This window comes from Phyllobacterium sp. GQ127 (genome assembly GCF_059758635.1).
The window spans coordinates 282,056-396,400 of sequence record NZ_JCAXDZ010000003.1 but is presented as its reverse complement, the minus strand read 5'-3'; the positions used below and the strand labels follow the sequence as shown (position 1 = coordinate 396,400).

Here is a 114,345-nt window from a genome sequence, read left to right as displayed (position 1 = left end):
TGAGCTCATGATCAGCCTTTCTTCTTTGGAAAGCCGGGCAGACCGCCGCCACCAAGTCCTGGAAGCCGGGGTAATCCGCCTGGACCGCCAAGGCCACCTGGAAGTCCACCAAGTCCGCCCGGCAGGCCACCGCCCTTACCGAAACCTGCTGCTTCAGCCTGTTTCTGCAAAGCCTCAAGCTGCTTGGGATCCATCTTCGACAGATCAGGCATGCCTCCCATGCCGCCGAGCCCGCCAAGGCCCATCTTGGCGCCGAGGCCGCCCATCATCTGCTTCATCATGCCGCCTTTGCCCTTGCCCATCGACTTCATCATGTCCGCCATCTGGCGATGCATTTTCAGAAGCTTATTGATATCGGCGGCATTGGTGCCGGAACCTTTGGCAATACGCTGCTTGCGCGAATGCTTGAGCATGTCGGGATTGCTGCGTTCGGCCTTGGTCATGGAGGAAATGATTGCGAGCTGGCGTTTGAAGATGGAGTCGTCAAGACCGGCAGCGGCCATCTGATCCTTCATCTTGCCCATGCCGGGCATCATTCCCATGATGCCGCCCATGCCGCCCATCTTCTGCATCTGGCCAATCTGGTCCGCCAGATCATTCAGATCGAATTTGCCGGACTGCATCTTCTTGGCCATCGCAGCGGCTTTTTCCGCATCGATGTTTTCAGCAGCTTTTTCGACCAGCGAAACAATGTCGCCCATGCCGAGAATACGATCAGCGATACGGCGGGGATAAAACTCCTCCAGCGCATCCATCTTTTCGCCGGTGGCGATCAGCTTGATGGGCTTGCCGGTGACAGCACGCATGGAAAGAGCAGCACCGCCGCGTCCATCGCCATCCATACGGGTAAGAACAAGACCGGTAATACCAACGCGCTCATCGAAGGAGCGGGCAAGATTAACAGCATCCTGACCGGTCAGCGCATCGGCCACCAGCAGGATTTCGTGCGGATTGGCCTTCTTTTTGATGTCGGCCATTTCGAGCATAAGCGGCTCGTCAATATGGGTTCGGCCAGCAGTATCGAGAATGACGACATCATGGCCGCCGAGCTTGGCAGCCTGTACGGCGCGCGCGGCGATCTCTACGGGTGTCTGACCAGCGATGATCGGCAACGTATCGACGCCAGTCTGAACACCAAGCTGACGCAGCTGTTCCTGGGCGGCAGGACGACGCGTATCGAGCGAAGCAAGCAGAACTTTCTTCTTGGAACGTTCTGTAAGGCGCTTGCCGATCTTGCCGGTTGTTGTGGTTTTACCGGAACCTTGCAGACCGACCATCATGATGACAACCGGAGCCGGGGCGTTCAGATCAATGGTGACGCCTTCGGCGCCCAGCATGTCCACCAGTTCGTCATGGACGATCTTGACGACCATCTGGCCGGGCTTGATGCTTTTCAGAATATCTGCGCCGACAGCCTTGGCACGAACCTTGTCAGTAAAAGAGCGGACGACATCGAGCGCAACGTCAGCTTCGAGCAGCGCACGGCGCACTTCGCGCAGGGCTGCCGAAACATCGGCATCCGATAGCGCGCCACGGCCTGTAAGGCCGTTCAAAATAGAACCTAAGCGTTCCTGTAAGCTCTCGAACATTCAAACTTTCCTTTATCCCTTCGAAGACCGTTCCCCGAAAGATAAGTACCAACCGCGCCATGGCAAAGAGCCACAAGCAAAATGACACCCGAGGGCGCAACGCGCTGTCGGGTGTTGACCTCCGGGATCGTTTGAACCCTTGCGGGGTCCCGGTTGGCTGCTCGGAGTTTATTGCTCGTCGCGGATTGATGCGCGGCTTAAACAGGAAATAGGAAGCGGAGTCAAGATGTTTGGCTCCAACTGGCGCTCAAGCGTTCTTTTTCAACCCGGCTGCTTTACGCAAGGTTTCATCAATACGGCTTTGCCAGCCGGGACCGGTTGAGCGGTAATAGTCGAGCACGTCGGGGCTGAGGCGGATGGAAACCGGCATCTTGGGCGCATCGGCAATGGGACGGCCGGGGCGGCGTTTGGTCAAAGACGTGATCAATACGGTATCAGGATCATCAAGAGCAGCCTTTGTCAGAGCGGCATCTTCTTCACGCGTAATGCTATCCATAGCGCGTTGTATACGGGCACGGTGAACCTTGCGCTCTTCCTCAGTCATAGTTTTGTGCATATTTCACCATTTCCGTTTTTGTTGATTTTCGAAGCGAAATAACCCTAATTTTCTCCCCACGCTCCGTGTAGGTCAGGGTAAAAAGTGTACCGCCAATAAATCCCAGCGCGACAATGCGCTCTTCACCATAAAACTCCCTGTCATCTACATGCTCCAGGCACGTGCTAAACTCAAAGTCGTAAGCTTTGGCGAAGGCCACACCATGCTTTCGCTGGTTGCTTCGGTTCTTTTCTTCGTCCCATTCCAGCCTACTCATAAAAATCGCTTTGGTCAATAATTATTGTATATACAAAAATACAATGAACTCGCGGTTATCAGAATAGATTATCACACTGAAAAGCAGTCAGGCTCTTATCAATTAGTCCAAGGTTCAGAGATGAAACACCCGCAAGCACAACCAAGGATTGTACTTTGTGCGGCCCAAGAAACAGTCTGTGCTTGGACCAAAAGTGTGTGCTTTTAGCCAAAACCGCCTGAAAACCGCCGAAACAAGCGTCATTTCCGGGGCTATGGTGCAATTCACCCAGATGACAGGACACGTGAAAAGTGGCAGATAGGCATGAGACGATTCAACTTTTAAGGAGATATCCATGGCATTTGTTGCCAAAAGCAGATTTTTTGCGGGCGTAGCGACCGCTCTTCTCGGCTTGGCCGGTACAGCGCATGCGGCCGCTCAATGTGGCAACAATTCGTCTGGTTTCCCCGAATGGATTCAGCAGTACAAGCAGGAAGCACAGGCGCAGGGTATTGGCAGCCGTGGCATCCGGGCGCTGGACAATGTTACTTATGCCAGCAAGACGATCAATGCCGACCGGAATATGAAGAGCTTCAAATATTCGCTCGACAAATTCATGCAGGTTCGTGGCGCGCAGACAATTGTCTCCCGTGGCAAGAAGCAGAAAGCCCAGAACGCGGCATTGTTTGATCGAATTGAACAGCGCTATGGCGTGCCTGCAGGTCCTCTTTTGGCCATATGGGGCATGGAAACAGGCTTCGGCGCTTATCTTGGCAGCCAGAATACGCTTTCCGCAGTCGCTACACTTGCCTATGACTGCCGCCGTCCTGACTATTTCCGCCCGCATCTGAATGCAGCGCTGCAACTCGTCGACAATGGTACCCTTTCTCCCGATGCAAAGGGCGCAATGCATGGCGAAATCGGCCAGACCCAGTTCCTGCCGCTCAACGTGTTGAAGTATGGAGCCGATGGTGACGGCAATGGCCGCATCGACATGGTGCGTTCCAAGGCCGATGCACTGGCTTCCACGGCAAATTTCCTGCGCGGTCATGGATGGCAAAAGGGTGCTGGATATCAGCCCGGACAGCCTAATTATTCGGCTATTCAAGGATGGAATGCCGCGAGCGTCTATCAGCAGGCAATCGCCATCATGGGTGCACAGATCGACGGCCAATAACCATCGTCGACCCTGTAGACCCGGTGCAAAGCGCCGGGTCTACCCAAGCAGAACGCTCCTCAAAGCCCAAGAGTCCAAACTGCAATGAACGACCATATTGATCAAAGTACCGAGAGCGATACATTCGATCTCGCGCCTATTTCATTGTGGCTGGAAGATTTCAGCGATGTCCGGACTCTTTTCGAAACGTGGCGCAAGGCCGGTATTACGGACGTCAAAGCCTACCTGCTGGAAGATGTTGCGCGTATTCGCGAATGTTCGCGTCGGATCCGTGTTCTCAAGGTCAACAGGAAGACGCTTTCGCTTTTTCAGGCAGAAAGTTTCGAAAGCCTGACAGCCAATCTTGGCTCCATCTTCCGCGATGACATGCTTCAGTCCCATGTTCAGGAACTGGCGGCGCTGTGGAATGGAGAGACAGAGTTCTCCAGTAATACGGTCAACTATACTTTGTCGGGAGGGCGGCTGGATATTCAGTTGCGAGGTGCGATACTGCCTGGCTACGAACAGACCTGGGAACGTGTTCTGCTTTCCATCGAGGATGTTACGGACCGGGAAGATGCGCGCCGTCAGCAGGTTGCCAGCAAACAATATGCAGAAGGGCTGTTCGAACATTCGCCCGTTTCATTATGGGTCGAGGATTTCAGCCGCATAAAGAAGCTGCTGGATGAAGTGCGCGACCGGGGCATAACGGATTTTCGGATATTTACAGACGTTCATCCGGAGTTTGTCGGGCAGTGTGCCAGTGAAATCCGCGTCATTGATGTTAATCGCGAAACGCTGAAGCTTTTTCTGGCTCCGGACAAAATGACATTGCTGCGCCGTCTGCCGGACGTTTTTCGCGACGTCATGAACACCCATTTTCGCGAGCAACTCATAGAATTATGGAACGGCAATCTGTTTCACACTCGCGAGACAGTGAACTACGCGCTCGATGGTACGGAGCGCCATGTTCTTCTGCAATTTTCAGTCCTGCCGGGACATGAACAGGATTGGTCGCTGGTTCAGATTTCACTGACGGATATTACCGCGCGCAAGAAAGCGGAAGCCTATCTGGAATATCTGGGCAAGCATGACGTGCTGACGAAGTTGCACAATCGTGCATTCTATGTCGACGAGTTGAACCGGCTTGAGCGACGCGAATTTTTCCCGGTTTCCATCATCATCCTGGACCTCAACGGTCTGAAAGCCGTTAATGATCAGTGGGGCCATGGGGTTGGCGATGGCCTGTTGCGGCGCATGGGCGAGGTGCTCGGCGAAGCAGTAAAGTCTCCTTCCTATGCGGCACGCATAGGCGGTGACGAATTTGCGGTGCTCCTGCCATCAATCGATGAGCTCGGTGTAGCCAGCATGGTCGATGAAATACGCAGCCTGATCGAGATTAACAACCAGTATTATTCGAACATTGTGTTGAAGGTCTCAATTGGATGGGCGACGAGCGCAATGGGAGAAAAGCTGGAAGCCGTTGCCAAAAGGGCTGATCTGCTGATGTATGAGGACAAGCACCAGCACTATACGAAAGCCGGGGACAGCCTTCCAAGCCGATCCCCGCGGAACGATTCTATTTGAACAAGAAAGGCTTTAATCTGTGTGGGCGAACAGTTTCGGGTAAGCACGGGGCTGGCAGCGCAGATATTGCGGTGGTGCAAACGTCTGGGCACCGAGTTTGGCTGCTGCGTGCCATGGCCAGCGCGGGTTATAGAGAATTGCGCGGGCAAGTCCGATCGCATCCGCATCTCCATTGGCGACAATCGCCTCGGCATGTTCCGCTTCGTTGATCAGACCCACAGCAATAGTTGTCATCCCGGTTTCCGCCTTGATCTTTCGAGCAAGATTGACCTGATAGCCGGGGCTCAGCATCATTTGCTGCAAGGGTGAGAGACCACCACTCGACACATGGATCGCCGCACAACCAAGTTTCTCCAGCGCCTTGGCAAAAGTTACGGTCATATCGGCATCCCATCCTCCTTCAACCCAATCGGTTGCTGAAACACGGATCCATACGGGCCTATCGGCAGGGAAGGCCGAACGAACCGCTTCAAATACTTCAAGCGGAAAGCGCATGCGATTTTCCAGGCTGCCGCCATACTCATCCTCACGCTTGTTAGAAAGCGGTGAAAGGAATTCGTGCAGTAGATAGCCATGGGCGCCGTGCACCTCAATGCCATCTATTCCCAGCCGGGCGGAACGCTCGGCAGCAGTTGCGAAGGCATCACGAATGCGCGCAAGCCCAGCCTTGTCCAATGCGACGGGTGCATCATATTCATCCAGATAAGGAATTGCTGATGGTGCTTCGGTTTTCCAGCCATCCGCATGATCGGGTGCTATTTGTTTGCCGCCCTTCCAGGGCAGATCAACCGATGCCTTGCGTCCCGCATGGGCCAGTTGTATCGCGACTGGCATGGGCGAATGTTCCCTTATCGCCAGCAATACTCGGGCGAGAGCAGCTTCGTTGTTGTCGTTATAAAGTCCAAGGTCCTTGTAGGATATGCGCCCTTCCGGGGTCACGGCGGTTGCTTCGGTGATCAACAAGCCCGCGCCTGACAAAGCGAGATTGCCCAGATGCATCATATGCCAATCCGCTGCGTTGCCGCCTTCGGATGAATATTGGCACATGGGAGCAATGATAATGCGGTTTGAAAGGTCTAGCGTACCCAAACGCAATGGCTGGAACAAATGGCTCATGATCGTACCTCGGGAGATTTTTCGGAAGGAGATAGCTGCCCTGCAAGATGATGGGAGTCTGCGGTTAATTCAAGTCACTCAAGGCGGCTCTCAACTGGAAGAGCCATAGACAATACGGTCGCGCCCCTGTTCCTTTGCCTGAAAAAGACATTGGTCAGCACTATCAACAAGCTGCTCGAGAGTTTGGCCGGACGTGTGAAATGCGACGCCAATACTGACGGTGACCGATACATCGCGCTCGCCTGCGCGCCGCGTAACAGCCCGGCAGCCGGCAAGTATCCTGTTGGCAACCCAGGCCGCCTGGCCATAATCCGCATCGGCGAGAAAAACGGCAAACTCCTCGCCGCCAAAGCGTGCGCCAACGTCGCGGCGTCCCATCATTCCACGAATTAATATGCCGATATCCAAAAGGATGTCGTCTCCCAGCGCATGTCCGTATCGGTCATTGACCTGTTTAAAGTGATCGACATCGACGTAGAGAATAGCGCCTGCACTCAAAACGGGATTGCCGGACTGAATGAAATGGTCCACGCGCAGGTAAAACTCATGCCGGGTGAAGAGCCCTGTCATCCCGTCCTTGCGAAAGGCTGTATCCAACTCACCGGTCATTTGTTTCAACCGGTGATTCCAACTGACGAGAAACGCGCAAAGAGGCCCGCCGACAGTGAGGACAATGAGGGTTGTGAGATAAATTGTCTTATCGAGTCGGTTGTAACCGCCAAGCAAAAAGAACGCTGCAGCCATGGCATCTGCCAGCACAGTGCCAATCACTACCATGATCAAAACTTGCATTACCGGCGACAGACCTGCAAATCGTGTCGACCAGAGATTATAAAAACGCATTTCCACCTTTCAGCATTCATGGGCAAGCATAGGCTTTAGCCATGAAAAAACCTTTCCGAAACAAGGTGAATGATTATTGTATAAATTTTGTATGCGATCTTGAATTACGGGCAAAAAAGAGCCGGACTAAAAAGCCCGGCCTGAATTGTGAAGGTTAAAAACCTCCAGAGGGGAACAGCCATCGCGGCAAAATGGGAGGAGTACCGCGATGACTGATTGCTACATAAGCCTCTTTTTGCAGCGCAACAATCACTATAAATGCATAGCTGCTATGCATTGCGGTGAAATTATAATCATTGAAGGTGCATTTCTGAGCAGGTGCAGCATAATTACCCAATAGAATGCCCGGCCTGGCAACGATATTCCTCAACAAAGACGCTGAAAGATTGCGAATTAACGCGATCATCCGGCTGTTGCGTGATAGGCATGCGACGGATGTCACGTTATGTCCTCACATACCGGCAAGGAGATCAGGCAAATGGCGATAAAATTCGCACAAAAGACAAGCGACACGAAAACTCCGCCGGAAAGCAAGGCGACGCCAAAGGCAAAGCCAGCGGAAAACGCTGAAATCACGGCTATTGAAGCAAACAAGAGTGAAAACGGCACGGATCTTTTCGAAACCAAGGCCGAAACCTCCAAGCGTAAAAAGAAACGCTAAGCCGCATCCTTGAATAATAACCGATCGTTCACACTCTGTTCATGAGTGAAGGCGCACTCATAGGTTGTGGAATTCAAGGAGCATTCATGAAAAGAATAATCTCAGCGATTGGTGCCGGTGTTGTAGCCGTCATTATCGGTTTTACTTCGGTGGTGTCATCTTACGCAGCGCCTGTTGCGCCATCACAGGTTCAGGTCACCTCTCTCGTCGAAAAGGCGCAGTATCGCGAAAAGCGCAAGCACCGCGCCGAGAGACGCCATGATCGCCGTGATCGATATGATCGCTACGAGCGTCGCTCACATTATGACAACAGGCGCGAGCGCCGCTGGAATGGTCACCGTGGTTACCGCGAAAAGCGCCATGGCTATCGCCGCGGTCATGATGGCTGGTGGTATCCGCGCGCGGCCTTCATTATCCGCGCCTATTGATAGCTGGATAAAAACTAAAGATTGTTACTAAAGAGCGGCCTCGAAGGCCGCTTTTTTTAACTCTGCTCTGAAATCTCGGCGACACCATTCTCTTCCGGGTCCGGTCTTAGAAAATCGCCTGTTTCAGGATTCATGATCCACAGTTCACCGGTGGAAATATCGAACCAGGCACCATGGAGCGTGAGCCGGCCCTTTTTCTCCAGAATATCCACGCAGGGAAAACTGCGAAGGTTTTTCAGGGAGTAGCGGATAGAGATGCGTTCCAGTGCGGTCTGGCGTTCGAAAGGCGTCATCAGCTCATTGGCAGCAACAGCTTCTGCAGCAGGAGCCACAAGGCTCATCCATTTGCCGATAAAATCGCCCGGCGACAATGGCTGGCTATCCGGATTGAGCGCAGCTTTGATACCCCCGCAACGGCCATGGCCCATGACGACAATATGCTTGACCTTCAGGCTCTGCACCGCAAATTCGAGTGCGGCCGAGGTGGAGTGATATTCGCCGTCGGGCGAATAGGGCGGCACGAGATTTGCCACATTGCGAACAACGAAGATTTCGCCTGGTGCCGTATCAAAGATGATTTCCGGGGCTGATCTCGAATCGCAACAGGCGATGACCAGGGTTTCGGGCGTCTGGCCTTGTTCTGCCAATTGCTTGTAGCGCATCGTCTCGTTGGAGAAGCGATGAGCCATGAAGTTGCGATAACCGGTGAGGAGTCTCTCGGGAAGCAGGGTCATGGGCATGCTCTAATCCTGATTGCTCAAAAATTCAATTGGGCTGGCACCAGCGGCTGGGTGCTAGAACAACAGATACCAGAATAATGCTGTTTCATCGTGGGTAGCAGGAATAGCGGAGTAAATGCCTGTGTCGAAACCACGCAGGATAAAGCCGTAACGCTGGTAGAAAAGGCAGGCATCAACATTGTTATCCTGGGTTTCGAGCATAATTCCGGAAAGGTTGCGTGACCTTGCCCATTCCATTGCCGCGTCAAGCAGCATTCGCCCGATACCAGCCTTGCGGTGGCTTATATCCACCTTGATACTGTCAATAATCGCATAGCCGTTCCAATTCTCGCTGACGAGAAGCAGGCCCGCCGGCCGCTGATTGTTATAGGCAATGATGGCAACCTTGGTTTCGGCTCCAATATAGCTGGCGAGATCGTCAGGGTTGTCATGCTCGTAGCGTTTTACGCGCGGCTCTGCAGGAACAACCGTAAAGTCAACGATGTTTTGGCTCGATGAAAGCAATAGGCGGGACTTAATATGAAATGACCCGTCAATTGCCTCCACATCATCAGCATGTGCTGCTGTGAATTTCTTCAGCACGATTGTCATGACTTCAGGCCCTGATGCCCTTGGTAGGATGAGTCAAACGGCGCATTTGCACCATTGCCATTGGTGTAGAGAGGCTCGAGGCATCGGCTTCGAGCATGAGTTCGTCCGCGCCGCGCTTGGCAGATCGCGCCATGATCTCAAAAACAGAGGCGGTGGTTCGTTGCAGCACCTGTTCCAATTCGATTCCTGAAAGCATGCGGGCAAGGAACAAGGCAGAAGTCAGATCACCCAGGCCATTGGTCGGCCCGGTGACGAGGCGATGCTCGGCAAGAAGCGCGAGCGTGTGATTGATCAGAAGATTACCTGTTCCGCCTGCCAGCATGGGATGGGCTGACGTGACAAGCATTGTGGCGGGACCCGCGTGAAGCGCTGCCTGCATGACAGCCTTGTTATCAGGCAGATCGGCTCCGGCCAGCCACGCAAGCTCAAACCGATTGGGCGTCGAGATATCGGCCAGCGGCATAAGTTCGTCTCTAATAGCGATTGCTGTCGCCTCGGGAACATAGAGGCCTTTTTCATCACCGATCACGGGATCACAAAGATAAAGTACTTTCTTGTTTTTTTCCTTGATGGTTTTGACAAGACGGGCCACGGAAGAGGCCTGCGCAGCATTGCCAAGATAACCACTCATGATGCCGGTTATTTCGCCGAGCCAAGGCGCGCGTTCAAGATCTGCAATCAGGTCGTCGAACTGTTCGGCAGGCGGCACAATCCGCTTGGCCGGGCCATGTCCCGGATGCCATGGCAGGATGACGGTCGGGACGGCCCAAACGGGATGCCCCAGTGTCTCCAGCGCAAAAACAGCAGCGCGATTGCCCACCGAGCCGCGCACCACATGACTGGAAATGACGATGACGGCATTGGAAGATATAGCGGGATTATTCATTGGGTACTCATGCGCGAGTTGGGAAAAGGCGGCCTAGGCGGTCCATTTTACTAGCCGAAGAACGAGATCAAAAACCAGATAAACATGGCAATGACGACAAGCAATCCCAAAGCCCTGCCAATGCGTGTGCCGAGAACCTCGATAGGGTCGGAAGCATCGGCGTCCTTGGCCGAAAAATGGCCTTTGGTGCGATCAGTAAATGAAAGGCCGCTTGAAACGGTTTCATCTCCTACACGTTGCAGTATACGCTGCGCTTCCTTGCCCTGCTGATTGTCTTTTTTGCTGCCTGTCATGGTGGCCCCGTTGCTTCACACTCAGCATAGCGCTTTGCCAGTTCCTTTTGGAATAAAAAATGGCTAGGCTCGCACATATGCGGTCATGGCCGCTTGGGGACGAGTAGAAATTGGAGAGTGGACTATGCTGTATATGAGCTCATCGCTGGCACCCCGTCGCAAAATGGGACGGGTTCTTTCCGTCTTGGCACTGGCCTTGCTTGTCCCGCTGCTATCGGCCTGCGGATTCAACACGATCCCGACCAATGAAGAACGCGCCAAGGCAGCATGGAGCGATGTCCTGAACCAATATCAACGCCGAGCCGATCTGATCCCCAATCTCGTGGAAACCGTCAAAGGTTATGCCGCTCAGGAAAAGGACGTGCTGACCTCCGTGGTGGAGGCGCGTGCCAAAGCGACTTCGGTCCAGGTGTCCCCGGAGACATTGACCGATCCCAATGCGATGAAAGTATTCCAGGAGAATCAGGCTCAGCTGACCGGCGCGCTGTCGCGCCTACTGGCGGTGGTCGAGAACTATCCTGACCTGAAATCCAACCAGAACTTCCTGGCCCTGCAATCGCAGCTTGAGGGTACGGAAAACCGCATTGCCGTTGCGCGGCGCGATTATATCGAAGCGGTGCGAGTCTATAATACGGCGCTGAAAACCATGCCGACAATGATCTGGGCGTGGATATGGTTTACCGGCAATGAGCCTTATCAGACTTTCAACATCGAAGATTCGGCGAAGCAGACGCCTCAGGTGAAATTCTAGGCATTTGATGTGAGAGCAATGCGTCCGATAGCTGCCGGTGCCAGCCGCCTTTGGCTGGCTCTTGTTCTGCTGGCTGTCTTTTCCGTTCATGCCTTTGCAGCGGAGCTGCCAGCGCTGACCGGCCGTGTTGTTGACGGTGCAAATGTCATCGAGCCTGAAACTCGCGAAGCGATAACACGCCAGCTGGAAGCGTTTGAAACGAAATCCTCAGATCAGGTCGTCGTCGTGACAGTGCCTGATCTCGATGGTCAAGATATTGAATCCTACTCCAACCGGCTTTATCGCCATTGGGCACTCGGACAGAAGCAGGAAAATAACGGCGTCTTGCTCGTCGTTGCCCCGAATGACCGCAAGGTCAGGATAGAGGTCGGCTATGGTCTTGAAGGCACGCTGACCGACCTGCTGTCAAAGCTCATAATTGAGAACAGCATTATTCCCGGTTTTCGGTCCGGTGATTATTCCGGGGGAATAGCGCGCGGTGTCAATGATATAGTCCAGGTTCTTTCCGGTGATTCAGCCGAGCTTGAGGCTCGCGCCAAGCGCAATATCAAAGAGCCCAATACCGATATCGACTGGTTCATGGTGATCTTCATCACGGTATGGGTCATCATTTTCTTCGGCGGTTTCGGCATGGCGGTATTGGCCCCGGTTTTCGGGCAAAAGATCGGACCCGGCCAATATCGCTGGCTCGGAATGAATATCGATACAAGGCCATCAAGGCGCAATGGCGGTGGCGGCAGCGGGGGTTGGTCTTCCGGTGGTGGTGGCTGGTCGTCCGGTGGCGGTGGTGGTGGATTTTCGGGCGGCGGCGGTTCTTCCGGCGGCGGCGGCGCATCGGGGAGCTGGTAGATTGGCCTTAATCACAGACATTGATCACAAACGTATTGCCGAGGCGATCCGGTCTGCTGAAAGTCGCACGAGCGGCGAGATCTATGCCGTGGTTGCACGGCGGAGCGACAGCTACTTCTTCGTTGCCGGTTTTACTGCCGCATGCGGTATTTTACTCGCCGCCGTGATCGTCGCGCTTGCCGCACATTGGTACTGGTTCATCATACCGCTACCGACATTTGGCCTTGCCATTCTTGCCGCATTCCTGACCGCAGTGCTGGTGCTTTGGCTTGTGCCCGGCATAACGATGCTGCTCGTGCCGCGGCAGGTCCGATATCGCCGCGCGCATCAAAATGCCGTTCAGCAGTTTCTTGCGCGCAATGTTCACCTGACAACGGAGCGAACCGGCATATTGCTGTTTGTTTCACAGGCCGAGCGCTATGCGGAAGTGATTGCCGATGCCGGAATCAATGCCAAGGTTGGACAGGAAGAGTGGAACGGGATTGTCAGCCTGCTTACGGATCACGCAAAAAAAGGCGAAGTTGCATCAGGATTTCTTCAGGCGATTGAGAGAGCCGGTTTGCTGCTGGAGGAACATTTCCCGATTGGTCATGAAGATGTCAATGAACTCGATGATCATCTCGTCGAATTGTAATATTCTTGCGTGTCACGCTATTTTCACGTTTGCATGCAATTTGAGGTCGAAAAGCCTTATTTAATAGCTATGATTAGCCAGTTTTGAGAATTCAGGGGGGTATTTTATGGTTTCCAGCGAAAATTCCGCGAAGAAATCCGCACCGACGTCGAAAACTGCAAAGTCTGCAAACGCCAAAAACAAGGTCCGGCTCTTCGAGGAACTGCTGTTTGTGCGCGCTCCGGAAGAGGATCTGGCGGTCTATGATGCGGGTGCTCTGACAGCTTCTGCAAAGCTGGCAGAAGATGCGCTGAGGCGCTTCAAGTCGGGCAAACCCCTCATAGATATTTCCGATGGAAGTGCTGTTTCCCGTGATGGCCGCCCGATCACCGTCATCACACTGATCAATGACAATATGCCCTTCCTGCTCGACTCTGTCCTTGGCGAGATCAGCGAGAGGGTCAGCTCTGTTTATCTGGTGCTGCATCCGGTGATGGATGTGGACAAGAAGAGCGGTGCCGTTATCGGTGCCGCTGGTCCCGATAAGCCCGGCAAGGACGAAGCTCGCGTCTCGGTGATGCAGATCCATGTGCCTGCGCTGGACGCTCCAGCGCGTGAGATCATGCTGGCTGCGCTTAATCTTGTGCTCAAGCAGGTCCGGGAAGCGGTCAATGATCGCGGCGCGATGGCGGCTCGTCTTGACGATGCAATCGAGGCTTACAAGACGGGCAAAACGCCGATGAAGAAAGCCGCCTGCGATGAGGCGGTCGAATTTCTCGAATGGTTACGCGACAATAATTTCACCTTTCTGGGTGTCCGCGAATATGATTATCAGGGCGATGGCAGCCAGGGCGAGCTGGAACGTTCGGGCAAGCCTGGCCTTGGCATTTTACGCGATCCGGATGTTCGCGTGCTCAAGCGTGGCAATCAGGGCGTAACCACCACGCCGCAGATCATTGCCTTTCTCACCGGCCCTGAGCCGCTGATTGTCACCAAGGCAAATACGAAGTCGCTGGTGCATCGCCGTGGTTATATGGATTATATTGGCGTCAAAACCTATGATGCGGAAGGCAAGGTCAGCGGCGAGTTGCGCTTTGTCGGCCTGTTTACCTCTGGTGCTTACACCCGCTCCGTGCTGAAAATCCCCTATCTGCGCTCGAAGACCGAAAGCGTTATCAGCCGCCTTGGTTTCAACCGGGAAGATCATTCCGGCAAGCAGCTGATCAAGGTTCTTGAGGGCTATCCACGCGACGATCTTTTCCAGATCGACGTCAAGACACTGACCCGAAATGCCGAGATCATTCTTGCTCTGGGAGAGCGGCCGCGCGTGCGTGTTCTGCCACGCATTGATCCGTTTGGCCGATTCGCCTCGATCATTGTCTATGTCCCCCGTGAACGCTACGATTCTGTTGTCCGCGAAAAGATGGGGTCCTATTTTGCCGCGGTCTATGATGGGCATGTGTCGGCTTATTATCCGGCTTTTCCGGAAGGCAATCTGGCCCGCGTCCACTTTATCATAGGTCATGCGGAAAATGACTTCCCCAAGGTCAAACGCGAGGTGCTGGAAGAAAATGTCCGCGCTATCGTCCGCACCTGGGAGGATGCTGTTGCCGAGGTTGGCGACCGCACTGGCGCGGCGGAATTTACCACTCTGGCTGCGGCCTTCCCTGACAGCTACCGTGAAAACTTTTCACCGGAAGAAGCGCTTGTCGATGCCGGGCGTATTGCCGGGCTGACACGCAACAATCCGCTGTTCGTGGATTTTTATCGCCATCGCACCGATGGTCCGGGCGCCGCTTCCTTGAAGATCTATCATTATGGTTCGGCGGTTGCGCTTTCGCAGCGCGTGCCTCTTCTTGAGAATATGGGCTTTCGCGTCATCAGCGAGCAGACTTTCGCTCTGCCCGCAGCCGATGGCAGCCCGCTCTTTGTCCATGATATGGAACTGACCAGCACATCTGAAATCCCAATCGATCTTGCTGATGATGGGGATCTGTTTGAGGAGGTTTTCCGCAGTATCTGGGATGGTGCCTCGGACAATGACGGCTATAACGCGCTGGCACTCACGGGACAGCTTTCATCGCGCCAGATCATCATCCTGCGTGCCTATGGCCGCTATTTGCAGCAGGCCGGCATTCCCTATTCCCAAGATTTCATTGCAGCAACGCTGAACCGTTATCCGGCTATTGCCAAGCAGATTTTTGGTTTGTTCGACCAACGCTTCAATCCTGCGAAAAACAAGGCCGGAGCAACAAAATCCCAATCGGCGCAGCAAAAGCTTCGTGCTGCTATCGAAGAAGGCTTGCAGGGTGTGCCGAGCCTTGACGATGATCGCATTTTGCGGCGATTCCTCAACCTGATTGAATCGACATTGCGCACCAATGCCTTTGCGCCGGAAGAAAATGGCAGCGAACGCGTCACCCTGGCCTTCAAGCTTGATCCACGGGCTCTGGATGAATTGCCTGCGCCGCGGCCTTATCGCGAGATTTTCGTTTACGGCCCCGAGGTCGAGGGTGTGCACCTGCGCTTTGGCCCGGTTGCTCGTGGCGGTCTGCGCTGGTCGGATCGCGCTCAGGATTATCGCACCGAGGTTCTCGGACTGGTCAAGGCGCAGCAGGTCAAGAATGCCGTCATCGTGCCGGTTGGTGCCAAGGGCGGTTTTTATCCGAAGCGTCTGCCGACAGGAAGCGACCGCAATGCGATCTTCGAAGCAGGGCGCGCGGCCTATATTACCTTCATTTCGACATTGCTTTCCGTGACCGATAATCTGCAGGGCGAAACTGTCGTACCGCCGGAAAATGTCATCCGGCTTGATGGCGATGATCCCTATTTCGTCGTTGCTGCCGATAAGGGCACGGCAACTTTCTCCGATACGGCAAATGCAATCAGTCAAGCCCATGATTTCTGGCTGGACGATGCTTTCGCCTCTGGCGGCTCTGTCGGCTACGATCATAAGAAAATGGGTATTACCGCGCGCGGTGCCTGGGAAGCGGTCAAGCGCCATTTCCGTGAAATCGGCACTGATATCCAGACCACGCCATTCACGGTTGTGGGTGTCGGCGATATGTCGGGCGATGTGTTTGGCAATGGCATGCTGCTGTCGCCACAGACAAAGCTGATTGCCGCCTTCGATCACCGCGATATCTTCATCGATCCGGAACCGAATGTAAAAGCAACGCTGAAGGAGCGGCAGCGCCTGTTTAATCTGCCGCGTTCCAGCTGGCAGGATTTCGACAAGTCGAAGATTTCCGCTGGCGGCGGTGTATTCTCGCGTTCGCAAAAGTCCATTACGCTTTCCAAGGAAGCGGCGAAAGCCATTGGACTTGGCAAGACCACAGCGACACCATTTGAAATCATGACGGCTATCCTTAAAGCGCCGGTTGATTTGCTCTGGTTTGGCGGTATCGGCACCTATGTCCGCTCCTCGCTCGAAACCGATGCGGAAGCTGGCGATCGTTCCAATGATGCCATCCGCATTACCGGCAGCGATGTTCGGGCCAAGGTTATCGGCGAAGGTGCCAATCTCGGCGTTACCCAGAAAGCACGTATCGAGTTTGGCCTTTTGGGCGGCCGCTGCAATTCAGACGCCATCGATAATTCTGCCGGCGTCAATACGTCGGACGTTGAGGTCAATATCAAGATTGCATTGGCGCAGGCCATGCGCAGCGGCAAGCTGAAGCGTGACAAGCGCGATAAGGTGCTGGAATCCATGACCAATGAGGTCGGTTCTCTGGTGCTGCGTAATAATTACCTGCAAACACTCGCGCTTTCGCTGGCACAGCGGCGTGGTATTGTGGATCTTGCCTATCAGGCCCGTTTTATCACCGATCTGGAAGCGCAAAAGCTGCTCAACCGCAAGGTGGAAACCTTGCCGGAAGACAAGGCATTGCAGGAACGCCAGATCGAAGGCATTCCGCTAACCCGCGCCGAGCTTGGCGTGCTGTTGGCTTATGCCAAGATCGTGCTTTCGGACCAGCTTCTGGCCAGCGATCTTCCGGATGATCCCTATTTTGAGCGCGAGCTGATGGAGTATTTCCCCATCCAGATGAAGGAAGGTTTTGCCGACGAAATACGTACGCATCGCCTGCGCCGGGAAATCATTGCAACGCAGCTCGCCAATGATGTGATCAATCGGGGCGGACCGACCTTTGTCAGCCGGCTTTCGGACCTGACCGGCCAATCGGGGCCGGAAATCGTTCGTGCCTATGTCATCGTTCGCGATGGTTTTGAAGTGGACGGCCTGTTCGACGCGATTGATCGCCTGGATAATCTCATGCCGGGCGATGTGCAGAACGGGCTTTACGCCAAGGTTGCGCAGATGTTGAACTGGACGACAGCCTGGGTTTTGCGCAATCGCAAGAGTGCCGACCTTGGAGGCGCTATTGCCGAGATCAAGGCTGGTCGCAATGCGCTGCTGCCGCGGCTCGACAAGCTTCTGCCAGTAACGATGATGGCACTCATTCGCGAAGATACGGCCAATAATGTTGCGCTTGGTGCGCCGCAGGCGCTTGCGGAACAGATGGCGCGTCTGGAAATTGCGCCGATCATCCCGGATATCGCAGCGGTGGCGCAGGCGGCCAATGTCGATATTGCCGCCGCGGCCAAAGCCTATTTCGATATTTCGGAAGCGTTCCGTATTGGCCGCATCGAGGATGCTGCACGCAGCGTATCTGTTGCTGATTATTATGATGGTCTGGCGCTTGCCCGGGCCACAGATCTGATCAGTCAGGCGCGGCGGGGCATTGCGGTGTCAGCACTGACCCAGCATGGCAAGAAGGCCGACCCAGCCAAGGAATGGCTGGCAAGCCGGGGTTCACGTTTGGATGAAGTGCGCCAGCGCATGGCAAATATCGTCGAAACCGGTGATCTTACCGTGTCACGTCTGGCTGTCGCAGCGGGGCTGCTGTCTGATTTGTCGTGATTTGGAGGTGGCTATCTCCCCCTTTGTGGGGGAGAATGTGATTTCCGCATCTTAGCTCTTGCTAAGTGCTAGAAATTACAAGTGAGGGGATTGTGTCCATCGAACTATCCCCTCACTTGGATTTTCCAAGGATTTAACAAAGAGGCTAAATCCAGGAAAATCCTATCTCTCCCGCAAGGGGAGAGATAACCAGTGCCATAGATTTGCGAAGTTGATCTTCCGATCACTGGAGTCTGCATGGAACAAGCACCAAAACGCGGTATCTGGGGTTGGATGTTTTTCGACTGGGCGGCGCAGCCTTTTTTCACAGTTGTAACGACCTTTATCTTCGGGCCTTATTTCGTTTCGCGCATGGCTGTCGATCCTGCAATGGGGCAGGCAGCATGGGGTTATGGCATCGCTATTTCCGGCCTGTTCATCGCCATATTATCGCCGGTCCTCGGTTCAATTGCGGATCAGACCGGACGGCGCAAACCCTGGATCGGCTTTTTCGCTGCCGTTAAAATCCTGTCACTATGCATGCTATGGTTTGCAGAGCCGGGTTCGGGACTGATAGCACCGCTGTTTTTCTTTTCTCTGGCCTCCATTGCCGCCGAATTTTCCATCGTGTTCAACGATTCCATGATGCCGCGCCTGGTGACGCAAAAAGACATTGGCCGTATTTCCAATATTGCCTGGGGTCTTGGCTATCTTGGCGGGATGATTGTGCTGATCTTTGTCGTGGCTTTCATGGCTGCCTCCCCGGAAACGGGAAAGACCCTTCTCGGGGCGAGCCCTATTTTCGGGCTTGATCCAAGTCTTTCCGAAGGGGATCGGGCCACCGGCCCCTTGGCGGCGCTCTGGTATCTGATTTTTATCCTGCCCATGTTTTTCTTTACGCCGGATTCCCTGAAGGGCTTGCCAGCGGGCAGGGCCGTGCGCGCTGGCCTGAGCGAACTGAAATCCACCTTGAAGGAAGCAAGGCAGAGGCCGGGTATCGTGCGCTTTCTCGTCGGGCGCATGATCTATCAGGACGGCGTTAATGCGCTGATTGCCCTTGGCGGGGCCTTCGCTGCAACGATGTTTGGCTGGGTAACAGCGGAGATCGGGATTTTCGGGATTATCCTGAATGTCGTGGCTATTTTCGGCTGCCTTGTCGCCAGCAAGTTTGACACAGTGTTCGGGTCAAAAACCGTGGTCATCGCATCGCTAATCTCGCTTACCATCGCGACGCTTGGGATTGTTTCGACCGGACCCGGCTATACGCTTTTTGGCTTGCTGCAATTGCCTGGTGTTGACACTGGTGGCCTGTTCGGTACGCCAGCGGAAAAAGCCTATATCGGTTTTGGGTTGCTGATAGGCATCGCATTCGGGCCGGTGCAGGCTTCATCGCGCTCCTATATGGCGCGCAGTATTTCCGCTGACGAAGCGGGACGGTATTTCGGCCTTTATGCATTGTCAGGAAGGGCGACAAGCTTTCTAGCGCCCTTCATAGTAGCGACCGTAACGGTTCTCAGCGGATCGCCACGCCTTGGCATGGCGATGATCATGATCTTTTTGCTCATCGGTCTGGCGATCCTTGCAAGAACGCCATATCCAGCCGCAAAGATCAGTGTCTGAAATGGCGCATGCCGGTAAAGACCATGGCGATGCCATGTTCATCTGCAGCGGCGATCACCTCATCATCGCGCATTGAACCGCCGGGCTGAATGACAGCCGTTGCACCAGCCGCGACAGCGGAAAGCAAACCATCGGCAAAGGGGAAGAAAGCGTCTGACGCAACGACTGAGCCTTTTGTAAGTGGCGTTGTATGGCCTGCAGCCTCGGCAGCATCTTCCGCCTTGCGGGCAGCGATGCGGGCGCTGTCCACGCGGCTCATCTGACCGGCGCCGATACCGACCGCTGCACCATCCTTGACATAAACAATTGCGTTGGACTTTACATGTTTGGCGATACGGAAGGCGAGCTTGAGATCGGACATTTCAGCCTCGGTCGGCGCGCGCTTGGTGACGACTTTTAAATCCAAATCGTCAACAACGCCACTGTCGCGGGACTGAACCAGAAGGCCGCCTGCGACCGTCTTTGCACTGATACCGCCAGCGCGCGGATCAGGCAGGCCGCCTGTCACAAGCAGCCGCAGGTTTTTCTTGGCCGCAACAATGCCCTGCGCTTCGGGCGTCGCATCAGGGGCGATAATGACCTCGGTGAATGTCTTGACGATCTCTTCAGCGGCATCCGCATCCAGCGTCTTGTTGAGCGCGACAATGCCGCCAAATGCGGAAACCGGATCGCAGGCGAGGGCCTTCAGATAGGCCTCCTTCAAGGTCGCGCCTTCAGCCACGCCGCATGGATTTGCATGTTTGATGATGGCAACGGCGGATGTACGGGCGGGATCAAACTCGGCAACCAGTTCAAAGGCCGCGTCGGTATCATTGATATTGTTATAGGAGAGCTGCTTGCCCTGTAGCTGGGTGGCCGTGGCGACGCCCGGGCGCTTTTCGCCGGTGAGATAAAAACCAGCCGATTGATGTGGGTTTTCGCCGTAACGCATGACCGAATGGAGATGCCCGCCGATCGCGCGGCGTGATGGTGTTTCCGTCATCAGCGCTTCGGCAAACCAGCCGGAAATGGCTGCATCATAGGTGGCTGTGCGCGCATAGGCCTTGGCAGCAAGGCTCTGGCGGAAAGAATAGGGCAGCGAACCGTCATGCTTGTCCAGCATTGCAATGACCATGTCATAATCGCCGGTTTCGGTAACAACGCCGACATAGGCATGGTTCTTGGCGGCGGCGCGGATCATCGCAGGGCCGCCAATGTCGATATTTTCCACGATATTGGCATAGTCGGCACCGGAGTGGCGGACTTCTTCGAATGGGTAAAGATTGATAATCACGAGATCGATTTCGCCAATGCCGTGGGCCTTCATCGCCTCGACATGCTCGGGATCATCGCGCACCGCAAGCAGGCCGCCATGCACCTTGGGATGCAATGTCTTGACGCGGCCATCCATGATTTCGGGAAAATCAGTAATATCGGAAACATCACGTACCGGAATGCCTTCGGCGGCAATCGCCTTGGATGTGCCGCCAGTCGAGAGGATCTCGACGCCATGACGATGCAGCGCATGAGCCAGCGCAGTCAGGCCTGTCTTGTCGGAAACGGAAATAAGCGCCCGCTTGACCGGATGGAGATTGGGAGCGGGAAAAGATTTCGCGGCGACGGCCATGGATTCGTCCTTAAATTTCGTAGGGGTCAATGGATTGGCTTGGCCGTTAGCACAGGCCGAGCCGGAATCCTACCTTTTTGCACAAGTTCACACGGGTGATTTGGAGGCTTTTTCTGTAGCGAAGGCCCCGAGAACGATAAGCCCCATGATTGCACCGGTCAGGCAGGTTGCCCACCAGCCGCCATAAAAATAGCTGGCGGCGGCAATCGCTGATCCGCTCGAGCCAAGCAGAAAGACGATGGTCATATAGACCGCATTGAGCCGTCCGCGTGCCGCGTCATTCAATGAAAAGATAATGCGCTGACTAAGAATCTGGTTGGTCTGAACTGCACTGTCGATGAAAATCGCGCAAAGTACCAATGCGGCAATTGAGATGGCAGTGCCTGCCCAGCCGGCAATCAAAAACCACAGGGTCAGCGTTACCATCGCGATAGCTGTACCTTGGCGGGTATAGCCACGATCTGCCAGCCTGCCAGCAATGGGCGCGGCAAGAGCACCGGCTGCGCCTGCCAATGCAAACAAAGCAATCTGGCGCTGACTATACCCGAACTGTTCGCTCAGAAGCAGCGGAATGCCAGTCCAGAACAAGTTGAAGCTGGCGAAAATGATCCCTTGGTAAAAGGCGCGCCGCTGCAAGGCTGGTGTCGTGATCAAAAGGTGCCACATGGATTTGATGATCGCACCATAGCGCATTCTACCCTGCGGCTGGCGTTGCGGCAGGGCAATACGCAGGAGCACAAGTACTGCCAGCATTGCGGCTGCCGATATCCAGAAGATGGCGCGCCAGCCAAATTCCGACGCTACCAGATTGGCCAGTGGCCGCGCCAACATGATGCCGGTCAAAAGGCCCGCCATCACGTTGCCGATAGTCCTGCCGCGCGAGGCAGCAGGAACAAGATGGGAGGCAAAGGGCACAAGCACCTGCGCACCACAGGCGAAAAAGCCGATGGCGAAGGATGAAATAAGAAAGGTGGTTGCAGAGCCGGACACTGCAGCGCCTGCAAGACCCAGCGCCGTGCCACCGAGAGTGAGCAGCACGAGACGCCGGTTTTCGAACAGATCCGCGAGCGAGACGAGCAGCAGAAGCCCCGCGCCATAACCGAGCTGGGTTACCGTAACGATGAAGCCCGCCATCCCTCCGTGCAGATTGAGATCGTCGCTGATCAGTCCGATCAGTGCTTGAGCATAGTAGATGTTTCCAACCATCGCCCCGCAGGCGAAGGCAAACAGGAAGGTCAGAGCAGGCGACAAGTCGTTGGGCTCTGCCGCTGCCACTTCCGATTTATCAGATTGATCGGCGGGCTTGTTTGAATAGGCCATTATGTTCTCTCTGCCGGTGGCCTCCCTCCGCCGGACCTTTTTACTTGCTGAGGTAAGGTTCGATGAGGGATAGATCTGCCGCAGAAAGGCGATCAGATGCAGTGCGTGCCTGATGCCAATAAGGATAGATCAATGGTGGCTGGCTTACTCTGTCGAGGTTTGCGCGCTCATCGGCTGTCAACACCAGGTCGGCAGCTTTAAGATTATCTGCGAGCTGCGCGTCCGTTCTTGCGCCGATAATGAGAGATGTCACCCCCTTGCGACCAAGAAGCCATGCGAGTGCTACCTGCGCCGCCGAAACCTTATGGGCTTCAGCAATGCCAATCAGCACTTCAATAATATCATAAAGGCGTTCCTCGTCGCGGATAGGTGGTTCCCCCCAATTGGCAAGCTGACGCGTACCTTCCGGCGTAGGAGTGCCGCGGCGATACTTGCCCGAAAGCAATCCTCCGGCGAGCGGGCTCCAAACGAGTACACCAAGCTGCTGATCGAGTGTGGCTGGGATCAGTTCATATTCTGCGTCTCGCGATTCGAGACTGTAGTGAATTTGCTGACTAACCGGCGCGATGAATTTTTCCAGTGCGGCAACGCCCATCGCCTTCATCAGATGCCACGCAGAGAAGTTTGAGACACCAACATAACGAACCTTGCCCGAACGAACGAGTGTGTCCAGTGCTTCGAGGGTCTCGTCGAGCGGTGTCATACCGTCCCACTGGTGGAGTTGGTAAAGATCAATGTGATCTGTGCCGAGACGCTTCAGGCTCACTTCGGCAGCACGGATAAGATGATAGCGCGACAGGCCCGCATCGTTGATTTCCTCGCCCATGCGGAAACGCGCCTTGGTCGCAACAAGAACCCTATCGCGCTTGCCCTTTAAAGCTTGGCCAAGGATTTCCTCGGATGCACCGTTCGAATAGATATCAGCGGTATCGAACAGATTGATGCCTGCATCAAGGGCCATATCGACCTGTCGCCTTGCACGCTCAATATCCGTGTCGCCGGTTTTGGCAAAATTGCCTTTGCCGCCAAAAGTCATGGTTCCGAGGCTGAGCGAGGATACTTTAAGACCGGAACGGCCAAGCTGACGATACTCCATGATCGGCTCCTGATAATATATCTGAGAATGGGATTGTGCCGGAAAATGCGGCGATGGCGTTAAGTTCCGTATAGCCGATCAGCGGGCATTTGTCGCCTCTTGCTCATACAAGATTCGGTGAATTCGGATCAGCCGTAAACACCGAGGGTCGTGCGGGTAAATTGCCATTCAACTTCCGGGCGATTGGCAGCGTTGACTGAAAGCGTGATCTGCCGGGTTTTCACGGGCCCGCGAAAACCGGCAAAGAACAGCGAATCTTCGACGAAGGGCTGGATTGTCGATGAGAACATCCAGATGTCGTCATTATCGGCTTGCAGCACAATCAGGCCGTGATCATCCACGCTGACATTCACGGATGGATGCAGATGAAAACGGATGACGATTTCTTCTGCTCCGGTATGGCGCAAGGGATTGCGTCCGGCAGCAAAGAAACTGTCGATACCTTCGATCACGCTGCCATTGTGCGACAGAACAATCTGGCGCTCGTGGTAAATGCCAAAGGGTCGAACATAGCCATTGTGATTTGCAACAAAGCCAATCACGCCCGGTTTTTCAATCCGCTCAATATTGACCTTGCTCGGGCCCGCAATGATGGGCGTGCCGATCATCGTCGAAAGGCCGGATGTGTTGCTGAAGCGGCAGGACGATGTGTCGTTGATCGTTGCTGTCGAATGCGCTGCGGTGGAGCGTGCCAAGGGCCGGAACTCCGCCGGTCCGTAACGGTCTACACCGGCATTTACGATATAGCGGCTGCGCCCGGAGGACATTTCAAAGGAAAGGCAACCCGCATGTGCGTCACGTGATGCCGTAACGGGCGGTGCAAGGCCAGTATCGGCAATGATGGTTGTCGAATCCATGGAAAGACGTTCGTAACCGGAATGAGCGGCATGTATAAGCGGGAGGCCGCCAATGTCGTCGTGCCGTAACACGGCGATTACCCGTTCCGGCATGGTCGCGCCAACGCCATTGAAGAGCGCCAGGCTACCATCATGATGACGGAAGAAGCGCAATGCAGGCAGCATGCGCTCGATTGCTTCGATGAGCGCTTTAGGCGGCGCTTCCTGCCCGCTGGCATAGGTTTGGCGCAGGGGCAGCAGATCGGCCAGCAATTCCAGAATCGCCAGCGGATTGCGCGAGATATGGCCGCCATCGGGTAATATCTGCCGAACAAGTTCCAATTCCAGATTGCGGCGAGCCGAGCGGCTGGTGCTTGAAGAGACGGGCAGGGCCAGAGCGGCAAGAGCCAAGGCGATGCGCGCACGCAGCTTTTCTTCGCCATCATCCATAACGGCGGCCATGGTGCGCAGATAACGCACCTGCATGGCAAGTGAGCGCATAAATTGGCGATAGGTGCGAAGTTCTGCACCGGCCAGAATAAGGTTGGAGTGCTGCAGCCAGGCTATGATGCGCTGGGCCGTGACCTCGGGTGCCCAGGCAGGTCCGCTGATTGAGCGGCCATGGGTGGTGATCCAGTCACCGAGAAGCGCGCGGGCATTTGCGGTTGCAAGTTCTGTACCTGCTGCACGCAGATTGCGGAGCCAGCCGAAATTATGCAGCGCAGCTTGCCAGGCGGCATTGGGTGGCTCGACAAGGAAGGGCGAGCGTCCGCCGGTTTCGACCACGCGGCCAGCAAGCGCGAAACGGCCATGGTAAAACTCTTCGGCGAGCTGCGGATCGGCAGGGCGTAAATCTTGCGGTGCTATGAGCACACGCTCGGGCGTAAAGCCGGTAAAACGCCAGCGGTAAAGCGGGCCCATACGCACACGTCTGCGGAAACGGCGCCAAAGCTGCGCTGTTGCAAGTCCCCATAGTTGCGGTGTTTCGCTCAACGCGACCATATTGTTATTGCTTCGAATTTGCCGACAGTCAGCAATTATGCTGCCAGAAGAGTTAAAATTTTAGTATTTTCGGCGAAAACGTGCTGCAAAGAAGCCGTCCATGCCGGAAAGGGCGGGATTTTCGTTGGGCAGGTCCGCTGGCGTCGAGCGGACGAATCCCTCCGCCGTGATCAATTCCGCAAGGCCGCCGACCTCATCTTTCGTTACGGGCACGAGTTCAATGGCGGGGTTCTTTGCAAGAAGATCACGGGAAACAGTTTCACCCTCAAGCGGGTCGAGCGAGCAATTGGAAAACACCACAATCCCGCCCGGACGAACAATGGTCACCGCATGGTCAAGCAGTCTCGCCTGAAGATTGGCAAGCTTGCGCACATCCTCCGGCGTTTTCGTCCAAGGCACATCCGGATGCCTGCGAACTGTGCCTGTCGAAGAGCACGGGGCATCAAGAAGAATGGCGTCGAATGGTTCTGCGGGATTATAAGCAGAAAGATTGGCCTCAACAGTTTCAGCCGCGAGGCCCAAACGCTCAAGATTGCCGCGCAGACGCTTCAGTCGATTGGCAGAAAGGTCCAGTGCGGTAACATTAGCGCCTGCATGGGCCAATTGTGCTGTCTTGCCGCCGGGCGCTGCACAAAGGTCAGCAACGCGTTGGCCTTTAATATCGCCAAAGAGCTTGGCGGGAAGGCTGGCTGCGGTGTCCTGCACCCACCAATCGCCATCCGTAAAACCGGGAAGTTCGGTCAGCGAGCCCTCAACGGTACCAAGCCGCACTGAGCCTGTGGGCAGAGCAATGCCACCTAGCTTTTCCGCCCACTCCGCGGGGTCACCCTTGACCGTCAGATCGATGGGAGGCTCCTTCGCCTGGATGTCGAGAATGGCTTTCGCCTTATCCTTGCCATAGGCGGAAATAAGTGTCTCTTCGAACCATTCTGGCACATTGCTGGCGCCCGCTTTGAATGTATCTTTCTCACGGGACAGGCGGCGCAAAACGGCATTGACCATTGAGGCAAAACGGCGATTGCGCGGATCATTATTCGCAGCGGTCACCGCAAGATCGACGGCAGCGCGATCGGGAATATCCAGATAAAGAATCTGGGCTGCTGCAACGTGGAGCAGCTGTTTCAAGGCCACGGCATTTTCAGGTAATGGCCGGTCGATCATCTGACCGATCGCTGTCTCGATCGTGCCGCGGTTACGCAAGGCAGCACCGAGAATCGCCCGCACAAGCGAACGGTCCCGGTCTTCAAGCTCCATATATTGCGGATGGCCATTATGATTATCGGTCAGCCCGTCCAGCGACGTATGTTTTTCAATCACAGCCCCTAGAAGCCGCGTCGCGCATTGCCGGGCAGCAAGACCCGGACGGTCTTCAGCGTCGATATAATCTTTTGGCTTTTTACCGAATGGCCGTTTCGTACCGTGCTCCACACTCATGCCCATGGGCCTTTACGCCCACCGCCATTGCGGCCCCAGGGCGAAGGGCGGTCGTCCTCCACTTCGTCTTCTGCGGGAGCTTGAACGGGACGTCCCTGCTGCGGCGCCGGTTGAGCCTGGCGAAATTCCTGCACCATGGCTTCCAGCGCTGCAATACGATTTTCCGTGGCCGGATGGGTTGAAAACAGACTATCCGCGCCGCGACCACTCAAGGGATTGATGATGAACAATGGGGCGGAGGCAGGATTGCGCTCAGCATCCTCATTGACGATTTGTTTTGCGCCACGCGCGATCTTGTTCAGCGCAGAAGCAAGCCACAGAGGATTGCCGCAAATCTGCGCTCCGCGCCGGTCGGCCGCGTATTCGCGGGTCCGGCTTATGGCCATCTGAACAATCATTGCAGCAAAGGGCGCAACAATCATGGCGATAATAATACCGATAAACCCGACAGGATTATTGTTCTGGCGGTTGCCGCCAAAGAACATGGCGAAATTGCCAAGCATGGAAATGGCACCAGCCAGCGTAGCCGTGATGGTCATTATCAGTGTGTCGCGATGTTCCACATGGGCCAGTTCATGTGCCATGACCGCTGCGACTTCCTGCGGGGACAGGGCTTGCAGAAGACCGGTACTGGCGGCAACAGCGGCATTTTCAGGATTGCGCCCGGTCGCGAATGCGTTGGGCTGCGCATTCTGGATCAGGTAAACCTTTGGCATGGGCAGATTGGCGTTGGCTGCAAGATCGCGCACGATCCCGTAATATTCGGGCGCATTCGCCTCATCGACCTCGACAGCATGGTGCATCCGCAACACCATCTTGTCGGAATTCCAATAGCTGAAAAGGTTCATGACCGCAGCTACAACAAAGGCGATCATCATGCCGCCGGTTCCTCCGATGAGAAACCCTACGCCCATGAAGAGCGCTGTCATGAAGGCGAGGAGCATGCCTGTGCGCATTACGTTCATGATAGAAGTCTCTCTTCCAGTAACAGCAGGATAGTCAAGGTTATTCCTTTTATTGCGTTTATTCCGCCTATATGATGGGGTTTCGCATCGCAAGCTTCAATGATCAGTATATTCGGAATGAGTATAACATGACCCCGTCCAATTTTGGTGAACAGTCATCCACGCCGCCGCAGGCCGATAATGACGACCAGCGCCCGCGTCCAAGTTTTGACCAATTGCCACCGGCAGCGCAACGGGCATTAAAGGAAGCTGAAGCGCGGCATGCGGCGGAAAAAGCTGCATCTGATCAGCCCCGCGAAATCGGCGGACGAGGTGGTAAGGACCCCGCCCGATTTGGCGATTGGGAGATCAAAGGCCGGACAATCGATTTTTAGATCGCCGGGCGCCCTCACGGGCGCAAGATGGCGATCTATCCTTTTGTTTTAGCATCGGATTACTCGAAAACCGGGATTCCAGTTTTCGGTCCGATGCTAGCGGATAATCTCGATCCCGAGCTTCTCTCGTCTTAGCCAGCGACCCAGCAGCAGCACAGAAGCGGCAGCCAAGCCGCTCAAAAGGCCTAGCCAGATTCCAACGCCCTGCATGCCTAGCCAGAAGGCAAAGGCTACGGATAGGGGCAGGCCAATCCCCCAATAGGCAATCGCGGCATAGACCATCGGAATAGTCGTATCATGCAGACCGCGCAACATGCCGCTGGCAACCGCCTGCGCGCCATCGAAAATCTGGAACAGGGCGGCCAGAGCCAGAAATGATATGGCCAAACCAATCACTTCGGCATTTGCCGGATTATGAATATCGATGAAGGCGCGGATGAGTTGTAAAGGTGCCAGTATCATCAACAGGGCGGTAAGCGCCATGAAACCTGTACCGGCAGTGAAGGCGACCCAGCCGGCTCTTTTAATTCCGTCGGAATCCTGCGCGCCATAGGCACGGCCGACCCGCACGGTGGCCGCTTGCCCAAAGCCAAGCGGGACCATGAAACTTATGGATGCGATCTGAATGGCGATGGCATGCGCAGCAAGGGAGCTTGGCCCGATAATGCCCATGAGGAAAGCGGCAGCATTGAAGATTGTAACTTCAAAGCTCAGGATCGCAGCAATCGGCAGGCCCAATCGCATCAATTGCGCATAACGCGGCCAGTCGGCGCGCCAAAAGCGACCAAAAAGCCGATAGCGCCGGAACCGCCGATCAAGCGAAATAACGGCCACAAGGCCGGAAAACATCAGGACCGAGGAGAGAGCAGTCGCTATTCCTGAACCGATAATGCCCATCTTGGGAAATCCGAAATGGCCGAAAATTAGGGCATAGTTTGCCACCGCGTTAAAACCAACGGCCAGGAAGGCGATGACCAACGCCCAGCCGGGACGCTCCAATGCGGCCATGAATGAGCGCAAGACGATATAGAAATAGAATGGCAGCACGGCCCATTGCAGCGCCCGAACATAAGTGCCGGCTTCCTGAGCCAAATCGGCATCCTGTCCCATTGCCAGAAGAATGGGTGTTGCGTTCCACAGAACAAGCCAGATCGGTATGGAAATGGTGACGCCGATCCACAAACCCTGCCGTACGGTGCGACGGATTTCCCGCACCGTAAACCGGTTACGCCCAAGCTCGCGTGCGATCATTGGCGTTGTTGCCGTCATGAGGCCCAGACCGAAAATCATCGGCACGTAATAGAGATTTGTACCAAGAGCACCTGCAGCCAGCGCATGCGGACCCAGCCAGCCTAGCATCATCACGTCGGTGGCGGTCATCGCGACCTGCGCGACATTGGTCAGGATGATGGGCCAACTCAAGGTGAGCATCGCCACAATTTCATCACGCCATGCATGCTGCGGCACGGCTTCTTGAGTTGTAACCACCGACATTGTTCAGTCTTTCAAAAGGGAATGCCTTTTTAAAAGGCGAGATGCACCATTTTCAGGCAAATCAGGTGGTATCATTATTAAAATCGGAAGCAAAGCACTTCCTCTGCAATCGCGAGTTGGTGTCGTTTAAACAGGTATCCGATTACAGTGATCTTATATTGACAATATGTAATTTAAAAAATTCAATACCATGAAGTTGAAGCAGACAAATACCTTCAGAAAATGGCGATTGGGTCTTAAAAATCCAAGAGTACGCTCATTGATATCCTCTCGACTCGACCGTCTTTCTTTTGGCCATTTTGGTGATGTAGCACCGGTAGGCCAAGGTGTTAGTGAACTGCGCATCCATGAAGTGCCGGGATATCGGATTTATTTCCAGCGTAGAGGCGACGTGATTGTCATTCTGTTGTGTGGTGGCGATAAAAGTACTCAGGCACGAGACATCAAAATGGCGAAGCGTCTTGCAGAAGAGTGGAGCGAATAAATGGCCGAAAAACTTTACGACTATGATCCTGCAGAAGATATTACTTCCGATCAAGCGGTTGCTGTTTTTATGACGGAGGCATTGGACACAAATGATGCTGCCTATATCGCGCATGCTCTCGGCGTCGTCGCGCGAGCAAAAGGGATGACTGGAATATCCAGGGAGACGGGACTTGCGCGCGAGCAGCTTTATCGTTCCTTGAGCGAAAATGGCAATCCTACCCTTGAAACAACACTTGCAGTTTTGAAGGCGCTCAATGTCGGGCTCACCGCCCATGTCAACAAATCTGCGCTATAAGGAACGCCCGCAACAACCCCAAAAGGAAAGGGCCACCCTTGAAGGATGGCCCCGTAATTCCGTCTGGCCTAAGGGCCTATACCCGGTCGCGACCGGGCTGCTGTTTTCAACGGAGAGATGATCTCCGCAGAGTAGCATCAGACGCCTTGTGGCACATATCGAAATCACTAGACATCGGATCACCTCCTTTACGTTCGTTGAACACACGAAGAGAATGGGGTGGCTTTTGGCGGATTTCAAGAGAAAAATCATCCGTGTGCGCCGGTTCGATTGCAAATGGGCTTTCTGCAAGCTTCTTTGTCGAGGATTTTACCGCAAAACCGTTGGACAGTTTTCAGAAACCTGCTTAGAGCAAATCAGGTTTCGTATTTATGCAAGCACTGTTTCAGTGCCTGGAGGCAAGAAATGGCAGCTGAGCACCGGGCAGCGCGAATTATCCGCACCGTGATTGATCTGATCGAACCGCAATTTTCGGTCGAACTGTGGGATGGCACCCGTATTGGCGATAGTGCTGACGGGCCTGTGCTGGTGATCAATGACCCGATGACCGTGCGCCAGCTGGCACTCAAGCCGAACATTGGTTCCATTGTCGAATTGTGGGTTTCCGGTCAGATCGATGTAAAGAATGGCACATTGTTCGATCTTGTCGAGCGCGGGCCAAAGGGCAAGCTGAAAGAGAAGATCAAGGCATTGCCGAAATGGCAATTGTTAAAGGACATTCCTGCGCTGCTTTTGAGCGGCGGCAAGAGCGGATCATCCGGCCTCGGTGGCAAAAATCCCTATGTCAGTGGCTCGAATAAAGAGGCGATCACACATCACTATGATGTCTCGAACGCATTCTATCAGCTCTTCCTCGATGATCGCATGGTCTATACCTGTGCCTATTTCACGGACTGGAACAACACTATCGATCAGGCGCAAGCGGATAAGCTCGAACTGATCTGCCGCAAGCTGCGCCTGAAGCCCGGAGAGCGGCTTTTGGATATTGGTTGCGGCTGGGGTGCCATGCTGATCTATGCGGCCAAACATTATGGTATTACCGGCACAGGTGTTTCCCTCTCAGAGGCGCAGACGGCGCTGGCGCGGGAACGGATCAAGGCGGAAGGTCTTGAGGACAAGATTACGATCCATGTCAAATCCTATGAGGAATTGGCAAAGGACCCGCAAATGCGCTTTGACAAAATCTCGTCTATCGGCATGTTCGAAGCGGTTGGTATCGCGCATTACGATACTTATTATTCGAGCGTGCACAGGCTTTTGAAGCCGGGCGGGCTTTATTTGCACCACGCGATCACCCGTCGCATGAAGCGCAATAAAAAAGCCTTCGGTCGCAAGAGTGCAGAGCATCTGGCGCTGGTGAAGTATATTTTCCCGGGCGGCGAACTCGATCATCTTGGCATGACTGTCGAGAACCTTGAAGGTCATGGTTTCGAAGTGCATGATGCGGAAAATCTGCGCGAACATTATGGCAAAACCTGTCGCATATGGGCTGACCGGCTGCATGCGCGCTTTGATGAAGCAATTGCCGAAGTAGGTGCACCCAAAGCCCGACTCTGGCTGCTTTACCTAACCGGCTGCGCACTGGCATTCGAACGCGGGACCGTACAGATCAACCAGACATTGGCATCCAGACGCAAGCGCGGGATATCAGCCGTGCCGCAAACGCGGGCTGATTTATATAAATAGAAGGTAGGATAGACAAATCTACTTCTGGTTGTATCGTGGCATGAGAACCATTTTTTGGGGTATTCATGCGCCTGCCGAGTTTTGCCTGTGTGTTCATCGGAGTCGCTTGTTCAGTCGTAACTACGACCGGCGCGCTCCCAGCCCCGATTTTACAAACGACTGCAAAACCACAGCAATCCCCCTGGTTGGTGCTGTCTGCCAGAACAACTTGCAAACAGGTCAACTCCTGCGAGGAGGCCGTGCAGATATGGTGCGATGGATATGCCCGTGCCGATGCTGATGATGACGGCATTCCCTGTGAGAATATCTGTCATTCGAAAGAACAAGTTGACGAGATCAGGCGGCAGATCGGCTGCTGATTGGTTCAAGGAATTTGTATGCGAATTGCTGCAAAACGCACAATGCGTGGTTTGCCCTCCTGAGCTTGTCGAAGGGCGAACCACGCACGATAATTCCTGCAGCCTAGCCCTTCTTGTTCTGGCGATTGGCAATCAGATCATCGACAACTGCCGGATCGGCGAGTGTCGACGTATCGCCAAGTGAGCCGAAATCATCCTCGGCGATCTTGCGCAAAATACGGCGCATGATCTTGCCGGAACGTGTTTTCGGCAGGCCCGGCGCAAACTGGATTTTGTCCGGCGAAGCGATAGGGCCGATTTCTTTGCGCACATGGGTGACGAGTTCCTTGCGCAATTCATCCGACCCTTCAAGGCCAGCCATCAAGGTCACATAGCAATAGATGCCTTGGCCCTTCAGATCGTGCGGATAGCCAACAACTGCCGCTTCCGACACCGTATCATGCGAGACCAGTGCCGACTCAACTTCTGCCGTACCCATGCGGTGGCCGGACACGTTGAGAACATCATCAACACGGCCTGTGATCCAGTAATAACCATCCTTGTCGCGGCGACAGCCGTCTCCGGTAAAGTACTTGCCCTTATAGGTGGAGAAATAGGCTTCGATGAAACGTTTGTGATCTCCATAAAGGGTGCGCATTTGACCCGGCCATGAATCGGTAATGCACAGATTGCCATCGGCTGCGCCCTCAACAACATCGCCTTCATTATCGACCAATTGTGGCTGGACGCCGAAGAACGGACGCGTTGCAGAACCGGGCTTGAGGGCCGTTGCACCGGGAAGCGGAGTAATCAAGATGCCGCCGGTTTCGGTCTGCCACCAGGTATCGACAATAGGCGAACGCTTCTCGCCCACTACCTGATAATACCATTCCCATGCTTCCGGATTGATCGGCTCGCCGACGGAACCCAGAACGCGCAGGGATTTGCGCGACGTCTTCTTGACAGGCTCATCACCTGCGCCCATCAAGGCGCGCAAGGCGGTTGGGGCCGTGTAGAAAATATTGACCTTGTGCTTGTCGATAACTTCCCAGAAACGCGATACGGAAGGATAGTTGGGAACGCCTTCAAACATGAGGGTGGTCGCGCCATTGGCAAGCGGGCCATAGACGATATAGGAATGGCCCGTAACCCAGCCAACATCGGCGGTGCACCAGTAAATATCGCCCTCATGATAATCGAAGACATATTCATGCGTCATGGACGCGTAGACGAGATAGCCGCCTGTGGTATGCAGAACCCCTTTCGGCTTGCCCGTCGAGCCTGACGTATAAAGAATGAAAAGTGGATCTTCCGCCTTCATCTTTTCCGGTTTGCACTCGCCTTTCACCGAGGCGATTTCCTCGTGATACCAAAGGTCACGGCTGGTCGCCCAAGTCGTCTTGCCGCCGGTACGGCGGACCACCAATACGTTCTTGACCATAACGTGATGCTTGGCAGCAATGTCGATCGCCTTATCCGTATTGTCTTTGAGCGGGATTGGCTTGCCGCCCCGCATACCCTCATCGGCGGTGATGACAAATGTCGATTCGCAGTCGATGATACGCCCGGCCAGAGCGTCAGGTGAGAAGCCGCCAAAGACCACGGAATGAACAGCGCCGATACGCGCGCAGGCCAGCATCGCATAGGAGGCCTCGGGGATCATCGGCATGTAGATGGTAACCCGGTCGCCCTTCTTGACGCCGTGCTTTTTCATAACATTGGCGAGCCGGCAAACCTGATCGTAAAGTTCGTTATATGTGATTTTCTTGTCGAGATAGGGATTATCGCCTTCCCAGATGATCGCAACCTGATCGCCGCGCTTTTTCAGGTGCCGGTCAATACAATTATAGGCAACGTTGGTGACGCCATCCTCAAACCATTTGATCGAGACTTTTCCGGAAAATGAAGTATTCTTGACTTTCGTGTAAGGCTTGAACCAGTCGATACGCTTGCCATGCTTGCCCCAGAATTTCTCCGGATCCTTGATGCTCTGCTTGTACCAGCTGAGATAGGTATCATTGTCGATAAGCGCGTTCTTCTTCGCGCTGGCCAGCACGGGATATACCTTCTCGGACATTCATTTCCTCCAAACTGATCTGACGGGCCTCCACCCGGAAACCTTCCCGGGGGAAGGCATTTGATTTCATTATCACCATGCAAATTGCTGCGTAAATACAGCAAATGATATCTAACGAAGGCGTTCCGTCGCAGATGTGCGACAACGGGCCATTATTTGTGTGAGCACAGTTATTTTGCGGGCAAAGAACGGCCCCCAAAGATTGCCGAGCCAACGCGCACGGAAGTCGCGCCGAAACCAATGGCAACCTCATAATCTCCCGACATTCCCATGGATAGTTTTTCCACCTTTGCCTCTCCTGCGATTTTACGCAGCAGGGCAAAATGAGGTCCCGGATTTTCTTCGGCGGGAGGGATGCACATCAGTCCCTCAATCGCGAGGCCATGCACGTCGCGGCACCGCTGCACAAAAGCCACCGCTTCCTTGGGCTCGATACCAGCCTTTTGCGGCTCAGAGCCGGTATTGACCTGAACATATAGTTTGGGAAAGCGGTTTTGTTTCTTCATTTCAGTCGCCAGTGCTGCTGCGATCTTCTCACGGTCGACAGTTTCGATGACATCGAACAGCGCGACAGCATCCTCGCACTTGTTGGATTGCAGCGGCCCAATGAGATGGAGTTCGAGACCAGAAAACTCAGAGCGAACGGCTGGCCATTTGCCTTGCGCCTCCTGAACGCGGTTTTCTCCGAAGACGCGCTGACCTGCATCAAGCACGGGACGTATTTCGTCCGCACCGAAAGTCTTGGATACCGCTACCAGCTGTACCGAATCCATCTTGCGCCCGGCTTCAATGGAAGCTTTTCCTATTGCGGCACGAACGGCAAAAAGTTGATCAACAGCAGTCGACATGGCAGGTTCTGTTCCTATTTATATGGTTCGAGCCGGTTTTCGCCCGCCCGAAAGTCTCAAGTGGTTGACGGTTCACTTAATACGTGGTGAAGGTCCGCCCAACTAGGGTGTGCGAGATTCACGCCATGGTGGCCTGCAAATGGCACTTTTCTGTGCTTCCGGTACTCATGAACCAAAAGTTCACTCCGTTCCGGTTCTCGAAAACTACCATTTTCGGCTCACCCTGACCTGAACTTCGACGCACCCTAATCCAGTATCCTTTGCAAGAGAATCCCGTTCATGGCAACCGAACGTTACAACCCGCGTGTGGCAGAAAAGCACTGGCAGAAAGTTTGGGACGACGCCAAGCTCTTTGAAACCAGCAATGATGATCCGCGTGATCCTTATTACGTGCTGGAAATGTTTCCCTATCCATCGGGCCGTATCCACATGGGTCACGTGCGCAATTATGCCATGGGCGATGTTGTAGCGCGCTACAAACGTGCCAAAGGCTTCAATGTCCTGCACCCGATGGGCTGGGATGCTTTTGGCATGCCTGCCGAAAATGCAGCGATGCAGAACAAGGTTCACCCGAAAACCTGGACCTATCAGAATATCGATTCGATGCGCAAACAGTTGAAGTCCATGGGCCTGTCACTCGACTGGTCGCGTGAGTTCGCAACATGCGATGTTGAATATTATCACCGCCAGCAGATGCTTTTCCTCGATTTCGTTGAGAAGGGGCTCGTGACGCGCAAATCCTCCAAGGTCAATTGGGATCCGGAGGATATGACGGTGCTTGCCAATGAGCAGGTCATTGACGGACGCGGCTGGCGCTCCGGAGCTCTGGTTGAGCAACGTGAGTTGACGCAGTGGTTTTTCAAGATCACCGACTTCAACGAAGAATTGCTGAGCGCGCTGGACGGGCTGGACCAATGGCCGGACAAGGTGCGCCTGATGCAGCGCAACTGGATCGGCAAATCCGAAGGCATGCTGATCCGCTGGGCGCTGGATGAGACGTCAGCCACGTCCGAAGCAAGCGAGATCGAAGTCTATACAACCCGCCCCGATACGCTCTTCGGTGCGTCATTCATTGCGATTGCTGCCGATCATCCGCTGGCAAAAAAGGCGGCTGAGCACAATGCTGCGCTGGCGGAATTCAACGAGGAATGCCGCCGTGCGGGAACCTCCGTTGCTGCCTTGGAAACGGCTGAGAAGAAGGGCTTCGATACGGGCCTGCGCGTTGTCCATCCGCTGGATGCGAGCTGGACATTGCCGGTCTACGTCGCCAATTTCGTCCTGATGGACTATGGCACGGGCGCGATTTTCGGCTGTCCTTCCGGCGATCAGCGCGATCTGGATTTTGCCAATAAATATGGTTTGCCGGTGGTGCCGGTTGTCATGCCGAAGGATGCGGATGCTGCGACCTTCCAGGTAACAGAGACGGCCTATGTGGATGATGGCGTGATGATCAATTCACGTTTTCTGGATGGGTTGACCCCTGCTGAGGCCTTTGACGAGGTTGCAAAAAAGCTGGAGAATCAGACAATCGGCAATCGCCCGCAAGGCGAACGCAAGGTCAATTTCCGTCTGCGCGACTGGGGTATTTCCCGCCAGCGTTACTGGGGATGCCCGATCCCCATGATCCATTGCGATGATTGCGGTGTGGTGCCTGTGCCAAAAGCTGACTTGCCGGTGAAGCTCCCCGACGATGTGGAATTTGACCGTCCCGGCAATCCGCTGGATCGTCATCCAACATGGCGTCATGTCAATTGCCCGAAATGCGGCAAGGCTGCGCGCCGCGAAACCGACACGATGGATACATTCGTCGACTCATCGTGGTATTTCGCACGCTTTACGGCGCCATGGGAAAATGAACCGACCAATCCGAAAATTGCCAATCATTGGCTGCCGGTCGATCAATATATTGGCGGCATCGAGCACGCCATTTTGCACTTGCTTTATTCGCGCTTCTTTACGCGGGCGATGAAAGTTGCCGGTCATCTGGACATTAGCGAGCCTTTCAAGGGTCTGTTCACCCAAGGCATGGTCGTGCACGAGACCTATAAGGGCAAGGAAGGCTGGGTTACCCCGGCTGAAATCAGACTGGAAGAAATCGATGGCAAGCGCCGCGCGGTCTTGCTTGCCACGGGCGAGGAAGTCGAAATCGGCTCGATCGAGAAAATGTCGAAGTCGAAGAAAAACGTCGTCGATCCAGATGATATTATTGCTTCCTACGGTGCTGATACAGCCCGATGGTTCATGCTGTCCGATTCACCGCCCGAACGCGATGTCATCTGGACAGAAGCGGGAGCAGAAGGCGCGCACCGTTTTGTGCAGCGCGTTTGGCGGCTGGTATCGGAGGCAGCAGAGAGCCTGAACGGTGTGGCGCCAGTGGCAGCGACTGACGGTGACGCCTTGCAGATTTCCAAGGTGGCCCACCGGACAGTCAAGCTGGTTGGCGAAGACCTGGAGAAACTGGGCTTCAACAAAGCCGTGGCCCGTCTCTATGAGCTGGTGAATCTTTTGGCTGGTCCCTTGCAAAAAATTGCCGCAGGCGAAGCAGATGCTGCGTTGACCGGCGCTTGCCGTCAGGCCACGGAAATGCTGCTTTCGATGATTGCGCCGATGATGCCGCACTTGGCCGAAGAATGCTGGAAAGCGTTGGACGGGCAGGATTTGATTGCGCACCGTCCGTGGCCTCAGTTCGATCCGGCATTGATTGTCGAGAACGATGTCACCATGCCCGTGCAGATCAACGGAAAGAAGCGCGGGGATTTGACAATTGCCCGCGATGCGGATCAATTGACGGTCGAAAAGGCCGTGCTTGCACTTGATTTCGTGCAGACAGCGTTGAATGGCAATTCGCCGAAGAAAGTCATTATTGTACCGCAGAGGATCATCAATGTCGTTGTCTGATCGTTGGATGCAGGGCTTTAGCTCCAAGCGTTTGTTGTCCCTATGCGTTGTAGGATTGGCGCTGGTTGCCAGTGGCTGTCAGGTGCGCCCGCTTTATTCTGATGCCGGTCCTGCTGTCGGCAGCAGCATCGGTGTCGATGGCAGCATGCGCTCCAAGCTTGCGAGTGTTTCCATCAACCAGCCTGGCGATCGCGTTACGCAGGAGGTGCGGAACCATTTGATCTTCCTGTTTGCAGGTGGTGCTGGTCAGCCAGCAAGTCCCGCATATTCGCTGCAGCTCGGTGTGAGTTCGAAGGACCTTTCTCTGGCCCTCATCCAGAACGCGACCAATGATAAATCAGGCCAGCCGACGGCGGGCTTGATCCGCATGACCGGCACTTACGTTTTGAAGCGGACGTCAGACGGGCAGGTTGTTGGTCAGGGAACGAGAATTGTGACGTCGAATTATGATTCGCCACGGCAGCGTTTTGCGGCCACCCGTGCAGCGCGCGACGCAAATAATCGTGCCGCACGTGAACTGGCCGAGGCACTGAACCTGAGTGTCGCGCAGGACCTTTCCAAATTTTGATTTGAAAATCTCTTGCCTAACAAAACGCCCGCTTTGATTGAACAAGACGGGCGTTTTTGTATTTATAGATCAGATCAAACTAAGCGATGGATTGGCCTGTCTTTGCCCAATCGGCCAGGAATGTTTCGAGGCCCTTATCTGTCAGCGGGTGCTTGACCAACGCCTTCAAAGTGGCAGGCGGTGCTGTGACGACATCAGCGCCGATCAATGCCGCGCTCTTGACGTGGTTGACGGTGCGCACAGATGCAGCAAGAATTTCAGTCGGATAGTCGTAATTGTCATAGATGGTGCGGATTTCGGAGATCAGCTCCATGCCGTCAATGCCAATATCGTCAATACGGCCAATGAAGGGGGAGATGAAGCTTGCACCGGCCTTGGCAGCAAGAAGCGCCTGATTGGCGGAGAAGCACAGGGTGACGTTGACGAGATGACCGTCGGAGCGAAGCGCCTTGCAAGCGCGAAGACCGTCGAGCGTCAGCGGAACCTTGATGCAGATATTGTCGGCAATCTTGGCAAGAACAGCAGCTTCCTTCATCATCTGCTCATATTCCACGGCAGCAACTTCTGCAGAGACAGGTCCCTTGACGATGCTGCAGATTTCCTTGGTGACTTCGAGAATGCTGCGGCCGGATTTGAGAATGAGCGAAGGGTTCGTCGTAACGCCATCGACCAGTCCTAGGTCGTTAAGCTCGCGGATATCCTTTACATCGGCAGTATCGACAAAAAACTTCATTGGGGCATTCCTTCCTAATATGACAGCTGGTCTGGAGAGGAGATGGGATATATCTCCGGAAAGTGGCTTTTCTTTAGACCAAAGCCGCGTCAAGGTCACGCACATATGAGTGAAGATTCGCGCCTCCCGCAAAAAATCGTTCCGGTGCTCGTGCCTATGCCGGCAGAGCGGCCCTATAGCTATGCTGTGCCGGAGGGAATGGATGTAAAGCCGGGATCAATCGTACGTGTGCCGCTGGGCCCGCGCGAGGTCGCTGGCATTGTCACAAGTGATGTGACCGATGATATTTCCGCCAAGAAATTGCGGCCAATTTCGGAGCTTTTCGATTGCCCTCCTGTTGATGATGGCATGATGCGCTTTATGCGTTGGGCCGCCGATTATACGATTTCGCCGCCGGGAATGGTGGCGCGCATGGTCTTGCGAGTTCCCGCTGCATTCGACCCCGAGCCACATGTGCCGGGCTTGCGCTTTTCGGGCAGGGAGCCGGAGCGGATGACGGGGGCACGCGCCCGCGTTCTTGAGCTTGCCGAAGACGGCATGGCGTGGACCCGCACCGGCCTTGCCCATGCCGCCGGTGTTTCCGCTACCGTGATCGATGGTCTTCATACGGCTGGCGTGTTTGAGCAGGTGATGATCCCGCCGCGTCCCATCGTGGCTGCGCCGGATATCAATTATGCCAAAGCGGTTCTTTCCAGCGATCAGGCCGAAGCTGCCGACAGGCTCGTGGAAGCAGTATCGAGCAAGGACTTTTCGGTCACTCTGCTTGATGGCGTCACCGGCTCGGGCAAGACCGAAGTCTATTTCGAAGCGCTTGCCAAGGCGATCGAGCAGGGCAAACAGGTGCTGATCCTTTTGCCGGAAATCGCGCTGACGCAGCAATTCCTCGATCGTTTCCACGACCGTTTCGGGACCAAGCCTGCGGAGTGGCATTCGGACCTTGCGCCAAAAACACGCGAGCGTGTCTGGCGGCAGGTGATGGAAGGACAGGTCCGCGTCGTTGCCGGGGCGCGGTCAGCGCTATTTCTGCCATTCAATGATCTCGGGCTGATCATTGTCGATGAAGAGCATGACTCTGCCTATAAGCAGGAAGACAGGGTGTTTTATAATGCCAGGGACATGGCTGTGGTGCGTGGGCATATCGACAATTTTCCCGTGATTCTTGCCTCGGCAACACCGTCAATTGAAAGTCAGGTCAATGCGATGCAGGGCAAATATACCCGCATACGCCTGACCGGGCGTTATGCCGAGGCGGCGATGCCTAATCTACGCGCCATCGACATGCGAAAATCGCCGCCGCGTCCGGGCGGGTTTCTGTCGCCCGCACTGGTCGAGGCGGTCAATCAAACATTACAGCGCAAAGAGCAGTCGCTGCTCTTTCTCAATAGGCGCGGTTACGCACCTCTAACCCTTTGCAGGGTTTGCGGCCATCGTTTCCAATGCCCCTGTTGTTCCAGCTGGCTTGTCGAACACAGGTTTCGCGGGCAACTAGTCTGCCATCAATGCGGACATCATGAACCCAAGCCTGATGCCTGCCCGTCCTGTGGGACGTTCGATCATCTTGTCGCCTGCGGGCCAGGGGTCGAGCGTATCGCGGAAGAAGCCGAAAAGACGTTTCCGGATGCACGGATTATCGTGCTGTCATCAGATTTGATGGGCGTGAAGCGCCTGCGGCTGGAGCTTGATGCCATTGCGCGCGGCGAGGCCGATATTGTGATCGGCACGCAGCTTGTCGCCAAGGGGCATAATTTCCCCAATATGACGCTGGTTGGCGTGGTCGATGCCGACCTTGGCTTGGCCAATGGCGATCCGCGTGCTGCGGAGCGCACCTTCCAATTGCTTAATCAGGTAACGGGCCGCGCCGGGCGAACCGGCAAGAAAAGTACCGGCCTGTTGCAAACCTATCAGCCGGACCATCCGGTGATGCGGGCCATTGTCTCAGGCGATGCCCAGGCATTTTATGACCGGGAAATAGAAGAGCGTGAGCGTTCCGGTCTCCCTCCGTTTGGCAGGCTGGGGGCATTAATAATCTCCGCTGCGACCCGGCCTGAAGCAGAAGGACATGCCCGCGCCTTGCGCCGCGTTGCGCCCACATCGCAACAGATCAACGTTCTTGGTCCGGCAGAAGCGCCGCTGGCGCTGGTGCGGGGCCGCCATCGCTTCCGGTTGCTTATCCACGGCACACGCAAAGCGGACATTCAAGGCTTCATCCGCGCGATGCTGGGTGCCGGTCCAAAAGAAAGAGGGTCGGTGCGGGTGCAGGTTGATATTGATCCGCAGAGTTTCCTATAAAACCCGTCATGGAGGGCTGCAAATGGCGCTTTTCTGCGCTCCGGTGCTCATGTACCCAAAAGTATATTCAGTTCCGTGGTTCGAAAATCACCATTTTCGCCGCCCCATGACAAGTTTAAGCGCGGCGCTATAAGAGGGGCTGTTAGAGCATCGGACCGAAAGTGGAATTCCGGTTTTCGGATAATCCGATGCTATACAAAACTATAGATCGCCATCTTGCGTCCGTGAGGACGTCCGGTGATCTATAAGCGGTCGAGTTGTTTGTTTAGAAAAGGGTGCAAGAAATGGAATTTTACTGGCCGGCAAGTCAGGGGGAGTGGATGGCCTGGTTATCTGCGGCCATCACTGTGGCGTTCGGTATCATCCTGTTTTTTGCGCCGCGCATAGCCTTGAAAGTTTTGCGCCTCCAAACTGTTCCCGCGCATCCGGAAGCTCTTTCGGCGGTTCGTGGCCCGCTTGCCGGTTTTTATCTCGGCCTTGGCCTCTCCGCGCTGATTTTCTCGCAGCCTTTTTTGTGGATCGCTTTGGGCGTATCCTGGGGAATTACGCTTTTCGGTCGCCTGATCTCGATGATGTCAGATCGTGGCAATACGATTTACAACTGGGTAATGGTCATTATTGAACTGGCCCTTGCCGCAGGTCCATTGCTCTTTGCTTTCGGCTTTATCGCATAGTCAGAAAGGCCAGAGTGGAATAGTTGACTCAAGATTATCCAGAGTTCAGGCAATTCTGATCGCCATTTTACCGGATTCCCGTGTTGCGAGTCCGGTATTCCTATGCTAGACGGCAATCAAATCTCGTCAGGGATGGCCTTCGGGTCATGTTCTGAGGTTAAAAAAATCAATAATGCCAAAGATTTGACCCGAAATCCCTTCAGGTCGCCCGATTTTTGGCCAAAACGCAGAGAGCTTGTCGTTCGTGGCAGAAACTTCGTCGCTCATTTCCGGTGTTGCCCAGCGCTATGCGGGTTCATTGTTTGATCTCGCACTGGAGGCAAACTCCGTTGCGCAGGTAGAGAAAGATCTCGGCAGGTTCGAGGCTCTTATCGATGGCAGTCCTGAACTGAAGCGTTTGATCGTCAGCCCGGTTTTCTCGTCAGGCGATCAGGTCAAGGCGATCTCCGCCATTCTGACCAAGGCCAAGATTAGCGGTCTCGTCAATAATTTCCTGCGTCTTGTCGCGCAGAACCGGCGCCTTTTCTCGGTGCCTGCCATGATCCAGTCATTCCGCCAGATCGCAACCGCCCATCGCGGTGAAGTTGCGGCGGACGTTACTTCCGCGCATGCCTTGACGGCGGCGCAGCAGACAGAATTGAAGGCCACGCTGAAAAGCGTCGCCGGCAAGGACGTGACAATCAATGTCACCATTGATCCGTCGATCCTTGGAGGTCTCATCGTCAAGTTGGGGTCCCGCCAGATCGACACTTCGCTTCGCACAAAACTTTCTTCGCTTAAGCTTGCACTGAAAGAGGTCGGCTGATGGACATCCGCGCCGCGGAAATTTCCGCAATCCTTAAAGATCAAATCAAGAATTTCGGCCAGGAGGCAGAAGTCTCCGAAGTTGGTCAGGTTCTGTCCGTCGGTGACGGTATTGCCCGCGTTTACGGTCTGGACAATGTTCAGGCCGGTGAAATGGTGGAGTTTCCTGACGGAACTCGCGGCATGGCCCTGAACCTTGAAAGCGACAATGTTGGTGTCGTTATTTTCGGTTCCGACCGTGACATCAAGGAAGGTGATACGGTCAAGCGCACAGGCGCGATCGTTGACGTTCCTGTCGGCAAGGAATTGCTCGGTCGCGTTGTTGACGCTCTGGGTAATCCAATCGACGGCAAGGGCCCAATCAAAGCCACTCAGCGTTCACGCGTTGACGTCAAGGCTCCTGGTATCATCCCACGCAAGTCGGTGCATGAGCCAATGTCGACCGGCCTCAAGGCTATCGATGCTCTGATCCCGGTTGGCCGTGGACAGCGCGAATTGGTCATCGGCGATCGCCAGACCGGCAAGACTGCAATCATTCTCGACACATTCCTTAACCAGAAGCCAGCGCATGATGCGGGCGACGAGAACCAGAAGCTGTATTGCGTTTATGTCGCTATCGGCCAGAAGCGTTCAACTGTTGCCCAGTTCGTGAAGATCCTTGAAGAGCGCGGCGCGCTTGAATATTCGATCATCGTTGCCGCAACTGCTTCTGATCCTGCACCAATGCAGTATCTGGCACCGTTTGCCGGTTGCGCCATGGGTGAATATTTCCGTGATAACGGCATGCACGCTTTGATCGCTTATGACGATCTTTCCAAGCAGGCTGTTGCTTACCGCCAGATGTCGCTTTTGCTGCGTCGTCCTCCGGGCCGTGAAGCCTATCCAGGCGACGTTTTCTATCTGCATTCCCGTTTGCTGGAGCGTTCTGCCAAGCTCAACGACGAAAATGGCGCAGGTTCCCTGACCGCCCTTCCAGTCATCGAAACGCAGGCTAATGACGTGTCGGCCTATATTCCGACCAACGTGATTTCGATCACCGACGGTCAGATCTTCCTCGAAACCAACCTGTTCTATCAGGGTATCCGTCCAGCTGTTAACGTTGGTCTGTCGGTTTCCCGCGTTGGTTCTGCTGCGCAGATCAAGGCGATGAAGCAGGTAGCGGGTTCGATCAAGGGCGAGCTTTCGCAGTATCGTGAAATGGCTGCTTTCGCGCAGTTCGGTTCCGATCTCGATGCATCGACACAGCGCTTGCTTAATCGCGGCGCGCGTCTGACCGAGCTTTTGAAGCAGCCACAATTCTCGCCGCTCAAGACGGAAGAACAGGTTGCTGTGATTTTCGCCGGTGTTAACGGCTATCTCGACAAGCTTGCTGTCAATCAGGTCAGCAAGTTTGAACAGGGCCTCCTGACATGGCTGCGCACGGAACATAAGGATGTTCTGAGCACAATCGCATCAGAAAAGCAGATCAGCGAAGACACCAAGGGCAAGCTTAAGGCAGCAGTTGATGCCTTTGCCAAGTCCTTCGCTTAACCACTGACGGGATGAACGGATGCCTTCGTTAAAGGATCTGAGAAACCGGATCGCCTCGGTCAAGGCGACGCAGAAAATCACCAAGGCGATGCAGATGGTCGCCGCGGCGAAGCTGCGTCGTGCGCAGGAAGCTGCGGAAGCCGCGCGCCCTTACTCGCAACGTATGGCTGCGGTTTTGGCGAATATTGCTTCCAATGTGGATGGTGATGACGCGCCTGTACTGATGAGCGGAACCGGAAAAGATGATGTGCATCTTTTGATTGTCTGCACATCGGAACGCGGGCTTTGCGGCGGTTTCAACTCGCAGATTGCGCGTTTGGCTCGTGACCACACCCGCCGCCTGCTTGCAGATGGCAAGACAGTGAAGATCATCACCGTTGGCAAGAAGGGCGCGGACATTCTGCGCCGTGATCTTGGCAAGCTTATCATCGATCACGTTAATCTGCGTGAAGTGAAGCAGGTTGGTTTCACCAATGCTGACGAGATCGGTCACAAGATCATCGGACTTTACAATGAAGGCGCTTTTGATGTCGCTACATTGTTCTATTCCGAGTTCAAGTCTGTGATTTCGCAGATTCCAACTGCACAGCAGCTGATTCCGGCCAGCGCCATTGGCGATGCCGAACCGGAAACCGCGGGCGATGCAGTCTATGAATATGAACCGGATCCGGCTGCCATTCTCGGCGACCTGATCCCACGCAATATTTCTGTCCAGGTTTTCCGCGCTCTCCTTGAAAACGCGGCATCGGAACAGGGTGCGCGTATGTCCGCCATGGACAACGCAACCCGCAACGCCGGTGACATGATCAACAAGCTGACAATGTCGTATAACCGCCAGCGTCAGGCCCAGATCACCAAAGAACTGATTGAAATCATTTCGGGCGCGGAAGCGCTCTAATCGCGAAGGTAAGGATCGATGGCAAAAGCAGCGACCCCGAAAACACCCGCAGCCGCAAAAGCAGCTGCACCCAAGGCAGCCGCTAAGCCAGCAGCGGCGAAGGCAGCTCCAAAGGCTGAAGCCAAGGCTGCACCTGCCGCCAAGGCAGCAGCAACGAAAGCTCCTGCAGCAAAGTCTGCCAAGGCGCCTTCGGCACCGAAGACTGCCCTGAAGGCAACCGGCGTTGTCGGTCGTGTCAGCCAGGTCATCGGCGCTGTGGTTGACGTTGCCTTTGATGGCGGCGTTCTGCCAAAGATCCTCAACGCGCTGGAAACCGACAATCTCGGCAATCGCCTGGTTCTGGAAGTTGCTCAGCACCTCGGTGAGAACACAGTTCGCACGATCGCCATGGACTCGACAGAAGGTCTGGTTCGCGGTCAGGTCGTATATGATACGGGTTCTGCGATCATGGTTCCGGTTGGACCTGAAACGCTTGGTCGTATCATGAACGTTATCGGTGAGCCGGTTGACGAAGCTGGCCCGATCAAGACAACTTTGACCCGCGCTATTCACCAGCCAGCGCCTGAATATGTTGATCAGTCAACAGAAGCTCAGATTCTGGTCACAGGCATCAAGGTTATCGATCTTCTCGCGCCTTATGCTCGTGGTGGTAAGATTGGTCTGTTCGGCGGTGCCGGCGTGGGCAAGACCGTTTTGATCATGGAATTGATCAACAACGTCGCCAAGGCGCATGGTGGTTACTCGGTATTTGCCGGTGTGGGTGAACGTACCCGCGAAGGTAACGATCTCTATCACGAAATGATTGAGTCCGGCGTGAACAAGGCTGGCGGCGGCGAAGGTTCCAAGGCCGCACTTGTTTACGGTCAGATGAATGAGCCACCAGGGGCACGTGCTCGTGTTGCTCTCTCCGGTCTGACAGTTGCGGAGCATTTCCGCGATGAAGGCCAGGACGTTCTGTTCTTCGTGGATAATATTTTCCGCTTCACGCAGGCTGGTTCGGAATTGTCGGCTTTGCTCGGACGCATTCCTTCTGCTGTGGGTTATCAGCCAACGCTGGCAACCGACATGGGTCAGATGCAGGAACGCATCACCACGACGCATAAGGGTTCGATCACTTCGGTTCAGGCCATTTACGTGCCCGCCGACGATTTGACCGATCCGGCGCCTGCGACATCCTTCGCGCATCTTGATGCGACGACGAACTTGAACCGTGCGATTTCCGAGAAGGGTATTTACCCGGCTGTGGATCCGCTCGATTCAACGTCACGCATGCTCGATCCGTTGATCGTTGGTGAAGAACACTACCAGATTGCCCGTCAGGTGCAGTCAATTCTGCAGCGCTACAAGTCGCTTCAGGACATCATCGCCATTCTCGGCATGGACGAGCTTTCGGAAGAAGACAAGATTGCAGTGGCACGCGCCCGCAAGATCGAACGCTTCCTGTCGCAGCCGTTCTTCGTTGCGGAAATCTTCACCGGTTCGCCGGGCAAGCTGGTTGATCTGGCCGACACCATCAAGGGCTTCAAAGGTCTTTGCAATGGCGATTATGATCACCTGCCGGAAGCAGCATTCTACATGGTTGGCTCGATCGACGAGGCAATCGAAAAGGCACAGCGTCTGGCAGCAGAAGCAGCCTAATTCGGAAATGATGGCGGGCTACGGCCCGCCCTTTTCTGTCTAATTTGGCAATTTCTATTGGGAAACCTGTTCCCGCGTTTTGCAATTGCTTGAACTGATCGGGTCTAAAGCAATACCAGCAAAAATGTGAAACGGTTTTGCGTCCGGAGTTGCGTAGGAACAAAGGCTTAGAGTGCAGTTTTGATCCATCAAGACGTCAAGCGCTCTAAATCACAGGAATTGAGTGGATATCATGGCTGAAGCCTTCCAGTTTGAACTCGTCTCGCCAGAACGCCTGCTTCTTTCGGAGCAGGTCATTGAAGTCGTTGTTCCGGGCACGGAAGGCTATATGACCGTCCTGGCTCACCATGCTCCATTGATGGCAACGATCAAGCCAGGCGTCGTCACAGTAAAGACACCTGATGGAAAGCCCGACAGCTATGTTGTTTTCGGCGGCTTCGTTGATGTGACGCCAGATGGCTGCATTCTTCTCGCGGAATCGGCGGTACACGTCACCGATATAAAGGCTGATGAACTGCAAAACCGCATCAAGGATGCCAAGGAAGACTTCGAAGATGCGACTACACGCGAAGAGAAGTCGCGTGCGGAAGATCTGCTCGGTCAGTTGACAACATTGCAGGAAGCCATCAAGGCAGCTTGAGTATTTCAGCATGAGCTATAATGATGAAGCGGGCATTGGCCCGCTTTTTTTATTATGCTTTTTCGCGAGCCACGATGTCGCGAATCCACAGTGCCGTATTGCGTTTCTTGAAGCATCTGCTGTTCGCCTTGGGTTGTGCGATAGGTACTGTGCGGGGTCAGGCTCGCAGCCAATCACTTTGTCAGGCGGCATCTGACGATGAATAAACATCGACTTCGCCACCTTGCGCGTGAATTGCCGCGCCATCCGAGAGAAAGAACGGTTTCCTATTTAGACCGGAAAAGTCTTTAGCCTGGGTTTGCCGCCAAATGCTTGAACGCGGCGACAACCTCTTCATAGACGGCGCGCTTAAATGGAACGATCAAATCAGGCAATTGCGCCATTGGCTTCCATGCCCATTCGTCAAATTCGGGGGTATGTCCGCCGGGCGGCGGGTTGATGGCGATCTCGCTTTCGTCGCCTTCAAAGCGATAGGCAAACCACTTTTGTGTCTGGCCGCGATATTTGCCCTTAAGAGCAACACCCATCAGATGCGGTGGCAGATCATAATTGATCCAGTTTGGCGCTTCGGCGAGCAAAGATACGGACTTCATGCCGGTTTCTTCGTAGAGCTCGCGCAGCGCTGCCGGTTGCGAAGCTTCACCTGGATCAATGCCGCCTTGCGGCATTTGCCAAAGCTGGGTCTGCCCATCCATCTCGTCATTGGGTATGACGATACGATGACCGGCCCAGACAAGTCCTTCCTTGTTGAGCACCATGATGCCGACACAGGGGCGATAGGGCAGGGATTGTGGATCGACAGGCTTTTTGTTCTTGCTCATGCGGATGCTCCAGTGCGCGCGTTCGAGGAGTGCTAGCCCTTTTGCGGATCGCGGACAAGCGCCGATATGGGGACGATTTCTATGCCACGCGCCTTGGCTTCATTCGCCCATGCGGCGACTGCTTCAACAGTTACATCGAACGCCGAGCCAGTCGCAATCGCGGTGCCTTTGGCGCGTGCAATGCGTTCCAGTTCATCCAGTTTCTTCAGGATGCCGCCGCGCTCCTGCGTTGCATCAATTAACAAGTCTGCGGCAGCGTAGGGCGTGCCTTGCTGTGTGGCAATTGCATCTGCTTGGCTGCGGGCCGAGGTGCCGTCATCCAGATAAAGCAAGCCACGGCGGGTAATCTCCTGCATGACAGGTGTCATTGCAGCAGCCTCCGACGTGAAACGCGCGCCCATATAGTTCATGACGCCCGTGTAGTTGGTAATGCGTCCCATTGTCTTGTGCAGGTTCTCAATCGTGGCGGTGGGTTGTGCATCCACGGTCAGTGTATTGCGGCCGGGATTCACCCGCGGATAGTCGAAAGGCTCCAGAGGCAATTGCAACAATATTTCGTGGCCTTCCTGACGGCCCGCCTGCATCCAACGGCCCAGGCTATTGCCTTCAGGCGAGAAGGCCAAAGTTATTTCCGGCGGCAAGACACGGATAGCGTTCTGAGAGCCGGTCTGAGACAGGCCCAAACCGCCAATAATAATCGCCACCCGCGCGCCCCGCGCCCCGGACCATGGTCTTGCATAGGCATCAAGCGGACGACGCCCATCCGGCGCAATGATCGGGAGCGGCCCTTGCGGGGACTGCTCGAGCAAATCCGGTTCTGGCAGATGCGCAGTTCGAGGGTCTTGGCCCCGTCTTGCAGGATCGCCAACGACAATGACCTTGGGTCCGCCCGCAACCTCATTGGCTATATTGCCTGGCAACTGGTTGGAACTTGTTGTTTTCGGCAGGGCAGGTGAAACCGGCTTTGGAGCAGGAGCTTGCGTGGCAATGGGGATAGCTGGTTTTGCTTCAGGCCGCCGGAACCCTTGATGGCTGGTATAGGAAATTACGGATGACGCAACCAGCACGAGCGTAAAAACAGTCGAGGGCAGTATCCATGACCCTGCCGTTTTATTGCCCGCTCTGACGTTCGGCCCTTTGCCGGTTTGCCCCAGCGGCCTGTTCAATTCTGAATTCACGCTTATTGGCCGGAAAAAGGGAGGAAGTGCTGGCAGCAAATACTGCGATAAGGGAGGAAAGCGGCTGGGCTAATCAAGGAAGCCCGGCCGCTTTTATCATATTAGTTGGGTACACCCTTTTTGGGGTCAGCAGGAAAGGCTGCATTGGCCTGTTCGCCGCGTAACAACTTCATTGCCTGTATGAGCTGCAGGTCGTCCTTTGCTTCCGGTGGAACATAGGGAATGGAACCGGAACCTTCTGCATCTTCCTGAGCGCCCTTGATATGGCCCTTCAGGCTTGATTCGCTCATTGGCTCAACTTTGCCTTTCAGCTCTTCCGGCAATGGCTGCTCAACGGTAATGTCCGGTATGATGCCCTTGCCCTGAATGGACTTGCCGGCAGGCGTGTAATAGAGCGCTGTTGTAAGACGCAGCGCGCCATTCTCGCCAAGCGGGATAATCGTCTGGACCGAGCCCTTGCCGAACGAGCGCGTGCCAAGAATCGTACCACGGCGATGATCCTGCAAGGCACCGGCAACGATCTCGGATGCACTGGCGGAGCCGCCATTGATAAGCACGATCAGCGGCTTGCCCTCAGTCAAATCCCCTGCACGGGCATCAAACCGGGTGATGTCCTGGGGATCACGGCCACGAGTCGAGACAACCTCACCCTTATCGAGGAAAGCATCCGAAACGGCGACCGCCTGATCGAGAAGACCGCCTGGATTCAGGCGAAGATCAAGAACAAAGCCTTTGAGCTTGTCCTTGGGGATCTTGCTCTGGATATCTTTGATGGCCTTTTGCAGATCGTCAAATGTCTGCTCGGTGAATGAAATCACCCGAACATAGCCAACATCATTCTCAACGCGAGATTTGACAGCCTGGACCTTAACCACGTCGCGAATGATCGTCAGCACGATCGGCTTGTCGGCACCCTGACGGATAAGCGTAAGTTCAATCGGGGTTTTAATCTCGCCGCGCATCTTGTCGACAGCGTCGGTGAGCGTCAGTCCACGAACTTCAACGCCATCGATCTTTGAAATGTAATCGCCGGCAAGAACGCCTGCTTTTGCGGCTGGCGTGTCATCAATCGGTGCGATGACCTTGACCAGTTCGTTTTCCATGGTGACTTCGATGCCAAGACCGCCAAATTCACCCTTGGTCTGAACGCGCATATCCTGCGCTTGTTCAGCATTCATGTAGGATGAGTGCGGATCAAGCGAGGTCAGCATGCCATTAATGGCATTCTCGACTAGCTTCTTGTCATCCGGCGGCGTGACGTACTGGGCGCGGACACGCTCGAATATATCACCAAAAATTGATAGCTGTTTATAGGTGTCGTTGCCCGCAGCCTCTGCAGCGGTAGTGGGCAGGGCACCCTGCACAACAACCATTGCCGTAGCGCCCATCAGTGCTCCAGCCATGAGAAGCGATAGTCTACGTATCATTTGCGGTCCTTCCAGCAAGTCGATCCGCCCACCATGGAGCGGGATTAACAGGTTTTGTATCTTTCCGGAACTCAATGTAAAGCATTGGAGCTCCATTTCCCATCGGTACAGGTGCACTGCTCGCAATAAGTTGTTCGTTCATTACACCGACCGGCTCTCCTGCCAGAACAAACTGGTTCTGCGAGACATTGATTCTGGACATTCCCGCCAAAACGACATGATAGCCATTGCCGGCGTCAAGTATCAAGAGTTGACCATAAGATCGGAATGCGCCCGCATAAAGGACAACGGCATCCGCCGGAGCTGTTATTGTCGCTCCGGAGCTGGTTTCCAGCGTGTCTCCCTGAAGAGCGCCGCCAAGACCGTCATTATCGCCAAAGTGCTTAACGAGTTTGCCCGCCGCCGGCATGGCAAGCCGGCCTCGCAAGGAAGCAAAATTTTCCTGCGCAACCAGGCGGTTCTGATTTGCTGCAAATTCTTCGGCCCGTTTGCGGCTGGCTTCCAGCCTCTGCTGCTCTTCGCTGCTGGCTTCGGTGGCGGCTTTTTGCACCTCCGCCATATCTTTTTCCATAGAGGCGATAAGACCTTGCAGCGAAGTGGCGCGCTTGGCCAAATTCTCTGCCCGCTGTTTTTCAGCGGCAAGAGTTGCCTCGGAGGTTGTTTGCAGCTTTTGCTTTTCAGCCAGCAGCAGGTCGAGCCGTTTCTTTTCCTCTGCCTGACTGGACAGCGCCGCGGTCAACCGGGCCTGCTCTTCTGAGATCGACGTCTTGATCCTGGTCAATTCTTTCAGATCAGCGATCAAGACTTCCGTCTGTTGGCGCATTTCTGGTACAACCGCGCCCAAAAGCACAGCACTGCGCACAGATGCCAGAGCATCATCAGGGCGTACCAGCAGGGCTGGAGGCGGGCTTAGGCCCATTCTTTGCAAGGCGGCGAGAACTTCGGCCAAGGCGCCCCGGCGCTGCCGCAAGACCAGCCTTACGCCGTCCTCGCGCTCACGCAGACCGGTGAGCCGGTCCGTAAAGCTGGTTATATCTTCGCTAAGTTTTTTTTCCGTTTTCGCCGCCTGAATAAGAGCGGCCGTAATTGTCGTCTGGTCTTTTTTCAAACCCGATATTTCTTTATCGAGCGAAGCGACCTTGTCGGCCGAGAGCGATATTTGACTGGTCAGATCCTGAAGCTCTTTTGCGGTTTCCGCACGTTTTGCCTCGATTGAAGATTGCTCGGCTGGAGTGATCGCCGTCTGGGCACGGGTAGCTGGACTGAAAGCCATGGCGCAGGCAAGAATAACCGCTCCGGAAATGTTTTTCCCCGAACCGATAAACGCTCTGGTTAGCTCAACTTTCATTACCTGTCCGGAATCAAGATGTTGTTTGAACCACTCTAGAAAGCTCCGCCTAATGAAGCATTAACCATGATGGGTTCGTATCGATAGCCCTTTATCTACTAGCAATCGGGATGGCGGAATTGCGGCGTTAAATAACGAGCCATATAGTTGCACGGCGAAAGGCCTGATTTTGTCCAATTAGAAGGGATGGAAATCGTTTCGACGTATCTATACATAGCAAATTATCGTATCGAGTGTGAACTGGTTCTGCCGCCAGCACTCTGCCGGTATTGTTTAATGGTTTCCCGATATGATCGAACTCACAATCATTGTTCCTGTATATAATGAGGCTGGCAATATTGGTTTGCTTGTCAAAGAGATCAGCGCCGTCATGGCCGATGGTCCCGCCCATGAAATCATTATCGTTGACGACGGTTCGACGGATGAATCAGCGAGCGAAGCCTTGCGCGCGGACGGCAAGGTTCGCGTGCTGCGGCACGAAAAGCGTGCTGGCAAATCGCGCGCGTTGCTCAGCGGTTTTCAAGCCGCGAATGGTCGGTGGATTGCCACGCTGGATGGTGACGGCCAGAACGATCCTGCCGATATAAAGAAACTGTGGAGCCGTATAGAAGCGTCACCCCCTGTGCTTTTTGCAGGTGTGCGCAAGCGTCGGAACGATGGTTTGATCAAACTTCTCACTTCTCGCTTTGCCAATTTCGTTCGCAAGCGTCTTCTGAAGGATGATTGCCGGGATGCGGGATGCGGTTTCAAAATCCTGCCGGCTACCGCTGCGCGGCATTTTCCTTATTTTGATAATATGCATCGATTTATCCCGGCGCTGTCACGACGCGCCGGGATGCCTGTTGTCGAGGTCGATATAGAAGATCGGCCAAGGCTGGCTGGCGTTTCGAAATATGGTTTCTTTGATCGGGCCGCTGTTGCTTTTCTCGATACGGTTGGCGTGTTCTGGCTTATCCGCCGTTATTCTGATCCGGTACAGGTGACGGAGATGAAAAGCGCTGAAAGCTGAAAGTTCGCAACTCTCCGCTGAAGTTTCTGACTGGTGCGGTAACACGGGTAACCGGGCTCGCGGGTAAAGCATTGGCGGGTAATTGAGCGAGAAGATTTTCGGCCGGGGCATCATTACCTTGCCAGACAAGCACGACATCGCTGGCTGTACCCCGCTCGGGCGGCCAATGCAGGAGAACAGAGATATTGGCTGCATCATCCTGACGATTTGAGATGACTGTCGCCGGAGCCGGATTTTGACCGCGAATGGCGCTGCTGATCGCATCAAAAGGAAATGTGAATCGCGGCGTCCCGAAAAGCGCTACGCCGGCAAAGCCTAGCGGGGCGAGCACGAACATGCAGGCCGCCAGAATCAAAAGGTTGCGTGCTCCAAGAACTTGCGGGAAACGCAATGCAAGCAAGATCGCCGTTGGCGCCAGAATGGGTGCCATGTAACGCTGGGCTACCGAGTGATAATCGGCCAGCAATACCAGCAGTGCGAAAGCGCCCAGGCCAATCAATATCGTGCGCAAGAGCAGTTTCCGCACGTCTTCATCGCCGTCGGCTGCCGGTCGCGGATGATCCCGGGTTCTGCCGATGACATATACGGCAAAAGCCCATCCGGACCAAAGCGCAGCGGAAACAATGAGGCTAAGAAACCCATCCAGACCTATATGGGGCAGGTCGATCACATTGAGATAATCTACGGGTTGATTCAACTTTACCATACGCCCTGCCGTTGCAGTGAGCGGGGCATATAGTGAGGCGATAGCAACCGGAGCGAACGCCGCCATGAAGATCAGGATTGATATCCAGATTCGCCGGTTAAAAAGCTGGCGGCGGATAGATGATGTCAGGACCGCGGCGACCAGGAAGCTAATCAGAAATATAAAGAAATTATACTTGGCCAGTGCACCTATGGCAGCCCAAAGCCCGAACCACATATAGGCAACATTGCCTGCACCGGATCTCAGCAGCGCCAGAGAATGAATTATTCCAATCGCGGCAACGAGAACAAGAACGGTGTGCGCCGTCGTTTGTATCGACATCCATACGATTTGCGGCAGAAACGCCGAAGCTATAAGTGCCAATACGCCCGCCCGGTCCCCCGCCAGACGTCTTGCTGAATCAAATACCAGCCAATGATAAAGACCGAGCAATGATAGGCGCACAAGCGCAAGCGACAGCACCCAATTCCAACCTGTCAGCTCAAGCGCCAGCCGAACCAGCCAATTGTATAGCGGAGGGTGTGAATTGCCATATATCCATGAAAAATCGACAGCGCCGACAAACTGGGCTTCATCAATTTCCATGAAGCGGGATAGTAACAGGCGCACGGCCAGAAGAAGGATAATGTAAACTGCGATTGTGCGAGGCGCGCGGCGCGCAAACCACGCCCAATTTATTTCCGGCCCGTCAAGTGAGGCCAAGTTGAATTTCCGCCAAGTCACTCCCAAACCCCACCGCTTGCTTATTGGGGTGGACTACTACGATAGATGGACAGGTGCAATCCCGCCTCGCGATCAAGTTGAATTTAAGTGTAGGTGGTTACCAAAAAGCCGCCAGTTTTACTGGCGGCTTTACTCGATTCAGGCCCGTCGTATGATACTTGCTATCAGCGACACAACAAGCAGAGCCAAGAACACATAGAATATAATCTGCGCAATACCCGCAGAAGCGCCTGCAATTCCGCCGAAACCCAAAGCACCCGCGACAAGCGCGATGATCAGAAAAATTACTGCATAATAAAGCATTGTCATCTCCCTTTATTGTTGAATCAGAAACGAAACAGAGTTCGTTTGGTTCCCGCAATATTCAGGGAGATTGTTTGCTTTCCTATGCTTTTGCCTTACTGCTTTCTTTGAAGAACAAAGCTTGAGTGATAAGCGCCTTTACCATGTCCGGATTAAATGGCTTGGTAACAAGAAAGGTTGGTTCGGGACGCTCGCCCGTGAGCAGGCGTTCTGGAAACGCAGTGATGAAGATTACGGGGACAGCGTCCTGGCTGAGGATGTCGTTGACAGCATCGATGCCCGAGCTGCCATCTGCCAACTGAATATCCGCCAATATCATGCTCGGTTGCGTCTCGGCATATAGCTTCAACGCTTCATCTTTGGTGCGGGCAATGCCTACGACCTTATGGCCCAGGCTTTCCACCATGTGTTCAATATCCATAGCGATCAAAGGTTCATCTTCGATGATAAGAATATCTGTTGCGATCTGCCTGGAAATGCCGACGGACGCCTCATCAAGAAGTGCGTAGAGTTCATCATCGGAAACGTCGAGAATTTCCATCGTTTCGGATTGGCTGAACCCTTCAAGGCTTATAAGCAAAAATGCCTGACGCGCCTTCGGGGCAATCGAGGTCAGATTTGCAGCGGCGTGTTTTTCCCAGCCATATTCCGACTGCATCTCCAAAGGCCGGACATTGACCGAGTTGAAGTGCTTGACCAGCAATTTGTACAGACCAACCCGATCCGATCCCGCGTCGGGGAACAGGGAAACGTCGGTTATCAAAATTTCGAGCGTCGCTGCTACGTAAGCATCGCCTGAAGACTGCGAGCCAGTGATGGCACGGGCGAAGCGGCGGAGATAAGGCAGGTGGGGGGCTATCCGGGTGGATAATGACATTCGTGAGCGTTCCTGTTCAGGCGATATTGATCAGAATAGAAAGAGAGTTCCGTCCTACAACACTTATCCAAAAAAAAAGTTCCCCCGCTCGGAACTTTTTCTGCATTCAGACATTATCGGCATTAATGTGCCTATAGACATCGCGTCGACATATCAGCAAAGATTTAGCAATGAACGCAAAAATGAAAACGTCCCCTGCGCCCGCCAAGGCGCGTGTTCTTCGCCGCGATGCAAAAAATGCTGAAACGGAAATTGGTTTAAAGCTCAGGGCGCTATATGCGTCAGTACAAGAAGAAGAGATACCGGCGCGGTTTCTCGATCTTCTTGAAAAGCTCGACGAGGCTGAACGCCTGCATTCGCGATCCTCGAAGTAAGCGGGCCCTTGAATGGTACATGAATCGAAGGACTTCAAAAGAAATCTGATTGCCTCGTTGCCTAAATTGCGAGCCTTCGCGGTTTCGTTGATCGGCAACCCTGACAGAGCAGACGATCTCGTTCAGGACACGATTATGAAGGCGTGGGCCAAGCAGGATTCGTTTGAGCTTGGCACCAACATCAAGGCGTGGCTTTTCACAATCCTGCGTAATGAGTTCTATAGTCAGATGCGCAAACGCGGTCGAGAAGTGCAGGATTCAGACGGGATTTTCACGGAACAATTATCGGTTCACCCTGCGCAATACGGTTCCTTGGATCTGCAGGATTTCCGAAAGGCTTTGGAAAAGCTTCCCGATGATCAACGCGAAGCAATCATTCTGGTTGGAGCCTCTGGGTTTTCCTATGAGGAAGCCGCTGAAATCTGCGGATGTGCCGTCGGAACGATCAAAAGCCGCGTCAGCCGTGCCCGAACCCGGCTGCAGGAACTTCTGGAAATTGAGGGGGAGGTCGACTACGGCCCGGACGCGATCGCTACACAGGTTACTTCAAACAAGTTCGCCTGATGAATTGCCTTTGCTCGACGATTGATCGTTTGCAGAGCCACTGAGCGAAGCGACTGCCCGTATAATCTGGCTTCTGCCGTAAGGTTTTCCCACAACAGGGGTACCTGCGAATTCGGCAATACCACTCAGATCGGCATCATAGGCGCTGGTGAACAGGAGAGGTACGTCGCGCGTCCGAAGCAATGAGGCGGCTTTAAGGGAGGACACACCACGGGCTTCTACTTCAAGTATTGCGAGATCGCATATTTGACCGCTATTTATCCAGCTCATCAATTGGTCGATCGTAGAAACAACATGAACGGATTTGGCGCCGCACTCTTCTGCGATTCGTTCAAGTTCCAATCCTATCAAATATTCGTCTTCGAGCACCAAAAGGCGTTTGCCAGCCAATTCCATATTCCAATACTCCAATTTGGAGTTGGTTATGGGGCTGGCTTGACAGTTCTGTCATTTAACAAAGACATATCAATTGCGAAGAAAGCTCATATGAATTTTTGAAGGCATGCTAGGGTCCGGACCCTAGCTTGCGCCCAACAAAAACCGGACAAACAATGAAAAATAATGGAGCATCGACGGTAAGACAGTATCCTTGCGAAAGGTGCCCTTTACAAAATTATCCGCATTTCCAGCAGCATGAAAAAGATGAAGTCGAGTTTCTGTCCGGGTTCAAGATGGGCGAGCTGGTTGCCGATGTCGGCACGACCGTACTTGGCGAGGGCAGAAGCAGCGCGCATCTCTTCACCGTCCTTTCCGGTTGGGCGTTCCGGTATAAAACTCTCGAAGATGGCCGCCGGCAAATTCTGAATTATGTGTTGCCGGGCGACCTGATTGGCCTGCAAGGCTCATTGATGAAAGAAATGCAACATTCGGTCGAGGCGTTATCGCCCTTGGTGATGTGCATGTTTCAGCGAGACAAACTGCCAGCCCTGTTTCAAAGTTATCCAACAATCGCCTACGACATTACCTGGTTAGCCTCACGCGAGGAGCAGATGCTTGATGAGATATTGCTAAGCGTTGGCCGCCGGTCGGCGCTCGAGCGGGCAGCCTATCTTTTCGCATTCATATATCAGCGCGCCAAATCGGTCGGAATGGTGAAAAACAACACGCTGATGGTGCCGCTTCGCCAGCAGCATGTTGCCGATACTTTGGGTCTATCAATTGTTCACACGAATAAGACCTTGAAGAAACTCGCAGCCAAAGGCGCTTTGCGTTGGCTTGATCGGGGTTGTGAAGTCATTGATCATCAAATTCTTCTGGATATTGCCAAATGGCAGGGGCTACCGCCTGCACCCCGGCCTTATATCTAAGGGCACCTCCATTTCAGAGGGTGGCGGCACCGGTTTCAGGCTTCTCCGCGTTTAATTGATCCAGAGCAAGTTCAATATCACGCAGATCCCTGGTGACTCCATCATCGGGGTCCATCCCGCCCTCAGTGGCCGCTCTCTGCAGTCCGCGGGCTTCCGACAGAAGTTCTTCCAACTTTGCAATTTTTTGGACTTTGCTAAGGCCCGCGTCCGATAGAATGTCGTTTGCGTTGAGCATTTTGTCCTCCTTGTAATGGCAGATTAAAAACGAATGGGGTGATTAAATGTTCCCTGTGAGGAACAATGCCAACGTGGCGGCGTTGAAGTCGTTGGATATATAACTTAGTGAAGTAGGGGCGCCTTTCAGACGGGCTGTCACGTGGGATATGAAGTTGACCGACACTTCCGAGAGTAATTTTCTGTTCCTGGCGGAATCGTCGCGTCGTGAGGTTCTTTCTACGCTCCGGCCTATAGGCAAAGATGATAGCGATCTGGACAATCTAACGGAGCTGGCATTATCGATTTTCAATGTTGATGGGGCGCGCTTGTCTCTGGTGGACAGCGATCAAAGCCACGTTTTGTCTTTTTGCGGGCTCTTGGGTAATATCGATATATGGACGCTCGAGGCGCATTCAATTGCTGCATCGGAACCATGTTTCGTTGTTCCGGATGCTTCCGGGGATGTGCGGTTTGCTGAAACCAGCGCGGTCGTACAGGCACCGCGCATAAGGTTTCTGGCTATTGCGCCAATTCATGTAGCAAATGAGCGTGTCGGCACTCTAAGCATTCTGTCGCTCAAGCCGCATTCCGAATTTACCCATGAGCAGCAACAAAAATTGATACAACTGGCCCGTCTGGCGGGATCGCTTATGGAGTTGAAGCGCAACTCCCGCCTTGATGAAACCGCTGTCAAAAAACTGCACCTCGAAGAAGATCGCAATGCCATGGCGCTGGAGGTGGGAAACGTCGGCAGTTGGGTTTGGGATTTGAAAACCGGAATCTTTACCGGCAATAAGATGGCTTATTCCATGCTGGGCTTGAGCGAAGACAGCCCCGTTACAGGCGAGGACGTTTTCCGGGCAATGCATCCGGATGATTTTCCAATGATGAAGTCGTCAATCACCCGCGCTCTGGCACATGACCAGGATTATGCGGGAGAATTCCGCGCCGCCTCTTCAGGCCAATGGCTACTGGGTCGAGGACGGATCTTTGAACGCGATGAATCAGGCCGCCCTACTGTTGCTGTCGGTGTAAACATCAACATAACCGCGACAAAAAATGCTGCCGAGAAAACACGGCTCTTGCTTCGTGAGCTCAATCATCGCGTCAAGAATACTTTGGCCATGCTGCAATCACTGGCACGCCAGACCTTAAATCGGACAGCTGACCCAGCCGAATTCATGGAAGCCTTCTCAGGTCGGCTGCGCGCCATTTCTGAAGCGCACACGCTTTTGTCCGACCGCGAATGGAGTGGAATCAACCTCGTCGATTTGATCACGAGACAGGTTGAACCCTATGCGATCTACGATGCCGGTCAAATGGTGCTGGTTGGCGAAGATGTCATCCTGCCGCCTGATCACGCCTTGGGTCTGGGTATTGCCCTGCATGAGCTTGCGACGAACGCGGCCAAGCATGGTGCGTTCTCAGTGGCCGGGGGCCAGGTGCGCATCTCTTGGGAGATTGAGCAGGGACTGGACGGATCACGCGTGATTATTCACTGGATAGAAGCGGGCGGGCCGCCCGTAGCCACACCTGCGACACGTGGACTGGGCGAGCGTCTCATTGAGCGGAGCCTTGATAAGGTGATATCGAGCAGCGTCAGGTTAAGTTACTCGGAAAGCGGCATGGAGGCGATTATCTCCATGCCCATCAAGGATAATTCAGTCCCTGAGTTCCTCTGATACATCGCGGCGGCGCCGTTGCCGTGTTTTGGGTTTTTTCCCGAGCATCGACAGACCGCCAAAAGCAAGCACGGGTAGCGCCAGCATCAGCAAGCCACGTGAACGCAGGAGCATTGGTGCAGCAGCGATGGCAGCGACAGTCAATAGGGCTGTTGTGTCGGTTTTTGCCCGGTCACGCTGGCGTTTTCGAATGACGGCGTCGGATATTTTCATGATGATATACAAGATGATCGCCACGGCGACTGCGCCCCCGCCAATATAAAGGGCAGCCCGCAATTCACCGAAACGATCCGACAAGGCAATATAGGCTGCGACCAGCAAAAAGATGGCACCGATGGCGCCGAATATTCCGATAATGCTCAGGAAGATTGCGCTTCGCTTGACGCGACTGACGGTCAGGCCAATCTCACCGGCGGCGAGACTGGTCAAAAAAGGAGTTAGCAGTTTCAGCATGATCAGCGACGTGACATCAAAGCGAGAAGAAAGCCGACTCCAGCTGCCACTGCTATAGATGTCAGCGGTTTGTCGCGGATAGTTTCGGCCAACTGATCTTCAATGTCCAAAGCTTGCGATTTCAGTTCTTCGAACACTTCCTCGCCGCGCACCCTGGCTGTTTCAAAGGAATTTGCAGCATTGGCGCGCGCATCCTTGGTCGAATTTTTACCGATTTTTGCAAGCGTTGCAGCAATATTTGCAATATCTTCCTTCAGCGCCGCGACCTGCGCCTGCAAATCAGGGTTGGTTTCGGTGGCATCATCGACTGCTTTTTTAATTTTCGAGGAAACTGTGGCCATACGATAACTCCTTGGAAAATAGATGCATATGATTTCGAAACGTTGCTCGAAACTATTTGTTCCATGCGAAACCGGCCACCGCAAGCGGCGATGACCGGACCGTTATCGCAAAGCAACTGCTTTTATTATTCGGCAGTGCCCCGTAACAGAATTTTCTCGCTGTCGGCCTTATAGGCTTCTGGGGTGTAAGCGGGCTGCGCCTCCAGTTCCTTTTTTGTGAAGGGCGTGAAAACCGAGATTTTGCCGCTGTCATCGGCAAGCAAATCGAGATTTTCAATGGAGACGGCGATAGGTTTTTTGCCCAGGCCCAGAAATCCTCCCACATCCACTACAAAGGCCTCGATTTGACCGTCCGGTGTCATCAGCGCGTCACCAACACTTCCAAGTGTTTCGTCTTCCGGTCCATAAACCGCCGAGCCGATTAGCTTATCGGCGCTCATTGCACTTGAAGGCACCGCTTTCAGGGCGCTGCGAAGTTTAGCGGGTGACTTTTTTATGTCTTGTTCCGTCGCGTTGATGGCTGGTTCAGGCGCCTTGGCGGGATCCGAGGCGCCATCTGTCAGCAATACGGAGCGGTCATAGGCAGGAGCTTTTTCCAGCTCTTCTTTGCTCGCGGCGATTACCAACCACCGTTTATTATCCGGCTTTTCCGCCCATGAAAGCTGATCGAGACTTACCGCCACTTCTTTCTGGCCGACGCCGAGAAATCCGCCCACAGCAATGACGGCACTTTCAGCGCGCCCTTCAGGATTGAGCACAACATCTTTGATCTCGCCAATGGAAGCCGCATCGTCATTCGAACTATTATAGACCGTCTGACCGATAAGACCGGCGGTCAATACCTGCCCTGGGGCCGCTACAAGATATCGATCCTGTGCGGGTGCTGCCACGATTGGTTGGCCAAATATGTCGGAGCCATCCTGTGCTGCTGCCGTGATAGTGAGAGCCACCACTATGGCAGAACTGGAGATAAGTCGTTTTAACATTCATGTTCCTTTGCACCGGAAGGGAAAACACCAGCCCATGGGGAGCTGGTGTTTTTGTAAATGACTGAATTTGAATGGTTTTATGAAAGATAGCCCATCAGCCAAAGAATAATGATTATTGGAAGCGGCAGGCCGATAAGCCAAAGTAAAGCGCCACGCATCATGGGTTTAATCTCCTTTTCGTTTATATCAGATACGGCCCATCAGCAGCAGAACCAGTAATATTACCAGAACGATGCCAAGAAGACCGGAAGGGCCATAACCCCAATTGCGTGCATGGGGCCAAGTGGGAAACACGCCAATCAATGCAAGGATGAGGATGACGACAAGAATTGTTGTTAGCGACATGTTCAAACCCTCCGATTTATTCTTCGGATAATAAACACCGCGACAGCGAATTTCGTTCCAAACCTTTGCAGTTAAAGATGAAACGCCGATGCCGATGCAACCAATTTGCTCAGGCGGCGTTGGAGTGGCGGGATTTAATGGAGAGGTGCGTTCTATGCATTTTGGATTAGGGGTATTTCATGCCTTCTGAAGATTTCAGCGGGCGGTCGCCGCGTGCCGTCGAGCGCGTAACGAGAAAGTCTGCCTCTTCACCAGCCATTGTTGGAGTGGATACCCGAGCGCAGTTTCCACCAGTTATCGTCGCCATAGCTATTGTTGCAGCGCTTTATCTGGCCAGTGATGTCTTTGTGCCATTGGCATTGGCATTGCTTCTGACATTTGCTCTTTCGCCGCTGGTAACGCGGTTGCATCGTAACGGCATACCAAAAGCCGCGGCTGTCATCAGCGTGGTTGTCACGGCCTTTATGGTGATTGCCATATTTGTCGGAATTGTCGTGAGCCAGCTAACGGTTTTGGCGCAGAACCTGCCAAGCTATCAGTATAATATCGAAACAAAGATCCGGACGATCAAGGATGCTCAATCTGGTAACAGCATCTTCGACCGCGGCGCCCGCATGTTCAAAAAATTCAGTGAAGAGATCGGGCGATCGGATGAAGTGGAGCGTTTTCCCGTCGACAATGGCCCTGACAGTCGGGACCAGGCACGCAAACCACCGGAAAATGTCGAAGTACAAAATCAGGAAATCGGCACTCCACTGAAAGCACAAGATCCGAACAAGCCTGTGCCCGTCGAAATCCGTTATCCTCCGCCTGATCCGCTGAGCCTTTTGCAGACATTTGCCGGACCGTTGATTCAGCCATTGGCAACCATCGGTATCGTCATTGTCGTGGTTATCTTCATGCTCATGCGCCGCGAAGATTTGCGGGATCGCTTCATAAAGTTGGTCGGAGCAAGTGATATTCACCGAACGACGACAGCACTGCACGATGCCGGCAAACGTGTGGGGCAATATTTGCTGATGCAGCTTATCATCAATATCAGTTTTGGCGTGCCGATTGGGATCGGGCTATGGCTGATAGGTATTCCCAATCCGATGTTGTGGGGCATGCTGGCAATTGTCTTGCGGTTTGTGCCCTATATCGGTCCCATTATGGCGGCGTTTTTCCCCTTGATGCTATCGCTTGCCGTCGATCCGGGATGGATGCTGCTGGTCTGGACCGCAGCCCTTTTCATCGTGCTTGAGCTGATCAGCAATAATATTATGGAGCCATTGCTCTATGGGTCGAAGACGGGCCTTTCGCCCGTTGCCATTCTCATGGCGGCAATCGTGTGGACATGGATTTGGGGACCTATCGGTCTTATTCTTTCGACACCGTTGACCGTGTGTCTTGTGGTCCTCGGCAGGCATGTGCCGAAGTTTGAGTTTCTAGATGTGCTGCTTGGCAACGAGCCTGTGCTTCTGCCACCACAGCAATTGTATCAACGATTGCTGTCGGGGGACCCCGATGAGGCAACAGAGAAAGCGGAGGAATACCTCCAGTCAAACTCCATCGTTGATTATTATTCCTCTGTGGCCGTTCCTGCACTTCTGTTAGCCGAACATGATCGCGGGCGCGGGGTGCTGGATGCTCCCAGACGCAATCGCGTTGCGCAAAGCATGGTGTTTCTCGTTGAAAACCTGTCTGACTATCACGAAATTCTCGAAGAAGAGATCAAGGTAGATGAGCAAGCCAAAACCGCCAAGGCAAAGACTAAAAAGGTAGAGCCGACCAAACCAAAGACCATCATATCGGCTGGCGGACGCGGCAATCTGGACGACGCTGCCGCTGTTATTATGGGTGATATCCTTGAGCGCAATGATTGTGAGGTTGACGACATCACCCATGACGAGCTCGAGGCTGCGAATATCGCCAAGCTCGAACTTGCCGGTGTGAGCGCTATCTGCATCAGCTACCTTAACACCTCATCCATTGCCCATGCACGATATTTGATACGGCGGATCAGGCGGCGGAACGCACGAATAAAAATCATAATCGGTTTTTGGGGTGAGGATGCCGAAAATGTGGACGCTGCAAAGATTGTCGGCTCCACACGCAACTGCATTTTTGCCTCTTCGATCGAGGATGCGATCGGCGAACTATGTTCCTGAGCCGTCGTTTTATGTATTTCTTTTTCGGGACGGATTTCAGCGGAACCAAGATATAGCTGCAGCGTTTCTCACAAGCTGATCGAGCCTTTGATCGGTAACATAAGACCCGGTGCCTGTTCCCCCGTGGGTGCCGGGTCGTTCGTTATTCGAATATTTTATCTATTTATATCAATAGCTTAATTGATTTTCTCTGGGAACAATCCTGCGTGAAGCCCGTTTAGTGATGTAGTTGAAAAAGCTTTCAGGGAGTATCCAATGGGTAGCACTAGCGACAAGATTTCCGGCGCGGCCAACAAGATGGCCGGTAATGTAAAACAGGCAGCCGGCAAGGCCACTGGTTCCAAGAAGATGGAGGCTGAGGGAAAGGCGCAGGAGCTGAAAGGCGATGTGCAATCAGCCAAGGGTAAGGCAAAAGACGCCGTTAAGAAGGTCGTCGACAAGGCTTGATAGTCCAAGAATGTGAAAAGTTTAACCGGTCCGCTTTTGGGCCGGTTGCTTTTTGCGCCAGACTCTGCCGATGCTGTTTCAACACAAATATAATCAAGGGAACCGTGGATGATATTACATGTAGGGTGCGAGCTAACATTTGAGTTCACGCAGGAAACACCCCTTGTAGCGATATTGAATGTCCATCATTCACGTTTTGACGATCTGGAAGGTATCGAAACTTTTCAGACAAACTTTGATTCAACGATCACAGGCTATCACGATCAATTCGGTAATTGGTGCAACCGCATTGTCGCCATGCCAGGCACCTTTATCTGTTCTACGAATGCTCTTGTGCGGGATAGCGGGTTGCCGGACCCTGTTGTGCTGGATGCTGTCCAACATCGCGTACAGGACCTGCCGGATGAAACGCTCGTATATCTCATGGGTAGCCGATACTGCGAAACCGATCTGCTGAGTGACGAGGCCTGGCGCTTGTTTGGCAATACGCCGGAGGGATGGCAGAGGGTGCAGGCTGTCTGCGACTTTGTGCACAACCATATCACCTTTGGCTATGAGTTTTCCAATCCGACCCGCACAGCCTCGTCTGGCTATTATGAAGGGCGTGGTGTTTGCCGTGATTTTACCCATTTGGCCGTTGCATTTTGCCGGTGCCTGAACATTCCAACCCGCTACTGCACCGGCTATATCACCGATATCGGCGTGCCGCCGCCGCATGCCGAGATGGATTTTTGTGCCTGGATGGAAGTTTATCTTGGCGGTGCCTGGCACGCATTTGATCCGCGCAACAATAAGCCTCGTATCGGCCGGATAAAGGTAGCGCATGGCCGAGACGCGGCAGATGTGCCTTTGACCAATATTTTTGGCCCGAATTTGCTGACGAAGTTCAAGGTATGGGCGAAGGAAGCCCGCTAGATCGCCGGACGTCCTCATGGACTCAACATGGCGATCTATCCTTTTATTTTAGCATCGGATTATCCGAAAACCGGGATCCCACTTTTCGGTCCGATGCTTTAATGCGCAACCTTATCGCTATCTAATTGTTTTACTGGATCGACGGGCAATAATTCCAGGAGCACAAAATGAGTCAGCGAGCTATTGATTTCGTTAATAACTGGATTGAAGCTAATATCGATACCAATAAGCCAGTTGATATGGAGCATCACGATCGTCGCCCTCAGCGTCTCGCGGAACGTTGTGCTGCCGATGCCGAGGCTGCGGGTATCACCGAAGCCGAGATCAAGGATGGTTTGGGTGATCTCGAAGTGTGCATGATTGCCGCGGTCGACAGGGTTGCACTGGCAAAGTCTGAGAAATAGGTCTGATCAGCGTTCTATGCGTGTGGAAAGGATGATTGACGACATCGTTCTTTCGACGCCTTCCAATGCGCCGATTTCGTCGAGCAACCTGTCCAGTTCCTGGATTGATGGGGCCTCAACAATAACAATCATATCGAACTGCCCGCTAACCGAATGCAGGGTTCTGACCCATGGTATTTTGCGCAACGAAGCTTCGACCCGTACAGCAAATTTGGGCAAGGCAGTGACCAGCACATGCGCCTTGACCAAATTCTGCTGATATTCCGGCGATAGCTGGACGCTGTATCCGCGGATCATTCCCCGATTTTCGAGCCGTTCGATGCGGCTTTGCACTGTGGTGCGTGACAGCCCGAGCTTACGCGCAAGGTCGGCTGTGGAGGCCCGGGCGTTTTCCCGGAGCAGGGAAAGCAGGGCATGATCAGCTTGGGTCAGCATAATGACAAATCCACTCGGCATATTAGTTAAACTTAAGAGTTATATCGTCAGTATATACACTGCATTTCGCCGAGCAATATGAGAAAATTCCGAAAGGTTTATGCATATTCAGGGGAATCACATGAAAGAGATCGTCGTTGTAGGGGCAGGCAAAATCGGAGGAACGATTGCCAATTTGCTGAGCGAGACAGGGGAATATCACGTAACTGTCGTTGATCGCGCGCAGACACAATTGGATGCACTTGAAGTTTCAGCGCATGTGGCTACCAGCTGTATTGAAATTGCTGAAGCGGGCGTGCTTGAAAAAGTGCTGGACGGCAAGTTCGCTGTTCTGAGCGCGGCACCGTTCCATCTGACCACACGCATCGCTGAAGCCGCTGCCAAATCCGGCGTCCACTATCTCGATCTGACGGAAGACGTTGCCAGCACGCGCATTGTCAAGCAATTGGCGACAACAGCAAAGACTGCGTTCATTCCGCAATGTGGTCTCGCGCCCGGGTTTATCTCCATCGTTGCCAATGATCTGGCCAAGCGCTTCGATACGCTAGAAAGCGTTCGCATGCGCGTTGGCGCGCTGCCGCAATATCCATCCAACGCGCTCAACTATAATCTTACCTGGTCGACGGATGGCGTGATCAATGAATATTGCGAGCCATGTGAAGCGATTGTCGACGGTGAACTGACCGAAGTTCCACCGCTTGAAGAGCGCGAAGAATTTTCGCTCGATGGCGTAACCTACGAGGCATTCAACACATCGGGCGGACTTGGCACATTGTGCGAGAGTCTCTTGGGCAAGGTGCGTACGCTCAATTATCGTACGATCCGCTATCCCGGCCATGCCGCCATCATGAAGGCGTTGCTGAACGATCTCGGACTGCGCGATCGCCGGGATGTTTTCAAGGACATTCTTGAAAACGCCTTGCCATCAACCACGCAGGACGTGGTTGTGATCTTCGTAACGGTCAGCGGCCGCAAGAAGGGTCGTCTGTTGCAGGAAACCTATGCAAACAAGGTCTATAGCGGCCATATCGGATCGCAGCTTTATAGCGGTATCCAGATCACCACAGCATCGGCCATTTGCGCTGTTGTGGACATGCTTGCGAAGGGTGACCTGCCACAGCAGGGCTTCATCAAACAGGAAGACATCGCACTTGATGCATTTCTGGCTAACCGTTTCGGCAAGGCCTATGCCCAGACCGAGACTGCCGGGCGTCTCGTTGCCTAATAGTATTTGAGATCAAATAGATCGCCACCGCCTTCGCGGTGGCGATTGAATTGCGTGGTTTAACTATGCCCACTCGCCATTGCGCATAACGGGAACAGTCGAGCCATCCTTATGGATGCCATCCACATCGATTTCTCCAGATCCAATCATCCAGTCGATATGAATAAGGCTCTTATTTCCGCCCTTTGATGCTATCTCCTCCGGACTCAACGTTCCGCCATTGATGAAGCATTTCGAGTAGCATTGACCGAGTGCTATATGGCTTGCAGCATTTTCATCGAACAGCGTGTTGAAGAACAGCAGCCCTGAAGCAGAAATCGGCGAAGAATGCGGGACAAGCGCCACTTCACCGAGGCGGCGGGCACCTTCATCCGTACCGAGAATTTTATTGAATACTTCCTCGCCGCGTGTCGCCTTGGCTTCGACGATCTTTCCAGCTTCAAAGCGAACCTGAATATTTTCGATCAAAGTACCCTGATATGACAATGGTTTGGTGCTGGATACGTGACCGTCAACCCGAAGAGCATGCGGGGTGGTGAATACTTCTTCGGTCGGAATATTCGGATTGCAGGTGATGCCATTCTTGGCCCTTGAAGCGCCACCTTGCCATTCATGTTCATCGGCCAGCCCTACGGTCAGATCTGTGCCGGGGCCTTTGAAGTTCAGGGAAGCAAAGTTCAGGCCGTTCAGCCACTCCCTGCGCTTGAGCAATGCGGCATTGTGGTCGCGCCAGGCGCTGACCGGATCATCAATATCCACACGGGAAGCAGAGAAAATGGCATCGGCAAGCATTATGACAGCTGCATCGGGGTCCTGATCGGGAAAAACCTGCTTAGCCCAAGAGGGGTTTGGATAGGAGACGATGTTCCAGTTAACGTCGAAGCCAGTGATTTTTTCCAGCGCTGGTTGATAGGCTTTCGATTGCGCCCTGTTCGCCCGCGCGACTTTCTCGGGATCTTCTGCCGATAACAACATGGGATTATCGCCAGAAATGGCGAGGCGCGCCGTATTGGCAGAAAACGCTTTTGCCATCCCTTCGTAAAGCCAGCCCGCAGAATGGTCGAAACTATCCTCTGGCGCGTTGCGATAACGCATCAGCGTTGTTTCTTCGTCATTGTAAAAGGTCGTGACCAATCCCGCGCCTGCCTTATAGGCATGCTCAGTGATGCGGCGAACAAGAGGAAGAGCGGCAAGCGGTGCTGTGATCAAAAGGTCCTGTCCCGGCTGCAATTGCAAACCGATTTTCACGGCAACCTCGCCCAGCCGATCGAGTTTGACTGGGTCGATGGAAGGGATCTTTTGAGATGAATTCATAATATACCCATGCGGTTAAAAAGTTTGCGTCAACATAAAGCGGGTTTACCGCCCTCTTCAAGTCGGTAGTGTGGATTTATTCAGCCCACACGCCGGACTGATTTCTCAGGCATTTTGTTTGAGAAAATTGGCAAACCGGGATTCAAAATCCGGATGCCACCGCGAAAGCGGCGGACGGTTTTGGATAATATCATTTGCTGCCCAGAGAATTCGCTTCTCATCCAAAGCGCGAGTAACGTCATTATCAGGGCACAGAATGTAAAAGTCGCCAGCCGCCACGCTCTCCAGCATGAAATCAACTGTCTGTTCCGGTGTCCACGCGCCAGCGGGTTTCTCAACACGGTCGCCCTTTGTAAGGGCCGTATAAACAAAGCCCGGAATGAACAGATGGGCGGTTACGTGACAGTCTTTCGTGTTACGTAACTCGTGTTGCAACGCCTCCGTAAAGGTCTTTACCCCTGATTTGGAAACGTTATAGGCGGGGTCACCCGGTGGAGTGGTTATGCCTTGTTTCGATCCCGTGTTGATAATCAAACCCGGTGTCTGACGCTTGATCATTGACGGGCCGAATATCTGACAGCCGTGAACCACGGCCATCAAATTGGTTGCAATGATGCGATCCCAATTGCTGCCGTCGAAGACGCTGCTTCCAGGTTGGATGCCGGCATTGTTCATTAAAATGTCGGTCTGGCCGAATTTCTCATCGACAATCTGTTTCAAATTCCGCAGATCGTCGGGCCGTGTCACGTCTGTAGCAACTGCGATGACGGCATCCGGAGGAGCTGGCTGCAAACCTGCAACTTCCCGACACGCCTGCTCCAACCTCTCTCCGCCCAGATCGGCAATGGCAACCTTCATTCCTAAACCGGCAAAACGCTTTGCCGCCGCCAGACCGATACCCGAGGCCCCTCCAGTAATTACGGCAACACTGGACGGGGATAAAGCGGGATGGTTCATGACAGTCGTCCTCAAATGCGTTGCGAAATGAAGGAGCTTTTCAAGGCGTTGAACTTACGAGGCCATCAGCCGAAATTGGGCACACGCAGATAATGAGGAAGCGGGGTTATTGGTTCCTTGGGCAGGCGGCTTTCTGGCGACACCCGCGTCTCAGGCTTGATAACTGCCTTTGCAGACTTCAGACGCCGGGCCTCAATGATTTCTCTTTCCGAACTCTCTCCCATTGAAAGTGCTTTCAAAAGGATCATTCGCGCTTCGTCGACTATCGACGACTGATTTTCATTGAGGGCGATGTCGAGTATAACGCGCCGGAAATCTGTAAGCTCGATCGGTTTTCCTGCGGCTGCGCGCTGCCGTGCAGCATTCTCTTTATCGATCAGAGCATAAAGTTTTTCTCGCAGATCGGCTCCCACATTTTCATACTGCATGGCGATATCGGGAGCTACGGCGGCCAGTTTTTGCTTCTGCCGTTCGCGGTGCCGTCTCTGTCGTTCTGCGTTGCTCAGTGCCATGTATGAATGTCTACGCCGTTAACAAACGAATCACTTACCCCACCTGTGATAGGCCTGCATGCCGTAACGGGCAAGATTCAGGAGGTGTTACGCACAAATCTGTTGCCCAATAAAGTGTGGTTAAATGTTACGTAACGTTTGAAAACATTGAATTTTTTGCTGAAAATTTATGCTGAACAAATTGTTAGGAACCTTGCTCGTATTCTTGCTCACGAATCAATGCAAACGCGGCAAATGCCGTCCGGGAATAAGCGAGCATGCAAAAAGTTAACCCTGCTACGAATTGCCAGATAATCCCTTTTCCGATGACGAAGAGACTAGCTACGGTTCGCGAAGTTGCGGCCACGCTGAAGGAAAAAAACGGTCGCCAAGCTGAAGCCTATCGAAACAAGGTCGCTGATGGCCTGTTCGAACATCTGGCTCGGATCGGCCTTTCCGAAGACGAGCAGGATGAAGAAGTTGGGGCGTTTTTCAGCGCGGTGGAGCTGGAAATGTTCCAGATGTACGATCCAAGCGGCATTTATGGAGACCGCTCCGTTTATTGACAAGGTGCGCCCGTCCCAAGGCGCTATACAATTTGCTTTTGGCCTTGCAATACATGAAAATGCTGCATGACAAGCGAACAGAGATGCTATGTGCACACCGACAAGAAAAGCGACGGCAAATGGTATTATGTCGTCGTTATCGATGGTGAGACAGGTGCCTTGATGGGGCCGCACGATACCGAAGACCAAGCTCTCGCTGCTGGCCAGAAAGATCTGGAAAATCTTAGTATCAATGATGATGAATAGCCCGTTTGCAGCCGGGCGAGCATTCCAAACTCGCCGGGCTCTATCTGTCAGCCAATGCTGTTAATTTGGGCTTGTGGAAAGCTTGTCGAAATCCTCATCCAGCCGTTTAAGCGCTGTGGTTACGACGCGCCGTCTGTCTGCGACCCAAGCTTCTTGCGAGGCGATTTTTTCTTTGGCCGTTTTGATCATCCGCGCCATTTCCTTGGGCTGCGGCCCGCCGCTAGTGGCTCGATTCCTAACGATTGCGACTGGGTCGAGCGTTGCTCGAAACTCTTCCTCGTTCATAGGGAGCTGGTCTGAAAAGCTCGATCCCTTGACAGCTTCCTTGTAGATTCGCTGCGCATCGGCATAGGGGAAGTCGAGTGGCTTGATATTTTGTGATTTGGCAAAATCCACGATCTCGGACGCAAAGTGATGCCCGACGCGGAAAGGCAGTTTATATTTGCGCATCAAAACATCCGCGAGTTCTTGCGAAGCAGTCCAGTCGCTGTTCAGCTCTTCAAGGGAACGGTTCGGGTCGATCACGAGCGCGCCGAGTATTTTTTCCCAGCCTTCCAGCGCTTTGATCGCGCTTTCGACAATTTCTGTGTTGGCATCCTCGTCTTTTGCATCCGGCATGCCGGGCGTAATGTTGTGCGCTTGGATAATGGGTCCCATAGCCAATGTCACTGCGGTGGAAGCAGCTTGCCTTGTGGAATTGAGAATTCCAGGATTGCGCTTCTGGGGCATCGCGCTGGACACATATGTGTTGCCTCCCCCTGTTTGCAGCAATATCCACGGGCGGGGCTGCGCATATTGCGTCATGATATCTTCAATGAACTGTCCGGTATGGAGTGCGATACTTGTAACGATCGCTCCAACTTCGACCGGTTCATCTACCGGGGATATTTGTGAGGCGTCATATGCATTGTCAACGACGCCACTGAAGCCGAGATAATCCGCCATTCGAGTTCGATTGAGTGGCCAGCTTGTGCCGTTCAGTACGGTGGTTCCCATCGGGCTTCTGTCAACACGGGCATAGGCTTCCCTGATACGCTGAGCATCTCGATCCAGACCTGCTGCATGGCCAAGCAGGTAGTGTCCGAAACTATTGGGTTGCGCCGCGACGCCGTTGGTATAGTTGGGTACGATCGTATCGACGTGGCGCTCTGCAAGATCAACGAGGGCGCTTGTTGTTTTATCCAGCTGATGTGCAAGTCTTAGTAGATCATCCCGCATGATGGCGGCCCTGTAGGTCGAATGCATATCCTGGCTCGAACGCCCGGCATGGATTAACGTGACCTCCGGGCCTGCTGCTTCAATGAGCAAAGGCTCAAATGATATTACGGTTGAGGGCCGCTTTGCTCCAGGTTGAGCCCCATCTGCAAGGACCTTCTTCAGCCCGGCGGCGATCTTTGGCGTGAGGTCTTTGTCGAGCAATCCTTCGTCGGAATTGATAATGATCGTCGCCTTGTTGATCATGCCCAACCAGAAGAATTCGTCCCTCGGTGGTTGTTCTGCAGCGATTGCAACGCCGCTATGAACACTTGCAACCAATGTAAGTGCATAAAGAAGTGTTTTCATGATGCCTCCCAGCGCCTGCGGCGACACCAAAGGAAATGGCACACCGCAGGACTTTTATTACATGGACAAGAGATCAAACTGAATAATCAGTTTGCCAAGACCAGTGCTTCTTCTTCGGCCAGTTCGCCGTTAAGCGCCTGGGCCAGTTTGTCTTTGTCGAGCTCGCCTTCCCAACGCGCTACGACAATCGTTGCAACAGCATTGCCAACAAGGTTGGTCAAGGCACGGCATTCTGACATGAAGCGATCAATACCCAGGATTAGCGCCATGCCCGCAACGGGAACCGCCGGCACAACAGAAAGCGTCGCCGCAAGGGTAATAAAGCCGGCACCGGTGATACCGGCAGCGCCTTTGGAACTCAGCATGGCGACGAGCAAAAGCAGAATTTGATCCGACATGCTCAAATGGATGTTTGTTGCTTGAGCAATGAACAGGGCGGCCAGGGTCATATAAATGTTTGTGCCGTCCAGATTGAAAGAATAACCGGTCGGGATAACGAGGCCGACCACAGACTTCTTGCAACCCGCCTTTTCCATCTTGGCCATAAGGGTTGGCAGCGCTGCTTCCGAAGAGCTGGTACCAAGCACCAGCAAGAGCTCTTCCTTGATGTAGCGGATCAGAGCCAAAATGGAAAAACCATTATACCAGGCAACCGCGCCGAGAATGACAAGCACGAACAGGAGTGATGTCAAATAGAATGTGCCGATCAACATGATCAAATTGGCGACAGACCCGATGCCATATTTCCCGATGGTGAACGCCATTGCTCCGAATGCGCCAATGGGGGCTGCCTTCATCAAGATGGCAACGAGTTTGAAGATCGGTGCCGAAAGCGTCAAAAGAAAGTTGGTGACCGGCTCGGCTTTCTCACCGACCATGGCGAGCGAAAGACCAAACAGCACCGAGAAGAAAAGCACCTGCAGAATATCGCCGGATGCGAAAGCGCCGACGATCGTGGTCGGAATGATATTGTTCAGGAATCCAATGATGCTCTGCTCATGCGCCTGCTGCGTGTAGGTTGCAACCGCTTTTGGATCAAGCGAGGCAGGATCAATGTTCATGCCTGCACCGGGTTGAACAACATTGGCAACGACCAGTCCGACGATCAAGGCAAGCGTCGAAAACGTCAGAAAGTAGATCATGGCCTTGCCAGCAACGCGGCCGACTTTCTTAAGATCGCTCATACCGGCAATGCCGGTGGATACGGTCAGAAAAATGACAGGGGCGATGATCATTTTTACCAGCTTGATGAAAGCATCGCCAAGCGGTTTCATACTGGTTCCAAGGTCAGGATAATAATGCCCAAGCGCGATGCCGATGGCGATTGCGACAAGTACCTGAAAATATAAATGGCTATAGATCGGAGCCTTTTTTGATGGCTGCAGGCCAGCATTGGCCGTGGTTAGTGTCACCGGACTCATGACTTCCTCCATGATGCGAGCCTCGTCTGACAGGACCAACCTGCTAGCCTCCCAGGCTCAATTACAGACGGACCGGCCGTCTGCAGCCATGGAATGCAAATGGCGTGCCAATTATTTGTAATTCTATAACTCTTTGAAATTAATGCATTTTTTTATTCATAAGCTTCGACTCCGCCTCAAATTGTGTGGTATGCCGCACAGATTCATTGTATTTTGTGCGGATATATGCACACCTATGTTCATGGATGATCATCCACAAAAGGCCTCTGAAATCCTCACCCCGACAGCGCGATCTGGTTGGGCCAGCAAGGCTGTTCTAGCCACCTTTGCTGTAATCATAATTTTTGCGGCGCTTTTCGTGGCGGGCAATATTGGCCGCGAACGCGGGTATCAGATCGTGATGGACCGTGCGAAAAGCACAGCTGAATTAAATGCAGTTCTCCTGCGCACCGTGCTCGAAAAGCAAAGAGCGGTTCCTTTTGTCCTGTCCCAAGACAGGGATGTTATGAGTGCGCTTTCCACTCGCAGCGAGAGCCAGCTCCAACGTCTCAATCATAAATTTGAAAGCCTTATCGGTGGCACCGGATCTGCTGTAATTTACCTGCTTGATGCAAATGGACTGGCAATCGCTGCGAGCAACTGGAACGAGCCGATCAGTTTCGTCGGAACCAATTACAGTTTTCGGCCCTATTACACACGCGCCATCAGAAATGGCAGCGCAGAACATTACGCCCTTGGCACTGTCAGCAAGCGGCCGGGACTTTATATTTCAAAGCGAATTGATAGCCCGGCTGGACCACTAGGCGTCATTGTTGTCAAACTGGAGTTTGATGAAATCGAAGCGGACTGGCGCCGCAACAGCGATCCGACCTTGGTGGTTGATCAACGCGGTATCGTGCTGGTTACAAGCTTTCCCGACTGGCGTTTTATGACAGAAAGTGTCATCCCCGCCGAGCGAATGGGGCCGCTTCGCGAGAGCCTGCAATTTGGCGGCGCGCCATTGGAGCCGCTGGATATTTCTCCGCCCATGCCAACGGTGCAGCCGGATATTGTTCAAGCCAGGTTGCCGGGCGCCCCGTCCCGAAGAGAATTCGTACGGGTTCAAACCTCGGTTCCGACCACGAGTTGGAAATTGCAATCATTGACGCCTGCCGCACCAACGGTGACCGAGTCTGTCCGTACCGCTCAGTTGATTACACTGCTCTTTCTTGCTCCCTTGCTGGGTCTCACTGCTTTTATTCTTCGCCGGCGCGGACTGGCATTGCGCCGGGCGCACGAACAGGAAGTGGCGAGGGTTGAACTTGAGCGCCGTGTTGCTGCCCGCACTGCGGATTTGAGTGCGGCGCATGCCGAGCTGGTCATGCAGGCGGAAGAACGTCAAAAGACGGAAACAAAACTCCAGTCCGTCCAATTGGAGCTTGTGCAGGCGAACCGCCTGGCAATTCTCGGTCAGGTGACTGCAGGGGTGGCGCATGAGATTAACCAGCCTGTGGCGGCCATTCGATCCTATGCTGATAATGCGGCAACGTTTTTGGGGCGCAATCAGGTCGATTCCGCCAAAGACAATTTGAAGACTATTGCCGGGCTGACGGAACGCATCGGAAGCATCACCGACGAACTCAGGACCTTTTCCCGCAAAGGCACGGGAGATTCTGGGCCTGTCAGTGTCAGTGATATCATCGAAGGTGCAATGCTGCTTCTCGGAAGCAGATTTCGCCAGCGTGCCGGACAAATCCTGACTGAAATGCCCCCTCCCGAAGTGAAGGTCTATGGCAACCGCATCCGCCTCGAACAAGTTCTGATCAATCTCATGCAAAATGCGCTTGAAGCGACGGAAGGTGGACCCGCCAGCAAGATCAGCGTGCGCTGTTCCGTTGACCAAGATGAACTGCGATTGATTGTTGCTGATAATGGTCCTGGAATACCCGATTCAATCATGCAGATGCTGTTTACACCCTTCAACACGTCCAAGGATCGGGGCCTGGGGCTTGGGCTGGTGATCTGCCATGACATTGTCGCGGAGTATGGGGGGCGCATCGAGGTTGAAAGCAGCTCTGCCGGGACCGAGTTCACCGTGCATCTGAAAAAGGTGGTCTGACCATGGATTCAAATCATATTGCCTTTGTCGAAGATGATGACGACCTGCGTGCTGCAAATTGCCAGACGCTTGAACTGGCAGGCTTCAACGTGCAGCCCTTTCCCAATGCAATGCTCGCTTTGCGATTCCTGACGCCGGACTTTCCGGGTGTCGTCGTGACCGATGTGAGGATGCCTCACATTGACGGGCTTGAGCTGTTTCGCCGTTTGCGTGAAATGGATTCTGATCTGCCCGTCATCCTTATAACCGGACATGGTGATATCGATATGGCCGTCGAGGCCATCCATAAGGGCGCCTATGATTTTATCGCCAAGCCCTATCCAGCCGATCGCCTTGTGCAAAGCATAATGCGAGCATTGGAGAAGCGCCGGCTCGTCATGGAGAACCGCGAATTGCGTTTGGCGGTGGAAAACACCAATGAATCACTGCCGCTGATCGGTCAAACGCCCGTTATGCAAAACCTTCGAAAGACCCTGCGCCATGTGGCAGGTGCCGATGTCGACGTATTGATCGCCGGTGAAACAGGGACGGGGAAAGAGGTTGTTGCCGGACTTTTGCATGAATGGAGCAGGCGCAAACAGGGGAACTTCGTTGCGCTGAACTGCGGGGCTTTGCCGGAAACAGTCATAGAAAGCGAATTGTTTGGCCACGAAGCCGGAGCTTTCACAGGGGCTCAAAAGAAGCGTGTTGGCCGCATCGAGCACTCTAGTGGCGGAACCTTGTTTCTCGATGAGATTGAGAGCATGCCTCTTTCAACGCAGGTAAAACTTCTACGCGTTTTGGAAAGCCGGGAAATTACACCGCTTGGCACCAACGAACACCGGCCCGTCGATTTGCGCGTGGTGGCCGCGGCCAAGGTTGACCTTGGGAGCGCCGACCAGCGCGTCAATTTTCGCGAGGATTTGTTCTACAGGCTCAATGTCGTGACTGTTTCAATTCCTCCGCTGCGTGAGCGGCGCGATGATATCATGCTTCTGTTTACCCATTTTCTGCATCGCGCTTCGGCAAGATTCAAAACAGATGTGCCAGAGATCACAGCCGCGCAGCGCTCCTATCTCATGCAGCATGACTGGCCCGGAAATGTGCGCGAGCTGGTGCATTTTGCCGAACGTGCTGCACTTGGTCTTGATGGCATTGAAACAACAAAATCAGATATTGAAAGCGACGGTTCGAGTTTGCCGCAAGCCATGGAACGATATGAGGCGCGGCTTATCCAGCAAGCATTGGCAGCCAATGGCGGGGATGTGCGCTCCACGATCCAGACGCTCGGTATCCCGCGCAAAACTTTCTACGACAAGCTGCAGCGTCACGGGATTGACCGATCCGATTACGTCTCAAGCAAGTGATAAGCGAGTTCTCTGAACGCGCCGGCTAGCGCAATGTAAATGGCGGAGAGGGAGGGATTTGAACCCCCGATGGAGTTGCCCCCATGCCGCATTTCGAGTGCGGTGCTTTCAACCACTCAGCCACCTCTCCGCATATAGGATCCACGTAAAGACCCGTATTTTTAGTGCTGCGATGCCCCAAAGGGCTTGGCTTGAGCGTGCGACGCGCTAGATAGCGGGCAAAGCGCGCAGATACAAGAGCAATTTTGCGTTAAATTTCTTGACTCCGCCTCGCTCCTGATCTTATAAGCGCGCAACGACTGGCGTGGGGGATTCTCCGCGCCGTTTGTTTTTGAATTCGGGTGCCTTCGTTCTTATGGATAAAAGTGCCTTTCGATCAATCTGTCACGACTGACAAAAAGACGGTTATTGCCGGGAAACTGGCAGAAAACCGAACCGAACGCCGAAAGGGCACAAAATGTTCGCAGTCATCAAGACCGGTGGTAAGCAGTATCGCGTTGCCGCCAATGACCTACTCAAGGTCGAAAAAGTTTCCGGCAATGCCGGCGATATCGTACAGTTCGCAGAAGTTCTGATGGTTGGCGTCGGTGCTGACGCAACAATCGGCGCTCCTGTAGTCAGCGGCGCGCTGGTCACAGCCGAAGTCGTTGAACAGGGCCGCGCACGCAAGGTTATTGCCTTCAAGAAGCGCCGTCGCCAGAATTCGAAGCGTACACGCGGTCATCGTCAGGAATTGACAACGATCCGTATCGCTGAGATTCTTACCGGTGGTGCCAAGCCTTCGAAGACTGCCGCTGAAAAGCCGGCCAACAAGAAGCCTGCAAAGGCTGAAGTTGCTGCTGCTGACGCGACAGAGACCAAAGCCGCCCCAAAGGCCAAAGCTGCGCCCAAGAAGGCTGCTGCCAAGGCTGAGAAGCCCGCTTCGGGCGAATAAGAACAGGTTTAAAGGAGCAATCCCATGGCACACAAAAAAGCTGGTGGTTCGTCACGCAACGGTCGTGATTCAGAATCAAAGCGCCTTGGCGTAAAGAAGTTCGGCGGCGAGCGCGTGCTTGCTGGCAACATTCTCGTTCGTCAACGCGGCACCAAATGGCACCCCGGTGTCAATGTTGGTCTTGGTAAGGACCACACTCTGTTTGCGCTTGAAGCAGGCACAGTTTCTTTCCGTACCAAAGCCAACGGCCGTAGCTTCGTGTCGATCGTCACCCCGATCGCCGAAGCAGCAGAATAGCCGGTCATGCTTGAAGCACCGGCGTCCCATCGGACCCGGTGAAAAAATGGCAACCGCCAAAAGATCAAAGGGAGATGGGGCACTACCCGTCTCCCTTTTCGTATCTGGAGGAATGAAAAATGGTTGCTGATATACTTGAAGAAGAAGATGAACGGCTGGATCTGATAGACTGTCCGGTTCTCGTTACGGACCGCCTTATCTTGCGGGCGCCTCATATTGAGGACGTGGACGCAATTGCCAATCTTGCCGATAATCTGCGCGTGGCAGAAATGCTGTCACGCATGCCGCACCCCTACACGAAAGCCCATGCGGTTGATTTCGTGCGCCGCGCCAATGCGGGCGAGATTGGCAAATGCGTCTATGCCATTACCCTTGCTCAAAATGGAACCTTCGTTGGTTGTTGCGGAATCAATTATCGACGTGGCGCCGGCAAGGATGAACTGGAAATAGGCTACTGGCTTGGTGAGCCGCATTGGGGCAAGGGGTATGCGACCGAAGCTGCTCATGCGCTGGTGGATCTGGTGTTCCGCGCAACGCAGGTCGAAAAGCTTTACGCTTCGTGCCGTGTGTCGAACATTGCATCGCGCCGGGTGCTCTATAAGAGCGGATTCCAGTATACGAATACGGGTATGATGGATTCCATCAATGCGGGCAATGTTCCAGTGGAGCGCTATATGCTCGACAGACGTACCTGGATTGGTCTTCGGAGTTGGACTTCCTAACGCCCTGGATGAAGTAAGATGGTGCTGGAGGTATTTTCGACCTCCAGCGCTGACAATAAAAACTCAACGCGCTGGTTCCCGAATGCTCAAACTGACGGGAACTGGCCAGTTTTATTCTCGCTGGAATTGCTGTATTGCCTGCAAGCGACACAAAAGGACTGAATTTCCATGAAGTTTCTCGATCAGGCGAAAGTCTATATCCGCTCCGGCGACGGTGGTGCCGGTTCGGTATCTTTTCGCCGTGAAAAATTCCTGGAATTTGGTGGCCCTGATGGCGGGGATGGCGGTCGCGGTGGCGATGTATGGGCCGAAGCCGTCGATGGCTTGAATACATTGATCGACTATCGCTATCAGCAGCATTTCAAGGCCAAGACAGGCATGCACGGCATGGGCCGGGACATGACCGGCGGCAAGGGCGCGGATGTCGTTTTGAAAGTGCCGGTCGGCACGCAAATTTTCGAAAATGATAATGAAACGCTGATCGTCGATTTCACGGTGGTGGGGCAGCGCTATCGTCTGGCCAAGGGCGGTAATGGCGGCTTTGGCAATGCGCATTTCAAAACCTCGACCAATCAGGCTCCACGACGTGCCAATCCCGGTCTAGAGGGTGAGGAGCGTAATCTTTGGCTTCGTCTGAAATTGATTGCGGATGCCGGACTTCTTGGAAAGCCCAATGCCGGTAAGTCGACATTTCTTGCCAGTGTCACGGCTGCCAAGCCCAAGATCGCTGACTATCCATTTACGACGCTTCATCCCAATTTGGGGGTCGCGCGTGTTGACGCTCGCGAGTTTGTTATTGCCGATATTCCCGGTTTGATCGAAGGCGCTCATGAAGGCGTAGGGATCGGCGACAGGTTCCTTGGTCACGTGGAGAGGACACGTGTCCTTTTGCACCTGGTCTCAGCTCAGGAAGAAAATGTTGCCGAGGCCTACAAGACTGTGCGCAATGAATTGAAAGCCTATGGCGGAGGACTGGCGGAAAAGCTGGAAATTGTTGCCTTGAGCCAAATCGATACATTGGACGCCGCAGCACGCAAAAAGAAGATTGCCGCGCTGAAGAAAGCATCCGGTGTTGAGCCGATGCTCTTGTCTTCAGTCAGCCGCGAGGGCGTCGAGCAAGTCTTGCGGGCATTGTCAGCGATTATTCTTGAATCGCGAAAATCAGAAGCGCCTGTAGAGGTCGATAACCGCTACAAATATTGAGTATCGCAATGTCTGTGAAATCCACACAACACCGCAGTGATAATGAGCATGGCGCAGCGGGCGCTTCGCCAACGCTGCGGAACTATCGGCGTATTGTTGTGAAAATCGGTTCGGCATTGCTTGTCGACCGGACCAGCGGATTGAAGAGGCAGTGGCTGGAAAGCCTGGGCGCGGATGTTGCCGCGCTTGCCGCTTCAGGCGTGGAAGTGATGATCGTCTCATCGGGTGCCATCGCTCTTGGGCGGAATGTGCTGGGTTTGCCAAAAGGCGCGTTGCGGCTGGAAGAAAGTCAAGCCGCCGCAGCAGCCGGACAGATCGAACTTGCCAAGGCCTATGCCGAGGTCCTGAGTGGTCACAGTTTACGGGCAGGGCAAATCCTTCTTACGCTAGCTGATACGGAAGAGCGGCGCCGCTATCTTAATGCACGTGCGACTCTCAGCACATTGTTACGATTGAAGGCCGTGCCTGTGATCAATGAGAATGACACGGTTGCCACAACGGAAATCCGTTATGGCGACAATGACCGGCTTGCGGCGCGTGTTGCAACGATGATGAGCGCAGATTTGCTGATCCTGCTTTCGGATATTGATGGGCTCTATACGGCTCCGCCGCATCAGAACCCTGACGCGCAATTCATACCAATGGTTGAGGCGATTACGCCCGATATCGAAGCCATGGCGGGAGCCGCAGCTTCTGAATATTCGCGTGGCGGCATGAAAACCAAGCTTGATGCGGGCAAGATTGCAAATGCTGCGGGCACGGCGATGATCATCGCTTCGGGCACGCGGTTGAACCCGCTTGCGGCCATTGACGGTGGCGAACGCTCGACTTTATTCCGGGCAAGCACATCACCGGTAAATGCCTGGAAAACATGGATTTCCGGCAATCTGGAACCATCAGGCCGACTGGTGATCGACGATGGGGCTCTGGTGGCATTGAAATCAGGCAAATCGCTGTTGTCGGCAGGGGTTCGCGAGGTTTACGGACAATTCATGCGCGGTGATACTGTTGCCGTCGTGGGGCCCGATGGCAAAGAGGCGGCACGGGGGCTGATTGCCTATGATGCGGCAGATGCCGTAAAAATTGCTGGCCGCAAGACGAGCGAGATTGCGGAAATATTGGGTTATGATGCCCGCTCAGCGATGATACACCGCGATGATCTGGTGGTGCGCGCAGCAAAACAGCTTGCTGTTGCGAAGGAGTAGAACATGTTGACACGTACAGGTGCAAACACTCCAGAGGCTGAAGCCATAGTTGAATTGATGGCAGAGACAGGCCGCAAGGCACGAGCGGCCGCGCGTCCATTGGCTATAGCATCGCCGGAAGTCAAAACGGCTGCGCTCTTGGCAATGGCGGATTGCATCGAACGCCGCAAAGCGGAAATTCTTCAAGCCAACGAGCAGGATATGACCAATGGCGCAGCTGCGGGAATGACGCCTGCGCTGCTTGACCGGCTCAAGCTTGATGACAAACGGATCAGTGGTATCGCCGACAGTATCCGTGTCATTGCCGACTTGGCTGATCCTGTCGGTCAGGTTATTGCAGAGTGGGACCGCCCGAATGGTTTGCATATTGAGCGTGTCCGTACTCCGCTCGGCGTTATCGGCGTCATCTATGAAAGCAGACCGAATGTTACAGCGGATGCTGGAGCGCTGTGTCTAAAGTCCGGCAATGCCGTAATTTTGCGTGGCGGCTCGGATTCAGTGCATTCCTCACGGGCGATCCATGCGGCCCTTTCAGAGGGGTTGGAGTTGGCGGGTTTGCCGCGCGACGCAATCCAACTCGTATCGACAACCGATCGTAGCGCCGTTGGAGAGATGCTCAAAGGGCTTGATGGCAATCTCGACGTAATCATCCCACGTGGCGGAAAGAGCCTTGTTGCAAGAGTGCAGGCAGAGGCACGTGTTCCGGTTTTTGCGCATCTGGAGGGGCTCTGCCACGTCTATATTGATGGATCGGCCGACCTTAATCTGGCGCGCAAGATTGTTGTGAATGCTAAAATGCGCCGGACAGGCGTTTGCGGATCCGCGGAGACGCTTCTGGTCGACCGGCTTATTGCACCGACTTATCTCACGCCGCTATTGAATGATCTTGTTGAAGCGGGCTGCGAAATTCGCGGAGACGAGCAGGTGACCAAGCTTTACGGCAAAGCGAAAGTTGCGACGGAAGCGGATTGGTCAACTGAATATCTGGATGCGATCATTTCCGTGAAACTGGTCGATGGTATTGAGGGCGCGCTGGATCATATAAATCGCTATTCATCGCATCACACGGAGGCGGTCATCGCCGAAGATGAAAGTGTCGTGGAGCGGTTCTTCAATGAAATCGACTCAGCGATTCTGTTGCACAATGCATCGACGCAATTTGCCGATGGCGGTGAGTTCGGCATGGGTGCAGAAATCGGTATCGCCACCGGCAAGATGCATGCGCGGGGTCCTGTTGGAGTTGAACAACTGACTTCATTCAAATATCTCGTCCGCGGCACGGGTCAGATACGTCCGTGATATTTACACCGGCGAGTATCCCCGGCATTAGCGATGCGCATCTGCGTATGCCATTTGTTGAAAAGGGTATGGCTGTCGGCTTGTTCGGTGGATCGTTCAATCCCCCGCATGCGGGTCACGCGCTTGTCGCAGAAATCGCGATGCGCAGGCTCAAACTCGATCAGCTCTGGTGGATTGTCACGCCGGGAAATCCCCTGAAGGACAAGCGGGAACTAGCGCCGCTCTCCGATCGCCTGGAAAAATGTGAAGCGTTGATTCATGATCCCCGGGTGAAGGTCACGGCATTTGAAGCGGCTCACCACATTCGTTACACGGCGGATACGCTGGCTTTGATAAAACTGCGGAATCCCGGCGTGCATTTCGTATGGATAATGGGTGCGGATAGTCTGGCGGACTTTCATCATTGGCAGCGATGGCAGCAAATTGCCACGACATTTCCGATTGCCGTTATTGATCGCCCCGGATCAACGCTCGCATTTCTGTCGTCGCGCATGGCCAAGACATTTGATTACGCCCGTATCGACGAGGATGATGCGCCCATTCTCGCGCGAGCTCAAGCGCCGGCGTGGACGTTCATTCATGGGCCAAGGTCATTGCTTTCATCCACTGAAATACGCAACGGGAATATGAAAACAGGCGGCTAAAAGAACCTGTTGCGGGTTAGATCAAGATGACGTCTTGAAACTGCCATGCGACTCTGCCTATCTTATACGTGTGCAGTGAGTTTAGTAGCTGCGGCGCGTTGTTCTTAAAGGGAAAGGAATTACACTGAGAACAGCAATTCAAAAGAAGGAAGCTTTGGCTCCTTCAACGGCAGAGATCAGCGGTATCAATACCGTCGCTCGTGCCCTCAAATCAGTGCTTGATAGTCTCGATGACTCCAAGGCTGAACAAATTGTCCCCATCGACCTTCGCGGCAAATCTGTCATCGCTGACCATATGGTCATCGCGTCCGGACGATCGCATCGCCATGTCACGGCGGTTGCGGATCAGCTCCTTCGGACTCTGAAAGAGAACGGATATGGCAATAATGCCAAGGTTGAAGGTCTTACCAGCGGTGATTGGGTGCTGATCGACACGGGCGATATCATCATCCATATTTTCCGCCCCGAAGTGCGGGAGTTCTACAACATCGAAAAGATGTGGCAGGCTCCGGAACTTGACGGTGAAACCGTACACTAGCGCCGAATAGCTCTGGTGTTTTTTTAGCCGGCGAAAGGTCCGGTTGAGCAGTTTTAGGTCTGCCGGACTGGAGTATCATGCGTATCAGTGTGTTTGCCGTGGGCCGCATGAAGTCCGGTCCGGAACGTGAGCTGGCGGACCGCTATCTCGACCGGTTCAAAAAGACAGGCGCTTCATTGGGCCTCGAATTTTCGTCTGTGACGGAAATAGTGGAAAGCCGTGCGCAGCAGGCAGACCTGCGAAAACAGGAAGAGTCTGCTCAGTTATTGAAAGCTCTTGATGCTGGTGGTGTGTTGGTGCTTCTCGACGAACGCGGAAAAACCATGGCGTCTGAGGTATTTGCGTTCAGCATCGCGAAATTTCGCGATGAGGGGAAACGGCAGCTGCTGCTGGCGATTGGCGGGCCGGATGGTCATGATGCTGCGTTGAGGGAGCGTGCGGACCTCGTTCTCGCGCTTGGTGCCATGACTTGGCCGCACCAAATCGTCCGTATTCTTGTCGCCGAACAACTTTATCGGGCCACAACAATACTTTCAGGTCACCCGTATCACCGCGTTTAGACGCGAGATTTCGAGTAAAAACATTACAAATAAGTAATTCAGCCATCATTCATCTGAGCACTTCATAATAGGTGCTCTTGATCATTACAAAAATATAATGATCTCAAAGCTTTTCGAACGAACCACTCCTGTCCATTTCTTGATAGTATCAATCGAGGTGGAGTGCTTCATCTGCGAAGAAGGTGGAATGGGTCGATGACTAAAATTGCCAAGGTGACCGGTCATGAGAAGCCAACGCTGGAAGACTCGAACGTAACGTTTATCCCAGGCGCGGTTCCTCCAGGACGCAAGAAAAAGCGCTCGCGTCTTTGGCTGTGGTTGCCTGTCGCTATCCTTGCAACAGGCGCCGGTTACTATGCATGGACGTCTTACAGTGCTTCCACATCAACAACCGCTGTGATCACCCAACCCGTTGTGAGAGCCGACATCGAGAACGCAGTCACTGCTGTTGGCACGCTGGATTCGATTAAGTCAGTCGATGCTGGTGCGCAGGTTTCTGGTCAGTTGAAAGCTCTGCATGTCGAAATCGGTGACAAGGTAACCCAGAATGAACTGATTGGTGAGATCGATCCGGCAACCATTCAAAACCGGATTGAGATCGATCAGGCGGAGCTTGCCAACCTACAAGCGCAACTCGTGTCAAAAAAGGCTCAGCTTGTGCTGAAACAGGCAAATATCGAACGGCAGCGTAACTTGGTGGCAACCCGCTCAGTCTCGCAATCGACGCTCGATCAGGCTGTTGCCGATCTGGCGACGGCGGAGGCTGATGTGAATGCGCTTGAAGCGCAAATCCGAAAGCAACAGGCGACCCTGGACGGCGATCAGGTCGATCTCGGCTATACGAAGATTTATGCGCCAATGGCTGGAACCATCGCAGCCGTGCCGGTCAAGGAGGGGCAGACGCTGAACGCCAGCCAGACAGCGCCGACTATTGTGACAATCGCCGATCTTTCTACGATGACGGTCAAGGCACAGGTCTCAGAAGCTGATGTCAGCAAACTCAAGCTGGGAATGGACGCGTATTTCACACTGCTCGGGCAACCGGGCAAACGATATACCGGCAAGCTTCGCCAGATACAGCCTACGCCTGACATTGAAAACAACGTCGTGCTTTACTATGCGCTATTCGACGTGCCCAATATTGATGGCGACCTTATGATTTCAATGAGCGCACAGGTCTTCTTCCTGCAATCAGCGGCGAAAGATGTGCTGGTGGTTCCGAGCTCGGCAATTCGCGCGAAAAAAGGTTCCAGCGCGGCTGCGGATGACAAACGCCAGTTCGAGGTCAGCGTCGTTGATGCCTCCGGAAAAACATCCACACGCGATGTTGAAGTTGGCATTCGCAATCGCGTGAATGTGGAGATCAAGAGCGGCCTGAAGGAAGGCGATCTTGTTGTTGTCGGTCAGGCAAGCGATTCCACCAATGCCGCAAACGGTTCCGGCAATCGCTCGCAGCGCGGCCAACGCATGCCACGGATGTTCTAGATATGACAGCGCTCATATCGCTCAAGGATATCAGCAAAACCTACTATAATGGCGACCTTTCAGTCGAGGTTCTGCATGGCATCTCACTCGATATAGAGGCGGGTGAGTTCGTTGCCATTATCGGGCAGTCCGGGTCGGGCAAATCAACGCTGATGAATATTCTGGGCTGTTTGGATCAGCCGACCAGTGGCAGTTATCAGCTGGATGGAGAGAGTGTTTCAGGGTTTGAGCCAGATGAACTGGCCGGATTGCGGCGACGAACCTTTGGCTTCGTTTTCCAAAGCTATAATTTGATTCCCACTGCCAGTGCGCAAGAAAACGTTGAGGTGCCCGCAGTCTATGCCGGTGCTTCGGCACAAGACCGGCACGATAGGGCGGAAGCGCTGCTGAACACACTCAACCTGGGTGATCGGTTGGATCACAGGCCGAACCAACTGTCCGGTGGACAGCAGCAGCGCGTTTCGATTGCACGGGCTTTGATGAATGGCGGGAGGATCATTCTGGCAGATGAGCCAACCGGCGCTTTGGATAGCCAAAGTGGTGAAGAAGTCATGGCGCTGTTGCGAAAAATGAACGAGAGCGGCCACACGATTATTGTTATTACCCATTCGCGAGAAGTGGCCGAGCAGGCGGATCGTTTAATCGAACTGCGTGACGGACACGTCGTCTCTGATCGTACCAAAAAAGGACGCAGCAATCCTGAAGCGGCTTTTGGTTTGAAGCAGAAGGCGGTTGATGGGGTTGCCGCGATCGCAGACGTATCCGAAGCAATCAAGATGGCGGTTCGCGCTTTGCGCGCAAATCTGTTTCGCACAATTCTCACCCTGCTGGGCATTGTGATCGGAGTCGGCTCAGTGGTGGCAATGCTGGCGATTGGCACGGGGGCCCAAAACTCGGTTCTGGACCGCATTTCATCAATGGGTTCAAACCTGCTGGTTGTGCGACCGAACATGGCGAATTTTCGCGGGGGGCAGGGCGGCAGCATTGTAACGCTGGTTCCGGCCGATGCCGATGCAATTCTGGACGTTCCAAATGTGTCATTCGCCGTTCCTGAAATGACCAGTACAGTGACTGTTCGTTATGGGAATGTTGATTATCAGACGTCAGCCAATGGGACAGTTCCGCAATTTACCGATGCCAAATCATGGAAAGTCGGAGCGGGGGAGTTCATCAATCAACAGGATATGACCAATTATGCGCCGGTGGCCGTACTTGGCCAAACGGTCGCCAAGACGCTCTTTCCGGACGGTGAAAGCCCGCTTGGAAAATATGTCCTCGTCAGCAAAATCCCTTTCCAGATCATTGGTGTCATGAGTGAAATGGGAGCAGGGCCGGGCGGAAATGATCAGGATGATACGATTATCGTGCCGCTGACGACGGGTAGCACGCGGCTATTCGGCCAACGGAATGTGCGCTCTATCACTGTGCAGGTTAAAGATGGGTCGCTTATAGATGCCACGCAAACGACTATCCAGCAATTGCTGGATGAGCGGCACAAAAAGCAGGACACGCAAATTACCAATATGGCTTCAATTCGTGAGGCTGTGACAGAGACTTCGAATACGCTGAAATTGTTTCTTGGCGCCGTGGCGGCCATTTCGCTTCTGGTAGGCGGAATTGGCGTGATGAACATCATGCTCGTCAGCGTCAGTGAGCGGACGCGCGAGATTGGGGTGCGTATGGCTACGGGCGCGCGACAGCGCGATATTCTGCTGCAGTTCATCATAGAGGCGCTGGTCGTTTCGGCGGTAGGCGGAGCCATTGGCGTTGTAGCGGGCCTTGGCACAGGAGTTCTGGCAAAGCTGATGGGCGCGCCCATCAGCTTCACCGTTGGGCCAGTTGCGCTGGCCTTTGCCTGTTCGTTTCTCACGGGTCTGGTCTTTGGTTATCTGCCGGCCAGAAACGCCTCCAAGCTACAGCCGGCGGTTGCCTTGAGTTCAGAATAGATCAGGAAAAGCGGCTCGCTTCACTGTGAACCAGATCGGAAATAAAACCTGATACTGCGGTTATGCGGCGAAGCGTACGCACTGACTCGTGATAGGAAAGCCAATAGGAGCGGCGGATTTTTCGTTCTGGCATAATGGCTACCAGTTCCTCATGCTCGCGCGCGATAAAAGTATGAAGAATGCCGATCCCAGCGCCAGCCTTGACCGCTTCGACCTGACCCAAAGCACTCGATATCTCAAAACCAGGGTGCCATTCGCGGGTAATTTCCGGCGCATAATTCAGTGACTGGCTGATCACCAGATCATCGACATAGCCGACCAGTCGGTGCTGGGGTAGTTCTTCGATTGATTGGGGTGCGGGATGGGCGGCTAGATAAGCGCGGCTGGCATAGAGGCACAGACTGTAATCGACGAGTTTTCTTGCGACCAGACGACCCTGGTCGGGACGGTCCACGGTAATTGCAATATCGGCTTCCCGCCGTGACAGTGAGAAAGAACGTGGAACCGGAACAAGCTGAATCTTGAGATCCGGATAATTCGCCGTTAGCCGGGCAAGCCGCGGTGCCAGGAAAGTTACGCCAAATCCGTCCGGCGCGCCGATGCGAACTGAACCGGATATGGCCACGTCAGCATCACCGAGGGAAGAGCGCGCAGCCAGCATTTCCGCTTCCATACGCTCGCCTGAAAGAAGAAACTCTTCTCCCGCGCGCGTCAGTTCGCAACCATTTGTGCGTCTGGTCAGCAGCTTGGTGTTGAGCGCTGTCTCCAGAGCCGTTAGTCGCCTTGCTACCGTCGCGTGGTTGACGCCCAGCCTTTTCGCCGCGCCGAGTATCTGGCCTGAACGTGCTACGCTCAGGAAAATGCGGACATCATCCCAGTTCATCAACCACCTCCTAATGTATCTTACATTGTTTTTTGCACAACGGATGCGCTTTTGCACGTCTTGCATTTAACATTTTGAAGCGCCTATGATGCCGCATACGAAGATCATCAAAGGGAGGTTGCTCGCAATGCGCGAAGTTGGACATTTTATCGGTGGCAAGCATGTCGCTGGCACAAGCGGTCGCACGACCGAAATTTTTCAGCCCATGGATGGTACAATTCAGGGAACGGTTGCACTGGCCACTCCGGCCGAAGTACGCGCAGCCGTGGAAAACGCCAAAGCAGCTCAGCCTGCATGGGCAGCAACCAATCCGCAGCGCCGCGTTCGTGTCATGCGCAAGTTTCTTGAACTTGTTGAAGCGGAATACGACTCATTGGCTGAACTCCTTGCCCGCGAACATGGCAAGACCATCCCTGATGCCAAAGGCGATATCCAGCGCGGTCTGGAAGTTGTTGAAGTTTGCCTGGGTGCGGCTCACATGCTCAAGGGCGAATTTTCCGACAGTGCAGGCACTGGCATTGATGTATATTCGATGCGTCAACCGCTTGGCGTCGTTGCAGGCATAACACCCTTCAACTTCCCGGCGATGATCCCGCTGTGGAAAGCTGGCCCCGCCATTGTCTCGGGTAACGCATTCGTCCTGAAGCCTTCAGAGCGTGATCCCGGCGTGCCGATGCGCCTTGCCGAACTCTTTATCGAAGCTGGATTGCCCGCAGGCATTTTCAACGTTGTCAATGGCGACAAGGAAGCCGTGGACACGCTGCTCGACGACCCGGACATCAAAGCAGTTGGCTTTGTCGGATCCACGCCGATTGCTCAATATATTTACAGCCGTGCCACGGCAAATGGTAAGCGTGCACAGTGCTTCGGCGGCGCCAAGAACCATATGATCATCATGCCCGATGCTGATATGGATCAGACAGTGGATGCGCTGATCGGTGCAGGTTATGGCTCGGCTGGCGAGCGCTGCATGGCGATTTCGGTTGCGGTTCCAGTGGGCAAGGAAACAGCAGACCGTCTCGTTGCAAAGCTTATTCCACGCGTTGAGGCTCTGAAGGTCGGGCCGTCTACTGACCTGACGGCAGATTACGGTCCAGTTGTAACGAAACAGGCGCTTGAGCGTATCCAGGGCTATGTTGATCTTGGCGTGAAAGAAGGCGCGAACCTCGTCGTTGATGGGCGCGGCTTCAAGATGCAGGGTTATGAAAATGGCTACTATATGGGTGGCTGCCTCTTCGACAATGTGACGCCTGACATGCGCATCTACAAGGAGGAAATCTTTGGGCCGGTGCTCGGTATTGTCCGCGCCGACACTTATGAAGATGCACTTCGTCTGCCTAACGAGCATGAATATGGCAATGGCGTCGCTATCTTCACCCGCGATGGCGATGCGGCGCGTGATTTTGCATCACGTGTGCAAGTCGGCATGGTCGGTATTAATGTGCCGATCCCGGTTCCAATCGCCTATTATACATTCGGTGGCTGGAAAGGTTCAGGCTTTGGTGATTTGAACCAGCATGGTCCGGACGCATTCCGGTTCTATACCAAGACAAAGACGGTCACATCTCGTTGGCCTTCGGGCGTCAAGGATGGTGCGGAATTTGTTATTCCAACAATGAATTAAGCTGTTCTGCTGGAATAGTATCAAGCCGCCTGCAATTTTGCCGGCGGCTTTTTTATGGTGCAAGTACCCTGAGATGTTCGATCAGCTTGCTTGCCGCATCTTCGGCACGTTCCGGATTGCGGTTGATGATCGCTTCAATCAGCGCTTTATGCGCTGCGACTGACTGTTGCAGTCCGCCGGGTCGTTGCAGGCGAAACCAGAAACGCCGGCTATGGGTTTGCAAGGGCGAGGCAAGGCGGGCTGCAAATGGATTTCCAGCGGCCTGACCCAATACAGTGTCGAACGTCTTATCGGCTGTCAAAAACCCGGCAACATCCTCCGAACTCACCGCTTTGCTCATCGCATCGGAGGCTTCTCTTAACCTGCGGTGATGCAACTGCGCACCAAATTGCGCTGCACCGCGTGCCAACACGCGTTCTATCCCTTCACGGGCATCGAGAACTTTGGAAAAATCCTGCGGATTCAGTTCGGCAATCGCTATCCCTGAGCGGGGTCTGATTTCCATCAACCCTTCCCATGCAAGCTTCTGCACCGCTTCCCGAACAGGTGTGCGCCCCATTCCCGTTATATCGGTTAGCGCACGTTCATTGACGATAGCGCCGGGCTCAAGGCTGAGCGTGACGATCATTTCTTCAATCTGCCGGTACGCCAGTTCTGCGAGGCTTTCACCTGATTGGACGGGTGTATGTGCAGTGGTTTGAAACATGTTCAAGGATCTTTCAATGAAACGATTGACAGTAATGCATCCTACAGATATATTTCTGATATATCAACAAGGAGTATGATCATGTGGTCAGGTGTTCTTCCCGCAGTTACCAGCAAATTCACCGATGATGATAGGCTTGATCACGGCGAAATGGAACGTTGCTTCTCCCTGTTGATGGAGGCTGGCTGCGATGGTCTGATTGTTGCCGGTTCGCTTGGCGAAGGCCCTATGCTTAGCCATGATGAAAAACTTGAAGTTCTGAAAATAGCGCAAGGTGTAGCCAAGGGTAAGCCGGTTCTGCTCACAATCAATGAGGCCGCGACCCGCGACGGTGCAGCTCTTGCAAAACGCGCTGCCAAGGCAGGTGCAGACGGGCTGATGCTTGTTCCAAGCCCCATCTATCATACCGACCCGGAAGAGACGGTCACCACATTGAAAGCCGTTGCGGCTGCGGGCGATCTTCCAGTGATGATTTATTCAAATCGTATCGCCTACCGCGTCGACGTTACCAGCGCGATCTTGTCCGAGCTTGCTTCGGATGATCATTTTGTTGCGATCAAAGAGTCATCAGATGACATTCGCCGCACGACGGACATTATCAATGAGTTCGGCACGCGTTTCGATCTGTTCACGGGTGTGGATAATCTTGCTTTTGAGGCATTGACTGCCGGTGCTGTTGGCTGGGTTGCAGGTCTCGTAACAGCTTTCCCGAAAGAAACAGTAGCCATCTACAAGCTTGTGCTCGCGGGGCGTTACGCTGAGGCGCTGGAAATCTACCGTTGGTTCCGCCCGCTTCTGGATCTCGATGTTTCAACCTATCTTGTGCAGAATATCAAGCTGGCAGAAGTGCTGGAGATCGGAACGAATGATCGTGTACGTTTGCCGCGTCAACCTCTGCGCGGAGACCGCCGAGCATCCGTTGAAAAGACAGTGAGAGATGCAATAGCTTCACGTCCAGCGTTGCCGTCGCTTTGAGTTTCGTGTCACTTTATTGATCATGCCAAGAGACAATATCGATATTCTGATTATCGGCGCCGGTATTGTCGGTGTAGCGACAGCAGCTATTCTTGCAGAGAGTGGCCGCAAAGTACTCGTCGTCGACCGTCAGGGTATCTGCGAAGGAACAAGCTCCGGCAATGCCGGAGCTTTGGCTTTTTCGGATATATTGCCGATGGCCTCGAAGGGCGTGCTTGCAAAAGTCCCTGGCTGGCTTATGGACCCGCTTGGTCCATTTACTATCCGCCCGTCATACCTCCCAAAACTTTTGCCCTGGTTGTATCGATTCTGGCGGGCCAGCAGCGCCGACATGCTTGAGCATACAGTACGGGCGCAAGGGGCGATGATGCGTCTCGCTGAGCCTGAAATGCTCGGGCTGATGCAGCGCGCCGGTCTCGGCCGGATGGTCCGTGAAGATGGTTCATTGGAGCTTTACGAGAGTGAAGATGAACTGAATGCGTCGTTATCCGGATGGAATGCGAGACGCGCTGCCGGGATTGCCTTTGAGCATTTGCGGGGCAGTCAGTTGCGAGAGTGTCAGCCGGGCCTTTCCCCCCGGTTCATCGCCGGAACGTTTGTGCCTGGGTGGAAGACCGTCAGCGACCCAAAACATGTCGGTGAAGGTTTGTGGAATTATGCGCAGCGGAATGGTGCGATTTTTTACCAAGGGGAAGTTGCCTCAATAAGTGCAGGAGAGCAGGGCGCAATTGCGCATTTTGCCGATGGGCGCACAATCAATGCTGCCAAGATCGTGGTTGCTGCAGGAGCCTGGTCACATCATCTGGCCCAAAATCTTGGTGATCGGATTCCGCTGGAAACGGAGCGTGGGTACAATACGACGCTGCCCGTTGGCGCCTTCGATCTGAAACGGCAATTGATCTTTTCCGGGCATGGGTTTGTGGTTACTCCGCTGGAAACAGGTGTGCGTGTTGGCGGTGCTGTGGAGCTGGGCGGCTTGAAATTGCCACCCAATTACAAGCGCGCTGAAATCATGTTGAGTAAAGCTGAGCAATTCATGCCGGGATTGCAATCAAAGGGTGGGCGTCAATGGATGGGATACCGGCCTTCGACGCCAGATTCACTTCCTGTTATAGGTACTTCCCGATTGACGGATGATGTTCTCTACGCTTTTGGGCATGGCCATCTCGGACTTACCCAATCTGGGGTAACAGCCCGGCTGATCAGCGATCTGATTGGTGGTCATGCTTCCTCTATATCGATTGACCCTTACAGTCCCAAACGCTTCAGGAGTTAGCTCAGATGGCACGTCATTCATTCTTCTGTATAGATGGCCATACTTGCGGAAATCCAGTTCGGCTGGTGGCTGGCGGTGGCCCAAACCTGACGGGCGCATCCATGATGGAAAAGCGCGCGCATTTTCTCAGCGAATTTGACTGGATCAGAACCGGTTTGATGTTTGAGCCTCGCGGACACGACATGATGTCGGGCTCGATACTCTATCCTCCAACACGGGATGATTGCGATATCGCTATACTGTTTATCGAAACATCCGGATGCCTTCCCATGTGCGGTCACGGAACGATCGGGACCGTGACCATGGCGATCGAGCATGGACTGGTTACTCCAAAAGTGCCGGGTATTTTGCGGCTGGACACGCCAGCCGGGCTTGTCGTCGCCGAATATACACAAGAGGGGCAATATGTAACGAGCGTGCGAATCACCAACGTACCTGCCTTCCTTTATGAGGAGGGTTTGGAAGTCGAGTGTCCGGATCTGGGGACGCTCCTTGTCGATGTGGCTTATGGAGGAAACTTTTACGCCATCGTAGAACCTCAGGCCAATTATAGGGATATGGCTGATTACAGGGCGCTGGATCTGATCGGGTGGAGTCCTGTGTTGCGGGAGCGCTTGAATGAGCGTTACACATTCGTTCATCCGCAGAATCCCGGGATCAATACACTCAGCCACATCCTGTGGACCGGAGCCCCGATTCATCCGGAGGCTCATGCGCGGAATGCTGTTTTTTACGGCGACAAAGCGATTGATCGCTCACCCTGCGGCACGGGCACATCAGCGCGCATGGCGCAGCTTGCGGCCAAGGGAAAACTCAAGCCGGGCGATGATTTTGTGCACGAATCTATCATAGGCTCATTGTTTCATGGGCGGGTTGAAGAGGCGGTGACAGTGGGAGAAAAGCCAGCGATTGTTCCATCCGTGGCGGGATGGGCGCGCATGACCGGCTACAATACAATTTTTATAGATGACCGGGACCCGTTTGCCCACGGTTTTGTGGTGAAGTAACGCTTTTCGCTGCATTGCAAAATTATCGCTCATGTGGTGATTTCTGCTAAAATGGACGAATACGCTGTAAAAAACGCCAAGGATTGGGACAAATTTGGTGCAAAATTCTGGAGAATCTGTGCCAGCAAATATAAAGTGTGTGGCGGGTCGCAAAAAAGCATTTGCTTTCTGTATTGCACGCGCTAGGTGTAATAATGTTGGGGCAACAGTAACCGGATAAAAAAACCGGACAAGAAACTTCCCAATAAAACGAGGGGTATCGTTGCAATGGAGTATTTCATCCAGCAATCGATCAATGGGTTGACGCTTGGTTCAATTTACGGCCTGATCGCCATTGGTTACACGATGGTCTATGGGATCATCGGTATGATTAATTTCGCCCATGGCGATGTATTCATGCTTGGCGCCTTTATGGCGATGATTGTTTTTCTTGCATTAACAACATTTATCGGTGGCGTTCCGGTTGTGCTGGCGCTGTTATTGATGATGCTTGTCGCCATGCTGTTGACCGGCCTTTGGAGCTGGACAATCGAGCGATTAGCTTATCGGCCCTTGCGCGGTTCCTTCCGGCTGGCACCATTGATCACCGCTATCGGCATGTCGATTGCGCTGTCCAATTTTGTGCAGGTTACACAGGGCCCTCGCAACAAGCCAATTCCACCGCTGGTCAATGGCGGCATTATAATTCCTGGTACCGATATCAGCATTGCTTACAAGCAGATGGTGATCATCATTGTTACCGCAATCCTTTTGGTTGCCTTCTGGTACCTCGTTAACAAGACGACGCTAGGCAGAGCCCAGCGCTCCTGTGAGCAGGACCGCAAGATGGCCGCCTTGCTTGGCATTGACGTTGATAAAACAATTTCCATGACATTCGTGATGGGCGCGATGCTCGCAGCTGTCGCTGGTACGCTATACCTGATGTTCTATGGCGTTATTTCCTTCACGGATGGCTTTACGCCCGGTGTAAAGGCTTTTACGGCGGCTGTTCTTGGCGGTATCGGCTCTTTGCCGGGCGCGGTGATCGGCGGACTGCTGATTGGCCTGATTGAAGCTCTCTGGTCGGCCTATTTTTCTATCGACTACAAGGATGTTGCGGCATTCTCGATCCTGGCGATCGTTCTGATCTTCCTGCCGTCGGGTATTCTCGGCCGGCCCGAAGTCGAAAAGGTTTAAGCATATGGCCGATGTACAAACGTCTAACCCGGAATCTAATTTCGCCAAAGCGGTGAAAGAAGGACTGGTCGCTGCCGCCCTTGCCTTGGGATTGTTCCTTCTCATTGTCGGCTTTCGCACGGATCAGAATATTCGCAATGAGCTTGTGCTAAACCAGCGTTGGGGCCTGCTTGCGATATTTGTTCTGGTTGCTGGTGTCGGCCGGTTTCTGCTGACGGCATATGTCACGCCCTGGAATGCAGCACGCGCGCTGAGCAAGCGAACCGTTGCGGCAAAAGAGGCAAAAGAACAGTCTGCCTTTCGCAAGAGCTTTCCCAAAATCGGTCTTGCGCTGCTGTTTGTCTATCCATTTTTAGTGATCGGAACGCTTGCGCTCTATAATGGCTCGATGATGGGCGGACTGCAGGGCTCGCTCAAATATGTCGACAATTTCGGTATCCAGATTCTCATCTATGTCATGCTGGCATGGGGTCTGAACATTGTTATCGGACTGGCCGGGCTGCTGGATCTTGGCTATGTCGCCTTCTATGCGGTCGGGGCGTATTCCTACGCGTTGCTGTCGTCGCATTTTGGTCTGTCATTCTGGCTTCTCTTGCCCATGGCAGGTATCTTCGCTGCATTGTGGGGTATCGTGCTGGGCTTTCCGGTCCTGCGCCTGCGCGGCGACTATCTTGCCATCGTAACCCTGGCCTTCGGTGAAATCATTCGCCTTGTGCTGATCAACTGGACCGTCGTTACCAAGGGTACATTCGGTATTTCCGGTATCGCCAAGGCAACATTGTTCGGCATTCCGTTCACGCCCGGACCCGGCGGCTTCGCCAATTTGCTCGGCCTGCCCAATTCCGGCGTCTATTACAAAATATTCCTCTATTACCTGATCCTGCTTCTGGCACTTTTGACGGCCTGGGTGACCATACGCCTGCGCCGCATGCCGATCGGTCGCGCATGGGAAGCTTTGCGCGAGGATGAAATCGCCTGCCGCTCGCTCGGTATCAATACCACAACCACCAAGCTGACGGCCTTTGCCACAGGCGCGATGTTCGGCGGTTTTGCCGGATCGTTCTTCGCCGCGCGTCAGGGCTTTGTCAGCCCGGAAAGTTTCGTCTTCCTCGAATCTGCAATTATTCTTGCGATTGTGGTTCTGGGCGGCATGGGTTCGCTCGTCGGTATTGCGATTGCTGCTGCTGTCATGATCGGCGGTACGGAACTATTGCGCGAGCTTGAATTCCTCAAGCACATTTTCGGCAATGATTTTACGCCGGAGCTCTACCGCATGCTGTTGTTCGGTTTGGCCATGATTGTGGTCATGGTGTGGAAGCCGCGAGGTTTTGTGGGGAACCGTGAACCAAGTGCATTCCTGCACAAACGAAAACTGGTATCGAGCGAATTCACCAAAGAAGGGCACGGCTGATGGTTTCGGAAGTGCAAAAAAATAACAACGCAATTTTGCGTGTAGAGCGCCTGTCAATGAAGTTTGGTGGCCTGATCGCCATCAACGATCTGAACTTCGAGGCCAAGCGCGGTGCCATCACCGCACTGATCGGCCCCAACGGAGCAGGCAAGACAACGGTCTTCAACTGCATCACCGGCTTCTACAAGCCGACTGAAGGCATGTTGACCATGACCCGCCAGAATGGTGAGGAATATCTGCTTGAACGCATGGCGGATTTTGTCATTACCAAGAAGGCGAAAGTGGCGCGTACTTTCCAGAATATCCGGCTGTTTTCCGGCCTGACTGTTCTGGAGAATCTGCTCGTTGCCCAGCACAATCCTTTGATGCTGTCATCGGGCTATACGATACTCGGGTTGCTCGGCTTTCCGACCTACAAAAAGGCCGCGGCTGACGCGATTGAGAAAGCCAGGTTCTGGCTGGAAAAGATCAATCTTGTGGATCGAGCCGATGATCCTGCTGGCGATCTTCCCTATGGTGCGCAGCGCCGTCTGGAAATTGCGCGTGCCATGTGCACCGAACCGGAATTGCTTTGCCTTGATGAACCAGCTGCTGGCCTCAATGCACGTGAATCGGCTGAGCTTAACAAGCTTCTGCTCGACATTCGCGACGAGACAGGCACATCCATCCTTTTGATCGAGCACGATATGTCGGTTGTGATGGAAATTTCCGATCATGTCGTCGTGCTCGAATATGGCACCAAGATTTCTGACGGCACGCCGGATAGCGTGAAGAACGATCCAAAGGTTATTGCGGCCTATCTCGGCGTTGAAGACGAAGAAATCGTCGAGATGCTTGAGCAGGCAGAAGCTGCTGGTGTTGACGACCTGACTGCTGCCGTCGATCTCATGTCGAGCGAAGCTATTCATGAATTGGAAGAAACCCATCCGGATGCGGCGGCTGTCAGCCTCGTTACCACGGGACCGGCTCGCCCGGCAAAACCCGCAGCAGCGAAAAAACAGTCTGTAGCCAAGCCGGCACGGACAACGGCGTCCACGGCGACGGGAACTTCAGAAGCCAAGCCAGCAGCGAAGAAAACGCCAGTGAAAGCTGCACCAGCCAAAGCTGAACCAGCAAAACCCGTCGCTACAAGGCCCGCTGCACCCAAGAAAGCCGCCCCCGCTGCAGCAGCACCAGCGGCTGCAAAAAAGCCTGCACCAAAGGCGCCAGCCAAAGCTGCGGCTTCGGCCTCACAGATCAAGGCAGGCGCGACAGCCAATGCGCTGGCGGCACCACGTGGCGGGAAAGCCGACAGATTGATCGATATCAAGGGCATTGGGCCGGTTAATGAGCGCAAGCTCAACGAGCACGGCATATTTCACTTCGATCAGATTGCTTCCTGGAAGAAAGCGGATGTTATTGCGGCCGAGGCCTATCTGGCATTTGACGGGCGCATTGCTCGCGAAGACTGGATTGGCCAAGCCAAGGCCATGGCCAAGGCAAGCCAAAAGAAACCGGCACCCAAGAAGAGCGGAGGAGCTGAATAATGGCGGAGAATAAAGCTCTTCTCAGCATCGAGAATGTCGAGACCTATTATGGCAATATCCGTGCGCTGAGCGGTGTGACCGTTCATGCGGATGCGGGTGAGATCGTCACGCTGATCGGCGCCAATGGCGCAGGCAAATCAACGCTGATGATGACGATTTTCGGCATGCCCCGCGCGCGCTCGGGCCGCATCATGTTCGATGGCAAGGATATCACGCAGTTGCCGACGCATGAGATCGCAAGGCTGCGCATTGCACAATCTCCTGAAGGCAGACGGATTTTCCCGCGCATGACCGTGCAGGAAAATCTGCAGATGGGTGCCAGTCTCGACAAGCTGGAATATTTCGATGAGGACGTGCGCAAGGTCTTCGACCTGTTTCCGCGTCTCAAGGAACGTATCAATCAACGTGGCGGAACGCTTTCGGGTGGTGAGCAGCAGATGCTCGCCATTGGCCGCGCGCTGATGGCCCGGCCCCGGCTGCTGCTGTTGGATGAACCTTCGCTTGGCCTGGCTCCCCTGATCATCAAGCATATTTTCGAGGCGATCAAGGAACTCAACAAGACAACCGGCCTGACCGTGTTTCTGGTCGAGCAGAATGCCTTTGGTGCGTTGAAGCTTGCCGACCGCGGTTATGTGATGGTCAACGGCATTGTGACGATGAGCGGCGCGAGCAAGGACCTTCTGGCCAATCCGGAAGTGCGGGCGGCCTATCTCGAAGGCGGGCGTCACTGACAAGACAAGACGGCTCAAAAGGGCCGCAAGGAGAACTTCGCCATGCAGGGCATATTATACGAAGAACCTTCCATCTGGCTGTTCATTCTGGTCACCTGCGTCATGGGTGGCTGGGCCGCATGGATGGCTGGACGGGCTTGCGCCAAGACGTGGCGGCCAATCGCTATCCTTGTCTTCTACATGCTGCTGCTGGGCGTTGGTGTACGCTTCATCCATTTTGCCCTTTTCGGCGGCACAATGGTCACGCTGCACTATTACATCATCGACACTATCGTTCTCATCATCATCGGAACACTGGGGTATAAGTACACAAGAACAAACCAGATGGTGAGGCAATATCACTGGCTCTACGAAAAAGTTTCTCCTTTCAATTGGAAGGAAAGAACAGGAGCCTGATCTATCCCGCTGATGCGAAATGAATCAGCGTGACAACCGCCGGAAAATCGGCAAATGTAGTCTTAAGCGATGCCAAAAATCGTCGCGAGGGGTTTGGTAAGTACCTAGAAAAATGGGAGTTTTCAAATGAAGAAGTCACTGTTTTCAGGCGTTGCATTCGCTGCGATGCTCGCTCTGAGCAGCAACGCCTATGCTGACCTTCTAATCGGTGTTGGTGGCCCAATGACCGGCCCGAATGCTGCATTTGGTGCGCAGCTACAGAAGGGCGCAGAGGCAGCCGTTGCGGCAATCAATGCCGCTGGCGGCGTAAATGGCGAGCAGATCAAGCTTTCGCTCGGCGATGACGTTTCCGATCCAAAGCAGGGTATTTCGGTTGCCAATAAATTTGTTGCAGACGGCGTGAAGTTTGTTGTCGGTCACTTCAACTCCGGCGTTTCAATCCCGGCTTCTGAAGTTTACGCGGAAAACGGCATTCTGGAAATCACACCAGCTGCGACCAACCCGGTATTCACTGAACGCGGTCTGTGGAACACATTCCGTACATGCGGCCGTGATGACCAGCAGGGCGTCGTTGCCGGCGGTTACATTGCCGAAAAGTTCAAGGATGCCAAAATCGCTGTCGTTCATGACAAGACACCATATGGCCAGGGTCTTGCTGACGAAACCAAGAAGACACTGAATGCAAAGGGTGTAACCGAAGCCCTTTATGAAGGTGTCAATGTTGGCGACAAGGATTTCTCCGCGCTTATCGCCAAGGCGAAACAAGCTGGTGTAACTGTTCTTTATTGGGGCGGTCTGCACACGGAAGCTGGTCTGATCATTCGCCAGCTCGCCGATCAGGGCCTGAAAGTTACATTCATTTCCGGTGACGGCATCGTATCGAACGAATTGGCTTCAATTGCTGGTGATGCAGTTGCAGGCACGTTGAATACGTTCGGTCCAGATCCAAGCAAGGATCCTGCAAACAAGGAACTCGTTGAGAAATTCCGCGCACAGGGCTTCGAACCAGAAGCTTACACGCTGTATTCCTACGCAGCGACGCAGGTTATTGCCGCAGCAGCAACACTTGCCAAGTCCAATGATCCTGAAACCGTCGCCAAGACGATGAAGGAAAAAGGACCATTCAAGACTGTGCTCGGTGACATTGCTTTCGACGAAAAGGGCGATCCAAAGCTTCCAGGCTACGTCATGTACGAATGGAAGAAGGGCGAAGACGGCAAGTATACCTATACACAGCAGTAATTTTCCTGCCTTTGACATTAGCGAATGCCCGGTCTTGTACCGGGCATTTTGCTATTGGAAATTTCCTGTTCCTGTGATCAATATGTATTGTTTGCACTGCAGCAATCTTTCAGCCGTCTTAAAAACCTCAAATCAATTTTGATTTGCTTCTCGCCCGGAGTTTTCATTTTGCCCATCAAGAAAATCCTCGTCGCCAATCGATCAGAAATTGCCATCCGCGTATTCCGTGCGGCCAATGAGCTTGGCATGAAAACCGTGGCGATATGGGCGGAAGAGGACAAACTTGCCTTGCATCGATTCAAGGCTGATGAATCCTATCAGGTTGGTCGTGGTCCGCATCTGGCAAAGGATATGGGACCAATCGAGAGTTATCTGTCGATTGAAGAAATAATTCGCGTAGCGCGGCTGTCGGGTGCTGATGCAATCCACCCTGGCTACGGACTTTTGTCAGAAAGCCCGGAATTTGCTGATGCGTGCGCAGAAGCCGGCATAACATTTATCGGCCCAAAGCCTGAAACCATGCGCCGCCTTGGCAATAAGGTTGCTGCCCGCAATCTGGCAATTGAAATTGGTGTCCCGGTTGTGCCTGCAACGGAACCTTTGCCGGATGACATGGATACCATCAAGGAGATGGCGGAGAAGATCGGCTATCCGGTGATGCTCAAAGCTTCTTGGGGCGGCGGCGGTCGCGGCATGCGGGCCATCTTCAAGCCGGAGGATATTGCCCGTGAAGTCACCGAAGGCAAACGCGAGGCCAAAGCAGCCTTTGGCAAAGACGAAGTTTATCTGGAAAAACTGGTCCAGCGCGCCAGACACGTTGAAGTACAGATATTGGGCGACACGCATGGAAATGCGGTTCATCTGTTCGAACGCGACTGCTCGATTCAGAGACGTAACCAGAAAGTGGTTGAACGTGCCCCAGCGCCTTATCTCAGTGAGGAACAGCGCAAGGAGATCGCCGATTACGGCCTGAAGATCGCCAAGGAGACGGCCTATATCGGTGCTGGAACCATCGAATTTCTGATGGATGCAGATACCAATGAATTCTATTTCATCGAAGTGAATCCGCGTATTCAGGTCGAACACACGGTTACTGAAGAAGTAACCGGTATTGATATTGTCAAAGCGCAGATCCGTATTCTTGAGGGCGCAACGATTGGTACGCCGGAATCCGGGGTTCCTGCCCAAAAAGATATCCGGCTAAATGGTCATGCCTTGCAATGCCGCATCACAACGGAAGATCCGGAGCAGAATTTCATTCCCGACTATGGCCGTATCACTGCCTATCGCGGGGCAACGGGCTTCGGCATACGTCTTGATGGTGGAACTGCCTATTCCGGCGCGGTCATCACACGCTTTTATGACCCGCTGCTCGAGAAGATAACCGCCTGGTCTCCAACCGCTGAGGAAACCATCCACCGCATGCATCGTGCCTTGCGGGAGTTCCGCATTCGCGGTGTTGCAACGAACCTGACATTTCTAGAAGCAATCATTACCCACCCCAAGTTCACGGATAATACTTACACAACGAAGTTTATCGACACGACGCCAGAACTGTTTGAGCAAGTTAAACGTCAGGACCGTGCGACCAAGCTTCTGACCTACCTTGCTGATGTGACTGTGAACGGCCATCCGGAAACCAAGGGACGGGCAGTCCCGCCTGCCGAGGCAGCATTGCCGCGCGTTCCATTTATCGAAACGCCTATTCCGGATGGGACAAAACAGCTTCTTGATCAGTTAGGGCCGAAAAAATTCGCGGAATGGATGCGCAACGAAAAACGCGTCTTGTTCACCGATACCACCATGCGCGACGGCCATCAGTCGTTGCTTGCTACACGTATGCGCACCTATGATATTGCGCGTGTTGCAGGCACTTATGCGCGCGCTCTGCCACAACTTTTCTCACTGGAATGTTGGGGCGGCGCGACGTTTGATGTGTCAATGCGGTTTTTGACGGAAGATCCTTGGGAGCGGCTGGCGGAAATCCGTGAGCAGGCGCCAAACATCCTGCTCCAGATGTTGCTGCGGGGAGCCAATGGTGTTGGCTATAAAAGTTACCCGGATAATGTTGTAAAGTATTTTGTCCAACAGGCCGCACGCGGTGGAATTGATGTATTCCGCGTCTTCGACAGTTTGAACTGGGTCGAAAACATGCGTGTGAGCATGGATGCGGTGCTGGAGGAGAACAAGCTTTGTGAGGCCGCGATCTGCTACACGGGCGATATTCTAAACTCCGCCCGACCGAAATATGATCTCAAATATTATGTTGATCTGGCACAGCAGGTGGAGAAGGCCGGAGCGCATATCATAGCGGTCAAGGACATGGCTGGTCTATTGAAGCCAGGCGCCGCCAAGGTGCTTTTCAAGGCTTTGCGAGAAGCTACGGACTTGCCATTACACTTCCATACCCATGACACGTCCGGCATTGCCGCAGCCACTGTTCTGGCGGCGGTGGATGCTGGCGTCGATGTGGTCGATGCCGCTATGGATGCGCTTTCAGGGAATACTTCACAGCCTTGCCTTGGCTCCATTGTGGAAGCGCTGAAAGGAACGGAACGTGATCCGGGTCTTGATCCAGAATGGATTCGCCGGATTTCGTTCTATTGGGAAGCTGTGCGCACGCAGTATGCCGCATTTGAGAGTGACTTGAAGGGGCCTGCCTCGGAAGTCTATCTGCACGAAATGCCGGGTGGCCAGTTTACCAATCTCAAAGAACAGGCCCGCTCGCTTGGCTTGGAAACGCGCTGGCACGAAGTGGCGCAAGCCTATGCGGACGTCAACCAGATGTTTGGCGATATCGTCAAAGTAACGCCGTCATCGAAGGTTGTTGGTGATATGGCTCTGATGATGGTGAGCCAGGATCTTTCGGTCGAAGACGTGAAGAATCCGGAGAAGGATATTTCTTTTCCCGACTCCGTTGTTTCGATGATGCGCGGTGATCTGGGCCAACCGCCACAAGGCTGGCCAAAGGAAATCCAGAAAAAGATATTGAAGGACGAGAAGCCCTTTACCGAGCGTCCCGGCGCGTTGCTGGCGGCTGCGGATCTTGCTGCGGAACGCAAGGAAATCGAAGAGAAGCTGGAGCGCAAAATCAGCGATCAGGAATTTGCGTCCTATCTGATGTATCCCAAAGTGTTCACTGATTTTGCTGTGACGCACAATACATATGGTCCAACCAGCGTCTTGCCAACGCCTGTCTATTTTTATGGTCTGGGACAGGAAGAGGAAGTCTTTCTTACCATTGAACGCGGGAAGACCCTGGTTGTGCGCAATCAAGCCGTGGGCGAGACGGATGAAAAGGGCATGCGCACGGTCTTCTTTGAGATGAATGGTCAACCGCGGCGCGTCAAAGTTCCTGACAGAACCCACGGGGCTAGTGGTGCCGGCGTAAGACGTAAGGCAGAGCTTACCAATGAGAAGCATGTTGGCGCGCCGATGCCGGGCATTGTATCGACTGTTGGCGTCTCGGCAGGCCAGAAAGTTAATGCGGGTGACGTTCTTCTATCGATTGAAGCGATGAAGATGGAAACTGCACTGCGTGCGGAGCGTGACGGGGTGGTCGCAGAAGTGCTTGTTCGTTCAGGCGATCAAATCGACGCAAAGGACCTAATGATCGTCTATGAATGAGTCGATTGCGCAGAATTCATCTCAATTTTGTTCATATATGATCAAAAAGAGTGATTTGACAGGAAATTAAATCGATTTAAAAGTTCGGGCGACCGCAATTTTCGTATGGCAGTGAAATCAATGGATGCTTCTGTTTATCGCAAACGTGCCGTATATGGCCGTTGGGCTGTTGCCTGCGCGTTTTTCTTCAATGGTTTCCTCGTCGGCAGTTGGGCACCACAAATACCAGTATTCATGACGCGTTTGAATATTAGCGAATTTACGCTCGGTCTGATGATATTGATTTTCGGAGTTGGCGCGCTCGTTGCCATGCCTTGGTGCGGCTATCTGATAGGCAGGTTTGGTTCGCGTGCCGTCGTTAAAGGCTTTGCCTTCTTTTGTTCGTTTTCGCTTCTTCTGGTTGCCCTGGCGCCGAATCTCATCACCGCAGCACCGGCGCTCTTCCTTTTTGGTGCCGTCATTGGCGCCATGGATGTTGCAATGAATGCCAATGCAGTTGAGGTCGAAAAACAACTATCGCGTGCCGTCATGTCATCCTCGCATGGTTTTTGGAGTCTTGGCGGTTTTGCGGGAGGTGCTCTCGGCGGCTTCCTCATCGAAGCGCAGGGACATTTGATCCACGCAATTGTGGTGACGGCGATTGCAATTGTTCTGGGACTGGTGGCGTTCCGGCATATGATCACTGAAGATAAACCGGTCGTTCATGAAAAGCAGAAGCTCTCCTTCCCCACCAATCCGCTGATTTATCTTATTGGACTGATGGCCTTGTTCTCCATGGTCCCTGAGGGATCGGTTCTCGACTGGGCCGCCCTCTATCTGCAGCAGGAAAAAGGGGCGGATATAGCAACCGCCGGACTCGCATTCGCTGCATTCTCGGGCACAATGTCAATTATGAGGTTCCTTGGCGATGGCGTGCGTAACCGTTTTGGCGCTGTGAGAACCTTGCGCATCTCCGCTCTCATTGGCGCTTCCGGACTTTTGGTCGCGAGCATTGCACCGACGCCATGGATAGCAATTCTCGCCTTTGCATTTTCGGGCCTCGGCATTGCAAATATGGTACCGATCGCCTTTTCCGCCGCAGGCAATCAACCGGGCACATCATCCGGCATAGCGCTTAGCATGGTAACGCTGATGGGCTATTCGGGAATATTGGTTGCGCCTTCAGCGATCGGATTCGTCGGTGGACGCACAGGTTTCGGCCCTATCTATATGGTGCTTGCCGCGCTGCTCATCGTCGTTTTTCTGATGGCTAACCTTGCCGCTACCGCCGATCGGGCAAAGAATTAGAGCAAGTTTGTTTATGAAACCTCGCCAAAAACTGCTCTAGGCGGCTGGCTTTTTGCGCTGAATGAGGAAGTCAGTAACCCGTCTGCCAGGCTTCTTCTTCTTCAAGCCAATATTCATTTCCGGCGCAAGCTCATCTGAAAGGTCGAGTGTTTCGTGTTCGCCGATTGCGTCGAAATGTTCTTCAAGCCAGTCTTCGGCCGCTGCCCGGCCAAGATCACGAAGATATTCGAGAAATGCCCATTCCGCATTGATTTTGGATGAGGCCGAAAGGCCTGCCAATGCTTCGTCCGCATCAATCCTGTGCATGCGAATGTTGCGGTATTCCCCATGCTCGATTCTGCCCGCTTTGATCAGCGAGTTGACAAAGGCAATTGAGCGGAATTCCCGTAAAAGCGCGGCATTGAAGGTAATCTCGTCAATGCGATCGGTAATATCGCGGGCCGTCTGCGGTGTTCCTCTGCGCTCGATAGGATTGATCTGGATCAGGAGTACATCTTCACTGGCGCCGGAATAGAAAAACGGAAACAAGGCCGGGTTGCCACCATAACCACCATCCCAGTAGGGTTGGCCGTCAATTTCCACAGCCTGGAAAATATAGGGAAGACATGCGGATGCCATGATGACATCGGCATTGAGCTCACTCTGTGAGAAAACCCGCAATCGTCCGCTTTCGACATTCGTCGCAGAAATGAAAAGCTTAAGCGCCGAACAGGCTTTCACCCGTTCGAAGTCTATTTCTTTCTCCACCAGATCGCGAAGCGGGTTCAGATTGAGCGGATTGTATTCATAAGGCGAGAACATCCGGGTGATATTCTCGAAAATATTGTAACCAATGCCGTTTTCGACAGACCAATTGCCGAAGAAGACATCCCATGGCGTGCGTTGCACAGGGCTGAAGCGCCCGCTACGACCAACCGCCCGCCAGAACTCGTGAAGCTTGGCCCGCGCGCCTTCGGGACCATTTTGTGACCATCCGTCGGCAAGTGCTACGGCATTCATGGCACCGGCGCTGGTGCCGGAGATGCCTTCGATAGTCAGCCGGCCGTCTTCAAGAATGCGATCAAGAACGCCCCAGGTGAAGGCCCCGTGAGAACCGCCACCCTGTAAGGCAACATTGATGGTTTTGGGCTTGGCCATTATGCAGCAGTCCAACCGCCATCGACAGATATAGATGTTCCTGTAATCTGTGCGGCGGCATCACTGGCCAGAAACACGACTGTAGCACCGATCTGGTCTACTGTCGCAAACTCCTTGGTTGCCTGTTTCTCAAGCATAACGTCGCGAATAACGGTTTCACGATCCATGTTATGCGCTTTCATTTGATCGGGAATCTGCGCTTCGACTAAAGGAGTAAGTACATAACCGGGGCAAATCGCATTGCTGGTGATATGCTGTTCAGCAACTTCGAGCGCGACAGTCTTGGTAAAGCCGATGACACCATGTTTGGCAGCAACATAGGCGGATTTGAAAGGCGAGGCACGCAGCCCGTGAGCGGATGCGATATTGATGATCCGGCCCCAGCCAGCCTTCTTCATATGGGGTAAGGCGGCGGCAGTGGTGTGGAAGGCAGATGTCAGATTGATCGCAATGATTGCATCCCATTTTTCAACGGGGAATTCATCGACCGGGGCAACAAACTGAATACCAGCATTATTTACCAGCACATCGACAGTGCCAAATTTCTCGGCTGATTTTTCGACCAGCGCGCCGCAGTCGGCTCCATTGGACATGTCGGCCTTGATATAAACAACACCAGTTGAGTATCTTTCAGCAAGTTCTTGGGCGAGTGCATGGTCTTCTGGCCGGTCGGTAAACGAATTTATCACGACATTATAACCCGCCGCCGCAAGCGCATGTGCTGCCCCAAGGCCAATGCCTGAATTCGAACCGGTAATAATAGCTGTCTTTTTGGCCATGATTTAAGCTTCCTGAACTGCAATAGGTTTCTGCGACCCGTGCGAGGAATATATTGCATTGCAGCAAAATTACTAGATTGCGATCATGAACACTTTGTCATGCGGTTTTTTTGCCAGCCATTGGGGCAATAGGCTAATGTTGCTTGGTGTTGACAAATGGCCGTGTCTGCGCCACCTGAACAGCATCTTTGGAGCTTGATGATGTCCGACTATATTTCGCAACCTTTTGCCCGGCGCTCGTCGATTGGTGTCGATGTGGGCGGCGTTATGGTTGGTGGTGGTGCCCCGGTTGTCGTTCAGTCCATGACAAACACCGATACAGCGGATGTGGATGGAACTGTTGCACAGGTTGCCGCGCTATCACGTGCGGGTTCGCAGATTGTGCGCATTACGGTAGATCGCGATGAATCCGCTGCGGCTGTTCCACGTATTCGGGAGAGACTCGATCGGCTTGGCTTGAATGTGCCACTTGTCGGGGATTTTCATTATATCGGGCATAAATTACTGGCCGATCATCCGGCGTGCGCCGAAGCATTGGCAAAATACCGGATCAATCCCGGAAATGTGGGCTTTAAAGATAAGAAAGATGCGCAATTCGGTGCCATTATCGAAATGGCAGTCCGCTATGACAAGCCTGTGCGTATTGGCGTTAATTGGGGATCGCTCGATCAGGAACTGCTCACAGTCCTGATGGATAAAAACAGTGAGGCAGGTTCGCCGCTGACAGCCGAAGCCGTTGTGCGCGAGGCGATTGTCCAGTCTGCCTTGATCTCATCGCAATTGGCGGAAGAAATTGGTTTGCCGCGCTCAAAGATCATTCTTTCGGCGAAGGTGAGCCAGGTCCAGGATTTGATTGCTGTCTACGCTGAGCTGGCACGCCGATGCGACCATGCATTGCATTTGGGGCTAACTGAAGCTGGCATGGGAACAAAGGGGATAGTGGCTTCATCAGCCGCCATGGGCATTCTCTTGCAGCAGGGTATTGGCGATACGATACGCATTTCATTGACACCCGAGCCTGGCGGAGACCGTACGCGGGAAGTCCAGGTGGCGCAGGAACTGCTGCAAACCATGGGTTTTCGTCAGTTTATTCCCATTGTTGCTGCCTGTCCCGGCTGCGGCCGCACAACGTCAACAGTATTTCAGGAGCTGGCGCAGTCTATTCAAAGCGATATCCGGACAAACATGCCGATCTGGCGCGAGAAATATCCCGGCGTTGAATCTTTGAACGTGGCCGTCATGGGCTGCATCGTCAATGGTCCTGGCGAATCCAAAATGGCTGATATTGGAATATCGTTGCCCGGAACCGGTGAAACACCATCCGCACCAGTGTTTGTCGATGGCAAGAAAGTTGCGACACTACGTGGTGCAGGCATCGCTCAAGAATTCCAGAAAATGGTTGCAGATTATATCGAAAATCGATTTGGACAGGGCAGCCAGGCCGCCGAATAGCAAGGCTGCTAGTTCTTCCGCTCGGCAATAAAGCGCGCCGCTTCCTTTAAAAGCCCGGCCTTCTCGCCGAAAGGTTCAAGCAAAAGCTGCGCTTGCTCGACAAGACCTGATAGCTGGCGCTTCGTCCATTCGATCCCATGAATGGAAACAAGTGTGGCTTTGCCGGCTGCCACATCCTTCCCTGTCGCCTTACCCATATTGCCAGCATCAGAAGTCACGTCCAGCAGGTCGTCGGCAAGTTGGAATGCCAGACCGATAGCAGAGCCATATTCGGCAAGGCGTTCGCGCTCGCGCTGGTCAGCATTGCCAATAATGGCACCAGCTTCACACGCAAACCTGATAAGGGCTCCGGTTTTCATTGCTTGAAGCCGAATGATACCCTGCTCATCAGGCTTCACTTTTTCAGCTTCCAGATCAAGCGTCTGACCGCCTGTCATGCCGCCAATTCCTGCGGAACGCGCCAGCTCTGTTATGAGCGAGAGGCGCGCCTGAGCGCTGATTTCGGTTGCCTCGCTTGCGACGAGTTCAAAGGCATAAGTCAGAAGGCTGTCACCGGCAAGTATCGCTGCGGCTTCATCAAATTTGCGATGAACAGTGGGCTGTCCCCGGCGCAAATCATCATTGTCCATAGCAGGCAGATCGTCGTGAACGAGCGAATAGCTGTGGATGCATTCCAGCGCTGCTGCAACCCGCAAAGCCGCCGAATTGTCGGCGCCAAACAATGCTGCGCTTTCCATGACCAGAAAAGGCCGAAGCCGTTTTCCGCCGTTGAGAACCCCATGTCTCATTGCCGCGAGCAATCTTGGTGGGCGCGTAATCTCACCGCTCTGCGGACGGTCGGATAAGAGCTCTGACAGCAACATCTCCACAGATGCTGCCCGTTGCTGCAAACTTAGCTGAAAAAGTGAGAAATCATTATCGTGCATGGTTGCCCAATGACCAATAAATGGTCTTTTGGTCAAGCATGAGATAAATTTTCTGCTCAATTGGCAAATGCTATGCAGATTCTTGCAGAAAGAATTCCCTTCTTCTTCCCGATGCTCTATGTCCGTGGTGGCAATTCAAGCGGAAGGTCTACGTGGCAAGGGTTTTGGTCAGAAACAAGCGGGGCAGGGGATATCTTGTCGATCCGGGACGCTCGCCTTTAGGGCGCATCATGCGCTATGTGATTCTGATCGGCATTGTATTGGTGATGCTGCCTTTAATTCTGCTGTGTTTGTACAGATTGCCCTTTGTCCATCCGATTTCCACCTTGATGGTCAAAGACCTCGTGACGTTCTCCGGTTATGACCGTCAGTGGGTTTCCATTGACGATATATCGCCAACCCTCGTCAATTCAGTCATGATGTCCGAGGATGCCAAGTTCTGCTCGCATGCCGGTGTTGATTGGGACGCATTAAATTCGGTCGTGTCCGATACAATCGATGGGGAGCAAACGCGAGGCGCTTCTACCATTCCAATGCAAACTGCGAAAAACCTGTTCTTGTGGAACAGCCGCTCATTTATTCGCAAAGGGCTGGAAGTTCCGCTGGCAGTCATGACAGATCTGATACTGCCTAAACGGCGCTTGATGGAGATTTACCTCAATATTGCAGAGTGGGGGCCCGGGATTTACGGAATAGAGGCTGCGGCACAGCACCATTTCAATACCAGCGCCGCAAAACTATCTGCACGTCAGGCCGCCTATCTCGCGGTCACGCTTCCTAATCCTATTATGCGAAACCCGGCTAAACCTGGCCGTGGCTTGCAAATGCTTGCAAGGGTGAATGAGCGGCGCGCGCGGGCCGCAGGAGCCTATGTCGGATGCATCGGTTAGGCGCCAATAGCGGTCAAATGCCTCGTTTAACAGCTTCATGACAAAAAATATGAGACTCATGCTGGTCAAAAGCTCTTTGGCGGTGTATAGCCCAGCCGAACTTTCCGGATTTTTGTCCATTGTGACAGGCTCAGTTGGGCCAGTGCCGGATTTTGACTGATTACTGGAGCTGGAACAATGGCTGTACCTAAACGAAAAACTTCTCCGTCGAAGCGCGGCATGCGCCGTTCCGCTGACGCGTTGAAGGCACCGACTTACGTCGAAGACAAGAATTCAGGCGAACTGCGTCGCCCGCATCACGTCGATCTAAAGACCGGCATGTATCGTGGCCGTCAGGTTTTGACGCCTAAAGAAGGCTGATCTTTCCTTCGAAAGCATGCTAAAAGGACCGGCCATGTGCCGGTCCTTTTATTTTGGGGCCAGCGGCTTTTGTGGGAGATTGCTTCGTGATTTCAAATATACCGTTGATGATCGTGCCGCTCATTGTCTTCAATCTGGTTATTGCCGGATTGGCTGGCATTGGTGGCGCTGATCCTTGGGCTACCCAGCTTTATTCAATGCAGATGCTGTCAGGTGGCAATTGGGTCATGACGCTCGGAGACCTGATGATCGTTTTGTCGCTCGCGCTTCTGTTCTTTGAGATCATGAAGTCAACGCGCACGAGCAATGCCTCAGTTGTCGATCATCTGCTCTCTACATTTGTGTTTGTAGCTTTTCTCGTAGAGTTTTTGCTCGTGCCAAGCGCTTCGCACTCACTCTTCTTCATTCTCATGGCGATGGCGTTTTTTGATATTCTTGCGGGCTTCACCGTATCTCTTCGGTCAGCGGGCCGCGACGTGAATTTTCGCTAGAAGCGGCTACTTCAGCTCTATTTCAATGAAGGCGTATTCGCCTTCATTGGCGTTTACAACATCGTGTTCCACGCCCTCGGATCGAAAATAGGGAACGCCCTTCTTCATCTCGGCTATTGATTCTCCGTCTTTGGTGAGGAGTTTCACTTTTCCGTCCATCAATGGCACGACAACGTAGTCATGGCCATGACGATGCCAGCCGGTATTATCCCCAATGTCAAACCGATATTCGGTTACAATGACTTTTTCATTATCGATGAAAACGGTTGCTTTGGCTGACCCGGTCATTCTTCCTCCCGCACGTGCTTTGAAAATTATTTGTCGAGAGAATCCAGTTTGCGCTGCATCGCTGCGATCTGCTCTTTTAGTTCATTCAACCCGGATGTATCGGCCGGTTTCTCAGTGGCGGAACTTTCGTCCGCCTCAGCCGCATTCGTGGACTTGTTAAGCGGAAACGGGGTGAACATCTTCATCGCGTGCTGCAGCATCTCAGTGTTCCGGCGCACCTGCTCCTCGACCAGTTTAATCGGCGTGCTGACATTCATCATATCAATCGGCGACTTGCCAAAAGCGGTTGTCAGCTGTTCCCGCATGCGCTCCTGTTCCTTGGCAAAGGCAGACATGGATTGTTCGAGGAAAGTTGGAAGTACGACCTGCATCTGGTCGCCATAGTATGCAATCAGCTGGCGAAGAAAAGGGATGGGAAGCATGTTCTGCCCATCCTTGTTTTCCAATTCAAAAATGATCTGGGTCAGGACAGAATGAGTAATGTCCTCACCTGTCTTGGCGTCTTGAACCGTGAAATCCTCATTACGCTTAACCATGCCAGCCAGGTCCTCAAGCGTCACGTAAGTGCTTGTGCCGGTGTTGTAGAGACGTCGATTAGCGTATTTCTTGATGATGATTTCGCCGGTCTTCGCTGCCATTACTTAACTCCCCAAGCATATCCCATTGCCGAACTCACGCGCCAGCTTGACGGTAGAAATAAAGGATAGGGGCAAAGCGCATCATTTCAAAGTGTTTTGTGCACTGCATACAACCGGTTACACCCAAACTTATGCTGCACTGCGGGAAGGATAAATCTACTTCTAGCTGGATTGGGCCTTGTCAAATGTACGAAGGGAGGGAATTCTGTTCGGCAGAAGTATTTTGAATTGAGCATTAAAAAATGAGGAAACGTTTATGACCCAATCCATCGTTATCGCCAGTGCAGCGCGCACCCCGGTAGGCTCTTTCAATGGTGCATTTGCCAATGTGCCCGCGCATGAGCTGGGGGCAGCGGTTATCAAAGAGGTGCTCAGCCGCGCTGGGGTTGATGGTGCAGACGTGGATGAAGTGATCATGGGTCAGGTTCTTGGCGCGGGCGAAGGGCAAAATCCGGCGCGGCAGGCTGCGATGGAAGCAGGAATCCCGCAGGAGGCTACAG

The 114,345-nt window shown here is 53.7% G+C and carries 110 protein-coding genes, 1 tRNA gene and 1 pseudogene (2 of these 112 only partly in view); 64 read left to right on the top strand and 48 right to left on the bottom strand.

Features of this window, described 5'->3' with window-relative positions; translation table 11 throughout:
- From AC6CHM_RS13930 to AC6CHM_RS13915, 4 genes are all read right to left on the bottom strand, one after another.
- Positions 1–9 carry the 5' portion of a chorismate mutase gene (locus AC6CHM_RS13930; RefSeq protein ID WP_115054378.1) on the bottom strand. Its footprint begins 297 nt before the window's first position, so the window shows 9 of its 306 coding nt (coding positions 1–9); the start codon lies at positions 7–9; its stop codon lies beyond the left edge, outside the window.
- Between the two features lie 2 nt (positions 10–11).
- Positions 12–1,589 (bottom strand): signal recognition particle protein, encoded by a 1,578-nt coding sequence (gene ffh, locus AC6CHM_RS13925; RefSeq protein WP_336440388.1) that lies wholly within the window; start codon positions 1,587–1,589, stop codon positions 12–14.
- A 247-nt stretch (positions 1,590–1,836) separates the two neighbouring features.
- Positions 1,837–2,145 (bottom strand): BrnA antitoxin family protein, encoded by a 309-nt coding sequence (locus AC6CHM_RS13920; RefSeq protein ID WP_498173551.1) that lies wholly within the window; start codon positions 2,143–2,145, stop codon positions 1,837–1,839.
- Entirely contained in the window at positions 2,126–2,419 is a 294-nt protein-coding gene (locus AC6CHM_RS13915) for a BrnT family toxin (protein ID WP_498173550.1), read from the bottom strand. The genes AC6CHM_RS13920 and AC6CHM_RS13915 overlap by 20 nt, the downstream gene beginning before the upstream one ends.
- 316 nt (positions 2,420–2,735) lie before the next feature.
- Between AC6CHM_RS13915 and AC6CHM_RS13910 the strand changes: the two genes are divergently transcribed.
- Entirely contained in the window at positions 2,736–3,557 is an 822-nt protein-coding gene (locus tag AC6CHM_RS13910; protein ID WP_115054375.1) for a lytic murein transglycosylase, read from the top strand.
- 84 nt (positions 3,558–3,641) lie between these two features.
- Positions 3,642–5,123, top strand: coding sequence for a sensor domain-containing diguanylate cyclase (locus AC6CHM_RS13905; protein WP_307281180.1), 1,482 nt, complete (start codon positions 3,642–3,644; stop codon positions 5,121–5,123).
- 12 nt (positions 5,124–5,135) lie between these two features.
- Here the strand turns inward: AC6CHM_RS13905 and AC6CHM_RS13900 are convergent, their stop codons facing one another.
- The 3 genes from AC6CHM_RS13900 to AC6CHM_RS13890 form a co-directional block, all read right to left on the bottom strand.
- Entirely contained in the window at positions 5,136–6,239 is a 1,104-nt protein-coding gene (locus tag AC6CHM_RS13900; RefSeq protein ID WP_115054373.1) for an oxidoreductase, read from the bottom strand.
- Positions 6,240–6,329: 90 nt separating this feature from the next.
- The gene (locus tag AC6CHM_RS13895) at positions 6,330–7,082 is read right to left on the bottom strand and encodes a GGDEF domain-containing protein (RefSeq protein ID WP_498173549.1); all 753 of its coding nucleotides are present in this window, start codon (positions 7,080–7,082) and stop codon (positions 6,330–6,332) included.
- A 154-nt stretch (positions 7,083–7,236) separates the two neighbouring features.
- Positions 7,237–7,524 carry a hypothetical protein gene (locus AC6CHM_RS13890; RefSeq protein ID WP_498173548.1) on the bottom strand — a complete coding sequence of 96 codons (288 nt, stop codon included), beginning with the start codon at positions 7,522–7,524 and terminating at the stop codon, positions 7,237–7,239.
- 36 nt (positions 7,525–7,560) lie between these two features.
- Here AC6CHM_RS13890 and AC6CHM_RS13885 point away from each other — a divergent pair, with 36 nt between their 5' ends.
- Positions 7,561–7,743 (top strand): hypothetical protein, encoded by a 183-nt coding sequence (locus AC6CHM_RS13885; protein ID WP_336440393.1) that lies wholly within the window; start codon positions 7,561–7,563, stop codon positions 7,741–7,743.
- 326 nt (positions 7,744–8,069) lie between these two features.
- Positions 8,070–8,153, top strand: a pseudogene (locus tag AC6CHM_RS13880) (BA14K family protein); the annotation flags it as partial.
- A 74-nt stretch (positions 8,154–8,227) separates the two neighbouring features.
- Here AC6CHM_RS13880 and AC6CHM_RS13875 read toward each other — a convergent pair.
- The 4 genes from AC6CHM_RS13875 to AC6CHM_RS13860 are packed head-to-tail and all read right to left on the bottom strand — an operon-like array spanning position 8,228 to position 10,681.
- Positions 8,228–8,905, bottom strand: a complete 678-nt coding sequence (locus tag AC6CHM_RS13875) for a carbonic anhydrase (protein WP_115054775.1) — start codon at positions 8,903–8,905, stop codon at positions 8,228–8,230.
- A gap of 60 nt (positions 8,906–8,965) precedes the next feature.
- Positions 8,966–9,502 carry a GNAT family N-acetyltransferase gene (locus tag AC6CHM_RS13870; protein WP_498173547.1) on the bottom strand — a complete coding sequence of 179 codons (537 nt, stop codon included), beginning with the start codon at positions 9,500–9,502 and terminating at the stop codon, positions 8,966–8,968.
- Between the two features lie 4 nt (positions 9,503–9,506).
- Positions 9,507–10,388 carry a pyridoxal kinase PdxY gene (gene pdxY, locus AC6CHM_RS13865; RefSeq protein WP_115054367.1) on the bottom strand — a complete coding sequence of 294 codons (882 nt, stop codon included), beginning with the start codon at positions 10,386–10,388 and terminating at the stop codon, positions 9,507–9,509.
- 50 nt (positions 10,389–10,438) lie between these two features.
- The gene (locus AC6CHM_RS13860) at positions 10,439–10,681 is read right to left on the bottom strand and encodes a hypothetical protein (RefSeq protein WP_115054366.1); all 243 of its coding nucleotides are present in this window, start codon (positions 10,679–10,681) and stop codon (positions 10,439–10,441) included.
- Between the two features lie 133 nt (positions 10,682–10,814).
- Here AC6CHM_RS13860 and AC6CHM_RS13855 point away from each other — a divergent pair, with 133 nt between their 5' ends.
- The 5 genes from AC6CHM_RS13855 to AC6CHM_RS13835 all read left to right on the top strand — a co-directional run bounded on the left by AC6CHM_RS13855 (position 10,815) and on the right by AC6CHM_RS13835 (position 19,414).
- Complete coding sequence (locus AC6CHM_RS13855; RefSeq protein WP_115054774.1) at positions 10,815–11,432, top strand: LemA family protein; 618 nt, start codon at positions 10,815–10,817, stop codon at positions 11,430–11,432.
- Between the two features lie 18 nt (positions 11,433–11,450).
- Positions 11,451–12,281 (top strand): TPM domain-containing protein, encoded by an 831-nt coding sequence (locus tag AC6CHM_RS13850; RefSeq protein WP_307281159.1) that lies wholly within the window; start codon positions 11,451–11,453, stop codon positions 12,279–12,281.
- A gap of 1 nt (position 12,282) precedes the next feature.
- On the top strand, positions 12,283–12,915 hold the full coding sequence (locus AC6CHM_RS13845) for a TPM domain-containing protein (protein ID WP_115054364.1): 633 nt from the start codon (positions 12,283–12,285) through the stop codon (positions 12,913–12,915).
- Between the two features lie 106 nt (positions 12,916–13,021).
- A complete protein-coding gene (locus AC6CHM_RS13840) occupies positions 13,022–17,815 on the top strand; it encodes an NAD-glutamate dehydrogenase (RefSeq protein ID WP_498173546.1) in 4,794 nt (1,597 codons plus the stop codon).
- A 237-nt stretch (positions 17,816–18,052) separates the two neighbouring features.
- Positions 18,053–19,414 carry an MFS transporter gene (locus tag AC6CHM_RS13835; RefSeq protein WP_498173545.1) on the top strand — a complete coding sequence of 454 codons (1,362 nt, stop codon included), beginning with the start codon at positions 18,053–18,055 and terminating at the stop codon, positions 19,412–19,414.
- Here AC6CHM_RS13835 and purH read toward each other — a convergent pair.
- The 6 genes from purH to htpX form a co-directional block, all read right to left on the bottom strand.
- Complete coding sequence (purH, locus tag AC6CHM_RS13830; RefSeq protein WP_307281147.1) at positions 19,404–21,020, bottom strand: bifunctional phosphoribosylaminoimidazolecarboxamide formyltransferase/IMP cyclohydrolase; 1,617 nt, start codon at positions 21,018–21,020, stop codon at positions 19,404–19,406. The genes AC6CHM_RS13835 and purH overlap by 11 nt on opposite strands.
- A gap of 87 nt (positions 21,021–21,107) precedes the next feature.
- Complete coding sequence (locus tag AC6CHM_RS13825) at positions 21,108–22,340, bottom strand: MFS transporter (RefSeq protein WP_498173544.1); 1,233 nt, start codon at positions 22,338–22,340, stop codon at positions 21,108–21,110.
- Between the two features lie 40 nt (positions 22,341–22,380).
- Positions 22,381–23,436, bottom strand: a complete 1,056-nt coding sequence (locus AC6CHM_RS13820; RefSeq protein WP_498173543.1) for an aldo/keto reductase — start codon at positions 23,434–23,436, stop codon at positions 22,381–22,383.
- 128 nt (positions 23,437–23,564) lie between these two features.
- Positions 23,565–25,274 (bottom strand): heparinase II/III family protein, encoded by a 1,710-nt coding sequence (locus AC6CHM_RS13815; RefSeq protein ID WP_498173542.1) that lies wholly within the window; start codon positions 25,272–25,274, stop codon positions 23,565–23,567.
- Positions 25,275–25,334: 60 nt separating this feature from the next.
- Positions 25,335–26,708 carry an RsmB/NOP family class I SAM-dependent RNA methyltransferase gene (locus AC6CHM_RS13810; RefSeq protein WP_498173541.1) on the bottom strand — a complete coding sequence of 458 codons (1,374 nt, stop codon included), beginning with the start codon at positions 26,706–26,708 and terminating at the stop codon, positions 25,335–25,337.
- Positions 26,705–27,673, bottom strand: coding sequence for a zinc metalloprotease HtpX (gene htpX / locus AC6CHM_RS13805; RefSeq protein WP_115054357.1), 969 nt, complete (start codon positions 27,671–27,673; stop codon positions 26,705–26,707). The genes AC6CHM_RS13810 and htpX overlap by 4 nt, the downstream gene beginning before the upstream one ends.
- 128 nt (positions 27,674–27,801) lie before the next feature.
- Between htpX and AC6CHM_RS13800 the strand changes: the two genes are divergently transcribed.
- Entirely contained in the window at positions 27,802–28,047 is a 246-nt protein-coding gene (locus AC6CHM_RS13800) for a DUF1674 domain-containing protein (protein ID WP_115054356.1), read from the top strand.
- A 96-nt stretch (positions 28,048–28,143) separates the two neighbouring features.
- On the opposite strand, the gene AC6CHM_RS13795 is transcribed toward AC6CHM_RS13800, so the two are convergent.
- Entirely contained in the window at positions 28,144–29,541 is a 1,398-nt protein-coding gene (locus AC6CHM_RS13795; RefSeq protein WP_115054355.1) for an MATE family efflux transporter, read from the bottom strand.
- A gap of 190 nt (positions 29,542–29,731) precedes the next feature.
- On the opposite strand from AC6CHM_RS13795, the gene AC6CHM_RS13790 reads away from it, so the two are divergent.
- From AC6CHM_RS13790 to AC6CHM_RS13780, 3 genes are all read left to right on the top strand, one after another.
- On the top strand, positions 29,732–30,025 hold the full coding sequence (locus tag AC6CHM_RS13790; RefSeq protein WP_498173538.1) for a type II toxin-antitoxin system RelE/ParE family toxin: 294 nt from the start codon (positions 29,732–29,734) through the stop codon (positions 30,023–30,025).
- Entirely contained in the window at positions 30,026–30,322 is a 297-nt protein-coding gene (locus tag AC6CHM_RS13785) for an addiction module antidote protein (RefSeq protein ID WP_336440406.1), read from the top strand.
- Between the two features lie 405 nt (positions 30,323–30,727).
- A complete protein-coding gene (locus tag AC6CHM_RS13780; protein WP_336440407.1) occupies positions 30,728–32,008 on the top strand; it encodes a class I SAM-dependent methyltransferase in 1,281 nt (426 codons plus the stop codon).
- 462 nt (positions 32,009–32,470) lie between these two features.
- Here the strand turns inward: AC6CHM_RS13780 and acs are convergent, their stop codons facing one another.
- Both acs and AC6CHM_RS13770 read right to left on the bottom strand, forming a co-directional pair.
- Positions 32,471–34,423: an acetate--CoA ligase gene (gene acs / locus AC6CHM_RS13775; RefSeq protein WP_115054350.1), complete on the bottom strand. Its 1,953-nt coding sequence runs from the start codon at positions 34,421–34,423 to the stop codon at positions 32,471–32,473.
- A 170-nt stretch (positions 34,424–34,593) separates the two neighbouring features.
- On the bottom strand, positions 34,594–35,271 hold the full coding sequence (locus tag AC6CHM_RS13770) for a YggS family pyridoxal phosphate-dependent enzyme (protein WP_498173535.1): 678 nt from the start codon (positions 35,269–35,271) through the stop codon (positions 34,594–34,596).
- Between the two features lie 279 nt (positions 35,272–35,550).
- On the opposite strand from AC6CHM_RS13770, the gene leuS reads away from it, so the two are divergent.
- Together leuS and AC6CHM_RS13760 are read left to right on the top strand one after the other, a co-directional pair.
- A complete protein-coding gene (gene leuS, locus AC6CHM_RS13765) occupies positions 35,551–38,169 on the top strand; it encodes a leucine--tRNA ligase (protein ID WP_337354228.1) in 2,619 nt (872 codons plus the stop codon).
- Complete coding sequence (locus AC6CHM_RS13760) at positions 38,156–38,737, top strand: LPS assembly lipoprotein LptE (RefSeq protein WP_498173532.1); 582 nt, start codon at positions 38,156–38,158, stop codon at positions 38,735–38,737. The genes leuS and AC6CHM_RS13760 overlap by 14 nt, the downstream gene beginning before the upstream one ends.
- Positions 38,738–38,816: 79 nt before the next feature.
- Here AC6CHM_RS13760 and fsa read toward each other — a convergent pair whose 3' ends face one another.
- Positions 38,817–39,470, bottom strand: a complete 654-nt coding sequence (gene fsa / locus AC6CHM_RS13755; protein ID WP_115054346.1) for a fructose-6-phosphate aldolase — start codon at positions 39,468–39,470, stop codon at positions 38,817–38,819.
- 105 nt (positions 39,471–39,575) lie between these two features.
- Here fsa and AC6CHM_RS13750 point away from each other — a divergent pair, with 105 nt between their 5' ends.
- The 7 genes from AC6CHM_RS13750 to AC6CHM_RS13720 all read left to right on the top strand — a co-directional run bounded on the left by AC6CHM_RS13750 (position 39,576) and on the right by AC6CHM_RS13720 (position 47,943).
- Positions 39,576–41,759, top strand: coding sequence for a primosomal protein N' (locus AC6CHM_RS13750; RefSeq protein ID WP_498173530.1), 2,184 nt, complete (start codon positions 39,576–39,578; stop codon positions 41,757–41,759).
- A 284-nt stretch (positions 41,760–42,043) separates the two neighbouring features.
- On the top strand, positions 42,044–42,433 hold the full coding sequence (locus tag AC6CHM_RS13745; protein WP_115054345.1) for an AGROH133_08824 family phage infection protein: 390 nt from the start codon (positions 42,044–42,046) through the stop codon (positions 42,431–42,433).
- 244 nt (positions 42,434–42,677) lie between these two features.
- Positions 42,678–43,238, top strand: coding sequence for a F0F1 ATP synthase subunit delta (locus tag AC6CHM_RS13740; RefSeq protein ID WP_336440411.1), 561 nt, complete (start codon positions 42,678–42,680; stop codon positions 43,236–43,238).
- Positions 43,238–44,767: a F0F1 ATP synthase subunit alpha gene (gene atpA, locus AC6CHM_RS13735; protein WP_498173527.1), complete on the top strand. Its 1,530-nt coding sequence runs from the start codon at positions 43,238–43,240 to the stop codon at positions 44,765–44,767. Before AC6CHM_RS13740 ends, atpA begins: the two co-directional genes overlap by 1 nt.
- 19 nt (positions 44,768–44,786) lie before the next feature.
- Entirely contained in the window at positions 44,787–45,665 is an 879-nt protein-coding gene (locus tag AC6CHM_RS13730; protein WP_115054343.1) for a F0F1 ATP synthase subunit gamma, read from the top strand.
- Between the two features lie 18 nt (positions 45,666–45,683).
- Positions 45,684–47,303 carry a F0F1 ATP synthase subunit beta gene (atpD, locus tag AC6CHM_RS13725; protein WP_307281103.1) on the top strand — a complete coding sequence of 540 codons (1,620 nt, stop codon included), beginning with the start codon at positions 45,684–45,686 and terminating at the stop codon, positions 47,301–47,303.
- Positions 47,304–47,535: 232 nt separating this feature from the next.
- The gene (locus tag AC6CHM_RS13720; protein ID WP_115054341.1) at positions 47,536–47,943 is read left to right on the top strand and encodes a F0F1 ATP synthase subunit epsilon; all 408 of its coding nucleotides are present in this window, start codon (positions 47,536–47,538) and stop codon (positions 47,941–47,943) included.
- Between the two features lie 287 nt (positions 47,944–48,230).
- Here the strand turns inward: AC6CHM_RS13720 and AC6CHM_RS13715 are convergent, their stop codons facing one another.
- The 4 genes from AC6CHM_RS13715 to AC6CHM_RS13700 form a co-directional block, all read right to left on the bottom strand.
- Complete coding sequence (locus AC6CHM_RS13715; RefSeq protein ID WP_336440412.1) at positions 48,231–48,764, bottom strand: RNA pyrophosphohydrolase; 534 nt, start codon at positions 48,762–48,764, stop codon at positions 48,231–48,233.
- 32 nt (positions 48,765–48,796) lie between these two features.
- Complete coding sequence (locus tag AC6CHM_RS13710) at positions 48,797–49,930, bottom strand: divergent polysaccharide deacetylase family protein (RefSeq protein ID WP_498173524.1); 1,134 nt, start codon at positions 49,928–49,930, stop codon at positions 48,797–48,799.
- 113 nt (positions 49,931–50,043) lie between these two features.
- Complete coding sequence (locus AC6CHM_RS13705) at positions 50,044–51,369, bottom strand: S41 family peptidase (RefSeq protein ID WP_498173522.1); 1,326 nt, start codon at positions 51,367–51,369, stop codon at positions 50,044–50,046.
- Positions 51,359–52,717 (bottom strand): murein hydrolase activator EnvC family protein, encoded by a 1,359-nt coding sequence (locus AC6CHM_RS13700; protein WP_498173520.1) that lies wholly within the window; start codon positions 52,715–52,717, stop codon positions 51,359–51,361. Before AC6CHM_RS13700 ends, AC6CHM_RS13705 begins: the two co-directional genes overlap by 11 nt.
- A gap of 289 nt (positions 52,718–53,006) precedes the next feature.
- On the opposite strand from AC6CHM_RS13700, the gene AC6CHM_RS13695 reads away from it, so the two are divergent.
- Complete coding sequence (locus tag AC6CHM_RS13695; protein WP_498173518.1) at positions 53,007–53,726, top strand: glycosyltransferase family 2 protein; 720 nt, start codon at positions 53,007–53,009, stop codon at positions 53,724–53,726.
- On the opposite strand, the gene AC6CHM_RS13690 is transcribed toward AC6CHM_RS13695, so the two are convergent.
- The 3 genes from AC6CHM_RS13690 to AC6CHM_RS13680 form a co-directional block, all read right to left on the bottom strand.
- Entirely contained in the window at positions 53,668–55,134 is a 1,467-nt protein-coding gene (locus tag AC6CHM_RS13690; protein ID WP_498173516.1) for a glycosyltransferase family 39 protein, read from the bottom strand. The two genes, AC6CHM_RS13695 and AC6CHM_RS13690, sit on opposite strands and share 59 nt — an antisense overlap.
- A gap of 159 nt (positions 55,135–55,293) precedes the next feature.
- Positions 55,294–55,458: a DUF1328 domain-containing protein gene (locus AC6CHM_RS13685; RefSeq protein WP_115054334.1), complete on the bottom strand. Its 165-nt coding sequence runs from the start codon at positions 55,456–55,458 to the stop codon at positions 55,294–55,296.
- An 82-nt stretch (positions 55,459–55,540) separates the two neighbouring features.
- Entirely contained in the window at positions 55,541–56,335 is a 795-nt protein-coding gene (locus AC6CHM_RS13680) for a response regulator (protein ID WP_115054333.1), read from the bottom strand.
- 182 nt (positions 56,336–56,517) lie between these two features.
- Between AC6CHM_RS13680 and AC6CHM_RS13675 the strand changes: the two genes are divergently transcribed.
- On the top strand, positions 56,518–56,709 hold the full coding sequence (locus AC6CHM_RS13675; protein WP_370878741.1) for a NepR family anti-sigma factor: 192 nt from the start codon (positions 56,518–56,520) through the stop codon (positions 56,707–56,709).
- Positions 56,710–56,721: 12 nt separating this feature from the next.
- Entirely contained in the window at positions 56,722–57,273 is a 552-nt protein-coding gene (locus AC6CHM_RS13670) for an RNA polymerase sigma factor (RefSeq protein ID WP_115054331.1), read from the top strand.
- On the opposite strand, the gene AC6CHM_RS13665 is transcribed toward AC6CHM_RS13670, so the two are convergent.
- On the bottom strand, positions 57,256–57,669 hold the full coding sequence (locus tag AC6CHM_RS13665; protein ID WP_307281082.1) for a response regulator: 414 nt from the start codon (positions 57,667–57,669) through the stop codon (positions 57,256–57,258). The two genes, AC6CHM_RS13670 and AC6CHM_RS13665, sit on opposite strands and share 18 nt — an antisense overlap.
- A gap of 155 nt (positions 57,670–57,824) precedes the next feature.
- On the opposite strand from AC6CHM_RS13665, the gene AC6CHM_RS13660 reads away from it, so the two are divergent.
- Entirely contained in the window at positions 57,825–58,580 is a 756-nt protein-coding gene (locus AC6CHM_RS13660) for a Crp/Fnr family transcriptional regulator (protein WP_307281080.1), read from the top strand.
- Positions 58,581–58,593: 13 nt separating this feature from the next.
- Here the strand turns inward: AC6CHM_RS13660 and AC6CHM_RS13655 are convergent, their stop codons facing one another.
- Complete coding sequence (locus AC6CHM_RS13655; RefSeq protein ID WP_336440415.1) at positions 58,594–58,815, bottom strand: hypothetical protein; 222 nt, start codon at positions 58,813–58,815, stop codon at positions 58,594–58,596.
- Between the two features lie 154 nt (positions 58,816–58,969).
- Here AC6CHM_RS13655 and AC6CHM_RS13650 point away from each other — a divergent pair, with 154 nt between their 5' ends.
- Complete coding sequence (locus tag AC6CHM_RS13650) at positions 58,970–60,478, top strand: sensor histidine kinase (protein ID WP_336440416.1); 1,509 nt, start codon at positions 58,970–58,972, stop codon at positions 60,476–60,478.
- On the opposite strand, the gene AC6CHM_RS13645 is transcribed toward AC6CHM_RS13650, so the two are convergent.
- The 4 genes from AC6CHM_RS13645 to AC6CHM_RS13630 form a co-directional block, all read right to left on the bottom strand.
- Positions 60,458–60,931 carry a hypothetical protein gene (locus AC6CHM_RS13645; RefSeq protein WP_498173512.1) on the bottom strand — a complete coding sequence of 158 codons (474 nt, stop codon included), beginning with the start codon at positions 60,929–60,931 and terminating at the stop codon, positions 60,458–60,460. The genes AC6CHM_RS13650 and AC6CHM_RS13645 overlap by 21 nt on opposite strands.
- Positions 60,932–60,933: 2 nt before the next feature.
- The gene (locus AC6CHM_RS13640) at positions 60,934–61,272 is read right to left on the bottom strand and encodes an ElaB/YgaM/YqjD family protein (RefSeq protein ID WP_115054325.1); all 339 of its coding nucleotides are present in this window, start codon (positions 61,270–61,272) and stop codon (positions 60,934–60,936) included.
- A 125-nt stretch (positions 61,273–61,397) separates the two neighbouring features.
- Positions 61,398–62,258, bottom strand: coding sequence for a PRC-barrel domain-containing protein (locus tag AC6CHM_RS13635; protein ID WP_115054324.1), 861 nt, complete (start codon positions 62,256–62,258; stop codon positions 61,398–61,400).
- 189 nt (positions 62,259–62,447) lie between these two features.
- Positions 62,448–62,606 carry a DUF3309 domain-containing protein gene (locus AC6CHM_RS13630; protein WP_115054323.1) on the bottom strand — a complete coding sequence of 53 codons (159 nt, stop codon included), beginning with the start codon at positions 62,604–62,606 and terminating at the stop codon, positions 62,448–62,450.
- Positions 62,607–62,785: 179 nt separating this feature from the next.
- Between AC6CHM_RS13630 and AC6CHM_RS13625 the strand changes: the two genes are divergently transcribed.
- The 4 genes from AC6CHM_RS13625 to AC6CHM_RS13610 all read left to right on the top strand — a co-directional run bounded on the left by AC6CHM_RS13625 (position 62,786) and on the right by AC6CHM_RS13610 (position 66,522).
- Positions 62,786–64,756, top strand: coding sequence for an AI-2E family transporter (locus AC6CHM_RS13625; protein WP_354343286.1), 1,971 nt, complete (start codon positions 62,786–62,788; stop codon positions 64,754–64,756).
- A gap of 255 nt (positions 64,757–65,011) precedes the next feature.
- Positions 65,012–65,203 carry a CsbD family protein gene (locus AC6CHM_RS13620; protein ID WP_115054321.1) on the top strand — a complete coding sequence of 64 codons (192 nt, stop codon included), beginning with the start codon at positions 65,012–65,014 and terminating at the stop codon, positions 65,201–65,203.
- Positions 65,204–65,311: 108 nt separating this feature from the next.
- Positions 65,312–66,118, top strand: a complete 807-nt coding sequence (locus AC6CHM_RS13615; RefSeq protein WP_115054320.1) for a transglutaminase-like domain-containing protein — start codon at positions 65,312–65,314, stop codon at positions 66,116–66,118.
- A 167-nt stretch (positions 66,119–66,285) separates the two neighbouring features.
- Positions 66,286–66,522 (top strand): DUF768 domain-containing protein, encoded by a 237-nt coding sequence (locus AC6CHM_RS13610; RefSeq protein ID WP_115054319.1) that lies wholly within the window; start codon positions 66,286–66,288, stop codon positions 66,520–66,522.
- 6 nt (positions 66,523–66,528) lie between these two features.
- Here the strand turns inward: AC6CHM_RS13610 and AC6CHM_RS13605 are convergent, their stop codons facing one another.
- A complete protein-coding gene (locus AC6CHM_RS13605) occupies positions 66,529–66,957 on the bottom strand; it encodes an Lrp/AsnC family transcriptional regulator (RefSeq protein WP_115054318.1) in 429 nt (142 codons plus the stop codon).
- Positions 66,958–67,078: 121 nt separating this feature from the next.
- Between AC6CHM_RS13605 and AC6CHM_RS13600 the strand changes: the two genes are divergently transcribed.
- Positions 67,079–68,182 carry a saccharopine dehydrogenase family protein gene (locus AC6CHM_RS13600; protein WP_115054769.1) on the top strand — a complete coding sequence of 368 codons (1,104 nt, stop codon included), beginning with the start codon at positions 67,079–67,081 and terminating at the stop codon, positions 68,180–68,182.
- Between the two features lie 63 nt (positions 68,183–68,245).
- Here the strand turns inward: AC6CHM_RS13600 and AC6CHM_RS13595 are convergent, their stop codons facing one another.
- From AC6CHM_RS13595 to AC6CHM_RS13585, 3 genes are all read right to left on the bottom strand, one after another.
- A complete protein-coding gene (locus AC6CHM_RS13595) occupies positions 68,246–69,496 on the bottom strand; it encodes an aminopeptidase (RefSeq protein ID WP_337354236.1) in 1,251 nt (416 codons plus the stop codon).
- A 105-nt stretch (positions 69,497–69,601) separates the two neighbouring features.
- Positions 69,602–70,453 (bottom strand): SDR family NAD(P)-dependent oxidoreductase, encoded by an 852-nt coding sequence (locus AC6CHM_RS13590; RefSeq protein ID WP_498173507.1) that lies wholly within the window; start codon positions 70,451–70,453, stop codon positions 69,602–69,604.
- 65 nt (positions 70,454–70,518) lie between these two features.
- On the bottom strand, positions 70,519–70,965 hold the full coding sequence (locus AC6CHM_RS13585; protein ID WP_440808394.1) for a hypothetical protein: 447 nt from the start codon (positions 70,963–70,965) through the stop codon (positions 70,519–70,521).
- Positions 70,966–71,222: 257 nt separating this feature from the next.
- Between AC6CHM_RS13585 and AC6CHM_RS13580 the strand changes: the two genes are divergently transcribed.
- Together AC6CHM_RS13580 and AC6CHM_RS13575 are read left to right on the top strand one after the other, a co-directional pair.
- Positions 71,223–71,510, top strand: coding sequence for a DUF6074 family protein (locus tag AC6CHM_RS13580; RefSeq protein ID WP_115054314.1), 288 nt, complete (start codon positions 71,223–71,225; stop codon positions 71,508–71,510).
- 66 nt (positions 71,511–71,576) lie between these two features.
- Positions 71,577–71,756 carry a hypothetical protein gene (locus tag AC6CHM_RS13575; RefSeq protein ID WP_115054313.1) on the top strand — a complete coding sequence of 60 codons (180 nt, stop codon included), beginning with the start codon at positions 71,577–71,579 and terminating at the stop codon, positions 71,754–71,756.
- Between the two features lie 60 nt (positions 71,757–71,816).
- Here the strand turns inward: AC6CHM_RS13575 and AC6CHM_RS13570 are convergent, their stop codons facing one another.
- Together AC6CHM_RS13570 and AC6CHM_RS13565 are read right to left on the bottom strand one after the other, a co-directional pair.
- Positions 71,817–73,319 (bottom strand): argininosuccinate lyase, encoded by a 1,503-nt coding sequence (locus AC6CHM_RS13570; protein WP_498173504.1) that lies wholly within the window; start codon positions 73,317–73,319, stop codon positions 71,817–71,819.
- An 86-nt stretch (positions 73,320–73,405) separates the two neighbouring features.
- Entirely contained in the window at positions 73,406–74,740 is a 1,335-nt protein-coding gene (locus AC6CHM_RS13565; protein WP_115054311.1) for a dicarboxylate/amino acid:cation symporter, read from the bottom strand.
- Positions 74,741–74,981: 241 nt separating this feature from the next.
- Here AC6CHM_RS13565 and AC6CHM_RS13560 point away from each other — a divergent pair, with 241 nt between their 5' ends.
- Entirely contained in the window at positions 74,982–76,838 is a 1,857-nt protein-coding gene (locus AC6CHM_RS13560) for a sensor histidine kinase (protein ID WP_498173502.1), read from the top strand.
- 2 nt (positions 76,839–76,840) lie between these two features.
- Entirely contained in the window at positions 76,841–78,184 is a 1,344-nt protein-coding gene (locus tag AC6CHM_RS13555; protein ID WP_440808404.1) for a sigma-54-dependent transcriptional regulator, read from the top strand.
- 40 nt (positions 78,185–78,224) lie between these two features.
- Here AC6CHM_RS13555 and AC6CHM_RS13550 read toward each other — a convergent pair.
- Positions 78,225–78,314, bottom strand: a tRNA-Ser gene (locus AC6CHM_RS13550).
- A gap of 327 nt (positions 78,315–78,641) precedes the next feature.
- Between AC6CHM_RS13550 and rplU the strand changes: the two genes are divergently transcribed.
- The 11 genes from rplU (at position 78,642) to AC6CHM_RS13495 (ending at position 89,017) form a co-directional block, all read left to right on the top strand.
- Positions 78,642–79,118: a 50S ribosomal protein L21 gene (rplU, locus tag AC6CHM_RS13545; RefSeq protein WP_008121909.1), complete on the top strand. Its 477-nt coding sequence runs from the start codon at positions 78,642–78,644 to the stop codon at positions 79,116–79,118.
- 24 nt (positions 79,119–79,142) lie between these two features.
- Positions 79,143–79,415, top strand: coding sequence for a 50S ribosomal protein L27 (rpmA, locus tag AC6CHM_RS13540; protein WP_115054309.1), 273 nt, complete (start codon positions 79,143–79,145; stop codon positions 79,413–79,415).
- 119 nt (positions 79,416–79,534) lie between these two features.
- Positions 79,535–80,137 carry a GNAT family N-acetyltransferase gene (locus AC6CHM_RS13535; protein WP_115054308.1) on the top strand — a complete coding sequence of 201 codons (603 nt, stop codon included), beginning with the start codon at positions 79,535–79,537 and terminating at the stop codon, positions 80,135–80,137.
- A gap of 168 nt (positions 80,138–80,305) precedes the next feature.
- A complete protein-coding gene (obgE, locus tag AC6CHM_RS13530; protein ID WP_115054307.1) occupies positions 80,306–81,340 on the top strand; it encodes a GTPase ObgE in 1,035 nt (344 codons plus the stop codon).
- A gap of 8 nt (positions 81,341–81,348) precedes the next feature.
- Positions 81,349–82,545, top strand: coding sequence for a glutamate 5-kinase (gene proB / locus AC6CHM_RS13525; protein WP_307281033.1), 1,197 nt, complete (start codon positions 81,349–81,351; stop codon positions 82,543–82,545).
- Positions 82,546–82,548: 3 nt separating this feature from the next.
- The gene (locus AC6CHM_RS13520; RefSeq protein ID WP_115054306.1) at positions 82,549–83,844 is read left to right on the top strand and encodes a glutamate-5-semialdehyde dehydrogenase; all 1,296 of its coding nucleotides are present in this window, start codon (positions 82,549–82,551) and stop codon (positions 83,842–83,844) included.
- 47 nt (positions 83,845–83,891) lie between these two features.
- Positions 83,892–84,488 carry a nicotinate-nucleotide adenylyltransferase gene (locus AC6CHM_RS13515; protein WP_115054766.1) on the top strand — a complete coding sequence of 199 codons (597 nt, stop codon included), beginning with the start codon at positions 83,892–83,894 and terminating at the stop codon, positions 84,486–84,488.
- A gap of 154 nt (positions 84,489–84,642) precedes the next feature.
- Positions 84,643–85,026, top strand: coding sequence for a ribosome silencing factor (rsfS, locus tag AC6CHM_RS13510; RefSeq protein ID WP_115054305.1), 384 nt, complete (start codon positions 84,643–84,645; stop codon positions 85,024–85,026).
- Between the two features lie 77 nt (positions 85,027–85,103).
- A complete protein-coding gene (gene rlmH / locus AC6CHM_RS13505) occupies positions 85,104–85,586 on the top strand; it encodes a 23S rRNA (pseudouridine(1915)-N(3))-methyltransferase RlmH (protein ID WP_498173500.1) in 483 nt (160 codons plus the stop codon).
- A 195-nt stretch (positions 85,587–85,781) separates the two neighbouring features.
- Positions 85,782–87,071, top strand: a complete 1,290-nt coding sequence (gene macA, locus AC6CHM_RS13500; protein WP_307281025.1) for a macrolide transporter subunit MacA — start codon at positions 85,782–85,784, stop codon at positions 87,069–87,071.
- A gap of 2 nt (positions 87,072–87,073) precedes the next feature.
- Positions 87,074–89,017, top strand: a complete 1,944-nt coding sequence (locus AC6CHM_RS13495) for a MacB family efflux pump subunit (RefSeq protein ID WP_115054302.1) — start codon at positions 87,074–87,076, stop codon at positions 89,015–89,017.
- A 1-nt stretch (position 89,018) separates the two neighbouring features.
- On the opposite strand, the gene AC6CHM_RS13490 is transcribed toward AC6CHM_RS13495, so the two are convergent.
- Positions 89,019–89,900 (bottom strand): LysR substrate-binding domain-containing protein, encoded by an 882-nt coding sequence (locus tag AC6CHM_RS13490; protein ID WP_115054301.1) that lies wholly within the window; start codon positions 89,898–89,900, stop codon positions 89,019–89,021.
- A 127-nt stretch (positions 89,901–90,027) separates the two neighbouring features.
- Here AC6CHM_RS13490 and AC6CHM_RS13485 point away from each other — a divergent pair, with 127 nt between their 5' ends.
- Complete coding sequence (locus tag AC6CHM_RS13485; protein ID WP_115054765.1) at positions 90,028–91,524, top strand: CoA-acylating methylmalonate-semialdehyde dehydrogenase; 1,497 nt, start codon at positions 90,028–90,030, stop codon at positions 91,522–91,524.
- Between the two features lie 52 nt (positions 91,525–91,576).
- On the opposite strand, the gene AC6CHM_RS13480 is transcribed toward AC6CHM_RS13485, so the two are convergent.
- Positions 91,577–92,230 carry a GntR family transcriptional regulator gene (locus AC6CHM_RS13480; protein WP_307281017.1) on the bottom strand — a complete coding sequence of 218 codons (654 nt, stop codon included), beginning with the start codon at positions 92,228–92,230 and terminating at the stop codon, positions 91,577–91,579.
- Between the two features lie 81 nt (positions 92,231–92,311).
- On the opposite strand from AC6CHM_RS13480, the gene AC6CHM_RS13475 reads away from it, so the two are divergent.
- From AC6CHM_RS13475 to AC6CHM_RS13425, 11 genes are all read left to right on the top strand, one after another.
- Positions 92,312–93,205 (top strand): dihydrodipicolinate synthase family protein, encoded by an 894-nt coding sequence (locus AC6CHM_RS13475; protein WP_498173498.1) that lies wholly within the window; start codon positions 92,312–92,314, stop codon positions 93,203–93,205.
- A 22-nt stretch (positions 93,206–93,227) separates the two neighbouring features.
- On the top strand, positions 93,228–94,481 hold the full coding sequence (locus AC6CHM_RS13470) for an NAD(P)/FAD-dependent oxidoreductase (protein WP_498173676.1): 1,254 nt from the start codon (positions 93,228–93,230) through the stop codon (positions 94,479–94,481).
- Between the two features lie 5 nt (positions 94,482–94,486).
- The gene (locus AC6CHM_RS13465; protein ID WP_115054297.1) at positions 94,487–95,488 is read left to right on the top strand and encodes a 4-hydroxyproline epimerase; all 1,002 of its coding nucleotides are present in this window, start codon (positions 94,487–94,489) and stop codon (positions 95,486–95,488) included.
- A gap of 267 nt (positions 95,489–95,755) precedes the next feature.
- Entirely contained in the window at positions 95,756–96,664 is a 909-nt protein-coding gene (locus tag AC6CHM_RS13460) for a branched-chain amino acid ABC transporter permease (protein WP_115054296.1), read from the top strand.
- 4 nt (positions 96,665–96,668) lie between these two features.
- Positions 96,669–98,075 carry a high-affinity branched-chain amino acid ABC transporter permease LivM gene (gene livM, locus AC6CHM_RS13455; RefSeq protein ID WP_307281012.1) on the top strand — a complete coding sequence of 469 codons (1,407 nt, stop codon included), beginning with the start codon at positions 96,669–96,671 and terminating at the stop codon, positions 98,073–98,075.
- Positions 98,075–99,601 (top strand): ATP-binding cassette domain-containing protein, encoded by a 1,527-nt coding sequence (locus tag AC6CHM_RS13450; protein WP_337354246.1) that lies wholly within the window; start codon positions 98,075–98,077, stop codon positions 99,599–99,601. Before livM ends, AC6CHM_RS13450 begins: the two co-directional genes overlap by 1 nt.
- Complete coding sequence (locus AC6CHM_RS13445) at positions 99,601–100,332, top strand: ABC transporter ATP-binding protein (RefSeq protein WP_115054293.1); 732 nt, start codon at positions 99,601–99,603, stop codon at positions 100,330–100,332. Before AC6CHM_RS13450 ends, AC6CHM_RS13445 begins: the two co-directional genes overlap by 1 nt.
- Positions 100,333–100,374: 42 nt before the next feature.
- Positions 100,375–100,728, top strand: a complete 354-nt coding sequence (locus tag AC6CHM_RS13440; protein ID WP_115054292.1) for a DUF6867 family protein — start codon at positions 100,375–100,377, stop codon at positions 100,726–100,728.
- A gap of 126 nt (positions 100,729–100,854) precedes the next feature.
- The gene (locus tag AC6CHM_RS13435; protein WP_115054291.1) at positions 100,855–101,970 is read left to right on the top strand and encodes a branched-chain amino acid ABC transporter substrate-binding protein; all 1,116 of its coding nucleotides are present in this window, start codon (positions 100,855–100,857) and stop codon (positions 101,968–101,970) included.
- A gap of 168 nt (positions 101,971–102,138) precedes the next feature.
- Entirely contained in the window at positions 102,139–105,597 is a 3,459-nt protein-coding gene (pyc, locus tag AC6CHM_RS13430; protein WP_336440434.1) for a pyruvate carboxylase, read from the top strand.
- Positions 105,598–105,717: 120 nt separating this feature from the next.
- Positions 105,718–106,884, top strand: coding sequence for an MFS transporter (locus AC6CHM_RS13425; protein WP_162802614.1), 1,167 nt, complete (start codon positions 105,718–105,720; stop codon positions 106,882–106,884).
- 36 nt (positions 106,885–106,920) lie between these two features.
- Here AC6CHM_RS13425 and AC6CHM_RS13420 read toward each other — a convergent pair whose 3' ends face one another.
- A complete protein-coding gene (locus AC6CHM_RS13420) occupies positions 106,921–108,021 on the bottom strand; it encodes a patatin-like phospholipase family protein (protein WP_307280999.1) in 1,101 nt (366 codons plus the stop codon).
- Positions 108,021–108,800: a 3-hydroxybutyrate dehydrogenase gene (locus tag AC6CHM_RS13415; RefSeq protein ID WP_498173494.1), complete on the bottom strand. Its 780-nt coding sequence runs from the start codon at positions 108,798–108,800 to the stop codon at positions 108,021–108,023. Before AC6CHM_RS13415 ends, AC6CHM_RS13420 begins: the two co-directional genes overlap by 1 nt.
- 201 nt (positions 108,801–109,001) lie before the next feature.
- On the opposite strand from AC6CHM_RS13415, the gene ispG reads away from it, so the two are divergent.
- Complete coding sequence (ispG, locus tag AC6CHM_RS13410) at positions 109,002–110,252, top strand: flavodoxin-dependent (E)-4-hydroxy-3-methylbut-2-enyl-diphosphate synthase (RefSeq protein ID WP_498173675.1); 1,251 nt, start codon at positions 109,002–109,004, stop codon at positions 110,250–110,252.
- Positions 110,253–110,260: 8 nt separating this feature from the next.
- On the opposite strand, the gene AC6CHM_RS13405 is transcribed toward ispG, so the two are convergent.
- Positions 110,261–111,178: a polyprenyl synthetase family protein gene (locus tag AC6CHM_RS13405; protein ID WP_498173493.1), complete on the bottom strand. Its 918-nt coding sequence runs from the start codon at positions 111,176–111,178 to the stop codon at positions 110,261–110,263.
- A gap of 230 nt (positions 111,179–111,408) precedes the next feature.
- On the opposite strand from AC6CHM_RS13405, the gene mtgA reads away from it, so the two are divergent.
- The 3 genes from mtgA (at position 111,409) to AC6CHM_RS13390 (ending at position 112,919) form a co-directional block, all read left to right on the top strand.
- Positions 111,409–112,068, top strand: coding sequence for a monofunctional biosynthetic peptidoglycan transglycosylase (mtgA, locus tag AC6CHM_RS13400; RefSeq protein ID WP_162802612.1), 660 nt, complete (start codon positions 111,409–111,411; stop codon positions 112,066–112,068).
- Positions 112,069–112,245: 177 nt separating this feature from the next.
- Positions 112,246–112,428, top strand: coding sequence for a 50S ribosomal protein L32 (rpmF, locus tag AC6CHM_RS13395; protein ID WP_008121851.1), 183 nt, complete (start codon positions 112,246–112,248; stop codon positions 112,426–112,428).
- A gap of 86 nt (positions 112,429–112,514) precedes the next feature.
- Positions 112,515–112,919, top strand: coding sequence for a hypothetical protein (locus tag AC6CHM_RS13390; RefSeq protein ID WP_115054288.1), 405 nt, complete (start codon positions 112,515–112,517; stop codon positions 112,917–112,919).
- 6 nt (positions 112,920–112,925) lie between these two features.
- Here AC6CHM_RS13390 and AC6CHM_RS13385 read toward each other — a convergent pair whose 3' ends face one another.
- Together AC6CHM_RS13385 and phaR are read right to left on the bottom strand one after the other, a co-directional pair.
- The gene (locus AC6CHM_RS13385; RefSeq protein ID WP_336440437.1) at positions 112,926–113,207 is read right to left on the bottom strand and encodes a cupin domain-containing protein; all 282 of its coding nucleotides are present in this window, start codon (positions 113,205–113,207) and stop codon (positions 112,926–112,928) included.
- 26 nt (positions 113,208–113,233) lie between these two features.
- Positions 113,234–113,845 carry a polyhydroxyalkanoate synthesis repressor PhaR gene (gene phaR, locus AC6CHM_RS13380; RefSeq protein ID WP_115054286.1) on the bottom strand — a complete coding sequence of 204 codons (612 nt, stop codon included), beginning with the start codon at positions 113,843–113,845 and terminating at the stop codon, positions 113,234–113,236.
- 256 nt (positions 113,846–114,101) lie between these two features.
- Between phaR and AC6CHM_RS13375 the strand changes: the two genes are divergently transcribed.
- Positions 114,102–114,345, top strand: the start of a protein-coding gene (locus AC6CHM_RS13375; RefSeq protein ID WP_498173490.1) for an acetyl-CoA C-acetyltransferase. Its footprint extends 941 nt past the window's final position; the window shows 244 of its 1,185 coding nt (coding positions 1–244); its start codon is at positions 114,102–114,104; its stop codon lies off the right edge, out of view.

Bases quoted from the DNA above. Each gene is read 5' to 3' on its own strand.
- ffh (WP_336440388.1), bottom strand. From the start codon at position 1,589: ATGTTCGAGAGCTTACAGGAACGCTTAGGTTCTATTTTGAACGGCCTT.
- AC6CHM_RS13920 (WP_498173551.1), bottom strand. From the start codon at position 2,145: ATGCACAAAACTATGACTGAGGAAGAGCGCAAGGTTCACCGTGCCCGT.
- AC6CHM_RS13910 (WP_115054375.1), top strand. From the start codon at position 2,736: ATGGCATTTGTTGCCAAAAGCAGATTTTTTGCGGGCGTAGCGACCGCT.
- AC6CHM_RS13905 (WP_307281180.1), top strand. From the start codon at position 3,642: ATGAACGACCATATTGATCAAAGTACCGAGAGCGATACATTCGATCTC.
- AC6CHM_RS13900 (WP_115054373.1), bottom strand. From the start codon at position 6,239: ATGAGCCATTTGTTCCAGCCATTGCGTTTGGGTACGCTAGACCTTTCA.
- AC6CHM_RS13895 (WP_498173549.1), bottom strand. From the start codon at position 7,082: ATGCGTTTTTATAATCTCTGGTCGACACGATTTGCAGGTCTGTCGCCG.
- AC6CHM_RS13885 (WP_336440393.1), top strand. From the start codon at position 7,561: ATGGCGATAAAATTCGCACAAAAGACAAGCGACACGAAAACTCCGCCG.
- AC6CHM_RS13875 (WP_115054775.1), bottom strand. From the start codon at position 8,905: ATGACCCTGCTTCCCGAGAGACTCCTCACCGGTTATCGCAACTTCATG.
- AC6CHM_RS13870 (WP_498173547.1), bottom strand. From the start codon at position 9,502: ATGACAATCGTGCTGAAGAAATTCACAGCAGCACATGCTGATGATGTG.
- pdxY (WP_115054367.1), bottom strand. From the start codon at position 10,388: ATGAATAATCCCGCTATATCTTCCAATGCCGTCATCGTCATTTCCAGT.
- AC6CHM_RS13860 (WP_115054366.1), bottom strand. From the start codon at position 10,681: ATGACAGGCAGCAAAAAAGACAATCAGCAGGGCAAGGAAGCGCAGCGT.
- AC6CHM_RS13855 (WP_115054774.1), top strand. From the start codon at position 10,815: ATGAGCTCATCGCTGGCACCCCGTCGCAAAATGGGACGGGTTCTTTCC.
- AC6CHM_RS13850 (WP_307281159.1), top strand. From the start codon at position 11,451: ATGCGTCCGATAGCTGCCGGTGCCAGCCGCCTTTGGCTGGCTCTTGTT.
- AC6CHM_RS13840 (WP_498173546.1), top strand. From the start codon at position 13,022: ATGGTTTCCAGCGAAAATTCCGCGAAGAAATCCGCACCGACGTCGAAA.
- AC6CHM_RS13835 (WP_498173545.1), top strand. From the start codon at position 18,053: ATGGAACAAGCACCAAAACGCGGTATCTGGGGTTGGATGTTTTTCGAC.
- purH (WP_307281147.1), bottom strand. From the start codon at position 21,020: ATGGCCGTCGCCGCGAAATCTTTTCCCGCTCCCAATCTCCATCCGGTC.
- AC6CHM_RS13825 (WP_498173544.1), bottom strand. From the start codon at position 22,340: ATGGCCTATTCAAACAAGCCCGCCGATCAATCTGATAAATCGGAAGTG.
- AC6CHM_RS13820 (WP_498173543.1), bottom strand. From the start codon at position 23,436: ATGGAGTATCGTCAGCTTGGCCGTTCCGGTCTTAAAGTATCCTCGCTC.
- AC6CHM_RS13815 (WP_498173542.1), bottom strand. From the start codon at position 25,274: ATGGTCGCGTTGAGCGAAACACCGCAACTATGGGGACTTGCAACAGCG.
- AC6CHM_RS13810 (WP_498173541.1), bottom strand. From the start codon at position 26,708: ATGAGTGTGGAGCACGGTACGAAACGGCCATTCGGTAAAAAGCCAAAA.
- htpX (WP_115054357.1), bottom strand. From the start codon at position 27,673: ATGAACGTAATGCGCACAGGCATGCTCCTCGCCTTCATGACAGCGCTC.
- AC6CHM_RS13800 (WP_115054356.1), top strand. From the start codon at position 27,802: ATGACCCCGTCCAATTTTGGTGAACAGTCATCCACGCCGCCGCAGGCC.
- AC6CHM_RS13795 (WP_115054355.1), bottom strand. From the start codon at position 29,541: ATGTCGGTGGTTACAACTCAAGAAGCCGTGCCGCAGCATGCATGGCGT.
- AC6CHM_RS13790 (WP_498173538.1), top strand. From the start codon at position 29,732: ATGAAGTTGAAGCAGACAAATACCTTCAGAAAATGGCGATTGGGTCTT.
- AC6CHM_RS13785 (WP_336440406.1), top strand. From the start codon at position 30,026: ATGGCCGAAAAACTTTACGACTATGATCCTGCAGAAGATATTACTTCC.
- AC6CHM_RS13780 (WP_336440407.1), top strand. From the start codon at position 30,728: ATGGCAGCTGAGCACCGGGCAGCGCGAATTATCCGCACCGTGATTGAT.
- acs (WP_115054350.1), bottom strand. From the start codon at position 34,423: ATGTCCGAGAAGGTATATCCCGTGCTGGCCAGCGCGAAGAAGAACGCG.
- AC6CHM_RS13770 (WP_498173535.1), bottom strand. From the start codon at position 35,271: ATGTCGACTGCTGTTGATCAACTTTTTGCCGTTCGTGCCGCAATAGGA.
- leuS (WP_337354228.1), top strand. From the start codon at position 35,551: ATGGCAACCGAACGTTACAACCCGCGTGTGGCAGAAAAGCACTGGCAG.
- AC6CHM_RS13760 (WP_498173532.1), top strand. From the start codon at position 38,156: ATGTCGTTGTCTGATCGTTGGATGCAGGGCTTTAGCTCCAAGCGTTTG.
- fsa (WP_115054346.1), bottom strand. From the start codon at position 39,470: ATGAAGTTTTTTGTCGATACTGCCGATGTAAAGGATATCCGCGAGCTT.
- AC6CHM_RS13750 (WP_498173530.1), top strand. From the start codon at position 39,576: ATGAGTGAAGATTCGCGCCTCCCGCAAAAAATCGTTCCGGTGCTCGTG.
- AC6CHM_RS13745 (WP_115054345.1), top strand. From the start codon at position 42,044: ATGGAATTTTACTGGCCGGCAAGTCAGGGGGAGTGGATGGCCTGGTTA.
- atpA (WP_498173527.1), top strand. From the start codon at position 43,238: ATGGACATCCGCGCCGCGGAAATTTCCGCAATCCTTAAAGATCAAATC.
- AC6CHM_RS13730 (WP_115054343.1), top strand. From the start codon at position 44,787: ATGCCTTCGTTAAAGGATCTGAGAAACCGGATCGCCTCGGTCAAGGCG.
- atpD (WP_307281103.1), top strand. From the start codon at position 45,684: ATGGCAAAAGCAGCGACCCCGAAAACACCCGCAGCCGCAAAAGCAGCT.
- AC6CHM_RS13720 (WP_115054341.1), top strand. From the start codon at position 47,536: ATGGCTGAAGCCTTCCAGTTTGAACTCGTCTCGCCAGAACGCCTGCTT.
- AC6CHM_RS13715 (WP_336440412.1), bottom strand. From the start codon at position 48,764: ATGAGCAAGAACAAAAAGCCTGTCGATCCACAATCCCTGCCCTATCGC.
- AC6CHM_RS13705 (WP_498173522.1), bottom strand. From the start codon at position 51,369: ATGATACGTAGACTATCGCTTCTCATGGCTGGAGCACTGATGGGCGCT.
- AC6CHM_RS13700 (WP_498173520.1), bottom strand. From the start codon at position 52,717: ATGAAAGTTGAGCTAACCAGAGCGTTTATCGGTTCGGGGAAAAACATT.
- AC6CHM_RS13695 (WP_498173518.1), top strand. From the start codon at position 53,007: ATGATCGAACTCACAATCATTGTTCCTGTATATAATGAGGCTGGCAAT.
- AC6CHM_RS13685 (WP_115054334.1), bottom strand. From the start codon at position 55,458: ATGCTTTATTATGCAGTAATTTTTCTGATCATCGCGCTTGTCGCGGGT.
- AC6CHM_RS13680 (WP_115054333.1), bottom strand. From the start codon at position 56,335: ATGTCATTATCCACCCGGATAGCCCCCCACCTGCCTTATCTCCGCCGC.
- AC6CHM_RS13675 (WP_370878741.1), top strand. From the start codon at position 56,518: ATGAAAACGTCCCCTGCGCCCGCCAAGGCGCGTGTTCTTCGCCGCGAT.
- AC6CHM_RS13670 (WP_115054331.1), top strand. From the start codon at position 56,722: ATGGTACATGAATCGAAGGACTTCAAAAGAAATCTGATTGCCTCGTTG.
- AC6CHM_RS13665 (WP_307281082.1), bottom strand. From the start codon at position 57,669: ATGGAATTGGCTGGCAAACGCCTTTTGGTGCTCGAAGACGAATATTTG.
- AC6CHM_RS13660 (WP_307281080.1), top strand. From the start codon at position 57,825: ATGAAAAATAATGGAGCATCGACGGTAAGACAGTATCCTTGCGAAAGG.
- AC6CHM_RS13655 (WP_336440415.1), bottom strand. From the start codon at position 58,815: ATGCTCAACGCAAACGACATTCTATCGGACGCGGGCCTTAGCAAAGTC.
- AC6CHM_RS13645 (WP_498173512.1), bottom strand. From the start codon at position 60,931: ATGCTGAAACTGCTAACTCCTTTTTTGACCAGTCTCGCCGCCGGTGAG.
- AC6CHM_RS13640 (WP_115054325.1), bottom strand. From the start codon at position 61,272: ATGGCCACAGTTTCCTCGAAAATTAAAAAAGCAGTCGATGATGCCACC.
- AC6CHM_RS13635 (WP_115054324.1), bottom strand. From the start codon at position 62,258: ATGTTAAAACGACTTATCTCCAGTTCTGCCATAGTGGTGGCTCTCACT.
- AC6CHM_RS13630 (WP_115054323.1), bottom strand. From the start codon at position 62,606: ATGTCGCTAACAACAATTCTTGTCGTCATCCTCATCCTTGCATTGATT.
- AC6CHM_RS13625 (WP_354343286.1), top strand. From the start codon at position 62,786: ATGCCTTCTGAAGATTTCAGCGGGCGGTCGCCGCGTGCCGTCGAGCGC.
- AC6CHM_RS13620 (WP_115054321.1), top strand. From the start codon at position 65,012: ATGGGTAGCACTAGCGACAAGATTTCCGGCGCGGCCAACAAGATGGCC.
- AC6CHM_RS13615 (WP_115054320.1), top strand. From the start codon at position 65,312: ATGATATTACATGTAGGGTGCGAGCTAACATTTGAGTTCACGCAGGAA.
- AC6CHM_RS13610 (WP_115054319.1), top strand. From the start codon at position 66,286: ATGAGTCAGCGAGCTATTGATTTCGTTAATAACTGGATTGAAGCTAAT.
- AC6CHM_RS13605 (WP_115054318.1), bottom strand. From the start codon at position 66,957: ATGCTGACCCAAGCTGATCATGCCCTGCTTTCCCTGCTCCGGGAAAAC.
- AC6CHM_RS13600 (WP_115054769.1), top strand. From the start codon at position 67,079: ATGAAAGAGATCGTCGTTGTAGGGGCAGGCAAAATCGGAGGAACGATT.
- AC6CHM_RS13595 (WP_337354236.1), bottom strand. From the start codon at position 69,496: ATGAATTCATCTCAAAAGATCCCTTCCATCGACCCAGTCAAACTCGAT.
- AC6CHM_RS13590 (WP_498173507.1), bottom strand. From the start codon at position 70,453: ATGAACCATCCCGCTTTATCCCCGTCCAGTGTTGCCGTAATTACTGGA.
- AC6CHM_RS13585 (WP_440808394.1), bottom strand. From the start codon at position 70,965: ATGGCACTGAGCAACGCAGAACGACAGAGACGGCACCGCGAACGGCAG.
- AC6CHM_RS13580 (WP_115054314.1), top strand. From the start codon at position 71,223: ATGCAAAAAGTTAACCCTGCTACGAATTGCCAGATAATCCCTTTTCCG.
- AC6CHM_RS13575 (WP_115054313.1), top strand. From the start codon at position 71,577: ATGACAAGCGAACAGAGATGCTATGTGCACACCGACAAGAAAAGCGAC.
- AC6CHM_RS13570 (WP_498173504.1), bottom strand. From the start codon at position 73,319: ATGAAAACACTTCTTTATGCACTTACATTGGTTGCAAGTGTTCATAGC.
- AC6CHM_RS13565 (WP_115054311.1), bottom strand. From the start codon at position 74,740: ATGAGTCCGGTGACACTAACCACGGCCAATGCTGGCCTGCAGCCATCA.
- AC6CHM_RS13560 (WP_498173502.1), top strand. From the start codon at position 74,982: ATGGATGATCATCCACAAAAGGCCTCTGAAATCCTCACCCCGACAGCG.
- AC6CHM_RS13555 (WP_440808404.1), top strand. From the start codon at position 76,841: ATGGATTCAAATCATATTGCCTTTGTCGAAGATGATGACGACCTGCGT.
- rplU (WP_008121909.1), top strand. From the start codon at position 78,642: ATGTTCGCAGTCATCAAGACCGGTGGTAAGCAGTATCGCGTTGCCGCC.
- rpmA (WP_115054309.1), top strand. From the start codon at position 79,143: ATGGCACACAAAAAAGCTGGTGGTTCGTCACGCAACGGTCGTGATTCA.
- AC6CHM_RS13535 (WP_115054308.1), top strand. From the start codon at position 79,535: ATGGTTGCTGATATACTTGAAGAAGAAGATGAACGGCTGGATCTGATA.
- obgE (WP_115054307.1), top strand. From the start codon at position 80,306: ATGAAGTTTCTCGATCAGGCGAAAGTCTATATCCGCTCCGGCGACGGT.
- proB (WP_307281033.1), top strand. From the start codon at position 81,349: ATGTCTGTGAAATCCACACAACACCGCAGTGATAATGAGCATGGCGCA.
- AC6CHM_RS13520 (WP_115054306.1), top strand. From the start codon at position 82,549: ATGTTGACACGTACAGGTGCAAACACTCCAGAGGCTGAAGCCATAGTT.
- AC6CHM_RS13515 (WP_115054766.1), top strand. From the start codon at position 83,892: ATGCCATTTGTTGAAAAGGGTATGGCTGTCGGCTTGTTCGGTGGATCG.
- rlmH (WP_498173500.1), top strand. From the start codon at position 85,104: ATGCGTATCAGTGTGTTTGCCGTGGGCCGCATGAAGTCCGGTCCGGAA.
- macA (WP_307281025.1), top strand. From the start codon at position 85,782: ATGACTAAAATTGCCAAGGTGACCGGTCATGAGAAGCCAACGCTGGAA.
- AC6CHM_RS13495 (WP_115054302.1), top strand. From the start codon at position 87,074: ATGACAGCGCTCATATCGCTCAAGGATATCAGCAAAACCTACTATAAT.
- AC6CHM_RS13490 (WP_115054301.1), bottom strand. From the start codon at position 89,900: ATGAACTGGGATGATGTCCGCATTTTCCTGAGCGTAGCACGTTCAGGC.
- AC6CHM_RS13485 (WP_115054765.1), top strand. From the start codon at position 90,028: ATGCGCGAAGTTGGACATTTTATCGGTGGCAAGCATGTCGCTGGCACA.
- AC6CHM_RS13480 (WP_307281017.1), bottom strand. From the start codon at position 92,230: ATGTTTCAAACCACTGCACATACACCCGTCCAATCAGGTGAAAGCCTC.
- AC6CHM_RS13475 (WP_498173498.1), top strand. From the start codon at position 92,312: ATGTGGTCAGGTGTTCTTCCCGCAGTTACCAGCAAATTCACCGATGAT.
- AC6CHM_RS13470 (WP_498173676.1), top strand. From the start codon at position 93,228: ATGCCAAGAGACAATATCGATATTCTGATTATCGGCGCCGGTATTGTC.
- AC6CHM_RS13465 (WP_115054297.1), top strand. From the start codon at position 94,487: ATGGCACGTCATTCATTCTTCTGTATAGATGGCCATACTTGCGGAAAT.
- AC6CHM_RS13460 (WP_115054296.1), top strand. From the start codon at position 95,756: ATGGAGTATTTCATCCAGCAATCGATCAATGGGTTGACGCTTGGTTCA.
- livM (WP_307281012.1), top strand. From the start codon at position 96,669: ATGGCCGATGTACAAACGTCTAACCCGGAATCTAATTTCGCCAAAGCG.
- AC6CHM_RS13450 (WP_337354246.1), top strand. From the start codon at position 98,075: ATGGTTTCGGAAGTGCAAAAAAATAACAACGCAATTTTGCGTGTAGAG.
- AC6CHM_RS13445 (WP_115054293.1), top strand. From the start codon at position 99,601: ATGGCGGAGAATAAAGCTCTTCTCAGCATCGAGAATGTCGAGACCTAT.
- AC6CHM_RS13440 (WP_115054292.1), top strand. From the start codon at position 100,375: ATGCAGGGCATATTATACGAAGAACCTTCCATCTGGCTGTTCATTCTG.
- AC6CHM_RS13435 (WP_115054291.1), top strand. From the start codon at position 100,855: ATGAAGAAGTCACTGTTTTCAGGCGTTGCATTCGCTGCGATGCTCGCT.
- AC6CHM_RS13425 (WP_162802614.1), top strand. From the start codon at position 105,718: ATGGATGCTTCTGTTTATCGCAAACGTGCCGTATATGGCCGTTGGGCT.
- AC6CHM_RS13420 (WP_307280999.1), bottom strand. From the start codon at position 108,021: ATGGCCAAGCCCAAAACCATCAATGTTGCCTTACAGGGTGGCGGTTCT.
- AC6CHM_RS13415 (WP_498173494.1), bottom strand. From the start codon at position 108,800: ATGGCCAAAAAGACAGCTATTATTACCGGTTCGAATTCAGGCATTGGC.
- ispG (WP_498173675.1), top strand. From the start codon at position 109,002: ATGTCCGACTATATTTCGCAACCTTTTGCCCGGCGCTCGTCGATTGGT.
- AC6CHM_RS13405 (WP_498173493.1), bottom strand. From the start codon at position 111,178: ATGCACGATAATGATTTCTCACTTTTTCAGCTAAGTTTGCAGCAACGG.
- mtgA (WP_162802612.1), top strand. From the start codon at position 111,409: ATGCGCTATGTGATTCTGATCGGCATTGTATTGGTGATGCTGCCTTTA.
- rpmF (WP_008121851.1), top strand. From the start codon at position 112,246: ATGGCTGTACCTAAACGAAAAACTTCTCCGTCGAAGCGCGGCATGCGC.
- AC6CHM_RS13385 (WP_336440437.1), bottom strand. From the start codon at position 113,207: ATGACCGGGTCAGCCAAAGCAACCGTTTTCATCGATAATGAAAAAGTC.
- phaR (WP_115054286.1), bottom strand. From the start codon at position 113,845: ATGGCAGCGAAGACCGGCGAAATCATCATCAAGAAATACGCTAATCGA.